The sequence below is a fragment of the Pseudoalteromonas piratica genome (genome assembly GCF_000788395.1).
Taxonomy (GTDB): domain Bacteria; phylum Pseudomonadota; class Gammaproteobacteria; order Enterobacterales; family Alteromonadaceae; genus Pseudoalteromonas; species Pseudoalteromonas piratica.
In genome coordinates this window covers 2,387,356-2,502,698 of the sequence record NZ_CP009888.1, presented here as the reverse complement: position 1 = coordinate 2,502,698, position 115,343 = coordinate 2,387,356, and the positions used below count along the sequence as shown (strand labels likewise).

General features: G+C 39.7%; 110 protein-coding genes and 11 tRNA genes (2 of these 121 only partly in view). 96 read left to right on the top strand and 25 right to left on the bottom strand.

The window, feature by feature from the left end; genetic code table 11:
* Together OM33_RS11670 and OM33_RS11665 are read left to right on the top strand one after the other, a co-directional pair.
* Window positions 1-582 carry the 3' portion of a hypothetical protein gene (locus OM33_RS11670; protein ID WP_038641917.1) on the top strand. 573 nt of this gene lie to the left of the window's left edge, so only the last 582 of its 1,155 coding nucleotides appear in the window; its start codon lies beyond the left edge, outside the window; the stop codon is at window positions 580-582.
* Window positions 583-816: 234 nt separating this feature from the next.
* Window positions 817-1,656 carry an isopenicillin N synthase family dioxygenase gene (locus OM33_RS11665; protein WP_038641916.1) on the top strand — a complete coding sequence of 280 codons (840 nt, stop codon included), beginning with the start codon at window positions 817-819 and terminating at the stop codon, window positions 1,654-1,656.
* A 33-nt stretch (window positions 1,657-1,689) separates the two neighbouring features.
* On the opposite strand, the gene OM33_RS22925 is transcribed toward OM33_RS11665, so the two are convergent.
* The 3 genes from OM33_RS22925 to OM33_RS11655 form a co-directional block, all read right to left on the bottom strand.
* Window positions 1,690-1,818, bottom strand: coding sequence for a hypothetical protein (locus OM33_RS22925; RefSeq protein WP_267884426.1), 129 nt, complete (start codon window positions 1,816-1,818; stop codon window positions 1,690-1,692).
* A gap of 232 nt (window positions 1,819-2,050) precedes the next feature.
* Entirely contained in the window at window positions 2,051-2,416 is a 366-nt protein-coding gene (locus OM33_RS11660; RefSeq protein WP_038641914.1) for a response regulator, read from the bottom strand.
* Between the two features lie 186 nt (window positions 2,417-2,602).
* Window positions 2,603-3,034: a CBS domain-containing protein gene (locus OM33_RS11655; RefSeq protein ID WP_038641912.1), complete on the bottom strand. Its 432-nt coding sequence runs from the start codon at window positions 3,032-3,034 to the stop codon at window positions 2,603-2,605.
* Window positions 3,035-3,390: 356 nt separating this feature from the next.
* Between OM33_RS11655 and nagK the strand changes: the two genes are divergently transcribed.
* From nagK to OM33_RS11600, 11 genes are all read left to right on the top strand, one after another.
* Window positions 3,391-4,284: an N-acetylglucosamine kinase gene (nagK, locus tag OM33_RS11650; RefSeq protein ID WP_038641909.1), complete on the top strand. Its 894-nt coding sequence runs from the start codon at window positions 3,391-3,393 to the stop codon at window positions 4,282-4,284.
* Window positions 4,285-4,286: 2 nt separating this feature from the next.
* Window positions 4,287-5,414, top strand: coding sequence for an N-acetylglucosamine-6-phosphate deacetylase (nagA, locus tag OM33_RS11645; RefSeq protein WP_038641906.1), 1,128 nt, complete (start codon window positions 4,287-4,289; stop codon window positions 5,412-5,414).
* Between the two features lie 186 nt (window positions 5,415-5,600).
* Window positions 5,601-6,740, top strand: coding sequence for a transmembrane glucosamine N-acetyltransferase NagX (nagX, locus tag OM33_RS11640; RefSeq protein ID WP_038641903.1), 1,140 nt, complete (start codon window positions 5,601-5,603; stop codon window positions 6,738-6,740).
* Window positions 6,741-7,024: 284 nt separating this feature from the next.
* A complete protein-coding gene (gene nagB / locus OM33_RS11635; RefSeq protein ID WP_038641901.1) occupies window positions 7,025-7,825 on the top strand; it encodes a glucosamine-6-phosphate deaminase in 801 nt (266 codons plus the stop codon).
* 90 nt (window positions 7,826-7,915) lie between these two features.
* Window positions 7,916-8,836, top strand: coding sequence for an NAD(+) diphosphatase (gene nudC, locus OM33_RS11630; protein ID WP_038641898.1), 921 nt, complete (start codon window positions 7,916-7,918; stop codon window positions 8,834-8,836).
* Window positions 8,837-8,907: 71 nt separating this feature from the next.
* Window positions 8,908-10,083, top strand: a complete 1,176-nt coding sequence (locus tag OM33_RS11625) for a cystathionine beta-lyase (RefSeq protein WP_038641897.1) — start codon at window positions 8,908-8,910, stop codon at window positions 10,081-10,083.
* 9 nt (window positions 10,084-10,092) lie between these two features.
* A complete protein-coding gene (locus tag OM33_RS11620) occupies window positions 10,093-10,914 on the top strand; it encodes an ABC transporter permease subunit (protein ID WP_038641894.1) in 822 nt (273 codons plus the stop codon).
* Window positions 10,915-10,916: 2 nt separating this feature from the next.
* The gene (locus tag OM33_RS11615) at window positions 10,917-11,804 is read left to right on the top strand and encodes an ABC transporter ATP-binding protein (RefSeq protein ID WP_038641892.1); all 888 of its coding nucleotides are present in this window, start codon (window positions 10,917-10,919) and stop codon (window positions 11,802-11,804) included.
* On the top strand, window positions 11,770-12,789 hold the full coding sequence (locus OM33_RS11610; RefSeq protein WP_052140988.1) for an aminoglycoside phosphotransferase family protein: 1,020 nt from the start codon (window positions 11,770-11,772) through the stop codon (window positions 12,787-12,789). The genes OM33_RS11615 and OM33_RS11610 overlap by 35 nt, the downstream gene beginning before the upstream one ends.
* A 14-nt stretch (window positions 12,790-12,803) precedes the next feature.
* Window positions 12,804-13,181, top strand: coding sequence for a PH domain-containing protein (locus OM33_RS11605; protein WP_038641890.1), 378 nt, complete (start codon window positions 12,804-12,806; stop codon window positions 13,179-13,181).
* Window positions 13,182-13,194: 13 nt separating this feature from the next.
* Window positions 13,195-13,950, top strand: coding sequence for a putative porin (locus OM33_RS11600; RefSeq protein WP_038641887.1), 756 nt, complete (start codon window positions 13,195-13,197; stop codon window positions 13,948-13,950).
* Between the two features lie 225 nt (window positions 13,951-14,175).
* Here the strand turns inward: OM33_RS11600 and OM33_RS11595 are convergent, their stop codons facing one another.
* Entirely contained in the window at window positions 14,176-16,005 is a 1,830-nt protein-coding gene (locus tag OM33_RS11595; RefSeq protein WP_038641883.1) for a M2 family metallopeptidase, read from the bottom strand.
* A gap of 142 nt (window positions 16,006-16,147) precedes the next feature.
* Here OM33_RS11595 and OM33_RS11590 point away from each other — a divergent pair, with 142 nt between their 5' ends.
* Window positions 16,148-18,400 carry an acyl-CoA dehydrogenase gene (locus tag OM33_RS11590; RefSeq protein ID WP_038641880.1) on the top strand — a complete coding sequence of 751 codons (2,253 nt, stop codon included), beginning with the start codon at window positions 16,148-16,150 and terminating at the stop codon, window positions 18,398-18,400.
* A 269-nt stretch (window positions 18,401-18,669) separates the two neighbouring features.
* Here OM33_RS11590 and OM33_RS11585 read toward each other — a convergent pair whose 3' ends face one another.
* From OM33_RS11585 to OM33_RS11570, 4 genes are all read right to left on the bottom strand, one after another.
* Complete coding sequence (locus OM33_RS11585) at window positions 18,670-19,107, bottom strand: hypothetical protein (protein WP_038641878.1); 438 nt, start codon at window positions 19,105-19,107, stop codon at window positions 18,670-18,672.
* A gap of 96 nt (window positions 19,108-19,203) precedes the next feature.
* Window positions 19,204-20,172, bottom strand: a complete 969-nt coding sequence (gene cysK / locus OM33_RS11580) for a cysteine synthase A (protein WP_038641875.1) — start codon at window positions 20,170-20,172, stop codon at window positions 19,204-19,206.
* A 140-nt stretch (window positions 20,173-20,312) separates the two neighbouring features.
* Window positions 20,313-22,658 (bottom strand): carbohydrate binding family 9 domain-containing protein, encoded by a 2,346-nt coding sequence (locus tag OM33_RS11575; protein ID WP_038641872.1) that lies wholly within the window; start codon window positions 22,656-22,658, stop codon window positions 20,313-20,315.
* Window positions 22,659-22,804: 146 nt separating this feature from the next.
* Entirely contained in the window at window positions 22,805-23,962 is a 1,158-nt protein-coding gene (locus OM33_RS11570; RefSeq protein ID WP_038641869.1) for a Na/Pi symporter, read from the bottom strand.
* A 353-nt stretch (window positions 23,963-24,315) separates the two neighbouring features.
* On the opposite strand from OM33_RS11570, the gene uvrY reads away from it, so the two are divergent.
* The 16 genes from uvrY (at window position 24,316) to ihfA (ending at window position 34,158) form a co-directional block, all read left to right on the top strand.
* The gene (uvrY, locus tag OM33_RS11565; protein ID WP_038641865.1) at window positions 24,316-24,963 is read left to right on the top strand and encodes a UvrY/SirA/GacA family response regulator transcription factor; all 648 of its coding nucleotides are present in this window, start codon (window positions 24,316-24,318) and stop codon (window positions 24,961-24,963) included.
* A 3-nt stretch (window positions 24,964-24,966) separates the two neighbouring features.
* Entirely contained in the window at window positions 24,967-26,790 is a 1,824-nt protein-coding gene (uvrC, locus tag OM33_RS11560) for an excinuclease ABC subunit UvrC (RefSeq protein WP_038643316.1), read from the top strand.
* 13 nt (window positions 26,791-26,803) lie between these two features.
* Window positions 26,804-27,355, top strand: coding sequence for a CDP-diacylglycerol--glycerol-3-phosphate 3-phosphatidyltransferase (pgsA, locus tag OM33_RS11555; RefSeq protein WP_038641862.1), 552 nt, complete (start codon window positions 26,804-26,806; stop codon window positions 27,353-27,355).
* Window positions 27,356-27,527: 172 nt separating this feature from the next.
* Window positions 27,528-27,603, top strand: a tRNA-Gly gene (locus OM33_RS11550).
* Between the two features lie 15 nt (window positions 27,604-27,618).
* A tRNA-Cys gene (locus tag OM33_RS11545) sits at window positions 27,619-27,692 on the top strand.
* A 33-nt stretch (window positions 27,693-27,725) separates the two neighbouring features.
* Window positions 27,726-27,812, top strand: a tRNA-Leu gene (locus OM33_RS11540).
* Between the two features lie 22 nt (window positions 27,813-27,834).
* A tRNA-Gly gene (locus OM33_RS11535) sits at window positions 27,835-27,910 on the top strand.
* A 32-nt stretch (window positions 27,911-27,942) separates the two neighbouring features.
* Window positions 27,943-28,029: transfer RNA gene (locus tag OM33_RS11530), tRNA-Leu, on the top strand.
* A 38-nt stretch (window positions 28,030-28,067) separates the two neighbouring features.
* Window positions 28,068-28,143: transfer RNA gene (locus OM33_RS11525), tRNA-Gly, on the top strand.
* A gap of 15 nt (window positions 28,144-28,158) precedes the next feature.
* A tRNA-Cys gene (locus OM33_RS11520) sits at window positions 28,159-28,232 on the top strand.
* 30 nt (window positions 28,233-28,262) lie between these two features.
* Window positions 28,263-28,349 (top strand) — tRNA-Leu (locus OM33_RS11515).
* A 106-nt stretch (window positions 28,350-28,455) separates the two neighbouring features.
* Window positions 28,456-29,511, top strand: a complete 1,056-nt coding sequence (locus tag OM33_RS11510; protein WP_038641859.1) for a DUF2066 domain-containing protein — start codon at window positions 28,456-28,458, stop codon at window positions 29,509-29,511.
* Complete coding sequence (gene hda, locus OM33_RS11505; RefSeq protein ID WP_407681038.1) at window positions 29,496-30,218, top strand: DnaA inactivator Hda; 723 nt, start codon at window positions 29,496-29,498, stop codon at window positions 30,216-30,218. The genes OM33_RS11510 and hda overlap by 16 nt, the downstream gene beginning before the upstream one ends.
* Window positions 30,219-30,477: 259 nt before the next feature.
* Entirely contained in the window at window positions 30,478-31,458 is a 981-nt protein-coding gene (gene pheS / locus OM33_RS11500; protein WP_038641855.1) for a phenylalanine--tRNA ligase subunit alpha, read from the top strand.
* Between the two features lie 13 nt (window positions 31,459-31,471).
* Window positions 31,472-33,859 carry a phenylalanine--tRNA ligase subunit beta gene (gene pheT, locus OM33_RS11495; RefSeq protein WP_038641852.1) on the top strand — a complete coding sequence of 796 codons (2,388 nt, stop codon included), beginning with the start codon at window positions 31,472-31,474 and terminating at the stop codon, window positions 33,857-33,859.
* A gap of 2 nt (window positions 33,860-33,861) precedes the next feature.
* Complete coding sequence (gene ihfA, locus OM33_RS11490; protein WP_038641849.1) at window positions 33,862-34,158, top strand: integration host factor subunit alpha; 297 nt, start codon at window positions 33,862-33,864, stop codon at window positions 34,156-34,158.
* Window positions 34,159-34,243: 85 nt separating this feature from the next.
* Here ihfA and OM33_RS11485 read toward each other — a convergent pair whose 3' ends face one another.
* Window positions 34,244-35,035, bottom strand: a complete 792-nt coding sequence (locus OM33_RS11485) for a DUF2989 domain-containing protein (protein ID WP_052140987.1) — start codon at window positions 35,033-35,035, stop codon at window positions 34,244-34,246.
* A 247-nt stretch (window positions 35,036-35,282) separates the two neighbouring features.
* On the opposite strand from OM33_RS11485, the gene OM33_RS11480 reads away from it, so the two are divergent.
* From OM33_RS11480 to OM33_RS11455, 6 genes are all read left to right on the top strand, one after another.
* Window positions 35,283-36,728, top strand: coding sequence for a glyceraldehyde-3-phosphate dehydrogenase (locus OM33_RS11480; protein ID WP_038641847.1), 1,446 nt, complete (start codon window positions 35,283-35,285; stop codon window positions 36,726-36,728).
* A gap of 122 nt (window positions 36,729-36,850) precedes the next feature.
* Window positions 36,851-37,978: a M14 family metallopeptidase gene (locus OM33_RS11475; RefSeq protein WP_038641844.1), complete on the top strand. Its 1,128-nt coding sequence runs from the start codon at window positions 36,851-36,853 to the stop codon at window positions 37,976-37,978.
* A gap of 212 nt (window positions 37,979-38,190) precedes the next feature.
* Window positions 38,191-39,867, top strand: a complete 1,677-nt coding sequence (locus OM33_RS11470) for an alanine/glycine:cation symporter family protein (RefSeq protein WP_038641841.1) — start codon at window positions 38,191-38,193, stop codon at window positions 39,865-39,867.
* Between the two features lie 51 nt (window positions 39,868-39,918).
* Window positions 39,919-40,242: a hypothetical protein gene (locus OM33_RS11465; protein WP_038641839.1), complete on the top strand. Its 324-nt coding sequence runs from the start codon at window positions 39,919-39,921 to the stop codon at window positions 40,240-40,242.
* 1 nt (window position 40,243) lies between these two features.
* Window positions 40,244-40,525 (top strand): YeaC family protein, encoded by a 282-nt coding sequence (locus OM33_RS11460; RefSeq protein ID WP_038641837.1) that lies wholly within the window; start codon window positions 40,244-40,246, stop codon window positions 40,523-40,525.
* A complete protein-coding gene (locus OM33_RS11455; protein WP_038641834.1) occupies window positions 40,515-43,208 on the top strand; it encodes a DUF349 domain-containing protein in 2,694 nt (897 codons plus the stop codon). Before OM33_RS11460 ends, OM33_RS11455 begins: the two co-directional genes overlap by 11 nt.
* 89 nt (window positions 43,209-43,297) lie before the next feature.
* Here OM33_RS11455 and OM33_RS11450 read toward each other — a convergent pair whose 3' ends face one another.
* The 3 genes from OM33_RS11450 to OM33_RS11440 all read right to left on the bottom strand — a co-directional run bounded on the left by OM33_RS11450 (window position 43,298) and on the right by OM33_RS11440 (window position 45,502).
* Window positions 43,298-43,756, bottom strand: coding sequence for a DUF4124 domain-containing protein (locus OM33_RS11450; RefSeq protein WP_038641832.1), 459 nt, complete (start codon window positions 43,754-43,756; stop codon window positions 43,298-43,300).
* Between the two features lie 62 nt (window positions 43,757-43,818).
* Entirely contained in the window at window positions 43,819-45,285 is a 1,467-nt protein-coding gene (locus OM33_RS11445) for a DUF3413 domain-containing protein (RefSeq protein ID WP_038641828.1), read from the bottom strand.
* 4 nt (window positions 45,286-45,289) lie between these two features.
* A complete protein-coding gene (locus OM33_RS11440) occupies window positions 45,290-45,502 on the bottom strand; it encodes a YejL family protein (RefSeq protein WP_038641825.1) in 213 nt (70 codons plus the stop codon).
* A 62-nt stretch (window positions 45,503-45,564) separates the two neighbouring features.
* Here OM33_RS11440 and yejK point away from each other — a divergent pair, with 62 nt between their 5' ends.
* The gene (gene yejK / locus OM33_RS11435; RefSeq protein WP_038641822.1) at window positions 45,565-46,575 is read left to right on the top strand and encodes a nucleoid-associated protein YejK; all 1,011 of its coding nucleotides are present in this window, start codon (window positions 45,565-45,567) and stop codon (window positions 46,573-46,575) included.
* Between the two features lie 104 nt (window positions 46,576-46,679).
* Here the strand turns inward: yejK and rne are convergent, their stop codons facing one another.
* Window positions 46,680-49,661 carry a ribonuclease E gene (rne, locus tag OM33_RS11430; protein WP_038641819.1) on the bottom strand — a complete coding sequence of 994 codons (2,982 nt, stop codon included), beginning with the start codon at window positions 49,659-49,661 and terminating at the stop codon, window positions 46,680-46,682.
* Window positions 49,662-50,178: 517 nt separating this feature from the next.
* Between rne and rluC the strand changes: the two genes are divergently transcribed.
* Window positions 50,179-51,141, top strand: coding sequence for a 23S rRNA pseudouridine(955/2504/2580) synthase RluC (gene rluC, locus OM33_RS11425; RefSeq protein ID WP_038641816.1), 963 nt, complete (start codon window positions 50,179-50,181; stop codon window positions 51,139-51,141).
* Window positions 51,138-51,773 carry an HAD-IIIA family hydrolase gene (locus OM33_RS11420; RefSeq protein ID WP_038641813.1) on the top strand — a complete coding sequence of 212 codons (636 nt, stop codon included), beginning with the start codon at window positions 51,138-51,140 and terminating at the stop codon, window positions 51,771-51,773. Before rluC ends, OM33_RS11420 begins: the two co-directional genes overlap by 4 nt.
* Before the next feature lie 12 nt (window positions 51,774-51,785).
* Here the strand turns inward: OM33_RS11420 and OM33_RS11415 are convergent, their stop codons facing one another.
* The gene (locus OM33_RS11415; RefSeq protein ID WP_038641810.1) at window positions 51,786-52,388 is read right to left on the bottom strand and encodes a Maf family protein; all 603 of its coding nucleotides are present in this window, start codon (window positions 52,386-52,388) and stop codon (window positions 51,786-51,788) included.
* A gap of 118 nt (window positions 52,389-52,506) precedes the next feature.
* Between OM33_RS11415 and yceD the strand changes: the two genes are divergently transcribed.
* The 14 genes from yceD to OM33_RS11345 all read left to right on the top strand — a co-directional run bounded on the left by yceD (window position 52,507) and on the right by OM33_RS11345 (window position 64,198).
* Window positions 52,507-53,031, top strand: a complete 525-nt coding sequence (gene yceD / locus OM33_RS11410) for a 23S rRNA accumulation protein YceD (protein ID WP_038643311.1) — start codon at window positions 52,507-52,509, stop codon at window positions 53,029-53,031.
* A gap of 11 nt (window positions 53,032-53,042) precedes the next feature.
* The gene (gene rpmF / locus OM33_RS11405; RefSeq protein WP_010559953.1) at window positions 53,043-53,210 is read left to right on the top strand and encodes a 50S ribosomal protein L32; all 168 of its coding nucleotides are present in this window, start codon (window positions 53,043-53,045) and stop codon (window positions 53,208-53,210) included.
* Window positions 53,211-53,220: 10 nt separating this feature from the next.
* Window positions 53,221-54,297 carry a phosphate acyltransferase PlsX gene (gene plsX, locus OM33_RS11400; RefSeq protein ID WP_234402693.1) on the top strand — a complete coding sequence of 359 codons (1,077 nt, stop codon included), beginning with the start codon at window positions 53,221-53,223 and terminating at the stop codon, window positions 54,295-54,297.
* Window positions 54,298-54,370: 73 nt separating this feature from the next.
* Window positions 54,371-55,303, top strand: coding sequence for an ACP S-malonyltransferase (gene fabD, locus OM33_RS11395; RefSeq protein ID WP_038641808.1), 933 nt, complete (start codon window positions 54,371-54,373; stop codon window positions 55,301-55,303).
* 17 nt (window positions 55,304-55,320) lie between these two features.
* Window positions 55,321-56,067, top strand: a complete 747-nt coding sequence (fabG, locus tag OM33_RS11390) for a 3-oxoacyl-ACP reductase FabG (protein WP_038641806.1) — start codon at window positions 55,321-55,323, stop codon at window positions 56,065-56,067.
* Between the two features lie 209 nt (window positions 56,068-56,276).
* Window positions 56,277-56,513 (top strand): acyl carrier protein, encoded by a 237-nt coding sequence (acpP, locus tag OM33_RS11385; RefSeq protein ID WP_010559957.1) that lies wholly within the window; start codon window positions 56,277-56,279, stop codon window positions 56,511-56,513.
* A gap of 105 nt (window positions 56,514-56,618) precedes the next feature.
* A complete protein-coding gene (gene fabF, locus OM33_RS11380) occupies window positions 56,619-57,857 on the top strand; it encodes a beta-ketoacyl-ACP synthase II (protein ID WP_038641803.1) in 1,239 nt (412 codons plus the stop codon).
* Window positions 57,858-57,917: 60 nt separating this feature from the next.
* Complete coding sequence (pabC, locus tag OM33_RS11375; RefSeq protein ID WP_038641801.1) at window positions 57,918-58,709, top strand: aminodeoxychorismate lyase; 792 nt, start codon at window positions 57,918-57,920, stop codon at window positions 58,707-58,709.
* Window positions 58,706-59,692: an endolytic transglycosylase MltG gene (mltG, locus tag OM33_RS11370; protein ID WP_038641797.1), complete on the top strand. Its 987-nt coding sequence runs from the start codon at window positions 58,706-58,708 to the stop codon at window positions 59,690-59,692. Before pabC ends, mltG begins: the two co-directional genes overlap by 4 nt.
* Window positions 59,689-60,318: a dTMP kinase gene (tmk, locus tag OM33_RS11365; protein WP_038641795.1), complete on the top strand. Its 630-nt coding sequence runs from the start codon at window positions 59,689-59,691 to the stop codon at window positions 60,316-60,318. The genes mltG and tmk overlap by 4 nt, the downstream gene beginning before the upstream one ends.
* Window positions 60,315-61,205: a hypothetical protein gene (locus tag OM33_RS11360; protein ID WP_052140986.1), complete on the top strand. Its 891-nt coding sequence runs from the start codon at window positions 60,315-60,317 to the stop codon at window positions 61,203-61,205. The genes tmk and OM33_RS11360 overlap by 4 nt, the downstream gene beginning before the upstream one ends.
* A gap of 13 nt (window positions 61,206-61,218) precedes the next feature.
* Window positions 61,219-61,545 carry a PilZ domain-containing protein gene (locus OM33_RS11355; RefSeq protein WP_010559963.1) on the top strand — a complete coding sequence of 109 codons (327 nt, stop codon included), beginning with the start codon at window positions 61,219-61,221 and terminating at the stop codon, window positions 61,543-61,545.
* 14 nt (window positions 61,546-61,559) lie between these two features.
* The gene (locus OM33_RS11350) at window positions 61,560-62,333 is read left to right on the top strand and encodes a TatD family hydrolase (protein WP_038641792.1); all 774 of its coding nucleotides are present in this window, start codon (window positions 61,560-61,562) and stop codon (window positions 62,331-62,333) included.
* Window positions 62,334-62,380: 47 nt separating this feature from the next.
* The gene (locus OM33_RS11345) at window positions 62,381-64,198 is read left to right on the top strand and encodes a metallophosphoesterase family protein (protein WP_052141064.1); all 1,818 of its coding nucleotides are present in this window, start codon (window positions 62,381-62,383) and stop codon (window positions 64,196-64,198) included.
* Between the two features lie 316 nt (window positions 64,199-64,514).
* Here the strand turns inward: OM33_RS11345 and rsmF are convergent, their stop codons facing one another.
* A complete protein-coding gene (gene rsmF, locus OM33_RS11340) occupies window positions 64,515-65,954 on the bottom strand; it encodes a 16S rRNA (cytosine(1407)-C(5))-methyltransferase RsmF (protein WP_038643305.1) in 1,440 nt (479 codons plus the stop codon).
* 86 nt (window positions 65,955-66,040) lie between these two features.
* Between rsmF and OM33_RS11335 the strand changes: the two genes are divergently transcribed.
* Window positions 66,041-67,267 (top strand): nucleoside recognition domain-containing protein, encoded by a 1,227-nt coding sequence (locus tag OM33_RS11335; RefSeq protein WP_038641787.1) that lies wholly within the window; start codon window positions 66,041-66,043, stop codon window positions 67,265-67,267.
* Here OM33_RS11335 and OM33_RS11330 read toward each other — a convergent pair.
* A complete protein-coding gene (locus tag OM33_RS11330) occupies window positions 67,264-68,226 on the bottom strand; it encodes an integron integrase (RefSeq protein WP_038641785.1) in 963 nt (320 codons plus the stop codon). The two genes, OM33_RS11335 and OM33_RS11330, sit on opposite strands and share 4 nt — an antisense overlap.
* A gap of 354 nt (window positions 68,227-68,580) precedes the next feature.
* Between OM33_RS11330 and OM33_RS11325 the strand changes: the two genes are divergently transcribed.
* From OM33_RS11325 to OM33_RS11245, 17 genes are all read left to right on the top strand, one after another.
* Window positions 68,581-69,000: a hypothetical protein gene (locus OM33_RS11325; protein WP_038641782.1), complete on the top strand. Its 420-nt coding sequence runs from the start codon at window positions 68,581-68,583 to the stop codon at window positions 68,998-69,000.
* A 108-nt stretch (window positions 69,001-69,108) separates the two neighbouring features.
* Entirely contained in the window at window positions 69,109-69,555 is a 447-nt protein-coding gene (locus OM33_RS11320; RefSeq protein WP_052140985.1) for a hypothetical protein, read from the top strand.
* A 507-nt stretch (window positions 69,556-70,062) separates the two neighbouring features.
* The gene (locus tag OM33_RS11315; protein ID WP_038641780.1) at window positions 70,063-70,497 is read left to right on the top strand and encodes a GNAT family N-acetyltransferase; all 435 of its coding nucleotides are present in this window, start codon (window positions 70,063-70,065) and stop codon (window positions 70,495-70,497) included.
* Between the two features lie 113 nt (window positions 70,498-70,610).
* Entirely contained in the window at window positions 70,611-70,994 is a 384-nt protein-coding gene (locus OM33_RS11310) for a hypothetical protein (protein WP_038641778.1), read from the top strand.
* A 112-nt stretch (window positions 70,995-71,106) separates the two neighbouring features.
* Window positions 71,107-71,469 carry a hypothetical protein gene (locus OM33_RS11305; protein WP_038641776.1) on the top strand — a complete coding sequence of 121 codons (363 nt, stop codon included), beginning with the start codon at window positions 71,107-71,109 and terminating at the stop codon, window positions 71,467-71,469.
* A gap of 119 nt (window positions 71,470-71,588) precedes the next feature.
* On the top strand, window positions 71,589-71,969 hold the full coding sequence (locus OM33_RS11300) for a RidA family protein (protein ID WP_038641773.1): 381 nt from the start codon (window positions 71,589-71,591) through the stop codon (window positions 71,967-71,969).
* A gap of 317 nt (window positions 71,970-72,286) precedes the next feature.
* Window positions 72,287-72,940, top strand: a complete 654-nt coding sequence (locus OM33_RS11295) for a GntR family transcriptional regulator (RefSeq protein ID WP_038641771.1) — start codon at window positions 72,287-72,289, stop codon at window positions 72,938-72,940.
* Window positions 72,941-73,026: 86 nt separating this feature from the next.
* Window positions 73,027-73,899 carry a methylisocitrate lyase gene (gene prpB, locus OM33_RS11290; RefSeq protein WP_038641769.1) on the top strand — a complete coding sequence of 291 codons (873 nt, stop codon included), beginning with the start codon at window positions 73,027-73,029 and terminating at the stop codon, window positions 73,897-73,899.
* Window positions 73,900-73,910: 11 nt separating this feature from the next.
* Entirely contained in the window at window positions 73,911-75,035 is a 1,125-nt protein-coding gene (gene prpC / locus OM33_RS11285; protein ID WP_038641767.1) for a bifunctional 2-methylcitrate synthase/citrate synthase, read from the top strand.
* Window positions 75,036-75,096: 61 nt separating this feature from the next.
* Window positions 75,097-77,691, top strand: coding sequence for a Fe/S-dependent 2-methylisocitrate dehydratase AcnD (acnD, locus tag OM33_RS11280; protein ID WP_038641765.1), 2,595 nt, complete (start codon window positions 75,097-75,099; stop codon window positions 77,689-77,691).
* Between the two features lie 18 nt (window positions 77,692-77,709).
* Window positions 77,710-78,873 carry a 2-methylaconitate cis-trans isomerase PrpF gene (prpF, locus tag OM33_RS11275; RefSeq protein ID WP_038641763.1) on the top strand — a complete coding sequence of 388 codons (1,164 nt, stop codon included), beginning with the start codon at window positions 77,710-77,712 and terminating at the stop codon, window positions 78,871-78,873.
* 277 nt (window positions 78,874-79,150) lie between these two features.
* Entirely contained in the window at window positions 79,151-79,942 is a 792-nt protein-coding gene (locus OM33_RS11270; protein ID WP_038641761.1) for a putative porin, read from the top strand.
* Between the two features lie 143 nt (window positions 79,943-80,085).
* Window positions 80,086-80,463 carry a Crp/Fnr family transcriptional regulator gene (locus OM33_RS11265; RefSeq protein WP_038641759.1) on the top strand — a complete coding sequence of 126 codons (378 nt, stop codon included), beginning with the start codon at window positions 80,086-80,088 and terminating at the stop codon, window positions 80,461-80,463.
* 171 nt (window positions 80,464-80,634) lie between these two features.
* Window positions 80,635-82,398 (top strand): CHASE2 domain-containing protein, encoded by a 1,764-nt coding sequence (locus OM33_RS11260; RefSeq protein WP_081991059.1) that lies wholly within the window; start codon window positions 80,635-80,637, stop codon window positions 82,396-82,398.
* Between the two features lie 4 nt (window positions 82,399-82,402).
* Complete coding sequence (locus OM33_RS11255) at window positions 82,403-82,906, top strand: hypothetical protein (protein ID WP_038641754.1); 504 nt, start codon at window positions 82,403-82,405, stop codon at window positions 82,904-82,906.
* Window positions 82,899-83,768, top strand: coding sequence for a M48 family metalloprotease (locus OM33_RS11250; RefSeq protein ID WP_052140984.1), 870 nt, complete (start codon window positions 82,899-82,901; stop codon window positions 83,766-83,768). Before OM33_RS11255 ends, OM33_RS11250 begins: the two co-directional genes overlap by 8 nt.
* A 91-nt stretch (window positions 83,769-83,859) precedes the next feature.
* Entirely contained in the window at window positions 83,860-84,126 is a 267-nt protein-coding gene (locus tag OM33_RS11245; protein WP_038641752.1) for a hypothetical protein, read from the top strand.
* On the opposite strand, the gene OM33_RS11240 is transcribed toward OM33_RS11245, so the two are convergent.
* Entirely contained in the window at window positions 84,123-85,421 is a 1,299-nt protein-coding gene (locus OM33_RS11240; protein ID WP_038641750.1) for an anti-phage deoxyguanosine triphosphatase, read from the bottom strand. The genes OM33_RS11245 and OM33_RS11240 overlap by 4 nt on opposite strands.
* A 122-nt stretch (window positions 85,422-85,543) precedes the next feature.
* Between OM33_RS11240 and OM33_RS11235 the strand changes: the two genes are divergently transcribed.
* The 3 genes from OM33_RS11235 to OM33_RS11225 all read left to right on the top strand — a co-directional run bounded on the left by OM33_RS11235 (window position 85,544) and on the right by OM33_RS11225 (window position 87,628).
* On the top strand, window positions 85,544-86,101 hold the full coding sequence (locus OM33_RS11235) for a hypothetical protein (RefSeq protein WP_052140983.1): 558 nt from the start codon (window positions 85,544-85,546) through the stop codon (window positions 86,099-86,101).
* A gap of 77 nt (window positions 86,102-86,178) precedes the next feature.
* Window positions 86,179-86,982 (top strand): glucosaminidase domain-containing protein, encoded by an 804-nt coding sequence (locus OM33_RS11230; protein ID WP_038641748.1) that lies wholly within the window; start codon window positions 86,179-86,181, stop codon window positions 86,980-86,982.
* On the top strand, window positions 86,975-87,628 hold the full coding sequence (locus OM33_RS11225; RefSeq protein WP_052140982.1) for a DUF2987 domain-containing protein: 654 nt from the start codon (window positions 86,975-86,977) through the stop codon (window positions 87,626-87,628). Before OM33_RS11230 ends, OM33_RS11225 begins: the two co-directional genes overlap by 8 nt.
* Before the next feature lie 109 nt (window positions 87,629-87,737).
* On the opposite strand, the gene pyk is transcribed toward OM33_RS11225, so the two are convergent.
* Window positions 87,738-89,174, bottom strand: a complete 1,437-nt coding sequence (pyk, locus tag OM33_RS11220; protein WP_038641746.1) for a pyruvate kinase — start codon at window positions 89,172-89,174, stop codon at window positions 87,738-87,740.
* A 458-nt stretch (window positions 89,175-89,632) separates the two neighbouring features.
* On the opposite strand from pyk, the gene gndA reads away from it, so the two are divergent.
* A complete protein-coding gene (gene gndA / locus OM33_RS11215; RefSeq protein ID WP_038641744.1) occupies window positions 89,633-91,006 on the top strand; it encodes an NADP-dependent phosphogluconate dehydrogenase in 1,374 nt (457 codons plus the stop codon).
* Window positions 91,006-91,377, top strand: coding sequence for a peptide-methionine (R)-S-oxide reductase MsrB (gene msrB, locus OM33_RS11210; protein WP_038641742.1), 372 nt, complete (start codon window positions 91,006-91,008; stop codon window positions 91,375-91,377). Before gndA ends, msrB begins: the two co-directional genes overlap by 1 nt.
* A 54-nt stretch (window positions 91,378-91,431) precedes the next feature.
* Here the strand turns inward: msrB and ansA are convergent, their stop codons facing one another.
* Together ansA and sppA are read right to left on the bottom strand one after the other, a co-directional pair.
* On the bottom strand, window positions 91,432-92,442 hold the full coding sequence (gene ansA / locus OM33_RS11205) for an asparaginase (RefSeq protein ID WP_038641740.1): 1,011 nt from the start codon (window positions 92,440-92,442) through the stop codon (window positions 91,432-91,434).
* 61 nt (window positions 92,443-92,503) lie between these two features.
* On the bottom strand, window positions 92,504-94,369 hold the full coding sequence (sppA, locus tag OM33_RS11200; protein ID WP_038641738.1) for a signal peptide peptidase SppA: 1,866 nt from the start codon (window positions 94,367-94,369) through the stop codon (window positions 92,504-92,506).
* A gap of 215 nt (window positions 94,370-94,584) precedes the next feature.
* Here sppA and OM33_RS11195 point away from each other — a divergent pair, with 215 nt between their 5' ends.
* The 9 genes from OM33_RS11195 (at window position 94,585) to OM33_RS11155 (ending at window position 102,078) form a co-directional block, all read left to right on the top strand.
* On the top strand, window positions 94,585-96,558 hold the full coding sequence (locus OM33_RS11195) for an oxidoreductase (RefSeq protein WP_038641736.1): 1,974 nt from the start codon (window positions 94,585-94,587) through the stop codon (window positions 96,556-96,558).
* 58 nt (window positions 96,559-96,616) lie between these two features.
* The gene (locus OM33_RS11190) at window positions 96,617-97,306 is read left to right on the top strand and encodes an HvfX family Cu-binding RiPP maturation protein (protein ID WP_052140981.1); all 690 of its coding nucleotides are present in this window, start codon (window positions 96,617-96,619) and stop codon (window positions 97,304-97,306) included.
* Window positions 97,307-97,413: 107 nt separating this feature from the next.
* Complete coding sequence (locus tag OM33_RS11185) at window positions 97,414-97,962, top strand: NAD(P)H nitroreductase (protein WP_038641734.1); 549 nt, start codon at window positions 97,414-97,416, stop codon at window positions 97,960-97,962.
* Window positions 97,963-97,969: 7 nt separating this feature from the next.
* Entirely contained in the window at window positions 97,970-98,962 is a 993-nt protein-coding gene (gene nagZ, locus OM33_RS11180) for a beta-N-acetylhexosaminidase (protein WP_052140980.1), read from the top strand.
* A gap of 5 nt (window positions 98,963-98,967) precedes the next feature.
* The gene (locus OM33_RS11175) at window positions 98,968-100,344 is read left to right on the top strand and encodes an SLC13 family permease (RefSeq protein ID WP_038641732.1); all 1,377 of its coding nucleotides are present in this window, start codon (window positions 98,968-98,970) and stop codon (window positions 100,342-100,344) included.
* A gap of 93 nt (window positions 100,345-100,437) precedes the next feature.
* On the top strand, window positions 100,438-100,815 hold the full coding sequence (locus tag OM33_RS11170; protein ID WP_038641730.1) for a hypothetical protein: 378 nt from the start codon (window positions 100,438-100,440) through the stop codon (window positions 100,813-100,815).
* Between the two features lie 57 nt (window positions 100,816-100,872).
* A tRNA-Ser gene (locus tag OM33_RS11165) sits at window positions 100,873-100,963 on the top strand.
* 53 nt (window positions 100,964-101,016) lie between these two features.
* Window positions 101,017-101,391, top strand: a complete 375-nt coding sequence (locus OM33_RS11160; RefSeq protein WP_038641728.1) for a hypothetical protein — start codon at window positions 101,017-101,019, stop codon at window positions 101,389-101,391.
* Window positions 101,392-101,460: 69 nt separating this feature from the next.
* The gene (locus OM33_RS11155; RefSeq protein ID WP_038641726.1) at window positions 101,461-102,078 is read left to right on the top strand and encodes an FKBP-type peptidyl-prolyl cis-trans isomerase; all 618 of its coding nucleotides are present in this window, start codon (window positions 101,461-101,463) and stop codon (window positions 102,076-102,078) included.
* Window positions 102,079-102,144: 66 nt separating this feature from the next.
* On the opposite strand, the gene OM33_RS11150 is transcribed toward OM33_RS11155, so the two are convergent.
* Genes OM33_RS11150 through OM33_RS11130 form a run of 5 tightly spaced genes read right to left on the bottom strand, consistent with a single transcriptional unit; the run spans window position 102,145 to window position 104,168 of the window.
* Entirely contained in the window at window positions 102,145-102,477 is a 333-nt protein-coding gene (locus OM33_RS11150) for a TusE/DsrC/DsvC family sulfur relay protein (RefSeq protein WP_038641724.1), read from the bottom strand.
* Between the two features lie 5 nt (window positions 102,478-102,482).
* Window positions 102,483-102,743 carry a sulfurtransferase complex subunit TusB gene (gene tusB / locus OM33_RS11145; protein ID WP_038641722.1) on the bottom strand — a complete coding sequence of 87 codons (261 nt, stop codon included), beginning with the start codon at window positions 102,741-102,743 and terminating at the stop codon, window positions 102,483-102,485.
* Window positions 102,740-103,096, bottom strand: coding sequence for a sulfurtransferase complex subunit TusC (gene tusC, locus OM33_RS11140; protein ID WP_038641721.1), 357 nt, complete (start codon window positions 103,094-103,096; stop codon window positions 102,740-102,742). Before tusC ends, tusB begins: the two co-directional genes overlap by 4 nt.
* The gene (locus OM33_RS11135) at window positions 103,093-103,446 is read right to left on the bottom strand and encodes a DsrE family protein (RefSeq protein WP_038641719.1); all 354 of its coding nucleotides are present in this window, start codon (window positions 103,444-103,446) and stop codon (window positions 103,093-103,095) included. The genes tusC and OM33_RS11135 overlap by 4 nt, the downstream gene beginning before the upstream one ends.
* A 56-nt stretch (window positions 103,447-103,502) precedes the next feature.
* The gene (locus tag OM33_RS11130) at window positions 103,503-104,168 is read right to left on the bottom strand and encodes a Bax inhibitor-1/YccA family protein (RefSeq protein ID WP_038641717.1); all 666 of its coding nucleotides are present in this window, start codon (window positions 104,166-104,168) and stop codon (window positions 103,503-103,505) included.
* Window positions 104,169-104,412: 244 nt separating this feature from the next.
* Between OM33_RS11130 and OM33_RS11125 the strand changes: the two genes are divergently transcribed.
* The 11 genes from OM33_RS11125 to OM33_RS11075 form a co-directional block, all read left to right on the top strand.
* Window positions 104,413-104,503: transfer RNA gene (locus tag OM33_RS11125), tRNA-Ser, on the top strand.
* Window positions 104,504-104,516: 13 nt separating this feature from the next.
* Window positions 104,517-104,607: transfer RNA gene (locus OM33_RS11120), tRNA-Ser, on the top strand.
* Between the two features lie 81 nt (window positions 104,608-104,688).
* Entirely contained in the window at window positions 104,689-105,066 is a 378-nt protein-coding gene (locus tag OM33_RS11115; protein WP_038643288.1) for a hypothetical protein, read from the top strand.
* A 139-nt stretch (window positions 105,067-105,205) separates the two neighbouring features.
* Window positions 105,206-105,661, top strand: a complete 456-nt coding sequence (locus tag OM33_RS11110; protein WP_052140979.1) for a GAF domain-containing protein — start codon at window positions 105,206-105,208, stop codon at window positions 105,659-105,661.
* A complete protein-coding gene (locus OM33_RS11105) occupies window positions 105,662-105,952 on the top strand; it encodes a hypothetical protein (RefSeq protein ID WP_038641713.1) in 291 nt (96 codons plus the stop codon).
* 16 nt (window positions 105,953-105,968) lie between these two features.
* Window positions 105,969-106,619: an RNA chaperone ProQ gene (gene proQ, locus OM33_RS11100; RefSeq protein WP_038641710.1), complete on the top strand. Its 651-nt coding sequence runs from the start codon at window positions 105,969-105,971 to the stop codon at window positions 106,617-106,619.
* An 11-nt stretch (window positions 106,620-106,630) separates the two neighbouring features.
* A complete protein-coding gene (prc, locus tag OM33_RS11095) occupies window positions 106,631-108,655 on the top strand; it encodes a carboxy terminal-processing peptidase (RefSeq protein ID WP_038641708.1) in 2,025 nt (674 codons plus the stop codon).
* 139 nt (window positions 108,656-108,794) lie between these two features.
* A complete protein-coding gene (gene nhaC, locus OM33_RS11090) occupies window positions 108,795-110,255 on the top strand; it encodes a Na+/H+ antiporter NhaC (RefSeq protein WP_052140978.1) in 1,461 nt (486 codons plus the stop codon).
* 18 nt (window positions 110,256-110,273) lie between these two features.
* Entirely contained in the window at window positions 110,274-112,880 is a 2,607-nt protein-coding gene (gene pepN, locus OM33_RS11085) for an aminopeptidase N (RefSeq protein ID WP_038641704.1), read from the top strand.
* Window positions 112,870-113,097, top strand: a complete 228-nt coding sequence (locus OM33_RS11080) for a DUF2835 domain-containing protein (protein WP_038643287.1) — start codon at window positions 112,870-112,872, stop codon at window positions 113,095-113,097. Before pepN ends, OM33_RS11080 begins: the two co-directional genes overlap by 11 nt.
* Window positions 113,098-113,376: 279 nt before the next feature.
* Window positions 113,377-115,343, top strand: the 5' portion of a protein-coding gene (locus OM33_RS11075) for a DUF1302 domain-containing protein (RefSeq protein ID WP_038641702.1). It continues 127 nt past the right edge of the window; the window shows 1,967 of its 2,094 coding nt (coding positions 1-1,967); the start codon lies at window positions 113,377-113,379; its stop codon lies off the right edge, out of view.

The following is a 115,343-nucleotide window of genomic DNA, read 5'->3' as shown; positions in this document are numbered from 1 at the left end:
GAGCAAATGTTGACGTTAAAAGTGATGATGCTTTCGCTTTTCTCTGATTTACCGAATAAAACACTCACAAGCGAACAAACCTTAACGCTTATTAAACAATACTCAGTGTTAGTGGGCGAAATGTTGCGTATTGATAGCTCGCGTACTGGTGATGAAAAAACAGGTTGGATTTATAAACATGCACTTGGGCAAGAGCTCTATGAAGGCAGTGCGTTATTAGTCGACACTTTGATGTCGCGAGACGTTATTGCTTCTCACAAGAATAAACCTTTTTCACTATTTAATCCTTTAAAGTTAGATCAAGCGCAGCATGGCGTAACGCAAATTAGTTCTAAACAAGAAAAAGAGCAATTTTTCGCGTTCAATATGTTTTATGATTCAGGTGCTTCGATTATTTGGCTATTACTTAATTATGGTATTGACCCTAAACAGTTAGAAAATGGGCGATACCCTTATTCGATCGCGAAAGAAATTGCTAACTTAAGTGAATTAGACCGTTATTATTTACTACGTGATTTAAAACAAACAACGCTTTGGCAACATGCAGAGCAAAGTGCCAAGCGTTACAGCGCATTCAATTAACGAAACGGGGTGGTTTGCGATTACAGCATTGTGTTCATAAAGTAATGGTCTTAATTAGAATTGATTAAATTGACTTAAATCAAAAGATGATAACTCATAACATGTGTGCGGACATTCGTCCTTATAATCTATAATCACATTAGTGAGAATGATGCGTGCAAAACACATCCCTTGAATTATTTGATAAGTGTATGAGCCTAAAAGGCTCTTCACTTTTTTATATTGGTGAATCTTATGCAATTACCTACGGTTGATTATACCGCTGAAAATGCGGCTGAGCAGTTTGTTGAGTCGTTACGAAATACCGGTTTCGGTGTATTAAAAAACCACCCAATTTCACAAGATTTAGTTGAGTCAATTTACAAAAATTGGCAAGACTTTTTCAATTCAAGTGAAAAACACGATTTTCTGTTTAGTAAAGAAACACAAGATGGTTATTTTCCGCCAGAGGTATCTGAAGTCGCGAAAGGTTTCACTGTAAAAGATATTAAAGAATACTTTCACGTTTATCCGAAAGGTCGTGTACCTGCACAGTTAGAAGCAGAAATTCGCGAATATTACCGTTTAGCTAACGAGTTCGCGTCTACACTACTTAGCTGGGTGCAAGAATACGCACCAGCTGACGTAAAGGCGAAGTTTTCAATTGATTTGAAAGACATGATTTCAAATTCAGATCAGACGTTGTTACGTGTACTTCATTACCCGCCAATGACTGGTGATGAAGAGCCGGGTGCAATTCGTGCTGCAGCGCATGGTGATATTAATTTACTAACGGTCCTACCTGCGGCGAATGAGCCTGGTCTGCAAGTACAAGACAAAGATGGCGGCTGGATTGATGTGCCATGTGACTTTGGTAACTTAATTATTAATATTGGTGATATGTTACAAGAAGCGTCGGGTGGCTACTTCCCATCGACAATTCACAGAGTGATTAATCCGACAGGAAAGGCGTCTGATAAATCACGCATTTCATTACCACTATTTTTACACCCACGTCCTGACGTAGTGCTTTCAGAGCGTTACACAGCAGACAGCTACTTAAACGAACGTTTAAAAGAACTTGGTGTTAAGTAATTAAAAAAGCCCGCAATAGCGGGCTTTTTTAATTTAGTTATAACCTCGTTCAAAACATTTCTCGTCTTGAGTTGGCTGAAACGGCTTGCTTGCATGTTTTGCATTGTTAACCGGTTGCTGACGGTTTGACGGAGGGCATAAGCTTCCCGTTGAATTTCCCATGTTCTGTGTTCCTGTTGTCATTAGGTTGTTTAAGTTAGCTAGGTTTATTAGTAAACACTGTGCAAACTAACAAACAATAAGCGAAAAGTTACTAGTAAAAGTGACGTTATCAGCAAATTGTAATTGTATTTATCTAAAACAGGTCGTACCTGCCTTAGTTGCTACGTTTTTAACTAGTAGTTATAGTTTTAACAGGAATTTTGTATTTTGTATACACTATAAGTAAGAAAGTTTACTTTTTAATCAGTTTTTCTACTGCGGTCAGTAACCGCGTGGGATCAAAGGGCTTTGTTAACCAGCCACTGGCTCCGCTGTTTTTAGCTTTCTCTTTTTTATAACTGCTCGACTCTGTGGTGAGCATTAAAATAGGCACATATTGGTGCGCGGGTAAACGCCGTATTTTTGGGATTAGGCTCAATCCGCTCATATTTGGCATATTTATATCTGTAATTACCATGTCAAACTGATGCGTTCTTAGTTGTTCCATTGCTTCAACGCCATCATTTGCGGTTATTACCTGATGGCCTGCGCCAGTCAGTATTGCTTCAATCATTGTTCTAATCGTTTGTTGATCATCAACGGCTAAAATGTGTGCCATGTTATATTCCCTGTAACCAATGAAAATTCACTTAGTAAGTATAGAAGGGGAGTACAATTTTATACAATTTGGTTTTTAGCAATGAGGGTTAAAATTCGTGTTAATAAAGCGGGTTAAGAGAATTAAAAAAAGCACTTAACATAAATAGTTTCAGTGCTTTTGTTTGATAAAGTAATTTAGTAATGGTTAAACGAAGCGGCGATGCCCTTGTTCATAAATAGCGTGATGATGTTGATCAATCGCTCTGAGTACATCACTTCTTGTTATTACACCAACCAAGCGTTTATTTGCATCAACAACCGGGTAAATTTTTGGTTTGTTGGTGAGCATGCTTTGTGCAAGATCAAGCACAGAGTGATCTTCGTCTATTGCCAGTACATCTGTACGCATAATATCTACAACCTTGTAATGGCTTTCATTTTGATAGGTATCTTCTAGCATTCTTTCTAGGCAATCTTGCTCAGACAAAAAACCGACAACATGTTTATGTTCATCAAGTACAGGCCCACCAATTTGATGCGCAATTAACAACCTTTCAGACGCTTCACTGACAGTCATATGTAAGGTAAAGGTGACGGCACGGTGTGTCATATAGTCTTTTACTTTGATTGATTGCATAGAATGCTCACTCTTGTTCGGTATTTAATTAAAGCGTAGTTTGTAATTTAATGATTTGCCAAGAGAATCAGTATTGTCTTGCGTTTAATAGTCAGTGCGGTACTGTGTTTTTGGAAGGTGTTACCTTTTAGTCTAATGTGATTAATTTTAACTCTTTATAAAACAATGTATTAACCTTTATTTGTTGATTGAAAATTAAAAACTATAAAAATTTAATGACAACGCTGTCATTATTTGTGTAACATTAAATCAACACTTGGGTTGAGGAAATCGTTAAAAGTACACAGCTGTTACTGGGTTGAGTATGGCCAAAGTGACATTTAACGATATAAAAATATAAGAATTGAGGTTGTTTAATGGTTGCAAGTAGTGCAAATAAAGAGCAAATCTTTATTGGAATTGACGGTGGCGGCACAAAATGTCGTGCCACTGTATTTTCGAGCCAAAATGGTGTGCTTGGTACAGGACTCGGAGGTCCAGCTAACCCATTGCATGGCTTAGATCGCACACTTGAATCCATTATGGTGTCTACACAACTGGCTATTCAAGATGCAGGCTTAAACCTTGATAAGGTCAATGATGTTGTTGCCGGACTTGGTCTTGCGGGTGTCAATTTGCCTGGTCTTTATCAGCAAATTCAGGATTGGCATCATCCATTTAAACAAATGTATCTAACTACCGATCTTCATACAGCATGTATAGGTGCTCATGAGGGCAACGACGGTGCGGTTATAATTACTGGCACTGGCTCATGTGGTTTCTCTTACGTTAATGGTAAAAGTACAATTTTAGGTGGTCATGGCTTTGCGCAGGGTGATAAAGGCAGCGGTGCTTGGCTTGGTCTTGAAGCAGTCAAATCTGCTTTATTAAGTTTAGATGGATTAGGGCCTAAGACCTCGCTTGCGGATATCTTACTTGCACATTTTAAAGTGAGTGATGCAATGGGTATTGCAGAAGCCATGGCTGGTAAACCATCAAGCAGTTATGCACAATTGGCACGTCCTGTTTTAGAACAGGCAAAACAAGGTGATGAAGTAGCCCTTGCAATAGTGAAAGACGGTGCGCGATACATTAGCGATTTAGCGTATAAATTATTAGACAATCAACCGCCGCGTTTATCTATGATTGGTGGTTTAGCAGAACCACTACAAGAATGGTTAGATAAAGACGTTGTTGAAAACGTGCAACCTGCCATGCAGCCACCAGAAATGGGTGCTGTTTATTTCGCTCAGAACTCGATTAAAGGTTAATTATGTCTGTGACTACCTATTTTGCGACCCGCCTTTTTACAGGTGAACAGTTTTTAGAAAACGTCAGTTTTGTTGTTGAAAACGGTGTTATTTCCGAGTTTGTAAATGGTCAAGCAGCAGAAGCAATTTCACTTACTGGTACTGTTGTGCCGGGTTTTATTGATGTGCAAGTCAATGGTGGCGGCGGTGCATTCTTTAATGCAGAGCAAAGCGTTGAGTGCGTTAATAAAATTGCAAAAGCGCATGGCCAATTTGGTACAACGGCACTCTTACCTACACTTATTACAGACAGTGTAGAGGTAATGGAGCGTGCAGCTGATGCAACCGCTCAGGCAATTAAAGATAAAGTGCCAGGTATTGTCGGTGTGCACTTCGAAGGCCCACATTTGTCTATGCCAAAAAAAGGCACGCACAGTGAAAAATTTATCCGTCCTATTTCAGAAGCGGAATTTGCTGTTTTTGAACGTCAAGATTTAGGCATTAAAGTAGTCACACTTGCCCCTGAAAATGTCTCTGTTGCAGATATTAAACGTCTTGTTAATGCGGGTGTAAAAGTATCGATTGGTCACACCAATGCCGATTATCAAACAGTACTTGCTGCCCTTGAGGCTGGCGCAGATGGCTTTACGCACTTATACAATGCAATGAGTGCGTTTACCTCACGTGAACCAGGTGTGGTAGGTGCAGCACTTACAGATACCAATGCATGGTGTGGCTTAATTGTTGATGGTCACCACGTTCATCCTGTTTCGGCTAAATTTGCGATTGATAGCAAAACCCGTGGCAAAATTATGTTAGTGACTGATGCTATGCCGCCTGTTGGCACGGATGATATGGAATTTGATTTCTTCGATGGTCGAAAAGTTATTCGTACTGGCGATAGACTTAATTCAACGACAGGGGAGTTAGCGGGCAGTGTTCTTGATATGGCAGGTGCTGTTAGAAACACTATCAACACTCTTGACGTTAGTTATGCTGAAGCGCTTCGTATGGCATCACTTTACCCAGCACAATATTTAGGGCTAGGAACACAAAAAGGACGATTAGTCGTCGGTTCAGATGCTGATTTTGTGGTGATGAGTGATGATTATTATGCACAAGATACTTTTGTTGGTGGCGCGAAACGTTAAACGATTCCTGGGCAAAAACCCTGCTTTGAAGTAACAAGCGGGGCTTTTTTTTATCTAAAGAAAGTGAAAATTAGCGGCCGTATTTTTAGGGGAAGTACGCAAATAGTAATTAAATCAAATGCAAAGTAAGGTGTTCAGACTGCTTACCACTGTGTATGATTTTATAAGTTTTAAAACGAGGTTGTCGTGAGCGATACGAATAAAAAAGCAAAAAAGCGTTTGGCGTCTTTAGATGCACTACGTGGCTTTGACATGTTTTGGATTTTAGGTGGTGAGAAAATTTTTGCTGCCTTATTTGTCTTAACTGGCTGGGCTGGTTGGAAAGTTGCCGAAGCACAAACATTACATAGTCAATGGCATGGTTTTACCTTTTATGATTTGATTTTCCCACTGTTTATTTTTCTCTCTGGCGTAGCGATGGGGCTGGCACCTAAACGCATCGATCATTTGCCATTTGTTGAACGTAAACCAATTTATATTAAGGCATTTAAGCGTTTATTATTATTATGTTCTTTTGGTGTACTTTATAACCATGGTTGGGGCACAGGCGTACCACTTAATCCTGAAGAAATCCGTTTTGCAAGTGTACTAGGGCGTATTGCAATTGCTTGGTTTGTTGCCGCAATGTTGGTTTGGCATACCAGCTTCAGAACACAAATGTTCACCCTTGTAGGTATTCTAATTGGTTATTGGGTTTGGTTATGTTTTATTCCAGTACCGGGTGGTGTAGCAGGTGATTTATCTTCAGGTGGTGCTGGTACGTGGAATGCGTGGTTTGATACAAACTTGTTACCGGGAATTACTTACCAAAATAAACCAATGGATCCTGAGGGTATTTTGTCGAGTGTACCAGCGATTGCAAATGCGTTGTTTGGTGTGATTGCAGGCCGTTATATTAAACAAGCGCAAGAGCGTGGCGAGTGGAAAACAGCTGGTATTTTATTTGCAGCAGGTTTAGTTGCACTGGCATGTGGTTGGCTTTGGGATATGGTGTTCCCAGTAAATAAAGACTTATGGACTTCGTCGTTTGTGATGGTGACAGTCGGCTGGAGCTTTATTTTACTTGCCGTGTTTTACGCGGTAGTTGATTTATTAAACCAACAGCGCGCAGCGTATCTGTTTGTTATTATTGGTGCGAATTCAATTGTTATTTATTTGGCGTCAAGTTTAGTTAATTGGGAATTTGTTTCTAAAAGTGTGTTTGGTGGTGTGATTGCTGCGGTACCAGCACCTTGGCAGCCATTGTTTGCGGTATTTGCCTTATTAGCTGTGCAATTATTAGTATTACATTGGCTTTATAAACGTAAAATTTTAATTAGCGTTTAAGTCTATGTCCACAAGGGCAGTTGAATAATAAGTAAAAGCTGGCAGTGCCAGCTTTTTATTTGGTGTTTTCATATAACTAATTTTAATTAGCAAATAACGATTATTTATTCACTTTTACTTTACAAATTTGTAATTAGACGCAATAATGACAGCGTTGTCATAATGGTAAAGCCTAATATCGTCAGTATCCCGATTAGGTTTTGTGATCTATGGATTATCTTTACTTGCACGGACAGATATCCATAGATCCCATTTTTATTTAACCCCTTACTAGAGCCTTCCCTATGCAAATAGTTATTTTAAAAGATGCAGCAGCAGTGGCCGAATACGGTGCTCAGATTTTTATCGATCAAATTAACAGAAAATCAGATTCTGTATTAGGTTTAGCAACGGGTTCAACGCCTGTGGCACTTTATCAGGAACTTATCAAAGCAAATCAAGCAAACAAAGTAAGCTTTAAGCAAGTGACAAGCTTCAACCTTGACGAGTATCTTGGGTTAGATGGCGACCATGCACAAAGCTATCGTTTCTTTATGAATGAGCAATTATTCAATCACGTTGATATTGATAAAAATAATACCTTTGTACCGCCAGGTGACGCGCAAAACCCAATTACTGCGTGCAAAATGTATGAAAATAAAATCTCGCAAAGTGGCGGGGTAGATGTGCAGTTATTAGGTATTGGTCGTAATGGTCATATTGGCTTTAATGAACCATCATCAAGTTTGGCATCACGTACGCGTGTTAAAACACTAACAAAAGAAACTGTTGAAGATAACGCTCGTTTCTTTGCTGAAGGTGAATTCCAACCACACTTATCAATCACTATGGGTATTGGCACGATTTTAGAAGCTAAAAAAGTGGTTCTATTAGCAACGGGTGAAAACAAAGCCGATGCAATACGTGATATGTGTGAAGGTGCTGTATCTGCTGTTTGTCCTGCATCAGCATTACAATTCCACCAAGATGCGGTAGTGGTAATTGATGAAGCGGCTGCTAGTAAGTTAGTGAATGCCGAGCTTTATAAGCATATTGAAAGCGAAAATCAGAAGTTACAACAGTACTTAGCGGAACTACCAAACTAAGCATTTTGTAACATCATTTTTGTTTTAAAAAGCGCCATTGGCGCTTTTTTTATGTTTTAATACAAGCATACTAAATTCAATAAATTAGCTATGCAAAACCTGCCTTTTAGTCAAATGCCGCTGGCACGTTGTTCGCGTGAGCGCAGCAAACCCGAATTTATCAAAACCCAACTTAATCGTGTTGACGCAAAAGTCTTGCTTTTTTATCAAGACAATATGCTCTCAACAAGTCATTTGGATGATTTGTTATGGTTAAGTGTTGAACACGTTTTTCAAATTTTAGGTCGCAAACCGCACCTATTTTTAGGGCTTGATAATGAAACGCCTTATTTTGCCATGGAAATTTCTCAGCAAGAGTTGCAACTTGATGAACTAAGTTGTTATCAAACCTTGCCTTTTCGCGGTCAACTTGCGAGTTTCCCTGCAACAAGTGTTGCGATTGCGGGTTATGCTAAAACCTTACTGCATTGGCATAAAACCCACGTGTATTGTGGCCGCTGTGGCAGTAAAAACAAATCATTTGAAGGTGGCTATTCACGTAAATGTACCAATAAACAATGTGGTCATATTACCTTCCCTCGTCACGACCCTGCGGTGATCATGATAGTGAAAAAAGTATTTGATGATGGCATTGAACGCTGTTTGCTTGGCCGTCAAGCGTCGTGGCCAACAGGCAATTACTCTGCGCTTGCAGGCTTTGTGGATGCAGGTGAAACTCTTGAAGAGGCGGTTATTCGTGAAGTAAAAGAAGAGTCGGGCGTTGATGTGAATGAGGTTGAATACATAGCGTCGCAACCTTGGCCTTTTCCAAGTTCCGTGATGATAGGTTTTATCGCTACAGCTAGCAGTACAGACATTGATATTGGCGAAGATGAATTAGAAGATGCACGCTGGTTTAGTCGTGACGAATTAGCCGAATTTGGTGAGTGGGGCGATGAAACTAGCACCTTTAAAAAGCCACGCTTTAGTTCGATTAGCCGCTTTTTATTAGAGCATTGGATTAAGTCATAACAAATTTGATTTGATTAGACGTCTAAAAGTCTATTTAATATTTGCAACAGAACCAAGAGTAGATTTGATTAATGAAAGCTAATACCCAAATTATTCACGCAGGTCGTAAAACAAAATATACCCAAGGCGTGGTGAATCCGGTTGTACAGCGCGCTTCAACCATAGTATTTGACTCTGTTGCGCAAATGAAAGAAAACACCGCAAAACGCGGTGAACAAGCTCTATTTTACGGGCGTCGTGGCACCCATACTCACTTTGCCCTACAAGATGCCATTGCAGAACTTGAACAAGGTGCTGGTTGTGCGTTATTCCCAAGTGGCGCGGCAGCGGTAAGTAACGCTATTTTGTCGTTTGTAAAAACCGGTGACCATATTTTAATGGTGGATACGGCGTACGAGCCAACACGCGATTTTTGTGACAAAATTTTAGCCAATATGGGCGTGAGCACTACTTATTACGACCCGATGATTGGTGAAGATATCGAAGACCTGATCCAAGACAATACCGTATTGTTGTTTTTAGAAGCACCTGGCTCCATTACCATGGAAGTGCAAGATGTACCGCTTCTTACCAAAATTGCTAAAGCACATGATTTATTAGTGTTTATTGATAACACTTACGGTAATGGTTATTTTTTTAAACCACTCACACATGGTGTAGATGTGTCCATTCAAGCGGCAACCAAATACATTGTTGGTCATTCAGATGTGATGATGGGCGTTGCGATTGCAAATGAAGCCTGCTGGGAGCAACTACGTGAAAATGCGTATTTAATGGGGCAATGTACTTCTGCCGATGATGCTTATTTAGCGCTGCGTGGCCTGCGTACCATGCCAGTGCGTTTAAAACAGCATGAGCAAGCAGCATTAGACATTGCTCACTGGTTAAATGAACATCCACTTGTGGATCATGTGCGTCACCCAATGTTTGATTCGTGCCCTGGCTCAGAGGTCTTTAAGCGTGACTTTAGTGGTAGCACTGGGCTTTTCAGTTTTGTTTTAAAAGGCGGTAATAAAGCTGCGATTACTGCGTTATTAGATGGTATGAGCCATTTCAAAATGGGTTATTCATGGGGTGGCTTTGAAAGCTTGATTACAGTTACAAGTAGCTTTAATCGCATTCGTACCGTAACAAATTATGATTTTTCAGGACCTTTGGTGCGAATTCATGTTGGACTTGAAGACGTAGAAGACCTTAAACTGGACTTAAAAGCAGGACTTGAGCGTTTCCAAGCACAATTAAAATAAAGGATTTTTATGGTTTCAACTAGCTTTCACCGTGTAATTGCATTTGCACAATTTGAGTTTTCACGGTTTTTATTTTCAAAAAGAGGGCTAGTTGCCATTATTAGCTACCTTGCTATCTGGGCACTTATTTTGACCAATGTGGTGGCAAAAGGCGCTGCGTTTTTCAAAAATCCCCAATTTGAACGTTTTATAACGCAAATTCTTGGCGAAGTGGGGCTTGAAAATTTATCAAGCTGGCCGGTCCCTGAATTGATTGTGTTTTGGTTAGTTGCGGTGCTTACCTTTCCATTTTTTGCGATGTTTTCTTCTGCCGATCAACTTTGTGGTGATAAGGCACGTGGTACCATTCGATTTTTATTACTGCGAGCAAAACGAGAAGATTTATTGCTTGGGCGTTTTTTAGGGCAAGTATTAGTCGTTAGCTCGTTTATCTTACTTGCGTTAATAGCAAGCAATATTTTGATTGTATGGAACGACAGCACACAATTGGCAGCAGCACTTAATTTAAGTAGCAGCATTTTTATCGATTTAGTGTTTGTTGTGTTACCTATGATTGCTTTTATGTTGTTACTTAACGTCTATTCCACTTCATCTAAACAAGCGATAGTGCATTGTCTGTTATTACTTACTTTGGGCAGTATTATTATTGGCTTACTTGCAGAATATGTGTGGCAGGGGCTTGAGTTACTGAGTTATTTATTACCTAACGCTAATTTGTTTAACACCTTATCTTTATCAGCTAGCAAGGCTGAACAGTATTTGCTTCCTGTAGCGCAAACAGTAGCTTACGGTGCTTTAACCTTTACATTATTTAAGAAACAAGGGGTATAACCATGATTGAACTTAAAAATGTAAGTAAGCACTTTGCGTCTAACAAAGTCCTGATTGATGTATCCATGACCATTCCAAGTGGCGAGCCAGTAGCGATTATAGGTCCTAATGGGGCAGGTAAAACCACGCTTTTTAGCCTAATTTCAGGGTTTATTTCACCGAGTAGCGGTGAAGTACTGTTTGATGGCAAGGCGATACCCCATAGTGAGCAATTTGGAAAACTTGCCGTGCTGCCGCAAGATGCGCAACTTGATCCGCGTTTTACCATAGAAAAACAACTGGCTTTTTTTTCTAAACTTCAAGGCTTTACTAAAAGCGAGGGAATAGCTGAGGTTTCTCGTGTACTTGGCTTAGTGGGGTTATTGGAACATAAAACTAAAAAACCACAAGAGCTTTCTCATGGTATGCGTAAACGTGCGTGTATTGCGCAATCACTAATTGGTAACCCGTCTTTTGTATTGCTTGATGAGGCCACAGCGGGCCTTGACCCTGTGCATGCCAAAGAAGTCCGAGAACTCATCGCGAGTTTAAGTAAAGATATTACCTTTATTCTAAGCTCACACGATTTAGCTGAGCTTGAGCGATTGTGCCAACGTGTATTTGTGTTTGAAGCGGGCAGTTTAAAACAATACTCAGGTGATGGTGATACCACTTCACAGGCCTATTTAACGCTGAGATTGAAACAGGATTTAGATAATTTAGATAACGTGATTGCTGAGCTTAATGGCTTAAGAAACTTAAAAGTAACTCAATCACGTGAATACTTAATTGAATATGATGCCAGTGTCACTGACTTTGATATTCAGTTACTGCAATGTTTACATCAACAGAGCATTGCATATCAGCAAATTTATAATGGAAAAACGCTTGAAAACCAGTTATTTGATTAAAAACTTCAACGCATTAGATTTACCAACAGAGCCAAGCTATGAGCTTGCCTGTGCTATTTGCGATTTTACCGATGAAAAGCACTGGCAACCACTGATTGAACAAATATGTGAAAACAATGACTTGGCACTTACTGTGTTACAGCGTGCAAGCTCAGGTGAAAATCCCACATTTTTATTGGAAAGTGCCAGTAAACAATTGTTTTACATTAAATTTATTGCGCCAAACTGGCTTTTTCAATATCACCATGAGGCTGAAGCGTTACGCCTTTGCGATAACGCATCACTGCCGATAGCAACACCTAAATTGATTGCCCATGGCGAAATTAATAATTGGGGATACATTGTTACCGAAGGCTTGGAAGGTCAGTTACTCTCAGATGTGTATAACGAACTAACACTTGAAGAGCAAAAATCGATTGCAGATCAGCTAGGGCGCTTTTGCTTGCAAATGCACAGTATACCTATGGAGAAATCAAGCGTACTTTATAAAGATTGGCAGGCATTTATTGAAGCGCAATACCACAATAGTTACGCCCGCCGAAAGCGACAAGGTTTACGCGCAGATTTTTTAGCCGATTTTATCCCTTATATTGCTCATACACCTTACAAAGCGCCTGAAACAAGTAATTTATACCTAATACACAGTGATTTGCACCCGGGTAATTTACTCGTTAAGCGATCTGATTCAGGGGCTATACTGTCTGGTGTAATTGATTTTGGTGATGCCATCATATGCAATGAACCGGTGTTTGAATTCACCACAGTGGGATTATTAATTGCAAAAGGTAGAACTGAGGTGTTTCAACAGTTTTTAGAAAGTTATTTATATCAAATTGATGATAAACGAGCCTTTTTAAATAGCTTAATGACACTGACTTTATTACGACATACAGGTAATTTAAATTACCTTATTGAATATGTGCCAGGTGTAAAACAATGCACCAATTGGCCAGATGCTGAACAGTATCTTTTCCCGTTACCATAGCAAAGGAGCTAATCATGGGACTTTTATCAGGTTTAATAGGAAATGCGAGCGAAGTAGATAGCGAAGAAGTAGAGCGTTTTATAGACTCAGCGCTTATAGATGGTGAACAAGTCGAAAAAGCGTACAAAGTGATCCGTGATGTCATGGTGTTTACCAACAAGCGCTTAATTTTGGTTGACCGCCAAGGCGTTCGTGGCAATAAAGCGGAAGTGCTGTCTATCCCTTACGGTAAAATCACTAAATTTAGTAAAGAGTCAGCGGGCACCTTTGATCTCGATGCAGAATTAAAGATCTGGTTAGGCTCAGAGCCAAACCCAATGACAAAAGAGTTCAAAGCGGGTGATGATATTGACCAAGTCTACAAAATTCTGAGCCAGTACACATTAGGGTAGTGCAACACACAATATGAAAAAACTAATTTTATCTTCTTTATTGCTAGTATCTGCGGGCGCAAATGCTGCGAGCTATCAATCATTTAATGAGTTTAATTATGTAAATGCTGATAACTACGATGGGTTTGCATTGAGCAGTCATTATTTTTTCAAGCCGCAGGCAATGATAGGTGTGCTAGATGAGTTTGGTTATTTAAATACCGATACTAACTTGTATGGTTCCATTAATAATTTTGCTGATGATAATGCGTACAATTTAGGTGGCGAGTATTTCTTGCCAAATAATGTATTTATCACCGCAGACGTTGCCAAACAGGGAGACTTTGATGCCTACAGTGTCGGCGCTGGCTTTTTATTAAATGATGATTTTAAAGTAAGTGCCCGTTACAGTGATGCCGATAACGCCGACGGCGAAGTATATGCTCGCGCTGAATACAACCATCAAATTAACCGCATTGATTATCTTGCGTTTAGTTTTGATACTGAGGTGGATTTTGATAGTTGGGAGCTGGCTTCTCGCTATTTTATGGCACTAAACAGCGCGCAGCATTTAGCCGTTGATGCATCGGTTACTGAAACTGGAAATGATATCGTTACTCGTGTGTTCGGTACCTACTATCTAAACCAAGCAATCTCTGCGGGTGTTGGTGTTAATGATGGTAAGTTTGAAGTAAAAGCGAAATACTATACGGACGCCAATTTTGCTTTTTCAATTGGCTATCAAGATATTGATGAAGCCCTTGTTTTTGCTGTTTACGGCCAGTTTTAAAACTATTTAAACAATAAAAAACCGCTGAATTTCAGCGGTTTTTTTGTTTAAGTTAAGTTATACCAATTCACTTAAATAGCTGATCATCCTAGCGGGCTAAATATCATGCTAACTGCGTTAAAATTTATCAATGTAGAACAACTACATAAGAAAAATTCCGCCTTGTTACCATTTCATTTATCCAGCGCTATCCCTGATCACATAGTTAACAGAATTGGTATTAGATTACCAACCGCACTGGCGGCCTTTGTTTTGCTCATCTAAATATTTTTGTAATGGTGCAAAGTAATCAAGAATTGCAGTTGCATCCATTTCTGGTTTACCCGTTACGCTTGCAAGCGCTTCTTGCCATGGACGGCTAGAACCCATTTTCAGCATCGCATCTAAACGTTCGCCTGCTTCTTTTGAATTATAAACGCTACAACGGTGAATAGACTCTTTGCTACCTGCGATTTCACACAGTGCACGGTGGAATTCAAATTGTAGAATGTGCGCTAGGAAATAACGTGTATAAGGTGTATTACCTGGTACGTGGTATTTTGCGCCTGGATCAAAGTGTTCTTCAGTACGTGCTACAGGAGCCGCTACACCTTGATACTTCTCACGCAGTTCCCACCATGCTTGGTTGTAGTTTTCTGGCGTTACTTCACCTGAGAATACTTTCCAGCGCCATTGGTCAACAAGTAGGCCAAATGGGATAAATGCAATTTTATCCATTGCCATTTTCATAAGAAGACCGATATCTTTTGATTCATCTGGTACTTCATCAAGTAAACCAATCTCTTTTAAGTAACCCGGTGTTACAGAAAGAGCGATAGTGTCACCAATTGCTTCGTGGAAGCCATCGTTGGCACTTTCTTGGTAGTAAATTGGTTGCGTGTTGTAAGCGCGCTGGTAGAAGTTGTGGCCTAGTTCGTGGTGAATTACTGAGAATTCTTCACCAGTACGTTGGATACACATCTTAATACGTAAATCGTCTTTGCTATCTAAGTTCCAAGCTGATGCGTGACATTGCACGTCGCGATCTTGTGGTTTAGTAAACAGTGAGCGCTCGTAGAATGTCTCTGGTAATGGTGCAAAGCCCATTGACGTAAAGAATTTCTCTGCACCGCGCACCATTTTTAGTTCATCATAGTTGTGCTTAGCAAGTAATTCAGTTACATCGTAACCTGGATCAGCATTCGCAGGTGCAACTACATCGTAGATGTTGCCCCACGTTTGTGCCCACATGTTACCCAGTAAGTGTGCTGGAATTGGCTTGTCTTGTGGTACTTTGTCTTCACCATATTTTTCGCCTAGTTTTGCGCGAACATGACAGTGTAGAGAGTTATAAAGTGGCTTAACTTGACCCCAAATACGATCTAGCTCTTTTGCAAAATCATCAGCTGGCATATCGTATTTACTACGCCACATTGCACCTGTATCTGCATAGCCAAGCTCGTTAGCACCTTGGTTCGTTAATTTAACTTGTTGCTCGTAAAGTGGACGCATTGGTTTAGCAACTTCGCGCCAGCCAGTCCAAATATCAAGTAGCTCGTCGTAATCACGGCTTGTTGCCATGGTTGCTGTCATATCGCCAAGGCTTAAGCACTTACCGTCTTCTTTACAGTATTTACCTTTACCATACAGGCCGCCAAGTTCAGCAACGATTTTTGAAAGCTCAGCTGTTTTAGCTGGATCTTGTGGTGCAGGCAGGGTGAGTGCTAGCTTAAGTTTATCTAGCTTACGGCGGCTATCTTCGTCTAGGTCTAATTTGTCGAACTTAGACGCTTCATTCGCTAAACGAACTACGGCAGCAGTCATTTTTTCGTTTGCAGCAGCAGAAAGACTTGAAGTGTCATGAGTAATGAAGTTAGCGTAAATCCATTCTGCACGGCTTACTTCGTTGTAAAGCGCCATTAATTCTGTTTCAGTATTTGCTAAAAACGCTTTTGCATCTTGTGCTGTTACTTGTTGTGTTGCAGTTGATTTTTCTGAATTGTTCGCATTACAGCCGGTTAACGCAACGGCTGATGCTACCAAAATTGCTGGTAGTGAGAGTTTAAATGATGTCATTATTGTTTCCCTTAAAGTAATGGCCTTAGGCCAATAATGCATATTAGCAAGCCTCGGTTTTTGGGTAAATGCTAGTTAGACTTTTTCAGCGTTTAAGTCATACTTGAATATGAGTCAAATAACGTCCAGGAAAGGTTTTAGAATGTTGATTTTTATCATTATTGTTTTTGCGATTGCAGCGGTATTTGGGATCCGTGCTAATCGCTTAAGATTTGTAACAAAACCTGTGTTTAATTACTTCAAAAAAGCCTTACCGCCGCTTTCTGAAACAGAGCGCCAAGCCATGGAAGCAGGGGATATTTGGTGGGATGGTGAACTATTCTCTGGGCGACCAAATTGGCAAACATTTAGAAGTTATCCAAGCCCCAAACTCAGCCACGAAGAGCAAGCATTCATCGATAATCAAGTAACTACATTATTAGATATGCTGGACGATCATCAAATTGTTACCGATCGTGATTTACCCAAAGCGGTGTGGCAGTATCTTAAAGAAGAAGGTTTTTTTGCTTTAATTGTACCGAAAAGTCATGGCGGTCATGGTTTTTCAGCCTATGCAAACTCCACCATAGTGAGCAAAATTGCCTGTTCGAGTTTATCGGCTGCGGTGACTGTGATGGTGCCAAACAGTCTTGGCCCTGCTGAATTACTTGCCCATTATGGTACTCAAGAACAGCAAGACTTTTGGCTACCAAAATTGGCAAATGGTGATGAAGTGCCTTGCTTTGCTTTAACAGCACTTGATGCAGGCTCTGACGCTGGGGCGATTCAAGATTATGGTGTCGTGTGTAAAAAGCGTTATAAAAACAAAATGACCATTGGCATTAAACTCAATTGGCAAAAACGGTATATCACGTTAGCTCCGATTGCTACGGTGATTGGTCTTGCATTTAAGTTATATGATCCTGATGGGTTATTAGGCGATAAAGAAGACTTAGGTATTTGCTGCGCACTTATTCCTGCCAAAACAAAGGGCGTTACATCTGGTAAACGTCACGATCCTATGGGCATGGCATTTATGAATGGTCCAACCACTGGTGAAGATGTATTTGTGCCGCTTGATGCATTGATTGGCGGTGAGGACTTTATTGGTAAAGGCTGGCGCATGCTTGTTGAATGTTTAAGCGCAGGCCGGGGGATTTCTCTACCAGCACTGGCAACAGCAACTGCTCACTTAACCACACGAACTACAACTGCTTATGCGTTAATTAGAAAACAGTTTGGCTTACCCATCGCACAGTTTGAAGGTGTCGCTGAAAGTCTGGCGCATATTGCAGCTATGAGTTATCTCACAGAATCTGCAAGGCGTATGACCACGACCGCGCTTGATCTCAATCTAAGCCCAGCGGTGATTACTGCAATAACAAAATACCATCTGACAGAACTTGGCCGAGACATTATCAACCGAGGCTTTGATATTCAAGCAGGTAAAGCCGTGCAAAATGGCCCGAGTAATAGTCTTGCAAGTGCTTATAAAGGCACGCCTGTGTCGATTACCGTTGAAGGGGCAAATATACTTACACGCTGTTTAATGATATTTGGCCAAGGTGCAACACGGTGCCATCCGTTTATTTTGAAAGAAATGGAAGCGGTAGCGTTTGAAGATGAACAAGCTGGATTGAACCAGTTTGATGACTACCTCTGTAAGCATATCGTGCATACCATGGGTAATTTTGGTTTTAGTTTCTTCCATTCGCTAACTTGTCATTGGTTTGTGCCTAAGGTGAGCGCCGGTCCGGTTGCGCATTACTATCAAACATTAACTAAATTAAGTGCGTCTTTTGCCTTTTGTTCAGACTACGCGATGTTGTTGTTAGGAGGTTCATTGAAACGAAAAGAAGCAACGTCAGCACGCCTTGGTGATATATTGAGTCAACTTTACTTAGCAAGTAGTGTTTTAAAACGTTATGAAGACGATGGTAGGCAAGTCTCCGATTTACCTTTTGTTACTTACTCAATTGACCATTGTTTGTATCAGATAGGTCAGGCATTTGAAGCATTCTTTGCAAATATAACCCTTGGCAAGTTACTTAGAATTACCGTGTTTCCTTGGGGGAACCCATATCGTAAACCAAACGATGAGAACTTTAACCAAGTGATCAAAAGTGTCAGTACAAACACTGTGATGCGTGAGCGATTGTGTAATTTATGTCATGTAAAACCTGACTCTGATATATCAAATATGGAACGTTTATTGGTCCTTTTAGTCGAGCAAAAAGGGCTTATCTCGCGTTTTGAAATGACCATGAAACAAGCACGTTTTGATATTAAATATGATCGAATAGGGGCAATCTCCGATCTCGATGATGATTTTTCAGAAGAAGAAAAAGCAAAGCTCACTGAATACGAAACACTCAGACAAGCGGTAATAAATGTTGATGAGTTCGAGCAGCTTTAGAATGCCTTACAATGTAATGCAGAGGTGATATCACTTGAGTTAATGAAGACTTATTGCACTTTAGTTTTCTGGGAAAGTTGTTTGTCAAAAAAGGTGACATTGCTTTAGTTCGAAGTGTAATAGTTGTTTTCTTCGCTTGGTTTATTTGTACTTCAACCTTCAGAGTATTCAGCCAGAAGTGGGGGGGCTATCTAGAATATTTATCGAAGGCGAAAAAAAACCGCTATTCAGTATTTATTTGAATAGCGGTTGTTATTGTTTATCGATAGTTATCGTGCAAATGGATCATCTAAAACTTTTTCGATATACCATTTACCTTTCACTTTGGTGAGTTTTACCTGACGCATATCGGCTATCTTATTGCCATTATGCTTGCCATGTAAAATTACATTGAGCACAGCGGAATCGCCAAAGCGCTTACGAACACTGCGGCTGCCGTGATCGACCTCTATTTCCACTTCATCGAATCGCATATTAAGAATATTGCGCGCAAACTGCCTAGTTGAACCATAAGATTTTATAATACGGCCATATTTAGGCAGAGATGCATTAACGGCTTTATTTAGGTCTTCCTCAATTAAAATAGCGTAGAAAAACTCAGTGGCTTTATATTCGGGAGAGTCGTTCTCACCTTTAATCTCAGGAGAATCACCACCACAGGCAACGAGCATTAAAATAGGTAACAAAAGAAGAATTTTACGAAACATAAGCCTAAATTAGTTATTTTAGTTAGACTTAGTGTGGAATGAATTTAGTAAGATGTAAAGTGCGAAGCGGTACTTCGCACTTAGGATTTTATTTTATTACTGAACCAGTTCTTGTTCTGAGAATTCTTCAGCAAACAATGGGCTCGTTAAATAACGTTCTGCAGAGCTTGGTAAAATAACTACAACTTTTTTGTCTTTATTTTCAGGTAGCTCAGCAATTCGTTTAGCAGCAATTACCGCAGCGCCTGAAGAAATACCCGCTAGGATACCTTCTTCTTTCATTAGACGGTGTGCCATTGCAATAGCATCTTCGTTTGAAACTTGCTCAACGCCATCAATCATTTCAACGTCTAAGTTGCCAGGGATGAAACCTGCACCAATACCTTGAATTTTATGTGGACCTGGTTTTAACTCTTCACCAGCAATCTTTTGGCTGATGACAGGTGAGTCAATTGGCTCTACAGCGATTGATTTAACGTTTAAGCCTTTTTCTAGTTTTAAGAAACGGCTAGTACCTGTGATAGTACCACCTGTACCAACACCTGCAACGAAGAAGTCTAAATCACCATCTGTTGCATCGAAAATTTCAGGACCCGTTGTTTCGAAGTGAATTTTAGGGTTTGCTGGGTTTTCGAATTGTTGTAATAAGATGTATTTTTCAGGCGCACTTTGCTGAATTTCTTGTGCTTTTTCAATTGCACCTTTCATACCTTTAGCACCTTCAGTAAGTACTAAGTTAGCACCTAAAGCTTTTAATAGCTTACGGCGCTCAAGGCTCATTGTATTTGGCATAGTCAGTGTTAGTTTATAACCACGCGATGCAGCAACAAATGCAAGTGCAATACCTGTGTTACCTGAAGTTGGCTCAATAAGCTCTTTATCTTTTGTCAATTCACCTGACTTTTCCGCTTCCCAAATCATTGATGCACCGATACGGCATTTTACGCTGAAGCTTGGGTTGCGCGCTTCAATTTTAGCGTAAACATTACCAGAAGTTACGCGGTTTAATTTAACCAGAGGTGTATTACCAATGCTTAGTGAATTGTCTGCAAAAATATTACTCATTATGTGTATCCCTAAATGTTCGGATTCATTTAGGCTAAGCATACTGTCTAATGGCAAAAACAAAAGGAAAGTTTGGCTATAATATATATCCCTTTTTTGCATAAAAAAGGGAGCAAATGCTCCCTAAATACGATTTGTGCCTACAGCATCCATGCATAAGACATTTTAAGGAAGACTGACCTGTCGGTTTTTTCAATTTTAGTTAGGTCATCATCTTGATAACCGTTATCAGAATAACCTGCAAAAAATACCGTTTGCGGGTTCACTTTATACGAGTATAAAAATTGTGTTGAAAACCCTTTATAACTCTCATTTACATCATCGATGTAGTTATCCGGATTGCGTTCAATATCACGATAAATAACGGCTAATCTGACAAAACTGCGGGTATTAAATTGATAACTTATGCGCGCATCCGTAAGGTTAGCCGTGAATAAGCCATCTCCAGCCACATCCATGGTTTCAAATGTGTGGCGAAAACGTAACTCTAAATGACGATTTAAGTTCACATTAATGACCGGTCTAATGCGGGTTTTATCACCTAAACGGTTATTAGCAAGATCAATATGATTACCTGTATTTGCATAAAGAGAAGCAAATACACCTGACATTGGCTTGAATTCTAAATACATGCCTACTAAGTTTTCGTTAAATAACGTGGTGTTGTTATCAATGGCTAAATTAGCTTTGTTATGACGTAAACCAACACGATCGCGTTGCATTAACTCAAGTTGAATAAAGCTCTGTAATGGACCATTAAGTGACAATTCGCCTTGCACTTCTTTTTCTAGTAATTCGCCATTGTCATTATGGCTAATGTCCCAATCGCCATAAAATTCAATTCGGTTATACCAATCAATGCCTTGCTCGCCATACCAGCGATAACGGCCACCGCTGACAAATTTATTAAAATCGACTTGGTTCATAAAACCTAAGTCGCCACGAAAGTCTTTGCCTAGGTTGTCGTAGCGAGCAAAGAGGCTCCAGTATTTTTCGTTATGCTCATAACTTAATTTATAAGCAATGTCGTTAATTGCATCTTCAGCACTTACACGAAGGTACTGCTCGTTAATATCACAGTCGCTATTACCGTCACATTTTGTAATCGCTTGTTGTTGACAGTCTGCTAAGCTGTCGGCATCACATAAACTTGATCTAAATTCGTCAGAATACTTTGTTTTAGATAATGCTAATTGCGCGATAAAAGTGTCGTTTTCAGTGAGTCGATATTTACTATCGAGTGAAGATAAATAGTTGTAATAATCATCTGAATTGCGCGCAGTTGTGGTCGCGGCAATAGAAAAGTCATTAGTAAAATCATAACGATAGCGAGCTGCGATATTATTACTCTTGCTCTCTAATGACACAATTGTTGAACCCAAGTTACCCGGAATAATAACATTACTTTGATTATCATTGGCCATAAAGGCGCCAAATGTATGACCAGTAACACTACCTGTGAGTTTTATCCCCGCATCCGGCTCAGCAACATTACGGGTGTAAATTAAATTCCAAGGTGTTGAAAAGTAATCACTGTTTTCTAAGAAAAAGGCACGTTTTTCAGGAAAGAAAAGGGTAAAACTGTTATTAATACCAAGTTGCGCCACATCCGCCTCAACTTGTGAAAAGTCAGGGTTCAACGTTGCTGTCAGTGTGACCTCCGGCGTGATGCCCCATTTCACATCAAGACCTGGCTCTAAAGAATTATCGGCTTGCCAATCTTCAATCGGAGATGTTGAAACATCACGGCTTTCACTGCGACCTGCGACAACCGTTGGTACAAGGGTCAAGTTGTTACCTTGTTTAGCTTGCTCAAAACCGGAAACGGTTTGCATCTGGCATACCCAACAGCTGTTAGCGTGATCAATGTTAATTGATGAGATGCGAAGACGTTCATTACGCGGTAAAAAGCGAACAAACTCCATAGCCATGTCTTTACGTTGCTGACCTTGCTCAAAATTCAAAATGCGAAAGGGGATGGATACTTCAACAATGTAACCATTATCAGTAATATTTCCTGCACTATGCCAAATGCCATCCCATGCATCACTTTCATTGCCTGTCAGTGCATTTTCAATTGAGTCCATTTGCACACCAAGCGGATTTATAAAAAACTGATAGGCTAATTTTTCATTGTTGTATGAATCGATTTTTAAGCCAACGAGGTCATCATTCCAGTTTTTATCACGATCACGGTAAAACGCGCGAATTTGATCTGGATTTGAATCAGATACAACAAATGCAACGTTAAGGGACTCGCCATTTTCATAAACTAATGCATAAGCTGTTTCATCAGCTGGCACGTTTTCATATGGCCAAGTGATATTGTTGATATCGATTCGTTTCGCTTGTTGCCAAAATGCTTCTGAAATTTGGCCATCAATCGTTGGCGTTTCAGATATATATGGAATAGATAAAGATGAATCTGTTTTTGCAACTAACGTTGAAGATAATAGGGCTGCACTCAGTGCGAGCGGTTTTCTCATGATTATTTTGCACGTACTTCTTATAATTTGCGCTAAGTTTAGTGCTTGTAATTGAATGGGGCAATTTGGATAAGGTTAAGTAACAAAAAATAACGATAAAGTTATTCACTTTATCGTTATTTTAAAAAGGGTTTTTAATTATTTTGTTAGCGAGCAACAATCATCATTACGCCAGGGATTACAAAGAATGCGCCTAATACATATCCAAGTGCTAGTGATTTATTGTTCGAACCAACTTCTGCAAGCTTGCTCGCAGCACGTAGTGGTAAATCACGTAAGAATGGAGTGCCGTAAATAAGTGCAACAGCAAATACGTTAAACATAACGTGTACTAGTGCAATCGTTAATGCTACCTCTGCTGCTGCGCCAGTAATTGACGTCGCGGCAAGTAATGCAGTAATTGTAGTACCAATGTTTGCACCAAGCGTAAATGGGTAAATTTGTTTTGTTGAGAACACACCGCTTCCTGCCAGTGGGATCATTAAACTTGTAGTCGTTGACGACGACTGAACCATGACAGTAACTACAGCACCTGAAGTAATACCCGCTAGTGGGCCTTTACCAATTGCACGGTGAAGCATTTCTTTTGCTGTACCCACAAGTGCTTTTTGTAATAATTTACCAAGTGTTGTTACAGCGAATAAAATCATTGCAATACCAACAACGACCATAGCAACACCTAGCATTTTGCCGTCAAAAAATGCTAAACCATCTTTTACAACACCAACAGCAGGCTTAACTAAAGGTTTGATGAAGTTATAGCTTTTTAATGATAAATCTGCGTCACCAACGAATAAGTGAGCAAGAGATTGTGAAAGCTTTTGTAAAATGCCAAATGCTAATTCTAGCGGTAAGAAAATAGCAACGGCAATTAGGTTGAAAAAGTCATGAACCGTTGATGCTTCAAAAGCGCGTTTAAACTCTTCTTTTGAGCGAATATGACCAATTGATACAAGCGTATTGGTAATTGTTGTACCAATATTTGCACCCATGATCATTGGGATTGCAATATTAATTGGTAAACCACCTGCCACTAAACCAACGATTACAGAAGTTACAGTAGATGAAGACTGAACTAATGCCGTGGCTAATGCGCCGAGTAATAGTGCTACAAATGGATTGGTTGCAAAGGCAAAGATTTCTTTTGCGCCTTCACTACCGCCAGATGCTAATTTAAAACCGCCACTTACGGTACTAACCGCAACTAACACCAAATAAACTAAAAATGCGATAGCAGCCCAGTTTAAAAATTTGGCAGCTGCGCTTTGCTGAGGGTTTATTGGGTTTGATGTATTTTCACTCATTACATTTCTCTTAATTTAGCTACGACAGGTTTTGTCGTTTTTGTGACAATAAAATGTCATTTTTATTACGGCGCGGATTAAAACAGAGAAATATGAAAGAAATATTACAGTCGCTGTAATATTTCCATCGCAATTGAGAAATAATGGCGAAAATACGGTGTAAATCGCTGTTATAACGTTGTTTTGTTGAATGTAATTAATTGTAAATGATAAAAAATTTATGAAATCGATGACTTAGTGAACAAACAATCAAAATCCCATTATAAATGCGTTTTAAGTTGTTCGACTTTGCTAATTAGTGTGTTATGGTTAGCCCTGAAATATGTATAGATAGATAACCGTGAGGTAACCCCTTGATTAACGTACTGTTAGTTGATGATCATGAACTAGTTCGCACAGGTATAAAGCGTATACTGGATGACGTACGTGGATTTAAAGTGGTTGGTGAAGCAAAGACTGGCGAAGAGGCGGTTCAGTTTTGTCGCCAAAATAACCCAGATATTGTACTCATGGATATGAATATGCCAGGTATTGGTGGACTCGAAGCAACTAAAAAGATCTGTCGCTTTTGTCCAGATGTAAAAGTCATCGTACTTACTATGCAAAGTGAAGATCCTTTCCCGAGCAAAGTAATGCAAATTGGTGCACACGGCTATTTGACGAAAAGTGCTGGCCCTGAAGAAGTGGTTAACGCAATTCGTGCAGTAAAAACGGGTCAACGCTATATAGCTCCCGAGATTGCTCAACAAATTGCATTAGCACAATTTAGTGGACGCAATGATGAAAACCCGTTTGCCTCATTATCTGACCGTGAACTGCAAATTATGTTGATGATCACCAAAGGTGAAAAAGTGCAGACCATTGCAGATCAGCTCAATTTAAGTTCTAAAACAGTCAATTCATACCGCTACCGTATGTTTGAAAAACTTAATGTCGGCGGGGATGTTGAGCTCACTCACCTTGCAATTCGCCATAAAATGATTGAGATTGACTCTGATTAAATGATGTCGGCGTTTAACGCAAAAGCCTTTCTTAAAACAGTATCTTCAGAGCCGGGCGTCTATCGAATGCTAGACGCCAAAGGGCAAGTAATTTACGTTGGTAAAGCAAAAAACCTGAAAAAGCGACTGTCCAGTTACTTTCGCGACAATATCCCTGAAAATAAAACCCGTGCTTTAGTGGCTAATATTGCACAAATTGAAGTCACGTTAACCAATACAGAAACCGAAGCGTTATTACTCGAAAATAACCTTATTAAAAAATATATGCCGCGTTACAATATTTTGTTACGCGACGATAAATCGTATCCTTATATTCTTGTCACAAATCATCGACATCCTCGCTTAGCGTTTCATCGAGGCACACGCAAAATAAAGGGTGAGTACTTTGGACCTTATCCAAGTGCAGGGGCTGTGTCTGAAAGCTTGCGGCTAATGCAAAAAATCTTTCCTGTTCGTCAATGCGAAGATGCCTATTACCGGGCTCGTAGTCGCCCATGTCTACAATATCAACTTAAACGCTGTTCTGCGCCATGTGTGGCAAAAATCTCAGACCAAGACTATTTGCAAGAGGTTGATATGGTGAAAAAATTTTTGGCTGGGCGCTCATCTGAGGTGATTGCGACCCTAGTTGAAAATATGGAAGCGGCGAGTTTGACACTTGAATTTGAAAAAGCAGCACAAATTCGCGACCAAATTTTATTACTTCGAAAAATGCAGGAACAACAAGCTGTTTCAGGTAATGTAGCTGAACTTGATGTGATTGGTTTTGCAGCGAAAAATGGGTTAGTTGCGGTGCATGTATTAATGATCCGCGATCATAAAATATTGGGCTCTAAAACCTACTTTCCCAAAACACCTAAAGATAGCTCGAATGAAGAGGTACTGGAATCATTCTGCGCGCAGTATTATGTGCAGTTATCAAACACTGGCCGAATTCCAAAGCAATTGGTGATACCATTTAGCTTTACAGGCAGTGATACGCTTGCAGATGGTTTGTCGGCAATTTGTAGTAAGAAAATTGCATTTATAAGAGCACTGCGTGGTGAAAAATCAGATTATCTTTCCCTTGCTAATAAAAATGCACACAATGCGTTAGAGGTAAAACAAAGTGCTAAAGACTCTATCGCAAAACGCTATGCGCAATTAAAAGAAACACTTAGTTTAGAAACAATCAACCGCATGGAATGTTTTGATATCAGTCATACCATGGGTGAAAACACCGTTGCCTCTTGCGTGGTGTTTGACGAACAAGGCCCCGCTAATAAAGAGTACCGTCGTTTTAATGTAGAAGGCATCACCCCAGGTGATGATTATGCCGCTATGGCTTTTGCCTTGCGTAAACGCTACAACAAACTTACTGATGAAGCTAAAATTCCAGACATAATTTTTATTGATGGGGGTAAAGGGCAGTTATCGCAAGCTGAAAATTATTTTGCAGATTGGCCACATGGGAAGCTCCCTCTTTTAATTGGTGTTGCTAAGGGCACATCGCGAAAGCCAGGTCTTGAAACGTTATTAATAGATGGTGGGCGCAGAACCGTTAATCTTTCCTCGGACGCGCCAGCGCTTCATTTGATACAACATATTCGCGACGAAAGTCATCGATTTGCTATTGCGGGACACCGAAATAAACGTCAAAAACAACGTAATACCTCGATACTAGAGGAAATCTCAGGGGTTGGCGCTAAAAAGCGTCAAGCCGTATTAAAATATTTAGGTGGCATTCAAGGGGTAAAAAGCGCTACTATTTCTGAATTGGAGCGAGTGCCGGGTATTAGCCGCAGTATCGCAGAACGAATCTATCATCATTTACACGATGACAAATAAATAAAATACCAATATGTGGAACATTCCTAATACCTTAACAGCTTTTCGTTTGATTTTAATCCCGATTTTTATCGTCTTGTTTTTTATTCCAGCTAAATGGTCCTTTTTCTGGGCTGCGTTTATTTTCTGGTTGGCCTCAGTAACCGATATGCTTGATGGCTATTTAGCAAGAAAGCTCGAGCAATCGACCCCTTTTGGTGCTTTCTTAGATCCAGTTGCAGATAAAGTGATGGTGTCGGTTGCGTTAATTGCTCTTACCCAACATTACCAATCACTGTACATCACTATCCCTACTATTATTATCATCAGCCGAGAAATCATTGTTTCCGCATTGCGAGAATGGATGGCTGAAGTAGGAGAGCGCGCTAATGTGGCGGTGTCTCAATTAGGAAAAATTAAAACAGCGGCACAAATGTTGGCTATTATTGGTTTAATTTGGCAATACGATAGCCAAATGATCACACTTTCGTTTGTGTTATTTTATATCGCGACTATCTTAACCTTTGTTTCGATGGTGCAATATTTGATTGCAGGCTGGGGCGCTTTGTCACAAGCAAGTAAGTAAATTTATGTTTATGCATTGATATATTCGCATAAACGAGTGTTTTTAAATCATTTTAGATAAAAAATAATCAAACGAATTAAATCCGACATTTTTATGTTGACGCGTTTAATAATCTATGTAGAATGCGTCGGTGTTGAGAGGGGAGTGGTTAACTAACTGCCCAATTGGAAACGCGAGTATAGCTCAGCTGGTAGAGCGCGACCTTGCCAAGGTCGAGGTCACGAGTTCGAACCTCGTTACTCGCTCCAACTCTTTAAGAGTTTGGCGGAATGGCAGAGTGGCCATGCAGCGGATTGCAAATCCGTCTACCTCGGTTCGACTCCGGGTTCCGCCTCCATTTTCAACACTCCACATGCGAAAGCAGCCCGATGCCCGGGTGGTGGAATTGGTAGACACAAGGGATTTAAAATCCCTCGTCAGTAATGACGTGCCGGTTCAAGTCCGGCCCCGGGCACCATTGATTTTAGAATCAATTTGATGCGAGTATAGCTCAGCTGGTAGAGCGCGACCTTGCCAAGGTCGAGGTCACGAGTTCGAACCTCGTTACTCGCTCCAAATTGGTTTTTGCTGCAACGTAGAAACCCGATGCCCGGGTGGTGGAATTGGTAGACACAAGGGATTTAAAATCCCTCGCTAGTAATAGCGTGCCGGTTCAAGTCCGGCCCCGGGCACCACTTATTTTGAGAATACGACTCAATAAAACGTTTAGGATGCGAGTATAGCTCAGCTGGTAGAGCGCGACCTTGCCAAGGTCGAGGTCACGAGTTCGAACCTCGTTACTCGCTCCAACTTCTTTTGAAGTTGGCGGAATGGCAGAGTGGCCATGCAGCGGATTGCAAATCCGTCTACCTCGGTTCGACTCCGGGTTCCGCCTCCATTAAATATCCACATGCGAAAGCAACCCGATGCCCGGGTGGTGGAATTGGTAGACACAAGGGATTTAAAATCCCTCGTCAGTAATGACGTGCCGGTTCAAGTCCGGCCCCGGGCACCACTTTATATCCATCAAAAAAATCCACTTAATCATCATTGTTTAGTTTTTAATTATTGTAATTTTTTTTTTGCTTTGCATTGTGCGATGTTTTAGGATCAGGCACATTATGGAATACAAGTTTAACACATTGAAAAACGCACTGATTTTAACTCTATTTAGTTTACTTAGCTTTTCACTTTTAGCTGTTGAAGTAACTGATCTTTATCAATATAAAGCGGTTGTTGATAATAAAACACAGAGCGAGCAACGACGTGCAAATCGTGTTGGTTTTGTAGGGGTACTTGAAAAGGTTTCAGGTCAGAAAGTTGATAGATCCCACCCAGTTATCAAAGACGCTTCGAAAAATCTGTCTCGTTTTGTACTTAAGTATGAATACGAAGAATCACTCTATCAAACTTATTTAAAGATTCGCTATCAACCACAACTGATTGATAGTGTGCTTAAACAAATGGAAATTCCTATTTGGGGAAACCGTCGCCCGTTAACCCTTATATGGCTTGCTATTGAAGAAGGACTACAACGTAGCTTGGTAACAAAGGAAGATTTTCCACAGATTTTTCATTTACTAGAAACGAATAGTGATAATGCGGGGTTACCCATTGTCATGCCATTGTTAGATCTTGAAGATCGCATGAACTTGAATGTGACAGATGTATGGGCGAATTTTCCAGAACAAATTATTGCTGCTTCAGCACGTTATGAACCTGAAGTAATAGTTTCTGCGAGACTTTACCAACGTGATAATGTGTGGTTTTTAGATTGGCAATTTACTAATCAGTCTAGTTTCCAATTGTATCAACTCTCTGGTGATAAACTGACAATTACCGGTCAGCTTGTAGGTAGCATTTCGGAACAGATCGCCAAGCAATATGCTACCTTAGGTGAAGCGCAAAGCTCGGAAGTTGTAACAATTAGTTTTTATGGCGTAGGCGGCATGAAACAGCTTGAAGCGTTAAAAGTACGTTTACGCTCCCTCACTCAAGTAAATGAACTGGATATTAAATTTCGACAGGGTGAACGCGTTGATTTAAATTTATACCTCAATGCACATGTCGATAGCTTACAAAAAGCCCTGCAATTGGACTCACAATTTGAAATTATTTTTGATCCATTCAGTCAAACTGACGTTCAACAACTTGAGTATCAATGGCTCAATCAGTAATGACTGAATTCCAACAAATGGCATTACCTGTAACACTGCCTGACGACGAAACGTTTGTGAGTTTTTTCGGTGGTGAAAATTCACATGTGGTAAAGCAACTTGAAGTGGGATTAACTCAGTTAGAAGCGGCACCTTTTAACTATGTTTATCTCTGTGGATTTTCTGATTCAGGTAAGTCTCATTTATTGTATGCAACCTGTATACGCGCACAAGAGTTGGGCTTATCGTGTTTTTTATTATCCTGTAAAGATTTGGCGTGGCTTGACCCCCATGTACTGGATGATTTAGAAAAGCTTGATGTGATTTGTATTGATGACATTCAACAAATTGCAGGCGATCCTGTGTGGGAAAAAGCATTGTTTAATTTTTTCAATCGCTTTAATGGTGATGGCAAAATGCTTGTCGTGGCAGGAGACTTACTGCCAAACATGTTAAACATTACGCTACCTGATTTAGAGTCGCGTTTAAATTGGGGTACGACGTTTCAAATTCGCTCTATGAGCGATGACGATAAAGCGGAAGCCTTAGTTAAGCGTGCTAAAATGCGCGGCTTAACATTAACAGAAGAAGCGACGCGTTTCTTACTGTCTCGGGTGAGTCGAGATATGCGCGCACTGCTTGATATTTTGGATAAACTTGATCATGCCTCGATTGTTGAACAGCGAAAATTAACCATCCCGTTTATCAAAAGTATCTTAGATTTATAGATTTAAAAAAAGCACCGACAAGGTGCTTTTTTTATGCAATTTAATTATTTCTTGTTTTTCACAGACTATACGCTAAAAAAATAACAATAACGTGCCTTTTTGCCATTAACCGCTCTAGTAAAAAGTATTGCTTTTCGGGTATCATAATGGGCTAATTTTTATTAAAAAATGTCACGTTAATCGATAGTTAAACGTTACGAAAAATCAACTAATAGATTCTATTATTGCGTTAGTTGGCAAAAACGAGTGAAAAGCCCTTATGAATTTAGAAGCAATCTTGGCTGAAGCCCTAGAAGCTGTTGAGAAAGCCAGTGAAATCGCTCACTTGGAAGATGTGCGCGTAAATTACCTTGGTAAAAAAGGTGAGATTACCAGCTTATTAAAAAGCTTAGGTAAAATGGACCCAGAAGAACGTAAAACTGCAGGTCAGGTGATCAACCAAGCAAAGCAGCAAGTTCAAGAAAAAATTAATGCGAAGCGTGAAGCTCTGCAAGAAAAAGCATTAGCAGAAAAGCTAGCAAAAGAGACTATTGATGTCACTTTACCTGGCCGCACACAACCAACAGCAGGTTTACACCCAGTAACACGAACTATCGAACGCATTGAAAGCTTTTTTGGTGAGCTAGGTTTTGCAGTTAAGTCAGGTCCTGAAGTGGAAGATGATTTTCACAATTTCGACGCGCTAAATATTCCTGAGCATCATCCTGCACGCGCTGATCATGATACATTTTATTTCAACCCAAAACTGGTACTGCGTACGCAAACGAGTGGTGTTCAAATTCGTACCATGGAAACGGAACAACCGCCACTTCGTATTATCTCTCCTGGACGCGTTTACCGAAACGATTATGATCAAACGCATACACCTATGTTCCATCAGGTTGAAGGTTTAATGGTTGACAAGAACGTTAGCTTTACTGAATTGAAAGGTATTTTGCACGATTTTCTTCGCAACTTCTTTGAAGAAGACATGGAAATTCGTTTCCGTCCTTCATACTTCCCGTTTACTGAGCCTTCAGCTGAAGTTGACGTAATGGGTAAAAACGGTAAATGGCTTGAAGTACTAGGTTGTGGCATGGTTCACCCTAATGTTCTTCGCTCTGTAGGCATCGACCCTGAAGAGTATACAGGCTTTGCGTTTGGTATGGGCGTAGAGCGTTTAACCATGTTGCGTTATGGCGTAAACGATTTACGTGCATTTTTCGAAAACGATTTAAAATTCCTAAACCAATTCAAGTAAGAGTGAAGTAACAATGAAATTTAGTGAAAAGTGGCTAAGAGAATGGGTTAATCCAGCAATTGATACTGATGCACTCTCTGAACAACTGTCAATGGCAGGCCTTGAAGTAGATGGTTTAGATCCTGTTGCAGGTGATTTCTCAGGTGTTGTTATTGGCCAAGTGGTTGAATGCGGTCAACACCCAGATGCAGACAAGTTACGTGTAACAAAAGTTGATGTTGGCGAAGACGAACTGCTCGATATCGTATGTGGTGCAGCAAACTGTCGCCAAGGTTTAAAAGTTGCAGTTGCTAAAGTGGGTGCAGTATTACCGGGCGATTTTAAGATTAAGAAGGCAAAGTTACGCGGTCAACCTTCTCACGGCATGTTATGTGCGTTTGAAGAGTTAGGCATGGCTGAGAGCTCTGATGGTATTTTAGAACTACCAGAAGACGCAGTAATTGGCACGGATATCCGTGAATACTTTGGTTTAGATGACGTTACCATTGATGTTGATTTAACAGCAAACCGCAGTGATTGTTTAGGCATTAAAGGCCTTGCGCGTGAAGTAGGTGTATTAAACAGCCTTGATGTTAATAATGTTGAAATTGCCGCAGTAACACCGACAATCGACGATAAAATTGATATCGAGTTAGTTAATCCTGAATCATGCCCTCGTTATTTAGGTCGTGTAATCAAAGGCATTAACTTAAATGCACAATCACCTTTATGGATGGTTGAAAAGCTACGTCGCAGTGGTATTCGTTCAATTGACCCTGTTGTTGATGTAACAAACTATGTATTACTTGAACTAGGCCATCCAATGCATGCTTTTGATTTAAATGCTATTGAAGGTGGTATTAAAGTACGTAATGCAAACGCAGGTGAAGAGCTTGTATTACTTGACGGTAACACTGCAAAATTAAAAGAAAGCACGTTATTAATTGCGGATCACAACAAAGCACTTGCGATGGCAGGTATCTTTGGTGGTGAACAGTCTGGTGTCACTGAAAATACTCAGGATATTTTACTAGAAAGTGCATTCTTCAGCCCACTTGCGATTGCTGGTCAAGCACGTAGCTATGGTTTACATACCGACGCATCTCACCGCTATGAGCGTGGTGTTGATTACAAACTTCAGCATGACGCAATGGAACGTGCAACCCAGTTATTACTTGATATTGTAGGTGGTGAAGCCGGCCCTGTTGTTGAAGCTGTATCTGAAGCGCATTTACCAAAAGCTAAATCAGTAACATTACGTCGCGCGCGTTTAGACCGTGTAATTGGTTATCACATTGATGATGCAACGGTTACAAATATTCTTACACGTTTAGGTCTAACGGTTAGTTTTGATAATGACACGTGGCAAGCAGATGTACCGAGTTACCGTTTTGATATTTCAATTGAAGAAGATTTAATTGAAGAAGTGGCGCGTGTATTTGGTTACAACAATATTCCAAATGTTGCCCCTACCGCAAAGCTAGCAATGACTCAGCATCAAGAAGCTATTTTACCTTTAAAACGCTTCCGCAATGAACTAGTGAGTCGCGGTTATCAAGAAGCAATTACTTATAGCTTTGTTGACCCTAAAGTACAAAGTTTACTTCACCCAAGTGCAGATGCGTTAGTGCTACCACACCCAATTTCAATTGAAATGTCAGCAATGCGTGTGAGCTTACTCCCTGGTTTATTAAGTTCAGTGGTGTATAACCAAAACCGTCAGCAATCGCGTATTCGTTTATTTGAATCGGGCCTAAAATTTGTTAAAGATGATGCTGCTGAAAATGGCATTCAACAAACGCAAATAATTGGTGGTGTGATTTATGGTAATACACACAATGAGCATTGGGGTATTCAATCACAGGCTGTCGACTTCTTCGATATTAAAGGTGATGTAGAAGCACTGCTAAGTTTAACCTGTGATATGGCAAATATTTCATTTGTTGCTGAACAAAATGAAGGCCTTCACCCAGGTCAATCTGCATCAATTTTAAGAAATGGTAAAAAAATTGGTTACTTAGGCTGTATTCACCCAGAAATACAGTCTAAACTAAATATTAACAATCAAGTTTTTGCCTTTGAAATCGAGTTGTTAGGTTTAGAAAACCGTGTTTTACCTGAAGCGGTTGACGTTTCTAAGTTTCCATCGAACCGACGAGATATAGCGGTTGTTGTAAAAGATTCGGTAAATGCTGGCGATATTTTAGAGTCAATAAAAAAAGTTGGCGGAAATCAACTAGTTGACCTAAACTTATTCGACGTGTATAAGGGCAAAGGAGTTGAGGCTGATCACAAGAGTTTAGCGATTGCATTAACACTGCAAAATGCTGAAAGAACGCTTGAAGAGAAAGACATCAACTCAATTGTAGACTTAGTGGTGGCCGAATTGGCTGAACAATTTAACGCATCGTTGAGGGACTAGATATGGCGCTTACAAAAGCCGACATAGCTGAACACCTATTTGTAAAACTGGGTATTAACAAAAAAGACGCTAAAGATTTAGTGGAAAGCTTTTTTGAAGAAATTCGTACAGCACTTGAGAGTGGTGAACAAATTAAGCTTTCTGGCTTTGGTAATTTTGATCTTAGAGATAAAAAAGAGCGTCCAGGGCGCAACCCTAAAACGGGTGAAGATATTCCAATCTCTGCTCGCAGAGTTGTGACTTTCCGCCCGGGTCAAAAACTGAAAACGCGCGTTGAAGTTGGAACCAGTAAAGACTAACTCAGTGTGAAAAGCCAATTCGAAAAAGCCTGCAATTGCAGGCTTTTTATTTGCTTTAAAATTAAAAAATTTACCTTTGTAACAATTATCTTGGCGAGCTAAATGTACCGTCTTCAATACTGCTTAAGGTGCTGTCGGCAAGATTAGCAAGCTCACTCAACGACTTTCCTTGATTGGTGAGTTCATATTCAAGCGGTGCTAGGTCAATGTTTTCAATGCCAGCTTCTTTGGCTACTAATGCCCAAATATATGACAGCTTAAATTCTTCCATTTGGTAAAAAATATTTGTCAGCGCAGTGTAAATCTCAGGTTTTGCAGTCTCACCAGCAGGGTTGAGTTCAAGCGCATGGTAAAGCTTGTCGACAGCCAGTTTATTATCAAACTTTATGTAATACGTCGCGAGCTTATATTGAAATTCAGAGGTTTCAAGCTCTCGCTTTTCGTCCATCGCGATTAACGATTGCATCGCTTGTTCATCGCCATTTCTTGACCAGTGATAATAAAGTAAATGTGGATATTGAGAATTACGAGTTTCTTTGGACAATCGGTTGATTTCTTTTAGCGCAGTAAGATGCCCATTTACACGAGAAGTGGTTTTCTCTTTCAATTTTATATGTTCAATACTCGCTGCCAGCTCGACACATTTGGCGTAGCTATGAAAAGCTGACAATAGTTTATATTTGGTGGCATCATCTGGCGTTTGTGATTCAGCATACCGCCCTAAAATCACTTCTGCACGCTGTGTGTTGCAGTGGCTGTCAGTGTTGAGATCAGCGCAAAACTGAGCATCGTCATCACAAATTTCACGAATACTTTTCGCGTTATCACACCCAACTAATAAAGTTATTAAGCAAAGACTTGTTAGTTTTTTTAACACTGGAGATGGTTCTGTTATTAATCGTATCTAATTAGCTTAGCGAATACTTTTACCAAATGTAATAGGGATGTGTTGATATTTAGTAGAAAATTGTTCTAGCGCAAAACGATTTTGGGTACAGGTCGAAAGTCTAATGCTTAAATGGTGGAAAAAATAATGCATTTACATTAGAATGCACGCGTCTAAAGCACTTCTCACATTAACGCTTTAGGCTATCCGTTCAAAATTTTACGTTTAGGTAGACAAAATGACCTCATCTCACGAGCAAGATTATCTGAATAGCTGGCAGGAACGCCAAGACTTCGCTGAAAGCATGCAACCAATCATTGGTAAGTTATACCGTAACCGCGGTATTGAAATTGCCATTTATGGTCGCCCTTTAATTAACGCAAGTACAATCGACGTTATTAAGGCACATAAAACAGTTGCCCAATTCGAAGACAGCAAACTACGCCTTCGTGAAAGCTTCCCGTTTTTAGAAGCTATTGAAAAAATGGAACTGACTTCAGCACGTATCGATTTAGGTAAGCTAGCGTATGCTTATATCTATAAAAATGCGGGTGAAGGTCGTTCAGTAGAAGAATACCTAGCAGCAGAACTTGCTGAAATTCATAATAAAGAAGACAAAATTGAACCACGCGACGTAGTACTTTACGGCTTTGGTCGTATCGGTCGTTTATTAGCGCGTCTGCTAATCGAAAAAAGTGGTCCACACTCAGATTTACGTTTACGTGCTATTGTTGTTCGTGGCGGTAAAAAAGGTGACCTTGAAAAGCGTGCTAGCTTATTACGTCGTGACTCAATCCATGGTCCTTTCAATGGTTCAATCACTGTTGATAATGAACGTAATGCAATCAAAGCAAATGGTAGCTACATTCAGGTTATCTATGCTAACTCGCCAAGCGAAGTTGATTACACGCAGTATGGCATCGAAAATGCGTTGATTGTAGACAACACAGGTATTTGGAAAGATGAAGATGGCCTAGGCCAACACTTAGCAGCTAAAGGCGCATCAAAAGTGCTTCTTACAGCGCCAGCTAAGGGCAATATCAAAAACGTAGTTTACGGTGTAAACAACAAAGACATTCTTTCTGAAGACACAATTGTTTCAGCTGCAAGCTGTACAACAAATGCAATTACGCCAACGCTTAAAGCATTAAATGATAAGTTCGGTATTAAGAATGGTCACGTTGAAACTGTTCACTCGTACACCAATGACCAAAACCTAATCGATAACTATCACAGCGCTGAGCGCCGTGGCCGCGCAGCAGCACTGAACATGGTTATTACCTCTACTGGTGCAGCAAAAGCAGTATCAAAGGCTCTACCAGAGCTTGAAGGTAAATTAACAGGTAACGCTATTCGTGTTCCTACACCGAATGTATCAATGGCAATTCTTAACCTAAACCTTGAGACTGCAACGTCAGTTGAAGAGTTAAACGAATTCCTACGTGAAACAGCGCTTTACTCAGATTTACGTGATCAAATCGATTACACAGCGTCAACTGAAATTGTATCAACTGACTTAGTTGGTAGCCGTTACGCGGGTGTTGTTGATTCACAAGCGACCATCGTTGATGGTGACCGTGTTGTACTATACGTATGGTACGATAACGAATTCGGTTACAGCTGTCAGGTTGTTCGTTGTATGCAAGATATGGCAGAAGTAACACACCCAAGTTTACCTCGCTAATAATTATTTTGTTTAAAAGCCGGCCAATGTGCCGGCTTTTTTATTCAATTACTCGCATATTGTTTCAGCCAACCAGTTATTTTGGTAGGCTTAAAGTTATTGTGCGTTAGGGAACACAGTTAATGAGAATTACTAGTCAATTTGATAGCGGTAATATCGAGGTACTAAGCCTTGAAAATCGCGAAGATATTCAATTAAAAATTAAAAATGATAACCAGTCAGAATTTTTTCAATGGTTTCACTTCAAACTTGAGTCACAAATCGATTTGTTGCATCGACTAACGATTGTTGATTTAGATAAATCAGCTTACCCAGAGGGTTGGGTTGATTACCAGGCTGTGGCATCTTATGACCGCCAGACTTGGTTCCGTGTACCAACTCGATTTGAAAATAATCAATTAATTATTGAATTCACACCAGAATGTGAACAAGTCTATTTTGCCTATTTTGCGCCATACAGCTATGAGCGTCACCAAGATTTACTTTCTTGGGCACAATCACATGAAAGCTGTACTATCGAAACACTAGGTGAAACCATTGATGGTCGCGATATTTCGGTATTACAAATTGGCGAACCAGCAGATGACAAAAAAGTAATTTGGATGATTGCGCGTCAACACCCAGGTGAAACGATGGCTGAATGGTTTATTGAAGGTGTGCTTCACAAGCTGTTAGATGATGAAGATGCTCATGCAGCTGCGCTGCTGAATAAAGCGGTATTCTACATTGTGCCAAATATGAACCCAGATGGCAGTGTCCGTGGACATCTGCGTACCAATGCTGTAGGTGTTAACCTTAACCGTGAGTGGCAGACGCCTTCAATCGAAAAGAGCCCTGAAGTTTATTATGTGCGTGAAAAAATGTTCGCAACAGGTGTTGATATGTGCCTAGATGTACATGGTGATGAGGCAATACCTTACAACTTTTTTGCAGGCAGTGAAGGGATCCCTCGTTACGATGCACGTTTAAAAGACCTTGAAGATAGCTTTAAAGCGGCAATGTTTGTAACAACACCTGAATTCCAAGATGAGTTCGGTTATCCAAAAGATGAGCCGGGTCAGGCAAATCTAACGGTTGGCTCTAGCTGGGTAGGGCAAGAATTCAATTGTTTATCTTACACAATTGAAATGCCATTTAAAGACAACAATGGTTTACCAGATGTTGATTATGGTTGGTCAGATCGCCGTTCATACTCATTTGGTCAAGACACGCTTGCTGCAATTGTGAGTGTGGTAGATAAATTACGATAATAAAAATAGGGGAGCTTATACCAATTCACTTAAATAGATGAACACTTTAGCGGGTTAAATAACATGCTAACTGCTTTTGAATTTATCAATGTAGAAAAACTACATAAGAAAAATTCCGCCTGGTTATCATTTCATTTCTCCAGCGCTACTTCTGATCACATACTTAACAGAATTGGTATTGCTACCCAAAATAATAATAAGAGGAACAAGTTGTGGAAGCATTTGGCAATTTTTTAGATACGCTAGATGGTATGTTAGGGAGTGCCTTTTGGTTCCCATACGTACTTCTTGGTGTGGGTCTATTTTTCACCATTTACTTAAAATTTCCACAGGTATTGTACTTTAAACATGCCTGGAAAATTGTAAGTGGTAAATACGATAAAAAAGAACACGAAGGTGATACTACACACTTTCAGGCACTAGCAACGGCACTTTCAGGTACTGTTGGTACAGGTAATATCGGTGGTGTAGCACTAGCTATTTCTATTGGTGGTCCTGCTGCGCTTTTCTGGATGTGGATGACCGCATTTTTTGGTATGACTACCAAGTTTGTTGAGGTAACGCTTTCTCACAAATACCGTGTTAAAACTGAAGACGGCACCATGGCCGGTGGTCCAATGTATTACATGGACCGTCGTTTAAATATGAAATGGCTTGCTGTACTGTTTGCAATCGCAACAGTAATTAGCTCGTTTGGTACAGGCTCTTTACCTCAAATTAATAATATTGCGCAAGGTATGGAAGCAAGCTTCGGCCTTGAACCTATGTTAACAGGTGGTGTACTGGCTATTTTACTGGCACTTGTAATCTTAGGTGGTATCAAGCGAATCGCAGCGATTACATCACGAGTTGTACCATTTATGGCGGCGGTTTATATCATCGGTGCATTTGGTGTAATTTTCTATAACATTGAAAATATCGGTCCTGCATTTGCCTCTGTATTTACCAATGCGTTTACGGGCTCAGCAGCGGCAGGTGGCTTTATTGGTGCCTCATTTGCTTATGCGTTTAACCGTGGTGTAAACCGTGGTCTGTTTTCAAACGAAGCGGGTCAAGGTTCTGCACCAATTGCACACGCATCAGCTAAAGCAGATGAGCCAGTTTCTGAAGGTATGGTATCTATTCTTGAACCGTTTATTGACACAATTATTATTTGTACGTTAACAGGTTTAGTAATTTTATCGTCAGGTGCATGGACTGAAAAGTTCGATACACGCTTTGAACGTACCAGTATGGAGTTCATTGATGGCAACTATCACGAGCGCGTTGAAGCGCAGCGTACAGAATTATACGCTTATTTAAATGAGCAAGAATCCAACATCAAACCGTTTAGCGGTAAACTGAGCGTGATTGAAGGTAAAGCTGTTAATAACAACTTTACTGTACTTCATAACCGTTCTGTTGGTGAAGAAATTCGTTTCTTACTGGATGGTGATCACCTGCATACAGGTACTGTTGTTATTGAAAATGGTAATGTTGTTGATAAAAGTATTGTGGTACGTGGTAAATCACTGGTGCATTCAGCAGAATTGACAACGCTTGCTTTCCAACGTGGTTATTTTGGTGAAAATGGGCAATACATAGTATCAATTGGTTTGTTATTATTTGCCTTCTCAACTGCCATTGCCTGGTCTTACTATGGTGACCGAGCAATGACTTACCTCTTGGGTTCTCGCTCAGTAATGCCATACCGTGTATTTTATGTTGCTGCTTTTTTCTGGGCATCATTCGCAGATACTACGTTAGTGTGGAAGTTAGCTGCTGTTGCAATTGTTGTAATGACTCTGCCAAACTTATTTGGCATCATGTTGCTTCGCAAAGAAATGAAGCAAGAAGTTGATGATTATTGGGTGAAGTTAAAAAAAGACAACAGCCAAGAAAAAGAGTAAAATAAAAGGCGCCGAAAGGCGCCTTTTTTAGTTAGCTTTAGGGAGCAGTAAATGGCGAGGATAAGTTGTCCAGCGTGTAGTAAACCAATCTCTGATAAACACAAAGTGTGCCCGCACTGTGATACCGCACTTGCAGGACTTGATGAACATGAAAGGGCTAAACTGGCGAATAGACGATTTGTTCAGCGTAAGCAGGCACTGCTCAATCAGTCTTTTGTTGCGTTGATAATTTTCCTAGGCGGCTTTTTATACCTTTATTCACGAGAGCCCGCAGCTGAAAGCCTTGAACAAATGACAACCTATGGCGCAATAGCTACAGGATTTGTCTGGTACATCATTAACCGTATTCGCATTATTTTATTGAAAAAGTCGTAACATGAATATCGAACATTTAGTTAACTCCCTCACCCCTGAAGTCTTTGCTCGCTTAGAATATGGTGCTTCAACAGGAAAATGGCCTGATGGTACACCCTTAACCGACGCGCAAAAAGAACAAACAGTCCAGCTAGTGATGCTCTACCAAGCAAAAGTGGCAAAAAGCAATGAACAATTTACTATCGGTGAAGATGGTCAAATGGTTCAAAAGTCAAAAGCTGAAATGAAAAAAGAATTTAACCCACAGAACGAGATTGCAAGGTTCGCGCAAGATGATATTTAGTAGTTTATTCACGCCGAAATGGAAAAGTAAAAAAGCATCAGTACGTTTATTAGCAATTAGTCAGCTTGATGCTAATAAAACAAAAGACAACACAATTCTAAACCAGTTAGCGACGAATGATGCTGATGATAAAGTTAAAATCGCTGCTTTAAAACGCATTAATGATATTGCTTTGTGGTGGCAAACGTATAAACAAGAAAACAGCCAATCTGTAGTAAGCGTTGCCGAAAAGGAAATTTTCAGCCAGCTTGCACAACAAAAACCAAACGCAGATGAGCTTGAACTATTGCTAAAGCGTTGTACTAAGTCACAGCAATTAGAAAACTTATTACCATTTGTTAGCGATTTTAATATGCAAGTTTCTTTATTAAAACGCATCGGTAAAAAGCCGTTAATTACTGACTTTTTCGCAAATGCAAATGATTCGCAGCAGCTTGAATTAGTTCCTGTGATGGCGCAATTTCAATTAGATAAAGCAATGGTAAAACATGCTAAACCGGCTCTCGCTGAACAATTAAAACAAGAAGAAGAAAAACGCCAAGAAGAAGCATTGAAACCTATCGAAGTTAGCAAGTCGAGTACCCTAGTACTGGCTAAATTAAATGCATTAAAAGATAAGTTTGATTTCGAAAAATGTAATGCTGAGTACAATCAACTGGTTACACAGTGGGGTGAACTTGAACTTGAGTACTTAGAAGACATAAAAGGTATCGAGGCTAAGTATAACGATATTATTACAAAAGTAGAAAAACACCTTAGTGGGCTAAAAGTTAAATTTGATGAGCAACAAGCTGCAAAATTAAACCAAGAAAAAATTAAATCAGCCGAAGAGACTAGCAAGTCTTTAGTGGAAAGTGGCAAGAACGCACTAAACGCTTTGTTACTTGAGCCAACAACAGACAATGTTTCAACGCTTGAAACAGCACTGAAAGACATGAGTTTACATCTGGCTGAGCTTAATGCGTTACAACAATCAGACACTGAATTGAGAAAGTTCGTATCACGTTTATCTGCTCAATGTGAAGAAATCAAACAGGTGATTGAGTCTTTGCCAGCAATCGCTGCGCAAGTTAACTTAGGTAAAACCTTAGCCATTGCAACAGATTTACACAGTGTTGATGCAGCGCAACAAGCAAAATCACTGTGGTATGAAAAAACGTCAGAAATGTTATCTCAGTTACCTAAACCATTAATGCAAAATTATCAAAATCAAATGCGTGAAATGGATAAGCAATGGAAGACAGCACATAAATCAGTTTTCGCAGAGATAAAGTCGATACAACTTGATGTGAGCAAACAGCTTAAAGACATTAAACGGTTAATTGATGCCGGCCGTTACAAAGTGTGTTTTGGTATCTTCAAAGGTGTGCAAGAAAACTTTGAAAAGTTACCTAAAACATCACAACAAAAACTTGCAGCTGATTATCAATTTATTGATCAAGAACTAACAAAAGTAAACGAGTGGCAGCGTGAAATAAGTTTACCTAAGCGTCACGAGTTAATTGAGGAAGTTAAACAAAAAATAGCGCAAAATGAGACCGATATCGCAGCGCTAAGTCAGTGGATTAAAGTGACACGTAAACGTTGGAATGAACTTGGTTACATTGCAACAGAAGAAGAAAAAACATTAGATGAACACTTTAATCAACAGTTAGAGATTGCGTTTACACCGTGTCGAGAACACTATGCTGCACTCGATGCGGCGCGTGAGCAAAATGTTATTTCTCGCAAGCAACTCATTGCACAATACCAAGAATTAGCACAGAGTTTAAATACGTTAACTCTGAAGGAGTTAGAAAAACAGTATAAACAACTTAAGCAAGATTGGCGCAATGCGGGGGAAATAGATAACAAGCGCTACAAGCAACTACTTGCCGAGTTAAAACCTGTAGACAACCAAATATTTGCCTTTATTCAAGACGCGCATGCAGTTAATGCTGATGCAAAAGCGCAATTGGTTAAAGAGGCACAGACATGCTTAACGGGTGATGATGTTGAAGCGGTTATTGAGCAACTGAAAGCTTTACAGCAACGATGGAAAGAGATTGGCTTTGCAGGTAAAAAGCAAGAAAACCAGCTATGGAACGAGTTTAGAGCTGCAAATGACCAAGCGTTTGCTGTGCGTGATAATGAACGTAAAGCAAAACGTGAACAACAAGATGAAAAACTTGTCGCACTTCAAAATACCTTTAATCAAATTACACAAGATGTAGTTATCGATGAGTTAGAGTCATTAACTAAGGCAAGTGCAGCGCTAATTAGTCTTCGCGATGAACTTAAACAGTCATACTTACTTAAGTCACAACTGGCAGATATGTTAAATTCAACTTTGAATGAGTATCAAGCTAAACAAGTGGCGCTTAAAAACAGTAAAGACAAAGAAAAGATGAAATCACTGTTTGATGCACTTGAACAAGGCGATATTCCAGAAGCATGGCAACAAAAAGAGTCTACCGATTTAACACGTCAGCAAATCACCATTCGCATTGAGTTGCTTAATGACATCGCATCACCAGAATCTGATGTTGCAGATCGTCTTAATGAACAAGTAGTGTTGTTACAGGAAAAAGTAAACGGCGCAGTATTAGACAATGAAACACTATTAAAACAGTGGCTGAGTAAAGGCGCTATGGATGGTGAATCGTTAAAACTGTTAGCAAGAATTAAACAGGCTTTTATATAGTCAATTTTATAATGAGCTTTTAAATATCACTTTAAAAAAGCCACATTTGTGGCTTTTTTTATGCGAAATAAAACGTAAATTGATAGGTGTTATCGTTTGCTAGCCAGCACCGCTTTAAGCCTTTTCAATTCATCTTTTTGAAAATCTATTAGGTCTTTATATTCTTCTTTTATTTGTTTTCGCTTCGCTTTTACTTCTCTTTTTAAAGCCGTTTTTTCCTCTTTTGACATGTGTTTTTCTAGTTGTGACTTTAGCTGTGCTAATTCATTTAGCCGTGCTTTCTTCAGTGTACTTATTTTATGTTCCACACCTTTGATATCAGATTGCACATGTAATATGTGTTGTTTTTTAATGTAGTTATCTATTGTATCTTTTTGAGCGAAAGGTTTTGTACTGGTGTTAACAGATTGAAAGCTCAGAGATTGTTGCTGCTGTTGCTTCTCACATGGAAATTGGCTGAAGACGACACCATCAGGGGTGGTGCATTTATAATAATCTAGTGCTGAACATGTGAATGGAATAATGAGTAGGGCGGTGAGTCGTTTCATAGTAAATCCCTCTATAATCTAGTGACATCCTGTCTGATTACTAGATTATAGAAAGAGAATAACTATTGCTCAAATTGCTTTAATTTCTTTAAGCTTTCAACTAAAAATGGAACTTCAAGATCGCTATCTATTGCAAAGCCCTGTTGCGCTGAAACAGTTTCATGTTTGCCGTCAGACGTAAGTAGCGTTAGCTTATCTTTTTTATAGATGAGCAATGTGTTTCCACTAATATTTACACCAGTATCGTTTTCATTATAGAGATTGTTACCAAGCGTAAATTGCTGCACGTTTTGACAGCTAAACTTATTGGCAAGAATCGAAGTAATAATATCTTGCGGCGTAATAATACCCAAAGGAGCAATATCTTCGGCCATATACAGTGTTGATTTAGACCATGCATTATCTTCATTGTCAGCTAGGGCGAACGCAAAATCAGCTTCGAGAGAGTTTATCTGGGCAAGTTCGCTTTCAGACTTTACATAGTTAACCGTTAGGTTTGCTGTGTCATCTTCAGCTAAGCGTGGCAAGTTGATAAACGAGGCATTTACCTTGTTACTCCAAGCAGGCAAAACCCCCTGTGCACGAATTACTTTTTGATAATAACTTGGAATGCCATAAACCAAGTTGAATAGTGACTCTCGAGGGTTCGCAGGTTGGTAGAAGTTTTCAGTTGTATAGAGAGATTTATCACTTAAGTACTGTGCTAATAATGCGTGATCGTCGAAAACCAAAACAATAGCTTGTGCTGACGTAGTATTACATTGAAGCGGTTTATTTGACGCAACATAAGTGACTTTGTCATTTGCAAAAGTCACTTTTTGCGCTTTGTTGTACTCATCTAAATCTACAAGCTGATAGCGTGCTAATAAGCTCTTTGCTGTAGTGGGATAGGACAAGGGTAAAACATTATCTTGCTTAGTAATATCTAATTTAACATTCGCATCAGCCCAGATATGAAGCAAGTGACTGGCAACAAACGCAGAAATAAAAATCGGCGAGATATAGCGACGAAACGGCTTTTGTCTTAATTCAGTGAGGTGACGCCAAGTGAAATTACTGGCTATAAGCTCGAAGAATAAAATAACAATTATAATGCCGCCCGCAATGATTAACGAGAGGCTAGGATTTGTTGAGATGGTGTCACTAATAAGCGACACAATCTGTTCAAATACTTGCGGTGACAAATGATAGCCGAGTTGAAAATAAACATAGGCATCAAGTGCCAATAGAGACATAGTAAAAGTAGCTATTACCGCTGCCATGCCACGGATGTGCCGTGGATAAGGAAAAATTAGGCTAAGTGGAAAAATTGTCAGCACAAAGCATAAGAATGTCAAAAAGCTAATATGCCCTAACCAATTCAACAACAAAAACATTTTGCCGCTAAATGTCATTGGCATGGGATCGGATACCAAATAAAGGCTGCTTACTAGCAGTGCAAATAAAATATTCGCAAAGGTAAACCAATGACCCCAACTTAATAATTTAGCCGCTTTTGACGAAAACGCTTGTTGTGATGACAAATTCATAGCGTTACTTTACAGAGTCTTTTAAGGCTTGTGTAAAATTATCTATAAGAGCTTGTTTTTGTTTTGCAGGTACTTTTTCATTGATGATATGAGAAAGTGTATTACCAAGCGCCATCAGGCTTAAATCTAACGGAGCTTTGTGGTCTACAAGGGTTTTTAAAAGATCATCAACAAGATTTTCTACTTGCTGGTCTGAATATTTTGATAAGATAGGCATCAATTACGTTCTAATTTTATAAAATTACTCATATTTTAACATTTGAGGCGCGAAAAACAAAGATGACAGTGCAAGTAGAAAGACTCGTCGTTCACTATGTAGACAAAAAAGACGAAACCGTTGAAATACACCTTCGCAATGATGAAATGCCAGTAAATGACAAGGTTGATATTTTCATTGAACAGCTTCACCATGCTTATAATGGTAAGCCAGGCAAAGGGTTTTGTGGTTTTAGCCCAGAAAAAAATGGTGTGGTTAGCTCAAGTATTCAGAGCTATCGCCAAGGTGAAATGCATTTTTACCACTTAACAGAAAAAGCAGCTGATGTTTTAAAAGAAGAGCTAAATAAATATGCTTTTAACGAAACCGGCTACTTAATATTTTGCCATTACCGATTTGTCGCTGACGAATACGTGATGATTGCACTTGTCAACGTAAAAGAACATTACTCAATAAACCAAGAATTAGATTTAACCTCTTCTCGCCATTTAGATATTGCAAAAATGCAATTAGCTGCACGTATTGACCTTAACGGTATGGCTACAGCACTTGAAGACAATCGTTACATCTCATTTATTAAAGGCAGAGCGGGAAGGAAAGTAGCTGATTTCTTTTTAGACTTTTTAGGTTGTGAAGAAGGCATTGATGCACGCCAGCAATCGCAAGCAATGTTGTCGGCGGTTGAAGATTATTTATCTGACAGGCAATTTGATAAATCAGAGAAAGACGATTTACGTAAACAAGTGTTTGATTATTGTTCTGATTGTGTAGCATCCGGCAGTGATGCTGATGTATCACAGCTGTCAAACACAATCAGTCGCGATGAAAGTGTTAGCTTTGATAATTTTTACAAAGAACAAGCGTACGATCTTGAAGAATCATTCCCAGTTGATAAGAAGACGGTAGCCTCTATGGTTAAATTTTCAGGTCAGGGTAGCGGTGTAAGTGTGAGTTTTGAACGTAAGCACTTAGGTGAACGAGTGTTTTATGATAAACACAGTGATACGCTAACGATTAAAGGTATTCCACCCAATTTGAAAGACCAACTAGAACGTTTTTTTGAAGAAAATTAACGCTAGCTAAGCCAATTCATTTAGTAAAATATTCAATTGGCATTAGGCATATTTTAGATAAAAAAAGAGCCGCATATAGCGGCTCTTTTAGTTACAACTTAAGATTAAACTGTTTTTGCCATTGGGGCACTGGCTTTACCAACAGGGCTAATGCTACCTGGACGCATTGCACTTGCTAGCGGCACTGTACGTTCATCATGTGCCATCGCAGTTGGCATTACAAAGCCTTCTGTGATTGCAGCACCTGTTGCTTTAGTCATTGGTGCACTTGCGTGTCCATATGAAGAGCCATTTGTTGTAGCTGTTGCGTTATTTGACTCGACAGCGACTTCGACTGTTTCAACAACGGCTGGCGTTGGTTGTTCAATAACTGGTTCATCCTTAGCAGGCACTTCTTTAACAGTTGACTCATTCGTTTCAGAACTGGGTTCAACAGGTTCTAAGCTATTTGAATCAACAGGTGTTGTACTTGTTAATTCAGGCTCTACTGAGTCTGTTGTAGCAGGTTGCTCAACACGCTCGTTTTCTGCTTTAGTGGAAACTTGCTCAACTTGGACAGCGTTTGCTTCAATTTCAGAAGTCGAAGGGGTTTCTTCAATCGCTACATTGTCGTCTTTTTGCTCTTCAGCCATTGCTTGATCTGCTACCGGAACAAAACCAGGAGATTCAGTCGTTTCAATTTCTATCTCGGACTTATTTTCACTCGGCTTTTTACGACGTTGTCCAGCTGCGCGTAGATGACGAGGTGAGCGACGTGAACGAGTTCGCGTCTCTTTTTCATCTTCTGAAGAATCTGACTCAGCAGGTGCTTCTTGCTTTGCAGATTGTACCTTAGCTGTTTCACTGCTTTTTGGTGCTTCATGTGAAACTGCAGGCTGCTTTTCTTCTGGTGAAGAAACTTCTTCAACTGCAACTGGTGTAACAACTTCAGCTTCAATTTGTGTTGCCGCTGGCTCTACAGCAGGCGTCGACTTTTTCGCTTTAGCTGGTTTTTTCTCAACAGCTTTTGGTTCTACTGGCTTAGTTACGGCTTCTTGAGCAACTGCAGTTTCAGTTGCACTAGTTTCAACTACCGCTGTGTCATTGGTGTTTTCAACACGCACTTTCTTGCGCATGTTTCTTCTCTGACGACGCTCTTTTACCTTAACTGGTTGCTCATTTGCTGTTGTTTCAACTTGTTTTTGCTCTTTTTCCACTTTATTGGCGTTTGAGCGGTTGTTACGACGGCGACGGTTATTGTTCTCTTTTGCGTTACGCTTTTCATCACGTTGTTCGCGCTGCTCCTTTTGCTCATTGGCATTTTGCTTAGCACGATTGTTTGGTTTACGCTGATTACGACGACGGTTGTCATTACCACGTTGGTTATTACGACGACCACCACGTTTTTTCACAGGCTTCTCTGGCTCTTCAGTCGCAAATAAACTGCCAAACCATTTTGCGATTTTCGCAAATAAACCTTCTTTTTTTGCTTCTTTCTTAACTGGCGCAGGCTCACTTGGAACAACAACACCTTGCAGCACAGGCTGTTCTTTTACTGCTTTTTCAGCATGAACGATTGTTTCAACGTTTACTTCTGGCGCTTGAACTTGGTCAAAGCTTACAGTTTCAATTGTTTCGTCTTTCTTTAAACGAATAACTTCATAGTGCGGCGTTTCTAAATGCGGGTTAGGAATAATCACAACGTGACAACCATGACGCTTCTCGATACGACGTACGCTCTTACGTTTTTCATTTAAAAGATAAGTTGCAACTGGTACTGGTACCTGTGCATTTACTTGCGAAGTATTGTCTTTAATCGCTTCTTCTTCTAATAAACGAAGAATAGACAGTGCTAACGACTCATTAGAACGTACAGTACCTTGGCCGTTACAGCGAGGGCAAGTACCTTGGCTTGCTTCACCCAGTGATGGACGAAGACGCTGACGCGACATTTCAAGTAAGCCGAAACGTGAAATCTTGCCAATTTGAACGCGTGCGCGATCCGGCTTTACTGCATCTTTCAAACGATTTTCTACCGCGCGTTGGTGACGCGGCGGAGTCATGTCGATGAAATCAATAACAACTAAACCACCTAAGTCACGTAAACGAAGTTGACGTGCAATTTCGTCTGCCGCTTCAAGGTTAGTATTTAATGCAGTTTCTTCAATATCACCGCCTTTTGTTGCTTTAGACGAGTTGATATCGATTGACGTAAGCGCTTCTGTTGGATCAATTACAATTGAACCACCTGATGGTAAGCGTACTTCGCGTTGGAAAGCAGACTCAATTTGGCTTTCAATTTGGTAGTGCGTAAATAATGGCGCATCACCGGTGTAAAGTTTTACACGATTAATAAAGTCAGGGCGAAAACGCTCAATGTGTGCTTTTGCTTCATCGAAAACGCGCTGCTTATCAATTAAGATTTCACCAATATCACGACGTAAATAATCGCGAATAGCGCGGAAAATTACATTACTTTCTTGGTGGATTAAAAATGGTGCAGGGCCACTTTCAGATGCTTTTTTAATAGCGTCCCAGTGAACAAGTAGTGCACGTAGATCGTATTCAAGCTCTTCGAACGATTTGCCTACACCTGCTGTACGAACAATTAAGCCCATACCTTTTGGTAATTCTAAACGAGACAGCGCTTCTTTTAGCTCTGTACGTTCATCACCTTCGATACGACGTGAAATACCGCCAGCACGAGGGTTATTTGGCATTAATACTAAGTAACTACCAGCAACACTGATAAAGGTAGTGAGTGCAGCGCCTTTTTGACCACGTTCTTCTTTATCAACTTGTACGATTACTTCTTGGCCTTCTTTAACAACATCTTTAATGTTAGGTCGACCGTTGAAGGTGTAACCGTCAGGGAAATAACTGCGGGCAATTTCTTTAAGGGGAAGGAATCCATGGCGTTCTGCGCCATAGTCTACAAAAGCTGCTTCAAGAGAAGGTTCTACGCGAGTAATTTTACCTTTGTAGATATTTGCTTTTTTTTGTTCATGGCCAGGGCTTTCGATATCTAAATCATACAAGCGCTGTCCATCAACCAGTGCAACGCGCATTTCTTCTTGTTGCGTTGCATTGATCAGCATACGTTTCATATTGTTAAACTCTATATATAGTAGTAGAGATTAACAACCATACTTGTTCAGACACCCACGAAATTGTGCAGTCTCACGACTGGGCTGTCTGGGTGGAGTATTACTCCGATTTTCTGTTAAATTGCCTACTGGCAGGTGCTCGGCATTGTTCAGCCCAGCACAAAAATTCATTTAAATATATTCTGAACGACGTGTGGTCGTAAATCTCGTATCTTATCTTTTAAAATACGTTTATTAGCTGAGTTCGATGGGGCTTTTCCGGGTCACAATCTAGTACACTCATTGCTTCAGGGGGCCACTACATGCGCTTTAAGATCGTTAAAAGCTTTTGAAAGCTGTCAGAGACCTGTATGATCTGCGTCTTAAAGCGTGTTTCATCGTTAGCTTTGGCTAATAAAACACCAAATTGACAGTTGGAGCGGAATTTTTGCTCTCAAAGGTTCAATTTCGAACGCGATTATCCCATTAAATATGGACGCTTCGCAACTAAATTATTACTCAAATCAGTGATTAGGCAATGTCAGAACAGCAAAAAAATCAGGTCCAATTTGTTGATATCGATGAAGGCAATGATGGCCAACGAATTGATAACTTTTTAATTACCTTTTTAAAGGGTGTGCCTAAGAGTGCCATTTATCGCATTTTGCGAAAAGGTGAAGTGCGCGTAAACAAAAAGCGTATCAAACCGATATACAAACTGAAAGCGGGAGATATGGTACGTATCCCGCCAGTTAAAGTTGCTGAAAAACAAGAGTTTGTCCCTAAAAATCTTGATAAAATTAACAAGTTAGAAGATGCCATTTTATTTGAAGACAAATACTTAATGGTCATTAATAAACCTTCAGGCATGGCGGTGCATGGTGGCAGTGGTTTAAGTTATGGCTTAATTGAGGCGCTGCGCAGTATTCGTCCCGATGAGCGAAACCTTGAACTAGTACATCGATTAGACCGTGACACCTCAGGATGTTTACTGGTTTCTAAAAAGCGCTCAGTATTGCGCGGTTTGCATGAGCAGCTGCGTGAAAAAACCATGGAAAAAAATTATTGGGCGCTAGTAACTGGTAGTTGGGCAAGCAAAATTAAAAATGTTACCGAGCCACTTCGTAAAAATACCCTGCAATCAGGCGAACGTGTGGTGCGTGTTGATGAAGCAGAAGGCAAACCCAGTCAAACCCGTTTTCGTGTATTAGAGCGTTTTGGTCAATTTGCAACATTAGTACAAGCGTCGCCAGTAACAGGGCGTACACACCAAATTCGCGTACATACACAATGTAAAGGCCATCCAATTGCATGTGATGACAAGTATGGTGTGGCAGAGTTTGACAGTGAAATGAAGAAAAAAGGCTTAAACCGTTTGTTCTTGCATGCTCATGACTTAACCTTCGTTCACCCTAAAACAGAAGAATCTATGCGTGTTGAAGCTCCGTTGGATGGCAATTTAAAAAATTGCTTAAAAACACTTCGTGAAGACAAGCAATGAATAACAAACAATTAATCATTTTTGATTGGGACGGTACCCTAATGGATACTGTGCCAAAAATTGTTAATACAGTGAAATTGGTGGCAGACTGCCACCAATTAACTCGCCCAACTGATGATGCAATCAGGCAGATTATCGGGCTTAGTCTTGATGTAGCCATTAACGAACTGTTTGAGAAGCCGTCAATGACTTTAACGCTTTCGCAAAGTTATAAAGACATTTACGTAAACGAAGAAACACCATCAACGCTTTTTCCTCATGTAAGAGAGTGTTTAACAGCACTACATGAAAAAGGCTATACACTTGCAGTGGCAACGGGTAAAAGTCGGAAGGGATTAAACCGTTTAATGGCGGAAACAGAATTGGCACATCTATTTAAGGCAACACGTACAGCGTGTGAATGTGCTTCAAAACCATCGCCTGAGATGATTTTAGAAATTTGTGATGAGCTTAATATTGCAAGTGACAAAACCGTGATGGTTGGTGATACCACAATGGACTTAGCAATGGCAAATAATGCAAAGGTTGCGTCCGTTGGTGTAAGCTTTGGTGCTCATCCTGTTAGTCAATTAAAGCCACTCAAACCGATTATCATCATTGACCAATTTGAGCAGCTTATAGACTTGTTCTAACTTTATTTGTACTCAAGATTTATTCGTTTGCAGGTTTAGTGGGTCAATATTGAACTCTTTGAGTAAAGAGGTGAGTTTAATTAATGGCAGACCTACTAAACTATTTGGATCCTCGCCAACAATTTTATCAAAAAGAACAATTCCTAATCCTTCGGATTTAAAACTCCCAGCGCAGTTTAACGGTTGTTCTGTATCGATGTACTGCTCAATTTGGTTTTGCGTTAATTCTCTAAAATAAACTTGGGTAATATCATGGGTCACCTGAATTTTATCGGATTCGATATCAAATACCGCTAACGATGTAATGAATTGCACTTTCTGCCCTGAAAAAAGAGAGAGTTGTTCAATTGCTTTTTCACGAGTATGTGGTTTACCTAATATCTGTTCAGCAAAAAGGGCAACTTGATCCGAGCCAATCACAATACCTTTTTCATAAAATTGCGATGCTGTTTGCGCTTTCTCAATAGCAAGTCTTTCAACCAAATTAAGCGGCGATTCATTCAGTTTTGGGCTTTCATCGATATCTGGCGAAAAAGCATCAAATTCAGGCAATATTTTTTTCAAGATTGATTTTCGAAATGGTGAACTTGACGCTAAAATAAACGAGGTTTTCATGATAATTTTCAACGAATACTTACTTTTTGCGCAGAATAGGATTCAATTGCCCTAAATGCAAAGGAAAGTTGAATTTTATTTTGACTCTAAGTCTAACAATCTATATGATGCAGCCCCTATGCAAAAGGTGAAGATTCCGATCACGCTTGATCCGGTAAGATCAGCACAAAAGCAAGTCACATATGACGGTGTTGTGTTGTTTGAACAACTTCCTCGATTACTCGAAGTAGTTGTTAGGAGCGAGGGTGAGGTCGAAGTTAAGATTCATTTCAGGAAAGACGAACAAGGTATCAGTGTTGTTGAAGGCCATGCTAGAGCCAACATTACTACAGTTTGTCAGCGCTGTAATGAAGAGTTAGGGTTGGATTTGGAACTAGACTTTGCTTATTCGCCAATAGGTATAGGTAAGTCATCTGAGCATCTACCGTCATGTTATGACGTTGTAGAGATGGATGAGGAAGGTGAGATTAACTTGCATCAACTAGTTGAAGACGAGTTAATGTTAGCCATCCCAATAGTACCGATGCATGAAGAGTCTCATTGCAGATTTTCAGAAAAGCCTTTGAGCTTTGGTGAAATAAAAGCAGAAGATGACAAACCAAATCCATTTGAAATTTTGAAACAACTTAAGAAAGATTCTTAGGAGATAAGGCAATGGCTGTACAAAAAAGCAAGAAGTCTCGCTCTAAGCGTGGTATGCGTCGTTCACACGATGCGATCAATGGTCCAACTCTAACTGTTGATCCAGTATCAGGTGAAACTCACCGTCGTCACCACGTAACTGCAGACGGTTACTACAAAGGCGAAAAAGTAGTTTCTTAATCGAGCTATTTTGATGTCTAATCTAACCATAGCGTTAGATATAATGGGGGGCGATTACGGCCCCCGTTCTTCGTTGCCTGCCGCAATCGAGGCTGTCAACATACACAATAATATAACGCTTATATTATGTGGCAACGAAACACTTATCCGCACAGAGCTTGAAAAGCTCGACGCACTTCAACACCCTCGATTACATATCAAGCATTGCAGTGAAGTTGTTAATAATGACGACAAGCCAGCTACGGCATTGCGATGTAAAAAAGATTCTTCGATGCGAAAAGCCCTTGATTTGGTTAAATCAGGTGAGGCGCAAGCATGTGTATCAGCGGGTAACACAGGTGCACTGTTTGCAATGGCTTATTGCATTTTAAAGATGCTGCCTGGTATCAGCCGTCCTGCACTGATTAGTTCTGTACCAACCGAAAAGCCAAAACCTGTCTACTTACTTGATTTGGGTGCAAACGTTACAGCAGATCCTGAAACACTTTTTGAATTTGCGCTTATGGGCAGTGTGGTGGCGGAGCAATCACAAGGTATAGAAAACCCAACAATCGGTCTATTAAACATTGGCGCTGAAGTAATAAAAGGGCATGACGATATAAAACGCGCAGCTGAACTTTTTGAGCAATCAAATGCAATTAATTATATTGGCTATTGTGAAGGTACCGATATTTTTAAGGGCAAGGCCGATGTTATCGTATGTGACGGTTTTGTTGGCAATATTGCACTTAAAACCTGTGAAGGCATTGCCAAAATGATTATTCATAAATTGAATAAAACCCTTAAGAAAAGTATTTTTTACCGTGCCGCTGCACTTTTAATGTTTCCGGTGTTAAAAAAACTCTATAAAAAGATGAACCCCGACCAGTATAACGGTGCAAGTTTGGTAGGATTACGCGGTATTGTGGTTAAAAGTCACGGTAATGCGAAATCACCTGCATTTTTAGCAGCGATTAATGAAGCCGTGAGGGAAGTTGAAAAGCAACTACCTGAAAAAATTGAGGCCCGTTTTGCAGCGTTTAAAGGTCAGCAATTAGATCTTGATAATGTGGATAAAGAGTCATTTTGTTCACCCTGCGATAAATAAGCTCATTTTTTCCACGAAAAGAATTTTATAACCAGCGATTGCTGGTTTTGTTTTGTTATAGAAGAAGAAAACTATGTCAAATAACACAGCGATTTTATTTCCAGGCCAAGGTTCACAATCGGTGGGCATGTTGGCTGAATTACTAGCTGAATCAGAAGTTGTTCAAGCTACATTCAAAGAAGCAAGTGATGCATTAGGTTATGACCTTGCGGCATTAGTGCTTGAAGGCCCTGCAGAGTCACTTAATGAAACGCATCGCACTCAACCTGCGTTGTTAACGTCAAGTGTTGCAATTTACCGTCATTACCTTGCAAACGGTGGTGAAAAACCAAGCGCAATGGCAGGTCACAGTTTAGGTGAATATTCAGCACTCGTATGCGCAGGCGTGATTGAACTTGCTGAAGCAGTAAAGCTTGTTGAAAAACGTGGTGTTTATATGCAAGAAGCAGTACCTGCAGGTACTGGCGCAATGTACGCAATTATCGGCCTTGCTGATGATGCAATTGCTAAAGCATGTATTGATGCAGCTCAAGGTGAAGTTGTTTCACCCGTTAACTTTAATTCACCTGGTCAAGTTGTAATTGCAGGTCAAAAGGCAGCGGTAGAGCGTGCTGGTGAATTATGTAAAGAAGCCGGTGCAAAACGCGCGTTACCGCTTGCAGTGAGCGTACCGTCACACTGTGCACTAATGAAGCCCGCTGCTGACAAACTAGCTGCTGATTTAGAAGCGATAACATTTAATACACCTGAAATATCAGTAATTAATAATGTTGACGTAACGACAGAAAGCGCAAGCGAAGCTATTAAAGATGCACTAGTACGTCAACTTTACAGCCCTGTTCGCTGGACTGAAACAGTTCAAAAGCTAGCACAAGATGGCTTAACCAGAACGTATGAGTTTGGTCCTGGTAAAGTATTGACAGGTCTTGCAAAACGTATTGATAAATCGGTAACTTGCGCTGCAGTAAACGATTTAAACACTCTTTCTAGCGTTTTAGACGCATAATTTTATTGGAACATTTTATGAGTAACTTATTCTCTTTAGAAGGCAAAGTTGTACTAGTAACTGGCGCGAGTCGTGGTATTGGTAAATCAATCGCAGAAACACTAGTATCACTTGGTGCAACTGTTGCGGGTACTGCCACAAGCGAGGGCGGCGCTGCAAAAATCAGTGATTACTTAGGTGAAAACGGTAAAGGTTACGCGCTTAATGTGACAGAAGCTGATTCGATTGAAACAACACTTGCAGCGATTAAAGCGGATCTAGGCGATATCGATGTACTAGTTAATAATGCGGGTATTACGCGTGACAACCTACTTATGCGTATGAAAGACAGTGAGTGGGATGACATTATCGACACTAACTTGTCGTCAATTTTCCGTTTATCAAAAGCGGTACTGCGTCCAATGATGAAAAAGAAAAATGGTCGTATTATCAACGTTGGTTCTGTTGTTGGTACTATGGGTAATGCAGGTCAAGCAAACTATGCAGCAGCAAAAGCGGGTGTTATTGGTTTTTCTAAATCAATGGCGCGCGAAGTGGCATCTCGCGGCATTACGGTTAACGTTGTAGCACCTGGTTTTATTCAAACGGATATGACAGACGAGCTAACTGACGAACAAAAAGCAGCAACGCTTGCAAACGTACCTTCAAATCGTTTAGGTCAACCGAACGAAATTGCAGCAGCTGTAGCGTATTTAGCATCTGACGCTGCTGCGTACGTAACAGGCGAAACTTTGCATGTAAACGGCGGCATGTACATGATCTAACCCAAGGTCCTATCACAATTTCGGCGAAATTGTTAAATTTAGGGTTGAAATTGCGGTGAAAGTAGGCGATAAAAGGTTAGTTTTAGATTTATGAGGTTCGACCAGATAATAAAAATCGAAATGAATCTTGAATCATAAAATTTTGCAGCGTACACTACGCCGCAATCTGAAAAATAACGCAAAAGCGTTTTTTAATTAAGGAAACAAGAATGAGCAACATCCAAGAACGTGTTCAAAAAATCATCGTAGAGCAACTAGGTGTTCAAGAAGAAGAAGTAAAAGCAGAAGCATCATTTGTTGATGATTTAGGCGCTGATTCACTAGACACTGTAGAACTAGTAATGGCTCTTGAAGAAGAGTTTGACACTGAGATCCCAGACGAAGAAGCTGAGAAGATCACTACAGTTCAAGCAGCTATCGATTACGTTACTGCTCACGCTGAGTAATAAAAGCATAGACATTAAAGGCAGCATTTTAGCTGCCTTTAGTTTTTCAAAAGCCCTCATTAGGGCTTTTGTATTATCTGCACCTAATATATTTTGGAGATGACTGTGGCTAAACGTCGAGTAGTGGTTACTGGCCTAGGTATGTTAACCCCTCTAGGTAATGATGTTGATACAACATGGCAAGGTTTATTAGCGGGTCAAAGTGGCATTGGTTTAATTGACCATTTTGATACGTCTGATTTTGGTACTAAATTCGCGGGTCTGGTAAAAGATTTTGACCCAACATTGTACATGGCGAAAAAAGACACCAAAAAGATGGATTTATTCATTCAATATGGTATTGCTGCTGGTGTACAAGCATTTAAAGATTCTGGATTAGAAGTTACCGAAGAAAATGCTGAGCGTATTGGTGTTGCGGTAGGTTCAGGTATTGGTGGTCTAACACTTATCGAAGAAAACCATGTTAAATTACTTAACAGTGGTCCTCGCAAATTATCACCGTTTTACGTGCCTTCAACCATTATCAATATGATCTCTGGTCATTTATCGATTATGCACGGCCTTAAAGGTCCAAATATCTCGATAGTTACGGCATGTACAACAGGTCTTCATAATATTGGTCACGCAGCACGTATGATTGCCTATGGTGATGCTGATGCTATGGTTGCAGGTGGTGCAGAAAAAGCATCAACACCAATTGGCATGGGCGGCTTTAGCTCAGCGCGTGCATTATCTACACGCAATGACAACCCACAAGCAGCATCGCGTCCGTGGGATAAAGACCGTGACGGTTTTGTACTGGCTGATGGCGCGGGTGTAATTGTGCTTGAAGAATACGAACACGCAAAAGCACGCGGTGCAAAAATTTATGCCGAGTTAGTAGGTTTTGGTATGAGTGGCGATGCATATCACATGACGTCACCACCAGAAGACGGTGCAGGTGCCGCACTTGCAATGAAAAATGCACTCAATGATGCTGGTGTAAATGCAGAGCAAGTTGGTTATATCAACGCACACGGTACTTCGACACCAGCGGGAGATATTGCTGAAACTAACGCTGTTAAGTCAATTTATGGCGCAGCGGCAAGCGATGTATTAGTAAGCTCAACCAAATCAATGATGGGCCACTTACTTGGTGCTGCAGGTTCAGTTGAATCAATCGTAACGATTTTATCGCTTCAAGATCAAAAAGTAACACCGACAATTAACCTTGATAACCCAAGTGAAGGCTGTGACTTAGATTATGTTGCGCATACCGCGCGTGATGCTAAGTTAGACTATGCCCTATGTAATTCATTTGGCTTTGGTGGAACTAATGGCTCTTTATTATTTAAGAAGATATAATCATTAGCAGAAATCGAATTGTGAATAAAAGCCTAGGATTTCCTAGGCTTTTTTGTGTGTATGGACATAACAATAATAACAAATAGCGAAACTCCAACTATCACCAGTAATGATAGAGCATTGCAATATGGTGATGGCTTTTTTACAACGATTAAAGTTGAAAATGGTAAACCTTGTTTATTAGATGAACATTTAGCACGTTTGCGGCAATGTAGTGAGCGACTTTTCTTCGACAATCTCAACCTAACTGAAATTGAATCAAATATTATTAAAGTCGCAAAGTCACATAGTCTTGCGGTTGTTAAAGTGGTTGTGAGTCGAGGTGCAGGCGGCAGAGGCTATCAACTACCCGAACAACAAACCCCTCATGTTTATATTAGCTGCCTCGCTTTTCCTGAGCCCTATTTAACGATTAAAGCAGATGGTATCGCGCTTGATACCCTTGAAACACCATTGGCAATCAATCCCCTTGTTGCCGGTTTAAAAACATTAAATCGTCTTGAGCAAGTATTAGCTAAACACGAACTTAAGCAAAAAGGGTTTAGTGAAGGGTTATTACTTAACTGCAATGGCGAAGTAATCGAAACCACTGTGGCCAATTTATTACTTTTAAAAGATGGCAAACTATATTCACCTCATCTTGATAAGTCCGGGATTTTTGGCGTCTATTTGGCGCATTTACAGAAAAAACTAGCCATAACCTTTAAAACAATCTCACTTGAAGAGTGTTATAGCGCAGATAGTTTATTTTGTTGTAATAGCCTGATGGGAATCGTGCCGATTACACGTTTAGATGAGAAACGTTTTCCATTAGACGCTGCGCTAGACTTTTTAGCAGAGAGGTCTTTATGATCCGTGCTTTCGCTTTTTTATTTACGCTTTTTGTGGCTTTCGCGACGTTTGCGGGCTTTCAGTTAAAGCAACTTCAAACTGTGCAATTATCAATAAGTGAAGCAACCTTGTATCAAGTAAAAGCTGGCACGGGTGTTAATAGCATGTGTTCAGCATTTAAAAAGAATGGCTGGGTAAAAGATTGTTTTTGGTTAAAAGTGTACGCCAAAATTAATCCAGAGTTAGTTAAGCTGAAGCAAGGCATGTACTTGATTGAAGCAAAACCACTGCTTGAAATGATTAGCGATATGAATAAAGGGCGCGATCATCAATTTCCATTTACGATTTTAGAAGGTAGTACTTTCAAACAAGTATTAAGCGATTTTAAAAATGCTGACTATCTTGAACAAGTCTCTGAAACAGCATTGAACAATGCGCTAAAAGAGATGGGTATCAAGCAAGATAATCCAGAAGGGTGGTTTTATCCTGATACGTATTTTTATTCCGCAGGTGATAGTCAACTAGCAATTCTAAAACGTGCTTATGATAAAATGCAGCAAACTTTAGATAAGGCATGGCAATCACGTGATATGGCTGTGCCTTTGAAATCGCAATATGAAGCGCTCATTTTAGCTTCAATAATTGAAAAAGAATCAGGTCACAATGCAGAACGCGATTTAATTGCGTCTGTGTTTGTTAATCGTATTAATAAAGGCATGCGTTTACAAACCGATCCAACAGTCATTTATGGCTTAGGTGATGAGTATCAAGGCGATATAAAGTCGGAACATTTAAGGCGTCATACACCTTATAATACATACCGCATCAATGGTTTGCCGCCAACTCCCATTGCGATGCCATCAGAGCAAGCTATTTACGCAACTTTGAATCCGCGTTACTCTGATTTTTATTATTTTGTTGCATCGGGTGGTGGAGAGCACCACTTTTCAAAAACATTAGCTGAACATAATGCAGCGGTTAGGAAATATCTTTTAAACAAATGATTGGTAAATTTATTGTAATTGAGGGCCTTGAGGGCGCTGGAAAGTCATCGGCGATTGCTGTTTGTCAGCAAGTATTAAATGACGCTGAAATTAATTTTGTAAATACCCGCGAACCAGGTGGCACACCGCTTGCCGAGTCACTGCGCAGTCTGGTTAAAGCAACACATGAAGAAAAGGTCAGTGATGCAACTGAGCTTCTGTTAATGTATGCAGCGCGCTCGCAATTGGTTGAAAATGTGATTGCGCCAGCGCTCGGTCGTGGTGATTGGGTGTTAGGCGATAGGCACGATTTATCGTCACAAGCCTACCAAGGTGGTGGTCGAAACATTGAGAAACATAAACTTGAAGCCTTAGCAGAAATTGTTTTAGGTGAATTAAAACCAAATTTAACCTTGTATTTAGACATTGATCCTAAAATTGGCCTAGCGCGCGCGGCTAATCGCGGTGAGTTAGATCGCATTGAGCTTGAACAGTTAAGTTTTTTTGAAAGAACCCGTGAAGTGTATTTAGCAGCCGCAAAAAATGATAAAAGTATTGTTACTATTGATGCGAGCCAAGCAATGGAGAAGGTACACTCTGATATTAAAGATGCACTAAATCAATTTATTTCAGGGGCAACTGCGTGATCCCAACCTGGCTTCAAAATGACTATCAAAGCTTAGTAACCCTTGGCGCAAACCAACAATTGCATCACGGGCTTTTATTACTTGGTAATCATGGGGTGGGGAGTTTTGATTTAGCACAGCAAGTGGCATTTGACTTGTTGTGTCTGACAAATGCCATGCAGGCATGTGGCCATTGTAAAGCATGTCTTTTAAATCAAAGCCAAACGCATCCCGATTATTTATTAATTGAGCCAGATAAAGAAACTATTAGCGTTGAACAAGTTCGTGCAATTAGTGATTTCTTTGTAACGAGTGCGAGTTATCAAGGCAATAAAGTTGTTATCATCAAAAACGCAGAGAGCTTAACCTTATCTGCCAGCAATGCGCTATTAAAAACACTGGAAGAGCCTAATAAAAGTCGCTATTTGATATTGTTAGCCAATAATAGTGCAGCATTGCCTGCTACAATTTTAAGTCGTTGTTTCAAAAAGCAACTGACGGTAGAACATCAACAAGCTAAATCATTTATAGCGGGTTTAGGCATCGATATTAATGCACCGTGGGTTTCGGCATTTTTAGATAAGCCAAACACCCTTGCGTTATGGCAACAACAAGATCGCATTACTGTCATTGAAAGTTTATATGCTATGGCAATGAAAAATGACATTCATGCTTGCCATAAGCAATTGCTTGAACTTTTTAATCAAAACCCTGATTATATAGACATATTTGTGCAATTTTACGCACAAAAATTGCAAAGTGAGCTACTCGGTAATACGCTTGATATAAAACGCTACCAAGAAAAAAGCCAAGCGCTACTGAGCTTTGCAGATAAATTTAAAGAAGTTAAAGGACTTAATTTGTCTCTACAGTTAAATCAATTACTGAAAAAATTAAGTTATTTATAAATAGGACATTATTTTGCAAGAATTACTCGTTGATTTTGAAGATACACGTGAGCTGTATAAAAGCTATATGCCTTACTTGAAAACAGGTGGCTTATTTGTGCGTACGAATATGCAATTTGAAATGTCACAGCCGCTTGCACTTCGTATTAGCTTACCGGATGCACTAGAAGAAGATGTGATCACGGGTGAGGTTGTATGGATCACACCGCAAGGTAGCCAAAACTCTAACCCGCCAGGTGTGGGTGTGAGCTTTATCGATGATAAAAGCCAAGTACGCGATAAAATCGAAAAAATGCTTGGCGGTATGTTAAACTCTAGCGATCCCACTTATACCATGTAGTTTATGGATTTTTTGTGATTGTAGATTCTCATTGTCATTTAGACAGATTAAATTTTGATGAGCTTGGCTTATCACTCGAACAAGTACTTGAAAACGCGCGCGCTAAACAAGTAGAACACTTTTTATGTGTATCAGTTACCCTTGACCAATTTCCAGGCATGCTGGAAAAAGTGCAAAATTTTCCTGATGTATCAGTAAGCTGCGGCGTTCATCCACTTGACCAAAAAGATGTACTTGATAAAGCACGTTTACTAAACCTTGCTAATAACGACAAAGTTGTCGCCATTGGTGAAACCGGGCTTGATTACTATTACAGTAAAGACACCCACCAAGTGCAAAAAGATTCGTTTGCAGGCCATATTGATGTGGCAAATGAATTAAATAAACCGCTGATTATCCATACCCGTGATGCAAAGCAAGATACGCTTGATATTATGCGTGCGCACAACGCCGAAAAATGCGGCGGTGTACTCCATTGCTTTACTGAAGATTGGGAAATGGCAAAGCAAGCGCTTGAGCTTGGTTTTTATATTTCTATATCAGGCATTGTTACTTTTAGAAATGCGTCAGCACTGCGTGAGGTTGTCGAAAAAATTCCACTCGATCGCTTACTTATTGAAACCGACTCGCCATACTTAGCGCCTGTGCCGCACCGTGGTAAAACAAACCAACCGGCGTATGTTGAAGATGTTGCTTATTTTATTGCGGATCTAAAAAACTTAGCGTTTTCAGAGCTGGCGAAAGCAACCACAGATAATTTCTATCAATTATTTAAGCTTGCGAAGTAAACACCTTGGAAAATAGCGTGACACTGCCTCTTTTACTTACAGGGCCGATGATCCGAAGAGCGGAGCCATCAAAAGTCACGCTGTTTTTTGTCAGTAGGCAAGCGCATCCATTTGATGTTAGCTCAGAGCCATTAGGTGAGTTTTCTCAGTCGCATCATGTTTTGCAATTGGGTGGGCACTGCTTTTGTCATTATTATTTTTTAACGCCTAATGACGATAAGCCTTTTCCAGTTGATCAACTAATTGATTACCAACTGAGTCTAGAGGGTGAGTCACTCGATTTAAGTCCTTACTACCTAGAAGGCCAATCGCAATGCGCGTTTGTGATTCCAAAACAACTAAACAGCATGTTGCATGGCTCATGTCGCAATCCGCATCATGAATCAAAAGATGCATTAATTAGTGCAAGCCATTTTTTAGCGTCTAAAAGACAACAAGCTAGCGAAGAACCAAGTGTATTAATTATGTCAGGCGATCAAATATATGCTGATGATGTTGCTGGCCCGATGCTACTTGCTATCGAAAAGTTGATTGATGCGCTTAAACTATTTAAAGAGCCATGTTTACTTGAACCGCTTGGGTATGGATCTAGTCAAACACTTTACAAGCGAGACGCGTTTTTACCTACAACAAAGTGGCATGAACGCTCTAAGCTCGAATTAGGTTATTGGCTACGCCGCGATTTAGAACACTTTACCAGTTTAAAGTCGCATAACCACTTGGTTCATATTGAAGAATTCTTTGCCCTTTATCTGTTAACAACCAGTGCAGCATGTTGGCAACTAGTTGAGTTAGATACACTTACGTTTGATTCAACAGATCCAGATCATCAAGCTAAATTCGTAAAAGAAAAGACACATATAGCGGAATTTGTAACTGGATTACCCATAGTTGAAAAACTGTTTGCCAATATTTCACATATCACCATGTTTGATGATCATGATGTGACAGATGATTGGAACTTAACCGCAGGTTGGGAACAAGCAGTCTATTCAAATTCTGTCAGTAAACGAATTATCGCTAATGGCCTAATTAGTTATCTTGTTTTTCAAGGCTTAGGCAATGATGGTGGTGAATATACACTAACGTTATTAACGCAATTTAATAAACACAGTGAAAATGGCTACAGCAATTTAAATGCCTTTGATAAACAGATTTTAGCATTCGACAAATGGCATTATTGTTTAGACACACAACCAAAAATTATTGCTCTTGATACGCGAACCCACCGCTGGCGTAACGAAACAGATTTCAATGAACCATCAGGGTTACTCGATTGGGAGCAATTGGTAGAGCTTGAAAATAACCTGACAGGGTTAGAAGAAGCGATATTAATTTCACCCGCGCCAGTTTTTGGTGTTAAGTCGATTGAAGCTATTCAAGCAATCTTTAACTTTTGTGGCCAGCCGTTATTGGTTGATGTTGAAAACTGGATGGCCCATGAAGGTGCAGCGCGTAAATTAATGCAAACATTCAAACGTGCTGATACGCCCATTGAAACACTGATTTTATCGGGCGATGTGCATTACTCATTTTGCTTTTCAGTACAAAGCCGTTTTTCGAACCGCGATAACCGTATCTGGCAATTAACCGCAAGCGGGATCAAAAATGAATTTCCCAAGTCCTTACTTAATAAATTAAATACCTTAGACAGTATTTTATATCACCCAAGCAGCCCGCTTAACTTCTTTACTAAACGTTGGCAAATGAAGGTACATAAGCATCGCCACAAAGAATCTTCTAAGCATTTAGTTAGTGATTCGGCGATAAGTTTAGTGCGCCTTGAAAACGAAAGACTGACCAAATATCAGTTATTGCATGGTGATGGAAACATCACAGAATTCGATTTAAATGAAAAAAGCTGATTTAACGGCGAGTTTTTTGGGTTCACATTAGGCAATATAGCGTTATTTTAGTGACTAATAGGCCGTATTTATTGGTTTTGCAGGCTAGATAAAAATTGCCCAGGACCAATCCACATTGTCCTGGGCTTAGGGGAATGGCTCATTTGATGAGCCGTGCGCTAACTTAAAAACTTTATCATTCATAGGGAGAAGTGAAAAAGTATTAGTAATTGTAGTTAAATTAATCCAAAAAAGGAAATTTTTGCTCAAAAAATAACCTTAACTAAAACAGTTGGTTACAGACTTTTTAAGATTTTGTTAACAAATGTATTCAAGGTTATTCCCAAGTTATCAACTGGCTATCCCGAACTAATTCACGTGGTAAACCGTTCTTAATTTTGTTTTTTTGCCACTTGCCTAAGCCGACACAGGTATTATTTAGCATTAACAGTACTTCATCTTTGTCGGAAGTTACTTGTGCTAATTTAATATCTTTGCCCTGAAAGTAGTCACAAGCCTCTGAAAGTGACAGTTTATGCGTGTTTTTAAGGGCTTCAGCACCAAAACAAGTTGCAAATTCATGATGTAATCGAATGCCATTTTTGTGCGTTTTACCCAATAAAATACCAATTCGGCTGTATTTAATTTTATCGATCACGTTTGCAATGTTTAATGGGAACAACCAGAGCTCTTGCTCACGTTGCCAAAGTTCACCTGCAAGCGGTTTCATCGCAAATTGCTTTTTTATTATTTGATTAAACTGCTCGGTAGTTTTTTTATCGGCAGGGGTAAACGGAAATGCGCCTTTTTTAACTTTAGGCTCAGGCTGTGGCACATGAGATTTTTTAACAAATTTGGCAACAAAGAAACCCTCAGTATCGTAAATTTGTGGCCAAATATGTAAGTAACCTTCAGCGGTTGCTGAGGCATCTGCATTTTCAAATAAATGATTTAGCGGCACTACCTCAATATGATCAGCAAAGGTGTTTAGCAAGTGTTGGCATACTGCTTGGTTTTCAAGCGGTGTTAATGTGCAAGTTGAATAAACCAAAGTACCACCAGCTTTTAAAGCATAAAATGCACTTTCAATTAGGCGTTTTTGCACATCAGCAATTTCAATATTAGATTCAATGGACCAATTTTTTAGTGCATTTTCGTCTTTACGAATGGTGCCTTCGCCAGAGCATGGGGCATCTAACAAGATATGATCAAAACTCTGTTCCATATACTGGCCAAAAATACTGGCGTCAAAGTGGGAAAGGGCACAGTTGCTAATACCCAAGCGCTGCATATTGGCACTTAACGATTTAATACGCGAGCTCGAATACTCATTGGCAACTAACACACCTTCACTTGAAAGTGCCTCGGCAATTTGTGTTGATTTACTGCCGGGGGCTGCTGCCATATCAAGCACACAGCAATCGCTTAAGTCGTTATTATTTAATAGGGCGGTGACAGGCATCATCGAGCTTGCTTCTTGCACATAGATGCAACCAGATAAATGAATATCGGTATTACCGAGTGAAAGTGATTGTTGGTTTTCAGGGCGCACTAGCCAAAAGCCGTTTTCACACCAGGGTACAGGTGTTATTTGCCAATCGTTTTGGGCTGCGTATTGTTTAAAACTGTCGACAGACATTTTTTTTGTATTGACGCGCACAGCTGTTCTGAGTGGTTTCTTACATGAGGCTAGGTAATCGTCTATCGAGAGGTGATTGGGAATATAACTTTCAACATCATCAATAAATGTTTGTGGAATAAAAATATTAGCGTGCACTTTTTCTCTGCCAACAAAGGTATTTACACCAATAATACAGGAAATGTGGCACACTAAGCAGCATTCATAATAATAATAATCTGATTATGCTTAACAAAATTTGGTTATCTTTCTTTATTATTGCGTTTGTATCCGCGCTCGCTACGTGGATGGGCGGTGATGGCCTTGTGTTTGAACGGCTAGTGAAAGCCGTATTTAGTATGGCCAAAGTATCTGTTGAAATTGCTATCGGCCTAATTGGGGCTCTGTGCTTTTGGTTAGGGGTTATGAAAATAGCCGAGCGCGGAGGCATGGTTGATGTTTTGGCTAAAGGCTTATCGCCACTGTTTACCCGCTTAATGCCCGATGTGCCAAAAGGCCACCCAGCATTTGGCTCAATTACCATGAATTTAAGCGCGAATTTACTTGGCCTTGATAACGCCGCAACGCCGATGGGCATTAAAGCCATGCATGACTTGCAATCGCTTAACAAAACGCCCGATACTGCAACCAATGCGCAAATATTGTTTTTGGTATTAAACACCAGCTCAGTAACCTTATTTCCAATTGCGGTATTTGTTTATCGCGCGCAGCAAGGTGCAGCCAGCCCAACGGATGTATTTATTCCTATTTTATTAGCAACTTTTGCCTCTACCTTTGTTGGTTTACTTGTTACTTGCGCTATTCAGCGAATTAAACTGTTTAATACTGTTGTGCTGTTATACCTTGGTGGGTTAGTAGCCATTGTTATGGCACTCATTTTGTATTTTATGAACCTGACTACAGAGCTAATGCAAACGCACTCCGCGGTTTTTAGTAACTTTTTAATATTCGCGTTTATTATTGTGTGTTTATGTTGGGCAAGTATTAAAAAAATAGATGTGTACGACAGCTTTATTACAGGTGCCAAGCAAGGGTTTGAGCTATCAGTTTCATTAATTCCCTATTTATTAGCCATGCTATGTGCCATTGGGGTGTTTAGAGCGAGTGGGGCGCTTGATTATGTACTGGATTGGCTACGCACTGTTGTGATTACGCTTGGCGGTGATACACAATTTGTAGATGCCATGCCAACCGCTTTTATGAAGCCACTCTCAGGCTCTGGCGCACGGGCAATGATGTTAGAAACCATGAATACCCATGGCGCAGACTCATTTGCAGGACGTTTAGCATCCACCATACAAGGCTCAACCGAAACCACTTTTTATGTGTTAGCCGTATATTTTGGGGCTGTTGGCATTAAGCATACCCGGCATGCAGTAGGCTGTGGCTTGGCTGCAGATTTAGCTGGTATTTTAACAGCAATCGGTGTGTGTTATTGGTTTTTTGGTTAGTTTATAGAATCGATTGGACTGATAGCACCAAACTTATTTTTTCCAATTACGTGAGTGTAAATTTGAGTTGTTTTAATGTCGTCATGACCAAGCAACTCCTGAACAACTCTTATATCATGGCCTGTTTCTAACATACGGGTTGCAAAACTATGCCGAAAGGTATGCGATGTAACTCTTTTTGATATATCAGCTTTTTTTGTGGCGACTTTTAACGCTTTTCTAAACGCTGTTTGGTGTAGATGATGTCTGCAAATATAATCGTCATGAGGGTGTTTACAACGTGTTGTTGATGGAAATAAATATTGCCAATAAAAATTTTTAGCCGCGTTCTTGTATTTGGATATAAGCGAAGCTGGTAATGATGTTAGCCCAAACCCATCATGAAGATCTCGCTCATGAATGTGCCTAACAAGTTCAATCTGGCTATTTAATTGATCTTTAATATTATTTGGTAATAAAGTAACGCGATCTTTTTGTCCTTTTGACTGGTAAACAAAAACAGTATTCCGTTCGAAATCGAGATCTTTTATTCTTAGCCTTAAAACCTCTGATACTCTGAGTCCTGAGCCATACATAATAGACGCAATAAGCTTATGTTTACCGTGCAGATTTTGAATAACTTTTGCTGCTTCATTATGTGTTAATACTTGTGGAATACGCTGCGGTGTTTTAGCGAAGTGAAACTTCATATTGTTTAACTCACGACCAAATACATGGCGATACATAAATACTACTGCACACAAAGCTTGATTTTGTGTGAGAGGAGAAACCCTTTCATTTATTGCTAGGTGTGTAAGAAATAACTCAACATCTGATTCAGTCATATCTCTTGGGTGACGCTTGTTATGAAAAAAGATGAGTTTCCTAATCCAATATAGATAGGCTTTTTCGGTTTGTAAGCTATAACGTTTCACCCGAAGTATATTGCGAATTGATTCAATGAATGGCGATTTTGTCATGTCACACCTGAAAATTATAACTGTATATATATACAGTTATAATTCATGATTTAAAAATTGCCAAAAATTGCTTCCTATTAATTAAAATTATAAATGCGCGGTTTGTTTTTAGTAAAAATTTAACTATCTGATTTATAAGTGGATTTAAAAAGCTCTTTGGCATTTAATAGGAAGCAACTAACGGCTCGATAAGACAGTTCTCGCTTTCTTTTCGAAAATTTAATACATTAATGGCCTTTAAAATAATATTTATTAATATTAATCAACTGCTTATTGTTAGATTTTGTCAAAGATTATGTGATGTATAAAAATTACATATCCGGCATTCTCGATAATAAGCGTTAGGGTTCAATCGTGATTTCAGAGAATTTTTCATGGACAGGTAGCATTCATCTGAAACATGACTCTACTGTTTATGACCTTCATAATGATTATGATTTTATAAAATTTAGTTACGATGTTGAAAAGAGTTTAATTGTTCTAGAGTGGCGAAAGGGAAAATATGATTGGGTTAAAAGTGAATTACCTAAAACTCTTTTGCTTTCACTTTTCAATCTAGAGCATTTTGGTTTTCAACCAAGAAGCTCTGAAAGGTCATTTAATGAAGATGATTGTTTGAGTAGTTTTGGTTACCTTTCAGACGATGAATGGTGTGAAGGTCAGTTTTGGGTTGACGGTGATCCTGATGACAGTTGGCATTGGTCATTAGAATTTGAATCAGGTGCAGAGCTTATAGTTTCAGCTGAATCAGCTTTTGTGAAAGTTGAACCCTAACAAGGCCGTTAAACCAAGGACACAAAACAGCAGGCTGTGCTCCTTCGTCGCAAATTTTAGCCTGCTATTTTGTGCCGTTTACGGCAAGCGTTATAAGCACATCAAGATATGAGTAAATTCTTCGTTCTAATTCTTCTATTTGTGAGTTTTCCTACTGTTAGCGTAGAGAAGGTTTCACTGTCGGCATTATTGGCTAACCCTAACAATTATGATGGTAAGTGTGTTCAAACAGTTGGGGTACTAAGTGTTGAGTTCGAAGGTGGCAGAATATTTATCGACAGGACAAGCTATGTTGCGAGAGCCTATGAAAATGCTGTAAGACAACCATTTGTCGCTGCAGTCGTAGCCATGAACAGTGAAGATCCTGAAAAGGCGGCAAAGAGAATATCAGATACATACGAAGGAAAATTAGTCCGGGTTATTGGTGTTTTCTCAGCGATCAACACACGAACAGATGAAATCAGTTCTAACAGTATGTTCAAAGATATAAGCTTTATTGAAACTTTACCGCCACACAACTGGGCGCAGATAGGAAATCGTCGCACGTGCTTATAACAAGCCGATGAAAAATGGACAAAAACCAATTGGTTTAGGGCGGCATAGCCGCTAGAGTATAACCAATTGATTTTATGCCTCTTATCCGGGCGTTCTATACACCTAGGGAAATGAGTTATCTTCATGGGGCGGAGAATCAAAACAACTAAAAGCAAAAAGAACGTTAAACGTTTTTCTTGGCATTTCTGGTTTCTTCATAGCTTAACTTTTGTTGCACTGTTAATGGGCTACTCCTCAGGTATGGAAAACAATAAACCTATCGTTACAAGTTTATCGTTTGGTTCATTAGTATATTTAAGCCCTTTGTTTCTATCAGTTATTCGTAATATGATGCCTAGGTCTTTAATGTTAAAGTTTTATAAAAAAAGCTTGTAGTTCAAGTGTATATAACAAGCTGTTTAAGTGCGGGGACTGCTGAAGTTTGGCTCGGTTTCGCTTCGCTACACATTTTAGCCAAACATTTATCAGCCCCTTAACAGGGCGTCATAAAGCTAATTGGAATCTGAGATGATATTTAACCTAGTTCCCGCAACAGAGTGCGATAAAAGTTTCTTTTGGGACAATTATTGTCATTCGATGCGTTCTCACATTGAGGAAATATGGGGATGGGATGAAAGTTGGCAAAGATCTGATTTTGAAACTAGATGGATGGAGTGCGAAAATTATTTGGTTCGTATGAACGAATTAAGCATTGGTTACATTCAGTCAATTGATTATGATGAAGAGCATTATATTATGATGTTCATATTGTTGCCTGAATATCGTTCAAAGGGAATGGGGAGGCAGTTGCTCGCTCAAGTTAAAGGTCATGCAACATTAAAATACATAGGCTTAAGGGTATTTAGAACCAACTTAAAAGCGCTCAGTTTTTATGAGTCACAAGGTTTTTCTAATGTTGAGAATGAAGGTGATTTTTTCTATTTGAAGCAAAAGGCTTTATAACAAGCTGTTTAAAGTGGACAAAATTACGTTGGCTTGGTTTCGCTCCGCTTCACATTTTAGCCAACATAATTTTGCCCGTTAACAGGGCGTTATATACCTAAGGAAGTTTAGGGATGTATCCTAATTCAGTAGATGAAAACTTAGTAGGCGAATACCCAGCAGCTACAAAATCAGGAGGTGGGTATTTTTACGATCAAGTATTGGAATATCGTGTTTGGTGCAGACCCTGGGAGGGCGCCCCAGATGAATTTGATGGTGAAATATACTACTACGCTTTTCACACTTACGAAGAAGCTCTAGAGTTTTCAAACAAAACTACAGGCTCTGAAAGTCCTCTCGTACTGGTAAAACAATTCGAATGGATAGATGAGCCCGAGCCCAAGAAGTTCATCCATAAAACTGGTGAACGTCTTACCGAATGGAGAGTTGAGTGGTTGACTAATGGAAAACGTGATGATGATACAATTGCGAACTTCATAAGTGCAGGCGGTATATAACAAAGCAATTATAAATGGGACGTCTAATGCTTGGCTGACGCTCATTCTTCTCTAATTTTAGTCAAGCATCAATACGCCCCATATTGGGGCGTTACAAATACATGGAAGTGACTTGAAATCATCTAACTTAGCTCTTCACAATATAAAACTTATCGAATTTTCCAATATTTTGGTTTTAATTGGTGCGATGAGCTTTTTACTAAACATTAGCTTGTCATCATTTTATCTATCAGCATTAATTTTTGGTGTACTAATCGGTATCTTTTTGGGCTTATGTTTACCTTGGCTTTGGAAAAAAGAGTTTAGTGTTGCTAATTCTATAGTCACTATTATTGCCGTGGTAACAGCATCTATCTATTTAAATAATACAGTCGATTTATATGCCTGCTTTCAAATGCTCTCTAGTTTAATTTTTACGTCTGGTTTAATTTGGTATGTACAAAAAAGTAAATTAATAAAATACCTAATGGCGTAAGGTGTTTGTAACAAAAAGATTTAGCTAGGGTACAAAATAGCAAGCTGCGCTTCTTCGTCGCTAATGTTTAGCAATCATTATTAGCTACTGTGTGGGAAAATATTAAGTGAGGTCGACCTATGAGAAAAACTATAAGCTCAGGATCACATCTTGAAAAACCTATCGGTTTTTCTCGTGCATGTCGTATAGGAAATCAAATCTCTGTTTCAGGAACGGCTCCAATAAAGAACGGTGAAACTGTTTATATTGATGACGTATATAATCAAACGAAATATTGCCTTCAGCTATCAATTGGTGCCATAGAAGAAGCTGGAGGGAACATTAATGACGTTATTAGAACTAGGATTATGCTCACTGATATTTCACAATGGGAAGCCGCGGCAAAAGCTCACGGTGAACTCTTTTCAGCTATTAAACCTGCCTGTACTTTTGTTGAAGTAAGCCGTTTTATTGATGAACAATGGTTAGTTGAAACTGAAATTGACTGTGTTGTAATCTAGTTACAACGATTTTTAATGATGACATGGGCAAAGCGCTTTGCCTTGGTTACTTGTAGGCTTATAAACCAAGAACTTAGCCGTGTAGTTGCGGCGCTGAATTTTCTAAAGTATTAGAATGATTATCTATATAGCACTTTTTGCATTGTGTTTATTTATTATTGAACGTTGGATAAATCACAAGCCTTTTGTCGACAATTCATACCGCTTTAGTCTAATTTAATAAAATTAATTGCTAAAATTGTCGACAATCTGTTGATCTCTTCGTGAATCACTCCTATATTACCCCTAGTTATTGTCGACAATAGTTAGGTTTTAAATTGGAAAATGAAGTAAAAACAGCGTCAGATAAGGTTTTTGTCGACATTCGCCAAGCCATTGTGGAAGGTGAAATAGCGCAAGGCTCAAAAATTTCTGAGCCAGAACTCTCCAAAAAGCATCAAGTTAGCCGCGCAACCCTGCGTGAGGCATTAAATCGTTTAGAAAGCTGTCATTTAATTGAGCGCAAAGCCAATGTGGGCTGTCGTGTAATATCGCTTACCCCAGAAAAGCTAGATGAAATTTATCAAGTGCGCAGTGCCCTTGAGGGGCTGGCGTGCCGTTTAGCAGCAACCAATATGACAGACGACGAAATCAATCAGGTAAAAGCCTTACTTGATGATCATTTGTCGACACAACGGGTGCGCCAAGGAGAATCTTACTACCAAGAAGAAGGTGATTTGGATTTTCACTACCGCATTATTAAAGGCAGTAAAAACAGCCATTTAATTAATCTATTGTGTAACGAATTATACCAATTAGTGCGTATGTACCGAGTGCAAATGGGCATGAATGGCCCACGTGTTAGCAAAGCATTTGATGAGCACCTGGCTATTATTAATGCCATTGCAGCGCGCGATGGCGAACTAGCCGAATTATTAATGAAAAGACATATCGCGGCATCAGGCAGCAATATTGAACGTAAGTTTCAGTAATGCGTGATGCCAATAAAAGTGTAAACAAATTTAGTTAGCGTAACGCTAGCGTACAAATATAAAAATACCGTTCAAAGGAGACATACATGTCAGCAGGTTTGAAGTTTCGCCAAGCATTAGCAGAGAACCAACCGCTTCAAGTGGTCGGCACTATCAATGCCTATACTGCAATGATGGCAGAGAAGGTAGGACATAAAGCTATTTACTTATCAGGGGCAGGGGTTGCCAACGCAAGTTACGGTTTACCGGATTTAGGCATGACTAGCTTAGATAATGTGCTTGAAGATATTCGCCGTATTACCAGCGCATCTGATTTACCACTACTCGTCGATGCCGATACAGGCTGGGGTGGTGCATTTAATATTGCGCGTACTGTAAAAGAAATGACAAAAGCAGGTGCAGCGGGTTTTCATATTGAAGATCAAGTTGCGCAAAAGCGTTGTGGCCACCGTCCAAATAAAGAAATCGTAACTCAACAAGAAATGGTTGACCGCATTAAAGCGGCGGTTGATGCAAAAACGGATGAGCATTTTTACATTATGGCGCGTACCGATGCGTTTCAAAAAGAAGGGTTAAATGCCGCAATCGACCGCGCTGCTGCGTGTATTGAAGCAGGTGCCGATGCAATCTTTGCAGAAGCCGTGCACGACCTTGCCGACTATAAAGCATTTAGCGATGCGCTGAATGTACCAATTCTTGCCAATATTACTGAATTTGGCCAAACACCAATTTATTCAAAAACCCAATTAGAAGAAGTGGGTGTAGGCATGGTGCTTTACCCGCTAAGTGCGTTTAGAGCAATGAATAAAGCGGCGCTTAATGTGTACAACACTATTTTAAGTGAAGGCTCGCAAGCAAGCGCAATTGATTCAATGCAAACCCGCGCCGAGTTGTATGACTTTTTAGATTACCACTCGTTTGAAAACACACTTGATAAACTTTTTCAGAATAATAAATAAGGGGCAGGAAAATGGTAGATAAAGCATTAGGCGGAGCAGGATTACGTGGTCAAGTTGCTGGTGAAACAGCGTTATGTACAGTAGGTAAATCAGGCAGTGGTTTAACGTATTGTGGTTATGATATTTCAGAGCTTGCAGATAAAGTTGAATTTGAAGAAGTATCGTACCTTTTAAGCCGTGGTGAATTACCAAATCAATCACAACTTGATGCGTACAAGGCGAAACTAAAAACACTTCGTGGCTTACCTGCGGCACTTAAAACCGTTCTAGAATCGATTCCTAAATCAGCTCACCCAATGGATGTAATGCGTACGGGTTGTTCTATGCTGGGTAACCTTGAAATGGAAACCGACTTTAGCGATGTGAACGACCATATCGACCGTATGGTTGCGGTATTCCCAAGTATTATTTGTTATTGGTATCGTTTCTCGCACGACGGTGTACGTGTTGATGTTGAAACTAACGACGATTCAATTGGCGCGCACTTCTTACATTTATTACACGACAAAGCACCAAGCGAGCTATTTGCTAAGGTAATGAATGTATCGCTAATTTTATACGCAGAGCATGAATTTAACGCCTCTACATTCACAGCGCGCGTATGTGCATCAACGCTGTCTGATGTGCATTCATGTGTAACGGGTGCTATCGGTTCATTACGTGGTCCACTGCACGGTGGTGCAAATGAAGCGGCAATGGAAATGATTGAGAACTTCACAAGTGCTGATCAAGCTGAAGAAGCACTGATGGGCATGCTTGAGCGTAAAGAAAAAATCATGGGCTTTGGTCACGCAATTTACCGCGAGTCTGACCCGCGTAATGTGATCATCAAAAAGTGGTCTGAATTACTTGCGAAAGAAGTAGGCGATGACGTGCTTTACCCAGTGTCTGTGCGCTGTGAAGAAGTAATGTGGCGTGAGAAAAAACTTTTCTGTAATGCTGATTTCTTCCATGCATCGGCCTACCACTTTATGGGCATTCCAACAGCGTTATTTACGCCAATCTTTGTAATGAGCCGTGTAACAGGCTGGACAGCACACGTGAAAGAGCAACGTGCTAATAACCGTATTATTCGCCCAAGTGCTGATTACACAGGCCCAGAAGCACGCGAAGTACCACCTATTTCAGCGCGTTAATGTCGCATTATATCAAGGCATGCCTAGCATGCCTTTACTCCGAGTTTGTTGTGGAGCCCATATGAATACCCAATACCGTCAAAAGCTAGGCAATACCGGCCTAGATTATTTTAATGTTGAAGCTGCGGTGAATGCCATTTCACCAGGTAGCTATCAACAATTACCTTATACCTCAAAAGTGCTTGCAGAGAATTTAGTTCGCCGCTGTGAGCCTTCAATGCTAACTGATTCGTTAAAACAATTGATTGAGCGCAAGCGTGACCTTGATTTTCCGTGGTTTCCAGCACGTGTGGTGTGTCACGATATTTTAGGCCAAACCGCACTGGTTGATTTAGCGGGCCTTCGTGATGCTATCGCAGAGCAAGGCGGCGACCCATCACTAGTTAACCCTGTCGTGCCAACACAGCTGATTGTTGACCACTCCCTTGCGGTAGAGCACGGTGGTTATGACAAAGACGCGTTTGAAAAAAACCGTGCGATTGAAGATCGCCGTAATGAAGACCGCTTCCATTTTATTAATTGGACGAAAACGGCATTTAAAAATATTGATGTTATCCCACCAGGTAACGGTATTTTGCACCAAATTAACCTTGAGAAAATGTCGCCGGTAGTTCAAGCGCGCGATGGTGTTGCCTTCCCAGATACCTTAGTGGGTACAGACAGTCACACACCGCATGTTGATGCATTAGGCGTTATCGCCATTGGTGTAGGTGGCCTTGAAGCTGAAAGCGTGATGTTAGGCCGTGCATCCTATATGCGTTTACCAGACATTGTCGGTGTTGAAATTGTCGGTGAGCGTAAGCCTGGTATTACTGCAACTGATATTGTGTTAGCAATTACCGAGTTCTTACGTAACGAAAAAGTGGTGTCTACTTACCTTGAATTCTTCGGTGAAGGTACGCAGCATTTAAATTTAGGTGATCGTGCAACCATTTCAAATATGACGCCAGAATACGGCGCAACTGCGGCCATGTTCTATATCGATGAAAAGACCATTGATTACTTAAAGCTAACAGGCCGTGAAGACAGTCAAATTAAACTCGTAGAAGAATACGCCAAAACCACAGGCCTTTGGGCATCTGAAATGACTGAGGCAAAATACGAACGCGTATTAACCTTTGATTTAAGTTCGGTTGGCCGTAATATCGCAGGGCCTTCTAACCCGCATCGCCGCGTAGCAACCAACGAGCTTAAAAACACCGACTTACTGGGTGATTATTCGCATACAGATACACAAATGCCAGATGGTGCGGTAATTGTGGCAGCTATCACTAGCTGTACCAACACCTCAAACCCACGCAATATGATTGCCGCAGGTTTAATTGCACGTAATGCAAATAAACTCGGTTTAACCCGTAAGCCTTGGGTTAAATCATCACTTGCGCCGGGTTCTAAAGTGGTTAAAAGCTACTTGGAAGAAGCAAACTTATTACCAGAGCTTGAAAGCTTAGGTTTTGGTGTCGTGGGTTTTGCCTGTACTTCGTGTAATGGTATGAGTGGTGCACTAGACCCTGTTATTCAACAAGAAATTATTGATCGCGATTTATATACCACAGCAGTACTTTCAGGTAACCGTAATTTTGACGGTCGTATTCATCCCCATGCCAATCAAGCGTTTTTAGCGTCGCCACCACTGGTTATTGCCTATGCAATCGCAGGCAGTATTCGTTTTGATATTGAAAACGATGTACTGGGCGTATCTTCTGAGGGTAAAGAAATTCGCTTAAATGATATTTGGCCTAGTGATGAAGAAATTGATGCGGTAATTGCGAAAAGCGTTAAGCCAGAACAATTTAACGCGGTTTATACACCAATGTTTGACCTAACCGTGGATTATGGCGAAGACAATAACCCGCTATACGATTGGCGTGAAATGAGTACGTATATTCGCCGTCCGCCATATTGGGAAGGCGCACTTGCAAAACCTCGTACTATGACAGGCATGCGTCCGCTTGCTGTTCTTGGCGATAACATTACGACGGATCATTTATCACCGTCTAATGCTATTCAAGCAAGCAGTGCAGCAGGGGAATACCTTGCCAAAATGGGGTTACCAGAAGAAGACTTTAACTCGTATGCAACGCACCGAGGCGATCACTTAACAGCGCAGCGAGCTACTTTTGCCAACCCTAAACTGTTTAATGAAATGGTGATTGAGAACGGTGAAGTAAAACAAGGATCACTTGCGCGTATTGAGCCAGAAGGCAAAGTAACGCGTATGTGGGAAGCAATTGAAACCTATATGGAACGTAAACAACCGCTAATTATTATTGCCGGTGCTGATTACGGCCAAGGTTCATCACGTGACTGGGCGGCAAAAGGTGTGCGCTTAGCAGGGGTTGAAGCTATTGTGGCAGAGGGCTTTGAGCGTATTCACCGTACTAACTTAATTGGTATGGGTGTTATGCCGCTTGAATTTAAAACTGGCACAACGCGTAAAACGCTTTCAATTGATGGTACAGAAACCTTTGATGTCAAAGGTGAGCCTGCGCCAGGGTGTGATTTAACGCTGATTATCAATCGCGCAAATGGCGAAGTGGTAGAGGTGCCGGTTACCTGTCGTTTAGATACTGCGGAAGAAGTCTCTATTTACAGTGCGGGTGGTGTTTTACAGCGCTTTGCACAAGACTTTTTAGCGGAGACAGCAGCGAGTTAATCGCTGCTATATCTCACTATGACAACAAAATATAAAGTTCCAGCAACTTATATGCGTGGCGGCACCAGTAAAGGGGTGTTTTTTAAGCTCAGTGATTTACCGCTTGAAGCACAAGCGCCTGGCGAATTTCGCGATAAGTTACTAATGCGTGTGATTGGCAGCCCAGATCCTTACGAGAAGCAAATCGATGGTATGGGCGGTGCAACGTCCAGCACCAGTAAAACGGTAATTGTCGCTAAAAGCGATAAAGCGGACCACGATGTTGATTACTTATTTGGCCAAGTTGCAATCGATAAACCAAGTGTTGATTGGAGTGGGAACTGCGGGAACTTAACAGCCGCCGTAGGCGCATTTGCCATTAACAATGGGTTAGTGGATGCGTCGCGTATTCCTCAAAATGGCGCTGTTGAAGTGCGTATTTGGCAAAAAAACATCGAAAAAACGCTGGTGGTGCAAGTACCCATCAAAGACGGTGAAGTAAACGAATTTGGTGACTTCAAACTTGATGGTGTCGCATTTGCAAGCAGCGAAATTAAAGTGCAATTCCTTGCGCCATCCCCAGTGGGCGAAAACATGTTCCCAACCGGGAATTTGGTCGATACGTTAACGGTTGACGACTTAGGGGATATTCCAGCAACCATGATTAACGCGGGTATTCCCACCATTTTTGTTAATAGTCATGACATTAACTACAGTGGTGTGGAGCTGCAAGAAGACATTAATGGCGATAGTGACAAGCTGGCTTTTTTTGAAAAGCTTAGAATCGCAGGAGCGCTTAAAATGGGGCTAATTAGTGACCCAAGTGAAGCGAAAACGCGCCAACATACACCTAAAATTGCGTTTGTTTCACCCTCGCAAGACTACATTAGCTCAAGCGGCGATATGGTTAAATGTGCAAACATTGATTTAAATGTCCGTGCGCTTTCAATGGGTAAACTGCATCATGCAATGATGGGCACAGCAGCAGTTGCGATTGCGTGCGCTGCTGTGACAAAAGGCTCATTAGTTAATTTAGCCGCTGGTGGCGGTGACATTTCTGATGTGAATTTTGGTCATCCATCAGGCACCATGAAAGTCGGCGCAAAAACAGCTGAAACTGACGCTGGCTGGCAAGCAGAGTTTGCTAGTATGAGCCGAAGTGCACGCGTAATAATGGAAGGCGTGTTACACGTACCTTTGTAAATACGCTGTAAAAACAAACGTTAAGAGGGAAGTTTCGGCTTCCCTTTTTCATTTTTAAATGTGTGGTTTTATCCTAAAGCACTGTAAGAGATAACCCTTAAAGAAATGAAAAATACAGATTAATTGTAAATTAGAGGTGAAATTGGGCTATTTTTTAATAAATAATGATTAGAACATTCATACTATTGATTTTATGTGAATAAACCCGTGGTTGTTCAATAAATAAGGCTTTTTATAATAGCCGCCGTCGAGACAACAACTACACAAGGAAAGTAGCATGAATAAAACATTATTGGCGACCTTAATTTCCCTTTCATCTTTTGCAACGTGCGCAAATGAGTATCAATCTATTAGTCACGCTGCTTATGCTGACGTTGAAGAAGACAACCTGTTTCACCTAGAAACCTTATATTATTTTGATGCGCGAAAAGCACTTGGTCCATACAATGAATTTTCTTATATCAATACCAAGTCGAATATCGGTGCGTCTTACAGCGACAATGATTACACGGATACAATAGGTGTTCGCGGTGAATATTTCTTCAACAATTTTGTAGCGGGTGCTAGCTACAATAATGCAGATTCAGATTGGGGTGATGTAGACTATTACGAGGCATCATTTGGTTACTTATTTACACCCGATTTAATTGCACGCATTCACTACCGTGATTCGGATGCGCGAGGCATTGATGGTAGTTTTTATGCAACGGCACAGTACAATTTAAGCCTAAACACGACGGATTATGTTGGCTTTACTGCATCAGTTGATGAGGAATTTGATTTCTTTAGCTTAGATACCAAATATTATGCAGAGCTTAGTCAGGGTCGTTATTTAACGGTAAATCTTGATTTAGATGCGGGTGATTTTGACTATTGGTCATTAGGTTCAAACTACTATTTTAATAAAGGTTTATCAGTATTTGCATCAGTTAATAAGTCTGATGATGTGCAAATTGGTGGACGTTATTACTTTAATACCAACTGGGCTTTATCGGGTAGTTACGGTACAAACCTTGATAGCGATTTTGATTACGATATGTTTCAAATCAACTTAACAGCGCAGTTCTAATAGAAGTATTTTTTTTTAGTTATATAAAAAGGAAGCATTTGCTTCCTTTTTTGTTATGTCAAAAAATTCAAGATGCTAAATAAATCATAGATCGAGTGTTTTAAAAAAGTGATAATTTTTTGCAACTTTTACAAGGAAATATAATGAGTAAAGAATTAGTCATTGCGAAAAACCACGTGCTCTTTAAACAGGGTGATAAAGCTGAGTGTGTTTATGTTGTACGTTCAGGGAAAATAAAACTGGTTAAATCAAAAATGGGTCAGTCTATTGTTATAGGTTACTTTGGCACGGGAGAATTTTTAGGTGAAATGGCGATTATTACAGGTTCTTTAACAAGTTGTACCGCGATTGCTTCTGAAAATACTGTGTTGCAAGTGTATGAACGAGCACGTTTTGAAGAAATGTTAGCAAATAATGCTGGCGTTGCTGCACGTATTATTGAGGGGCTAGCTGTTCGTTTGGAAAAGACCACGGAGCGCTTAATGGAACCGGTTACTTTATTGGAAGCGGAAAATCACTAATTATCAGGTTCACTAATAAGAGGTTTCGCTATTTTATCAGCACAGTTAAAACCGTATAGGTGAACTTCTGTGCTAATCATTATTATCAATAAAACACACTCCAGTTTACCAACAGGGTTAAATATCAATAGTTTGCTAAGCTTTATTTATGCGACTTAACACCCGTAAATTATGACTTTTAACCATCGCCAGAAGATACATACATTCCTTACTTGTATGCTTGTGTTTATTATCTGGCTTTTTTGCTTCTTTTTTCACTTAGGCCAGTCATTTGATAACGCATTGTTTGATTTACGAGAGAAATCTGAAATCGACAAGCGTATACCGCCAACAGAACTGATTGTTGTGACTATTGATGATAAATCTCTCGATGCGATGAAACGTTTTGCAGGGCGGTGGCCTTGGCCTAGAAGTGTTCATGCGGAACTGATAGAGGGTTTGAATACATATTCGCCACAGGCGATTGCATTTGACGTTTTGTTTAATGAACCCGATGTTTATCGTCCTGACGATGATCTTTATTTCGCACAGGTTGTTGAAGACGCTGACAATATTTATTTGGCCTTGCTTGGCCTTGAATATCATAATCAGTCAGTTAAGAACCATTATCCATTGGCACTTTTCCCATTTTTAAAGCAACTCAATTCACAACAAATGGGCAGCGTTAATGTATTAAGGCAAGATGATGCTGTGGTGAGGCAGTATTACTCTAAAGTGTGGATTAATGACCAAGCCTTTTTGTCATTAGGCGCCAAAATTTCAGATTTTGCAATGAGTGATGACACGCCTATTAAGTTGCAATGGCAAAACACCAGTGCGTTTGAGATTTACAGTTATGTTGATATTTTTAATGCTGTGGCAACGGAGGATGCACAGTTTTTAACACGTTTTCGTGATAAAAGAATTTTAATCGGTGCCACTGCCGCAGGGTTATTTGATGAGGTTTCTACGCCAATTTCAAATAGTGCTCCTGGTGTTTTTGTTATTGCCAATGCAGCTGCAAATTATCTAAACGGAACTTTTTATATATCAGTGAGTGATTGGTTGATAATAAGTACGGCGTTTTTATTAATTATGTGTGTTAGTAGCATTTATTTTTATAACACGTCGTTAGTTATACAGTTTTCTGTGTCATGTGTAGTGCTGGTTTTAGCTTTAGTGCTTGTTTGGTATATTTACCTATTGTTAGCGCCATATAGTTTAGACTTACCTGTTGCTACCTTGTCTCTTTCTGCGGTATTAGCCCTTTTGCTGCAATTTTTAATGCAAAGTTATGTGCAATATCGTGAAAAGCAATTTGCCAATAAATTGTTTGGGCGCTTCTTAGACCCCAATGTTGTTAAAAACTTACTAGACCATCAGAACCTGGCTCAGTTTGGTAGTAGTGAGATCGTTGAAGTAACCGTATTATTCAGTGATATTCGTAATTTTACATCACTCTCTGAAAAACACGATGTGTCAGAAGTGGTGGCACTGCTTAATGACTACTTATCAATGCAAGTCGCGACAATATTTAAGCATAATGGCACACTTGATAAGTTTATTGGTGATGCAGTCATGGCATTTTGGGGGGCACCGTTACAAACAAATAATCATGCTGAACAAGCGGTGTTAGCTGCGCTTGAGATGGAACAAAACCTTATTCATTTTCGTGCAACCTTACCCAATAAGTATCAGTCATTAGATATCGGCATCGGCATCCACAGTGGCAAAGTTTTATGTGGATTTATCGGCACAGAACAACGGTTGGACTATACTGTGTTGGGCGACACGGTAAACTTAGCAAGCCGTGTAGAAGGGTTAACCAAAACACATAATCGGATATTGGTGACGCAGCAAACCGCACAAAGGACAAAGCTCAACTATCAGTTTGTTGACAAAGTATTAGTAAAAGGACGAGAGCAACCAGTTGAACTACTAACGCCGGAGCGATAGTAATATGAAACACCTTGAACTCTTTTTATTATCAATGTCTTTAATAATTTATTCAGTTGATATTCCTGCTGAAGACGCTTCTCTTCCCACTAGTAAATCTGCAATTGTTGCAATTGAAACAAACCTCCATAAAAAGCCGACTGTTAAGAGTGCAATCTTAGTTGAGAAGACACCGGGGGAATCGCTTAAAATTGGCAAGCGGCATCGGGCTTGGTATTTTGTTGAAGATAACAACTACCCCAATGCATGGGTTAAGATGCTTGCAGTGCAACTCGCGGTTGAGCCTAGAAGAGCAGGAGAGCTAGGTGTTGTCTCACTGTTTGAGTCGATGACGACAAAACCCACAGCGTCGACTGCTGTAAGAGGGTTTGACCAACATGCTTTTGATCAGGTTACGCCAAACAAAGCGCGTTTAACAACGTTAAATACATTCAAACCATCCAAATCTGAACTTAATAGATTTATTGCCGATGGCAAGCTAATTGCGGCCGAGGTGCCCAATGAATAAACCACATTTAATCATATTACTTTCTCTATTTTTAATTGTTAGCTGTAACACAACGGGTATTAAGGTGGCAGGTGTAGATGTAGGGGCACTAGTTAATCAAGGAGTCACTGTTTACGAGAGTCAAACATTTGATGATACGAAAGAGCGGCAGTTAGGTGAGAATCTTGCGTCTGTTTTAGTATCCGTAGCGCCAATTCACAGTAATATTAAAATCAATCGTTATGTTAACAAAGTTGGTCAGCATTTAGCTAGGCATTCAAATCGTCCATCGCTTAATTGGCAGTTTGCCGTGCTTGATAGTGACGATATTAATGCTTTTGCCGCGCCAGGGGGATTTGTGTTTATAACATCCGGTGCGTTATTACAGCTCGACAGTGAAGCTGAACTAGCAGCAATGCTGGCACATGAAGTAATTCATATTACGCAACGCCATCATGTAGAAAAAATAAAAGAACTTAGTTTACAAAATGCGTTAACAGAAGCGGCATTTATTTCCGCTGAGGCATATCAAACACACAGTGGTGCAGATATGACATCGCGCAATCTCACTCAATGGGCAAGGGCGCTGACATCAATGGCGACAGAACTTTATAGTAAAGGGTTAGACAGAAATGATGAAATGGAAGCAGATGCTGAAGCCGTTACGCTGTTAAATAAAGCAGGGTATGATATTTATGCGATGGCGTCTGTAATGCAAAAAATTGCTGCCATTTCGCCTTCAGACAGTGCACTTGCAAACCTCTACAGTACCCACCCAAAACCAGCTGACCGACTTTCTAAAATTGCATTAGCGCTTGAAAATGAGCAAGACAATAACGGACAAAATTTACAGGTTCGCTTTCAAAAAACTATTTTCAAATAGCACTTTTTACTGGTTTTAAAAGTTGGTCAACGTTTAAGCTTGTCAAACTTGGTCGCTTTATTTATGTTCAGTGTAAAAAAGGAGGCTTGCTATGTCTAATCTGGCTGAACATGCATTATTTAACTGTCAACATACAGAACAAGCAGAAATTGATACGGACGTTAGCTGTTTTGAATGTACTAATTGTTTTAATATCAGTACTCAATGTTTAATTTCAGTTTGTCCACATTGTGGCGAGGCGTTAAAAGAGCGCAATTTGAGACCGAGTGAGTTACTTGATATGCAAGAGAATCACCGTAGTCGAAGTGTTTCAAAAGACGATGGTACGGTTTTTTACGATGATTCTAAACTGGCTTAATACTCGGTTGTGAACAATCTTCCGTGAACTTTTATGGCGTACTCGTCTGTCATAGATGAGATGTAGTCACATAATTCGCGGTAACCGGTTTCTCCTTGGGCTAATGCATTCTGATAGATGGCTTGCCGAGTAAGCGGTAATAGCCTTAATGGATCGCTGGCAAAAGCGGCAAAAATATCTGAAATAATCTTTTGTCCTTTAAATTCAATTTGTTGCATTTCTGGGTGACGAATTACGTTTTTAAATACAAACTGCTTTAACCCTTCAAGTAAAATAGTTAAATCTTTATCTAAATAAACCGTGTGGTCTAATAACAGGCTTTCGAATAAGTCGAGTTTTTTTATTTTCGCTTGGGTGATAAATAAATTCACTAACTCACCGATTACTTCCTTTAAATCAGCTTCATCGGGTGAGAATAATTGTGCTGAAATGCGCGGTAAGTTGGAATTTAACCAACCAGTTTGTAAGTTGCTCAAATGAGTATCAACAAATTCTTGCCATTGATGCACGCTGACCATGCCGGTTGCAATTGCATCTTCTAAATCATGCACGCCGTAGGCAATATCGTCTGCCAGTTCCATAATAGAACAGTCAAGCGACTTATACTTAGTCCGATCTATACCGTTTTTATTTTTGGTGAACTGTGTAAATGTTGTTGAATCATAGGAGGACAAAGGTGCTAAGATCCAATCAAATACCGCGGACTCTTCGCAATACAATCCCTTAGCGGGTAACCAACGCGTTGAATTGATGAATCTTTCTTGCTCATTATCTTCTGGAACCTGCCATAAATGTTTAATGAGCTGCGGGTATTTTATAAAACCAAGTAAAGTTCGGCGTGTTAAATTCATACCAAACCCTTTACTGTAAGGTTCTAATTTAGCAACAATACGCAATGTTTGCGCATTACCCTCAAATCCACCGTGCTCGCGCATCATGTAATTCAGTGCCGTTTCGCCACCATGGCCGAAAGGGGGATGACCTATATCGTGTGCCAAAGCTAAGGTTTCAATTAAACTTCTACAGGGTAAAAAAGCACATATGCTGTCGCTTGTTTGGCTTGCTCTTAACTGACCTAAAATACCACTGGCAATTTGTGATACTTCGAGTGAATGAGTTAGGCGTGTGCGGTAAAAGTCATTAACACCTATTCCCATGATTTGGGTTTTAGCTTGTAAACGTCGAAATGCTGCTGCATGTATAATACGTGAGCGGTCCTTCTGATAGGGAGAGCGTTTATCATCTGGGCGGTGTTTGTTTTCTTTGTATCGTCTTGCTAACCATTCTTCAGTCATTAATTACCTAGTAAATTAATTAAAATCATAAAATTATTTTAGACATAAATTGCAACAACTTAAAACAGTATTATTGATTAAGTTATGCCATAGTTTAATGAGGTAACTACTGGAGTTGTTCTATGCCATTACCACTTTTACTCGGTATTTCTGCAACAGCTGTGCTTGCGAATACCTATTATCGTAAAGAGTTAGCAGAACAAGATGCGTTACGACGTCAAAATCTTAACACTCGTAACCCGATAGGACGTTATCCTTGCGATGATTACCCGAGTGACTTTCATGTTACAGCCGAAATTGGTAATGTTGTGTGTTGTGGTGTGTATAATGGGTTTATTCACACTGGAATTGTTATCGACCACAATGCGATTTTAGAATTACATGGTTCAGGACTTGCGCGCGCTGTTAGCTACAAACGTTTTTTAGCCAACCGTAGTGGCGCTAACATTTTTGTCGCCAGTGACGCTTTGGGCCATCCATTAAACACTAAACTCGAAGTAAATCGGGTATCGTCAGAGCTTTTTGCTTACCATAAATATCACATTAGCAAATTAAATTGTTATTCACACACTTGGTACTGTATTACTGGCAAGTGGCTTCCTTTTGCAAGTTTCGAAATTTTTAACCAAGCACTCAGTAAGAAATTTGGTCAAAGTATTTATTGGGACAGAATGAAATAGTAAAAAGCTTACGTCTGCTTGCTCATTGTTGTAGAATTGTTCCTTTTTTAGATGTATATCACTACAGAAAATAGTACATGAAGTTATTGATTAGATTATTGGCAATTACTTTTTTTGCTTACATGTTAGCAAGCCCTTGGTTGTTAAAACCTGAATTGCCAGCACAAGACGAGCAAGTTGCAGAACAAGTGATTGAGCCTGTTGTAGAAAAACCATTACATGATGTTGTTTTGCCAGATTTTGCAAATATGACAAATGTGCAACAACGAAAACAAGCATTTTTTGACCTACTGAAACCGTATGTTATTGCAGAAAACCAGCGTATTTTAAAACAACGTGAAATCATTGATTTAGCATTAACTGAACTTGAATTAGGCTTTGATATTCCAAGCTCTCAAATCGCCTCACTGAAAACAATTTTGGCAGAATATAAAATAGAACCTGTTGTAAATGAAGAAAACTTATTAGTGGCGATAAAACGTGTTGATTTAATCCCGCGCTCTATGGTGTTAACACAGGCGGCAAACGAGTCAGGATGGGGGACTTCACGTTTTGCGCGCATAGGCTTAAATTTCTTTGGTTTGTGGTGCTTCAAAGAAGGTTGCGGCATGGTGCCAAACAAACGAAATGCTGGCAGTAATCACGAAGTTGCCGCCTTCAAAACACTGGAACAAAGTGTGAGAGCATATTTTAGAAATATCAATACACACCCAGCTTATAAACAACTTCGTGATCTGAGGCAAAGTAATCGTTATGATGAACAGCTTATACTCGCTGAAAAATTATTATATGGCCTTGAAAGCTACTCTGAGCGCGGTCATGAATACATCGAAGAATTAAATCAAATGTTAATTACAAACCAAAGGTATTTCAGTGATTAAGAAAAACTTGGCAGCAGGGGTAGTGCTATCTGCATTATCATTTTGTGCAACCGCTTCTGAATTTGTTGTGTCTTATGATGGTTTTTATGATCGATTAAAAGTGATGTCGAAAGGCAACTATGCAACAGCTGATCTAGGCTTCTATTTGGTAAACCAAAAGGGGGAGCCTTGTAATATTGAAAGTGGCAGCATTATCACTAAAACGAATGAATACCCGCTCAACTACACGTCACAAAGCAAATTATTGCTGCCTTTTGATGAGACGCTCGACAAAGATAAAGCATTAATTGTGGTTCACCCAAAAGGTGGTGACCAATGCCAGCTTAAAATGCAAATGGAAGCAAACCAAACATATGGTGACAGCATTTCAATGAAGCAAATGGCAGATTTATATAGCGAGTTTGACGATTTAATAGGACGTTTGTCAGGCTTTTTTATGCGCACACTGTTTTCGTTTATGATGCCTGAAGTGAAAGGTGTGACCTTGATATTTGATCAGGTTGTTGCAGATCCAATTGGTGCAGATGAGTCAGTTAAATGTACTGAAAATCGCTGTACTATTGTTGTGCCTGAGTCATATTCACAAAATCAACGCTTTACTTTTTCACAACCAATAACGCAAGTTATTCCACATATCGAAAAGTAAATAAGGCATCAGTAAAACTACGAAGAACTAAATGCACGCTTTACTTAGGTGATATAAAAAACCAGTTCAATTGAACTGGTTTTTTTGTTGAACTTGGTTGAGCTAAAGGTTAGTCAACTGTCACTAATTTAAGCGTATTTGTAGCGCCAACAGTTTCCATTGCATCACCATGGGTCAAAATTACTTTATCACCTGATTGCAAGTAACCTTTGTTTACTAAAGTTGCTAATGCTTGTTTTACCAGTGAACCAGAATCGTATTCTGTCGAATCAAAATAAACCGGATAAACACCACGATATAGTGCAGTTTGGCCAAGTGTACGATGATGGCGAGACAGCGAATAAATTGGTAAACCAGAGCTAATACGCGACATTAGTTTTGCTGTGCTACCTGATTCTGTTAGCGCAACGAGTGCTTTAACGGAATCTAAGTGGTTAGCTGCGTACATGGCTGATAATGCAATCGTCTCAGATGTATTTTCAAACATTGAATCTAAGCGGTGCTTAGAAATTGCCGTTTGCGGTTGTGACTCTGCACCTAAACAAACACGCGCCATTGTTTCTACTGTAATAGCAGGGTAGTCACCAGCAGCGGTTTCTGCAGATAACATCACCGCATCTGTGCCATCAAGTACTGCATTTGCAACGTCCATAACTTCTGCACGTGTTGGCATAGGGTTATCAATCATTGATTCCATCATTTGCGTGGCAGTGATCACAGTGCGGTTTAGCGTACGTGCACGGCTAATAATCGCTTTTTGCTTACCAACAAGTGCAGCGTCACCAATTTCAACACCTAAGTCGCCACGGGCAACCATAACGGCATCTGATGCAAGTACGATATCATCAATTGCTTCTTCCGTTTCAACAGCTTCAGCACGTTCGATTTTCGCTAGTAATTGTGCTTTTGAACCCGCAGCTTCAGCCAATGAACGCACATAACGCATATCATCACCAGAGCGTGGGAATGATACAGCAATGTAATCAACGTCAATTTCAGTTGCAGTGATAAGGTCTTCTTTATCTTTATCTGTAAATGCTGGCGCAGTTAAACCACCACCCAGACGGTTAATACCTTTATTGTTAGAAAGTACGCCGCCAACTGTAACTGTTGTATGTACTTTTTTGCCAACTACTTCATCAACTGTAAGCTGGATTAAACCATCGTTTAATAGTAGTAAGTCACCAGAAGAAACGTCTTGTGGTAGTTCTTTATAGTCGATACCTACGCCATTAATATCGCCTTCACCTTTTTCCATTTCAGCATCAAGAATAAACTTTGCGCCTACTTCAAGGTTAACCTTTCCTTCTTTGAATGTAGATACACGAATTTTTGGACCCTGAAGGTCAGCAAGAATAGCGATGTGTGTATCTAATTTACTTGCGATTTCACGTACTTTTGCTGCACGATCTTTATGATCTTGTGCTACGCCATGAGAGAAGTTTAGGCGAACAACATTCGCACCTGCTTTTATTATTTTTTCTAAATTGTCATCTCTATCTGTAGCAGGACCGAGTGTGGCAACGATTTTGGTACGTCTTGGCATTTATTAGCTCCCATTAGCTATTTTGTATATTCTTTGCGTTTCACATCAATAAGCTAGAAACTAGCTTAATAAACTTGCTTTTTGTGTGGTTAGTAGATTATGACACCGGTGTCATGTTGGCGTCAACTGATCGCACACTAGAATTAGTATGAATAAAATTTATGTAAATTTTATTATACGCCTTTTAAATTATCTTAACAGCCCCAAAAAAGGACATAAGTCCGCTGTCATTGGCCTCAACGCAAGGTTGCAGAGCCATTATTTAAGCAAAACGAGTAAAATAAAGGCCTCGCAAGGAAATTATAATCTATAATTTTTTTAATAATAAAATTGCATGCTGGTCGAAAAGCCATATAATGCGCGCCATTACCGCTTAACTAATTCCAGCTCTCAGTGTAAACATACGTTAAATTGATTGGAATTAGCGATAAATTCACAGCACAGTTAGGAGATTTTATATGCAAGTCGCATTAGTTGGCTTAGGTGTTATGGGTAAAAACCTTGCCTTAAACTTAATTGAAAAAGGTTTAAACTTGGTAGCCTATGACAAAAACCCAGACGCAGGCGAAGATCTATTAAGCCTTGCAAAAAAAGAAGGGTTTGCTGAGCGACTGCATATTGTTAGTGATCTGGCGGATATGGTTCGCCGTCTTGAAACGCCTCGTTCAATTTTGCTTTTAGTTCCAGCTGGCGAATTAGTCGATAAAGTATGTTCAGAGTTGATTGAAGCGGGCGTTGAAATTAACGACATTATTGTTGATTGCGGTAACAGTAATTATAAAGATGGCATTGCTCGTAAACTGAAATATCAGAACAAGTTTGAGTTTGCCACCATGGGTATTTCTGGTGGTGCTGAGGGAGCGCGTCATGGCCCTGCTATGATGGCGTCAGGTTCTGAAGGTGGTTGGGAACGTATTATTCCATTTTTTGAAAAAGTAGCTGCGAGTCACAATGGTGAGTCGTGCTTTGCTCGTGTTGGTCAGTCTGCATCAGGTCATTTCGTTAAAATGGTTCATAACGGCATTGAATATGCGTTAATGCAATTAATTGCTGAGGTATATCATTTATTACGTTTGGGTTGTGGTAAAACAAATGACGAAATTGCAGCACTTTTTGATACTTGGTCTGAAGGGGAGTTAAACAGTTACCTTCTATCTATTTCAAGCCATATTTTAAAATTAAAATCTGACAACGAGACGCCAATTGTTGATTTAATTGATAATAAAGTTGGCGCTAAAGGCACAGGTCTTTGGACTGCGCAAAATGCATTAGAGTTGGGTATTGCAGTACCTTCACTTGTTGCAGCAGTGCAAGCGCGTCATTTAACTAATACACAAGACACCCACGCAGCCTTAGAAATGACGTATGCGGCAAAACAGCCGGCTCAGGTAAACATTGATCTTGAAGAGCTACGTAAAGCATTCCACCTGGCGAGCCTTTTATGTTATCGCCAAGGTTTAGCGTTGATTAAAGGCGCATCGCGCTCACATCAATGGAAGGTCGATTTGAATAAAACACTGCAAACTTGGCGCGCTGGTTGTATTATTCGTGCAGATTACTTAGATCAAATCGCAGAAGGCAATGGCTTTATTGACGGTTTGAATGAAGAAGTGGTTGCATTGCGTAACATTGCAGCAGAGTCTGTTAAGTCGGGACTTGCATTTCCGGTACTTGCTGCCACACAAACTTATTATGCAACCCTCACAACACCAAGTAATGGCCATTTAGTGCAAGCACAGCGAGACTATTTTGGCGAGCATGGCATTAAAACTCACGAGGGTGAGACTTGCCATTTAACGGATCTAACCCACATTGATGCAAAAGTAAGATAATGGATAAAAAGTGGCAAGCACACCTTAACCAAGCACAAAAGCAGGTTTGTGTTGAGGGTGGTACTGAATACCCATTTAGTGGTGAATATAACGACTTTTTTGAGTCCGGTGACTACTTTTGTGTTTGCTGTAATGCGTTATTATTTAAATCTGAAGACAAGTTTCAATCAGGTTGTGGTTGGCCAGCATTTAGTTTTAGTGAAAAAGAAAGTATTCGCTATTTACGTGACAGTTCCCATGGCATGGAACGCATCGAGGTGCGCTGCAAAAAGTGTGATGCACATCTAGGTCATGTATTTAATGATGGGCCGCCTCCAACGGGAACTCGTTACTGCATAAATTCGGTATGTTTAGACTTTAAACCGAAATAAAGAAATAAAAAAGAGCGCTAAATTTAGCGCTCTTTTTTTTAAAACACACTTTAATTACCGCGTTAACTCACCTTTTAAGTTATCTTGCATAAGATGGCGAATTGTTTCAGTTTCTAAATTTTGGCTAAGTAAATAGTGTAATTTAGTGAGACAGGCTTCTAGCGTCATGTCATAACCGCTAATCACACCCGCATTTAAAAGTGCGTTACCAGTAGCATAACCGCCCATATTAACGCTGCCTTGTAAGCACTGGGTTAAATTTACAATCACTAAACCTGATTGTGTCGCATTATTGAATAACTCCAACATTTCCTTGTTCTGCGGTGCATTACCTACGCCAAAACTTAATAGAACGAGTGCTTTTAAGCTGTCAGTCATCATACTTTTTATTAGCTCAACAGAAATACCCGGGTAAAGGTGCACCACCGCGATTTGTTGAGGCGTAATCTGCGTGACACCTAATTTATTACTTATGCTTGGGCTAAGTTGGCCAGCAACAAGCTCAATATTGATGCCAACTTTAGCTAGCGGTACCATATTTGGTGAGCCGAATGCAGCAAAACCATCAGCGTGCATTTTTGTTGCACGATTACCTCGGTAAAGTTGGTTATTAAAATATAAGCTTACTTCGCCAATCGGATAGTTTGCTGCAAGGTACATTGCATTGAGTAAGTTAACCTGACCATCAGAACGCAATTGAGACAGTGGAATTTGCGAACCGGTAACAATAACAGGCTTGGTAAGATCTTCGAGCATAAACGAAAGCGCTGAAGCGGTATATGCCATTGTGTCTGTGCCATGTAGGACAACAAAGCCATCATAGTCAGCATATTTTTGTTTAATATCATCAGCGATTAGTTGCCAATGAAGCGGGCTCATATCTGACGAATCAATGAGAGGGCAGTATTCGTGAATATCAAATAACGGCATTTCTTCACGATTAAATTCAGCACTGGCTTTAACTGTTTGGGTAAGAAAACCTTCCGCAGGAATGTAACCTTTGCTCGATTTTTTCATCCCGATCGTACCGCCAGTATAGGCGATGTATATTTTTTTTCTTTTCATAAAAATAGCCCAGTGAAAACACTGGGCTATTATAGTTTAAAAGTGATTGTTTAAGTAGCGTTTAATAGCTCACTGTACACACTAGACACTTTGCATAAACACCATTTGGATCGTTAAATTGCTCAAGACTCGAAACTTGTTGTTTCAAGCCATGCGCAGTTTGCATTATGCTATTTTTAACCGGTGCGTAGTCATCTTTGGCAAAATAAGCACTGACAAATGCTGCAGCTTGAGAGTCACCAAAGATTTTTTGCATTAGCATTTCTTGCTCGGTAAGTTTGTGCTCAATAGTAATCACGTCATACATAGATAAACTTGCAAGCTCAGCAGCGCGTTCAATTGCGTCTTGCTTATTACCAAGTTCATCAACTAAGCCAAGTTCTTTTGCTTTTGTACCAATCCAAACACGGCCTTGTGCAACATTATCGACGTCTTCTTTTTTCATGTTGCGTGCTTCTGCGACAACTGTTAAGAAACGATCATAAGCACTTTCAACAGACATTTGAATCACAGCACCTAGTTTAGGATCCAATGCGCGTAACATTGAGAAAGATGCCATCTCTGTAGTCGCAACACCGTCAGAGTAGACGCCTAATTTTGCTAAGGTATTTTCGAACGTCATTAAGGTACCAAACACGCCAATAGAACCTGTAATGGTGCTTGGTGCAGCCCAAATTTCATTCGCGTTTGCAGCAATCCAATAACCGCCTGAGGCAGCCACAGAACCCATTGAAGCAATAACCGGTTTACCCGCATCTTTTAGGGCAAGAACTTCAGCACGAATAATTTCGGAGGCGAACATACTGCCACCACCTGAATCAATACGTAGTACGACAGCTTTCACTTTGTCGTTCAAGCGAGCACGGCGAAGCAGTTCAGCAGTAGAGTCTCCGCCAATTTCCCCCGCTTTACGCTTACCATCAACAATATTACCTTTAGCCACAACAACCGCTACTTTATCCGTAATCGGATTTTCAATTGGGAAAGGTGGTTTTAATGTCGTTAAATAATCGCTAAATGAAATTTGTTTAAATGATTTACCGGATAAGTTTTCGCCAACCTCAGCAATTAACTTTTTACGCAGCGTTTCTTTACTTGCTAATTCGTCTACCCATTTGTTTTGCAGGGCATATTGACCTGAGTGGCCATTAACTTGTGCAAACTTTTCTTGGTATGACGTCATATCTTCGTCGAAGTTTGATGTATCAAAACCACGATGCTGAGCCACATCCGTTTTATATTCATCCCATAGTGCGTCTAACCAAGCCTTGTTTGCTTCTTTTGCTGCATCAGACATGTTGCTGCGGATTAATGGTTCTACCGCTGATTTAAATGTGCCAACACGGAAAATATGCTGTGAAATATTAAGTTTATCAATCGCTTCTTTAAAATAAAGTGGGTAAGTTGCGTAACCAGAAATATCGACAGCGCCATAAGGGTGCATTAATACTTCATCAGCTTTACTCGCAATGTAATATTGCGCCTGCGTGTAGTAATCGCCATATGCGTATACTTTTTTACCGGTTTCTTTAAATTTATCAAGCTGTCCAGCAATTGCTTTAAGCTTGTTAAGGTGTGCACCTTGCATTTTTTGCAAATCAAGCAGTAGCAGCTTAATTTTTTTATCTTTAGCTGCATACTTAATGGTCATCAAAATGTCGTCAAGTAATACTTCTTGTGGTTCATCACTTGAGCCCATTGAATCATTGAGAGCTGCTTCTACCGGGTCAATATAGGTCTTTTCTTCAACGATATTGCCTGCAATTGAAAGCACTAGAGCAGAGTCTTGCTCAACGATAATTTCATCCTCTGAACTTAAAATTGACACAAAAAGTGCAATTAAAATAAAGAAAAATATTATATTTAATACGAGGCGTCTTGAAAAATTAAGCACATTCCAAAAGCCTACGATAGCCTTTTTAACCAAAATCTTATCCTATCTATAGATTTATCATCTATAACCATCTTAACTTACTTTTTAGTCAAACTTAAATTAAAAACGTAACGAAGTGTTTAGCAAAAAAGTTTAGATAAAACATTATAGTTAGTGAGTATATCGAGAGATCACTTTGGACAAGCTTGAGTTAACTGGTTAAACCAGTTAAAGTGCTTGAGGTATGACCAGTAGAGTAAGTAGCAAGTATGTTAGAACAAGAATTAAAACTGAAAAACAATTCACTGCGAAATCGCCTTGTAATGGGTTCAATGCACACAGGCCTTGAAGAAGGTTTGTGGAATGTTAAGCGTTTAAAAGCGTTTTACGAAGCACGTGCTAAAGGTGGTGTAGGCCTTATCATCACTGGTGGCTTTAGCCCCAACATAGTGGGGAAGTTAACGCCTATTTCCTCGTCATTTAATACTTTTTTAGATGTGCTTAAACACCGCCCTGTGACTAAGGCTGTGCATCAACACGGTGGTAAGATTTGTCTTCAATTATTGCATGCAGGGCGTTATGCCTATCATCCATTTAATCAGGCACCGAGTGCAATTCAAGCACCTATAAACCCGTATAAGCCTAAAGAAATGACATTAAGTAACATTAAGCAGACAATTAAATCATTCGCCAAATCAGCGAGGCTTGCAGAGCGTGCTGGTTATGATGGCGTTGAGATTATGGGTTCTGAAGGGTATTTAATTAATGAATTTATGGCACCCCGCACAAATAAACGCACAGATGAATATGGCGGTTCAAATGAAAACCGAATGCGTTTAGCAAAAGAAATTGTTGAGGCTGTACGTCGTGAGGTGAGTGATAAATTTATTATTGTATTCCGTATTTCGGTGATGGATTTAGTGGAAGATGGCTCAACACAAGAAGAAGTAATGGAACAGGCAAGAGTGCTTGAGAAAGCGGGTGTCGACATTTTCAATACGGGTATCGGTTGGCATGAAGCTCGTGTCCCGACCATTGCTAGTATGGTACCGCAAGGGGCGTTTGTAGAGGCTACAGAGTTGCTTAAACAACATGTTTCGGTTCCGTGTGTTGCTGTTAACCGCATTAATACACCAGACCTCGCCAACTCAATTTTAAATAACAACTCGGCAGACTTAATTTCAATGGCAAGGCCATTACTTGCTGATCCTGATTTTTTTAATAAATACGTTGAAAACAAAAGTGACAATATAAATGTGTGTATTGCGTGTAATCAAGGCTGTTTAGATAACGTTTTTAAAGGAAAGCGTGCCACGTGTTTGGTTAACCCGCGAGCTGGTTTTGAGTTAGATTACTCTTTAGAGCCGACAACTAATGCTAAAAATGTGCTTGTTGTAGGGGGCGGCCCTGCAGGTATGGCTGCCAGTTGTTACTTGGCCGAGAAAGGTCATAAAGTAACCTTAATTGAGCGCTCTTCAGGTTTAGGTGGCCAATTTAATTTAGCAATGCGTGTACCGGGTAAAGAAGACTTTAATTACACCCTGGATTATTTTAAATCAGAACTTGCTAAGCTGAATGTGGATGTAAAGCTGCAAACGTCATTCGAAAATAGCATGTTTGAAGATTTTGATAATGTTGTGTTTGCAACTGGTGTTCGTCCTCGAGAAGCCTCGTTTGAATTAAAGGATGGTCGCAAATTACTTGCTTATGATGAAGTAATACGCGGTGAAGTAGAAATCGGTAAGGATGTAGTCATTTTAGGTGCCGGTGGTATCGGTTTTGATATGGTTGCATTCTTAGCTGAAAAAGCAAATAAAACTGTCGATGAATTTAAGCAGCAGTGGGCAATTAATGTTGATGAAGCTCCGCATAAAATTCCACATAACATTACCATGCTGAAACGAAGTCCAGGACGTTTTGGTAGTGACCTTGGTAAAACAACGGGATGGATCCATCGTGCTGTAGCTAAACAGCAAAATGTGAAGCAAATCAGTGGTTGTAATTACATCGAGCTAAATAAAGAGGGCTTGGTAATCGAGATTGATGGTAATAAACAAACGATACCGTGCGACTCAGTAATCACCTGTATTGGCCAAGTATCAAATACAGATACCTTTGCTGCTGAACTAGAAAATGGAAAATATGCTTCTAAAATTGAAGTGATCGGTGGTGCAAAATTGGCCTCTGCAATTGATGCAAAGCGTGCAATTTTTGAAGCATTGCAAGTGGCACGTAAAATCTAGTGAATAATTAATCGTGTTTTACCGGTCTTTAATATATTCCTAAAACTTAGAGGTCGGTATGACACTTATTCATTTTTATCAATCAGCCATTAAAAAGAGCCAAGTGCTGTCTTGGATCCCTTCTTTATTATTTCGTTTAATTCTTGCCCCAGTCATGATCATTGCAGGCTATAGCAAACTCGGCTTTAGCGAAAATCCTGAAACGTTTTTACAAGCTATAACAGCGCTGCCAAGTATTGTATCTTGGTTTGGCAATGCAGAATGGGGACTAGGTTTACCTTTTCCATCATTACTTGCTTTTTTAGCTGCATGGACAGAATTTTTAGGTGGGTGGTTACTTTTAATCGGCCTGTTTACACGAGTTATATCTATCCCTCTCGCATTTACCATGGTAGTGGCGATGAGCACAGTTCATTGGTCGCACGGTTGGTTTTCTGTGACACCAACAAACACGGAAGCAAGTGCCGCTAGAGTGCTTGACTGGCTTTCGATTCCAGGTGCACAAGCCAGTTTAGAAAATTCTAAACAAGCAGCTGAACGTTTAAGCAAAATGCGCGATATTTTAGAAGAGCATGGGTATACCGAGTATTTATATGAGACTGGTAAACCGGTGATTTTGAATAATGGCATTGAATTTGGGTTTATTTATTTTGCAATGCTGTTGAGCCTAATTGTTGTAGGTGGTGGTAAGTTTGTTAGTGCAGATTATTGGCTCGCGCGTCGTTTTTTGGTAAATCTTCAGTCTTAACACTCACTATTATTAAATAATGACAGTAACTAAATGAGAAGAGCGTTAAGCTCTTTTCTTTTTAGTGGAGTTTGTTAAGCTTGGCAAAAAACTTACATCTTAGCTTAATGAACGCATTAGAACTCTTATTAGAACGTCAATCAGATAGTAAACTAACCACTCCGGGTCCTACATCCGAACAACTTGAAATCATCAAACAGGCAGCTTTACGCGCACCTGATCATGCAGCACTTAAACCGTGGCAATTTATTCTTGTTGAAGGTGATGCACGTGAAAAGCTGGGTGAAATTTATTATCAAGCTGCACTTAAGAATAATGCTGATGAGAAGACACTCGAACGTGCTAAAGAACTTCCGCTACGCGCGCCGTTAATCATTATTTGTATTGCTAGATATAAACCCCATGCGAAAGTACCGCGCATTGAGCAGGTACAATCTGCTGGCTGTGCGGTAATGGCAATGCAACAAGCTGCTTTTGCCCAAGGGCTAGCAGGCGTATGGCGCACTGGTAGCTATGCTCAAGATGAATATGTAAAACAAGCGCTTGAGCTATCAACGGATGATGAGCTTGTGGGTTTTTTGTATCTTGGAAGTAAAGTCAACGACATTAAAAAGTCGCGCAATATTGATGCAAATGATTATTTTACACGTTTATAGGTGAGTAATGTTAGGACCAATTATTACAGGGATTGATGGTAAATTTCTCAGCCAAGAAGAATGCGAAGTTTTAAAACACCCCCTTATAAACGGAGTCATCTTATTTGCAAGAAATTATGAAGACACAGAGCAACTTCTTGCACTGACAAACAGTATAAAAGCGATTAAGCCAAATTTATTAGTCTCTGTTGATCATGAAGGCGGCAGGGTACAGCGTTTTGTTAAGGGCTTTAGCCAATTGCCAAGTATGTCAGATGCGTTTTTACTTGAAAATACAGAACAAAAATTACAGGACATTGGTTGGACACTTGCTGCTGAACTTTTAGCGTGTAAAGTTGATTATTCTTATGCACCATGTGTTGATGTAAATGGCATTTCACAAGTGATTGGTAGCAGAGCCTTTTCATCAGAACCAGAAAAGGTGGTAGTAGGAGCTAAAGCTCTTATTAAGGGATTACACAGCGCCGGGATGAAATCGGTAATTAAACATTTTCCTGGCCATGGCTCTGTAGGCCCTGATTCACACATCGCAATGCCAGTAGATACCCGCAGTTTTGCAGATATTAATGAATTTGATTTAGTGCCATTTAAACAACTAATTGCCGAAGCGCTGGCAGATGCGGTGATGCCAGCACATGTTATTTATTCAGCAGTAGATGAAAACCCTGCATGTTTTTCTGAGTTTTGGTTGAAAAATATGCTGCGACATCAACTTGCTTTTAAAGGGCCCGTTATTTCAGATGATATGGGCATGCAAGGTGCCGTTCAGGTAGGTGATTACCCAACTCGCGTTAAAGCTGCGCTTGATGCGGGGTGTGATGCAGTATTGCTTTGCAATGAAAAAGAAGGCTTGTATCAAGTTTTAGATACCTTGTCGATAAACAATTATCAACATCATGGCGCTCGTATGGCTATTTTTCATCAAAAAAATTACCCAAGCTGGGATGATGTTAAGCGTGATCAAAGATGGCTTCGATGTCAGAAAATTATAAATAGTTAACTAAAATGACAAATAATAATAAGAATATTCTTATCGGTTTACTTTCAAGCGCAATAGCCTACTGTGCGTGTATTTATGTTTGGCAACAGCCTCAAGTAATTTCTCTCACAGTATCATTGACCATTTTAACCGCTTACTATTGGATCACTGAAGCATTACCAATTCCGTTAACTTCACTTATTCCTATCGGTATTTTCCCTTTTGTCGGGGTATTAACCCATCAGCAAGCGGCATCTTCGCTTGGTTCACATGTCATAGTGCTTTTGATGGGGGCATTTATGCTTGCCGTGGCGATTGAAAAATCAGGGGTACATAGGCGCATCGCATTTACCATTTTAAAAGTGATTGGTGGAGACAGTGCACTGAGAATTATATTCGCGATTATGGCAACAAGCAGTATATTGTCTATGTGGATCTCAAATACAGCAACGGTTGTGGCATTACTCCCTGTCGTGCTTGCTATTTGCGCTTCAACCGACAATAGTCGCTTTAAAATCGCCTTGCTTTTGGGGCTTGCTTACTCAGCATCACTTGGCGGGATAGGCACATTAATTGGCACGCCACCCAATGTTATCTTTGCATCTGTATATGAAGAATTTGCAGGGCAAGAGTATGGATTTATTCGTTGGATGAAAGTGGCAATTCCGATAATTGTTATTTCAATTCCACTTATGGCTTTGTGGCTTGCCAGAGGAATAACCTTATCAGCTTCAATTCATTTACCTAAATGTGGACCATGGCAACCTTCAGAAAAACGTGTGTTGTTTATTTTTGCCATTGTTGCGTTGTTATGGGTCTTTCGTAAGGAGCCATTCGGTGGTTGGTCAGGTGTAATTAACCTTACAACGGTAGGGGATTCTTCGATAGCTATATTAGGTGTGATTGCAATGGCAATGACTTCTAATGGAAAAGGAGGAAGACTGTTAGAGTGGCGGGACGCTAAAGATATTCCTTGGGGGATGTTGTTACTGTTTGCCGGTGGTATTTGTATTGCAAAAGCATTTGTTTCGAGCGGACTAAGTGAACTGCTTGGTCAATTTTTTGTGGCTTTAGGTTCGCTACCGGTTTTGGTGAGTTTGCTTGCTTTGGCAATTGGTGTGTCATTTTTAACTGAAATTACATCAAATACAGCAACAGCTACATTAATGATGCCTATTATTGCCAGCGCCGCAATTGCGCTTAATTTACCAATTGAGTTGTTAATGGTACCTGTAGTGATAAGTTGTTCCTGTGCCTTTTGTTTACCCGTCGCTACAGCGCCAAACTCAATTGTGTTTGCAAGTGGTGAGGTATCAATTAAAGATATGGCAAAACAAGGTGTTGCGCTTAATATCTTGGTTGCGACTGTTGTTGCATTCGTGTGTTTTTATTTGTTGACATAAAGCGTATTTTGGCTATTTAAAAAGTGCTTATTTTTTGTTAAGGTGGTGTATTAACAACCAATTCAAACCATAAAATAATAAAAAGGCGCAGTTATGAATAACTTGTTTTTGCGCGAAAAGGAAAGTTGGTCAATTTGGCTTATTTGGGGCATTGTTTCTGCTATCGCTGTTTATATCACAGCATCTCAGTCACATAATATTAGCCATATTGTCTTTATTAAACTTGGCGTTTTTTCGCTGTTAACTTGGTATATGGCTTATTTGAAACGTTTTTCGTTCTGGCGGGCGATGAAAATATCGTTAGTGGTTTTCTCTATTGCTGTTACACCAGTACTATTTTTTAATTTCGAAGCTTTAAGTTTGTTAAAAAATGCAGATTTTATCAAAAAAATAATTTTTTTATTGGCGATAACAGTTATTTTTAGCTTAATTTGTTCGTTAATTGCGCGTCAGCCAAAAGAATATTACTAAAACGTAATTTTTTACTTTACAACGCATTACGAACTCATTAATATGCGCACCAACAACGGAGAGATGGCTGAGTGGTTGAAAGCACCGGTCTTGAAAACCGGCATAGGTTAATAGCCTATCTAGGGTTCAAATCCCTATCTCTCCGCCACCTCATTCCCAAAACCGCCTTTATGGCGGTTTTTTTCGTTTTGGAGTTTTAATATGAATAATAAAGCGAAGTCTATACTGTTAATTTTCATTTTTGCATTTATATATAGTTTAGTGCTGCAACAAGGTATCTTACTTTTGACAGACTCTTTTTCTGTAGAGCTAAACCAGTTAGGGCTTATTTGGCAAAGTTACCTTGGCCTGTTTATTTTTAATTTGCTGGTTGCTCAAACAACACGTAAATACTTCAAAACGAATCAGCGTTTATTCTTTTCATTTATGATTGGATTTGCATCCGCATTGCTGCCCACTGTGTTTGCCTACCAAGTAGCTGATGTTTGGTTATTGTTATTAGCGAATGTTGTTATTTCAATGTTGGCTTTACTTGCGCAAAGTAAGCTTGAAACAATGCAAACTAAAAGTAAGTAATTGCGGTAACAAGTAGCCCCTATCTATGTTAGACTGGGGTTTTTATAACTCAATTAAAGTATAGAGATTATGTCAGATAAATTTAATTCAAATGCTGAAAAAGCAAGCTATGGTATCGGTCTACAAATGGGTGAGCAACTTAAGTCAAACCCATTTGAAGGTTTAAACTTAAACTCAGTATTTGAAGGCATGAAAGATGCTTACACGGGTGGTGAGTTCCAAGTTGAGATCCCAGCGATCCAAGCAGCATTTGAAGAAATTAATGCTGAAATCACAAAACGTCGCGAAGAAGAAGCAAAAGTACTTGCTGCTGAAGGCGAGTCTTTCTTAGCAGAAAACGCGAAGCGTGCTGAAGTTACAGTTACTGCATCAGGTCTACAATACGAAGTACTAACAGCAGGTGAAGGTGACAAACCAACTGCAGAGTCAACTGTTCGCACTCATTATCACGGTACACTTATTAACGGTGAAGTATTTGATAGCAGCTACGACCGTGGTCAGCCTGCTGAATTCCCAGTAGGTGGTGTTATTAAAGGTTGGACTGAAGCATTACAGATGATGCCTGTTGGTTCAAAATGGCGTTTATATGTACCTCATGACCTTGCATATGGTGAGCGTGGTGCAGGTGCGTCAATTGCACCATTCTCAACACTTATTTTTGATGTTGAGCTACTTGCAATCGTATAAGTTGATTACGATTAAAAAAGCCAGCTTATTGCTGGCTTTTTTGTTTGTTAAATTGTTTATTTTAACTTAAATACAACGGGCAGGTTTTGGTAAACCGGCAATTTTTGTTGCTTGCTTTGCAGGACCTTTTGGGAATAATTTATAGAGGTATTTACTATTGCCTTTATCTTCACCTAGTTGTTTTGCCATGGCTTTAACTAACATGCGTATTGCAGGGCTGGTGTTAAATTCTAAATAGAAGTTTCGAACAAAGTGTACAACTTCCCAATGGTTGTCATTGAGTTCAATATTTTCATGTTGTGCAATTGTTTCTGCCAGTTGTTCGCTCCAATCCGATTGGATTTTTAAATAGCCTTCTTTGTCGGTTTCAATGGTTTTACCATCAATTAAATAACTCATTATTTTTACCAAGTTATATGTTGTTTACTCTGAACAATAAGCTCAACCCATTGTTCATCGGTTATTAATTCTAAATGCTGCGTCTGTACGCCGCGCGCTTTGATGTCAGTTTCAAGGGCATACAGCTTACAATTGCTAAATGTAGAGACAAAATTTGCGGCGCTATAACAGGCGTCTGATGTGAGCAAAATGCTGTCTTGCTGTTGGATCATTAACTCATTTAATTTATAAGAAGATAAAGGCAGACTAAAAATATGCAGTATCACAAAGTCACCACTTGATGTTGTTTTGTCAGTAATTCACGTTTTTCACTTTCATTTAATGCGATAACATCAAATGCAAACTGTGACTCTTTAAGATTTAGCTCTTCAAGTGATTGAGCACACACATAGATTTGATCAATATCATAAAGCGCTAATGTGCCAAATGCTTTGAGATAATTTTTAATGCTAAGCGTATCAATTGATTGCCCAGCAAGTAAGCCAAATAGGGCATTACCCTGTAATAGCAAACTGACTTCTTGATCAATCGCTGCAAAAATTAATGCCATATCCAAGCTCTCTTTTAGGCTTGCATCGACAAAAGGTGATTGATTGCAGATCACTAAAAATGACTTCATTTTATTTGTACCCACTTATCAGTCTGCGCAACATCCATTGCAAATTCTGCAAGTCCTGCAACTTCAAAAGGAAGTGTATTTGAAATCGCTAGACCACGTTTTTCAGCTGCTGTAACACATAACGAAAGTTTCACGCCCAAATCAGCAATTGATTGCCAAACTTCCATAATTTGTAATTCATCACTAGGTAATGAAAAATGATTACTCGCATGAAAGACTGCATCTTGATAAAGGAATACACCTTTAATTGAATGCCCAACTTTTATCGCACTATGTATAAAGCGGGTAAGATGTTGCAAACTATCATGTGAAGTGACGTTTGCATGATAACTAATAATGATAGATGCCAAAATTTATCCAAAAAAAAGCCCCGGTTAACGGGGCTATTTTATTAAACTTTTAGTGTTTAGTCATTATTTGCACCGAGAAGATGCAAGATAGATGTGAAAAGGTTATATACATTTAAATATAAACTAACCGTTGCACGGATGTAGTTGGTTTCACCACCGTTAATAATGCGGCTAGTATCGAACAAAATTAAGCCAGACATAATAAATACGATAGCTGCGTTCATTGCCATGAATACAACTGAGCTACCAACAAATAGGTTTACTAGACTAACTAACACAACCACGATTAAACCAACAAAAAGGAAACCACCTAAGAAAGAGAAATCTTTTTTTGTGGTCATTGCGTAAGCAGATAAACCAAAGAATACCAGCGCTGTAGAACCTAATGCCTGCATAATCAGCATAGGACCGTTAGGCATAGCTGCGTAATGGTTAAGCATAGGCCCCAATGCGGCACCCATTAGGCCTGTAAATACAAATACCCATGGTAGACCTGATGCGCTGTCGGCTTTTTTGTTAACAACGAAAAGGGTAACTAGACCAGCAATACTGAATACTAAACCCATCATGTAAGGTAATTGCATTGCCATTGAGATGCCTGCAGTTACAGCACTGAATAGCAAAGTCATACCAAGTAGCATATAGGTATTGCGTAATACCTTATTAGTTTCAAGTACTGATTGCGCCGATTTTGGCGAAGAGTACGTGTGGTTAAAGCTCATAAATAACTCCTTAAATTGAAACGCATTCCTGTTAGGTTTCAGAACTGCGAACAGCATATCAATTAACATGTTAGGTAGCAATTCTATTCCTATATTAGAACGGTGAAGTAGGGCGTTTAGTTCAATTTAATTTCGAAATTTGATTGTAAAACGCTCGGGTTGCGTGTTTATTGTGCGTTTGATAAATAAATTGAAAAAAAAGCTTCACAAGTGAAATAGAATCCCCTAATATTCGCCCCGCTGCGGAGAGATGGCTGAGTGGTTGAAAGCACCGGTCTTGAAAACCGGCATAGGTTAATAGCCTATCTAGGGTTCAAATCCCTATCTCTCCGCCACTTTCTTTATTGCGGAGAGATGGCTGAGTGGTTGAAAGCACCGGTCTTGAAAACCGGCATAGGTTAATAGCCTATCTAGGGTTCAAATCCCTATCTCTCCGCCACCTCACCTCATACCTAAGTCTACTTTAAATTTTATTAATTTTTGCCAAGCTTACACTGTGTTTAAATCTAGTGATTCAGTTATGGACAAAAAAATAATTCTTAAAGGCATTGCTTACTCACTCTTTTCCCCATTTGTTATCGGGTGTCTTATAGGCATGTACTATGTATTTACACTTGAAAGCGGTAACAGCCAATTATTCTTCTCTATTTTATTGAGTGCTGTTGCTAATGCGCATATTGTCGGGCTTACAATGGGTATTTGTGTGTTGCCAGTATATTTGTACTTAGTCAAACGTAGCAAAACTAACAACACTGCGGTTTTAACCGCAGCGCTTTTTGGTGGTGCACTTTTTAGTTTTATGTTTAATGTTGCTTCCGGACAGGTGTTTATTGTCAATACTACAATGGCAATTTTAGCCGCTGGTATTTTTATTGTGACGCAAAAAAAACAAATCTAGTTTCACGGTGAATAAATAGTAAACAAAAAAGTGAATATTTAGCGATATTCGCTTTTTTTAGCTTAAAAAGGTTTCATTTGTTGTTCCGAAAGAGTACCTTTAAGCTTTGTGAATATTGAATTGTTAACTTTTCCAAATAATGAATAAAGAAAGCTTATATCAAAGTTTAAACAATCAAGTGGTAGCTTTGATTGAAGATGAAACTAACCTGATCGCTAATCTTGCAAACGTCAGTGCGTTATTAAATATTGCTCTAGAAGATATCAATTGGGTTGGCTTTTATTTATTAGAGAACGACACGCTTGTTTTAGGTCCTTTCCAAGGTAATCCTGCTTGTGTGCGAATTCCAATTGGTAAAGGTGTATGCGGTACTTCCTTCGAGAAAAAGCAAACTTTACGTATTGAAAACGTTCATGATTTTGAAGGTCACATTGCTTGTGACGCAGCATCTAACTCTGAAATTGTAATACCTCTCATTAAAGATGGTAAATACATCGGTGTTTTAGATATTGATAGTCCAAGCTTAAATCGCTTTGATCAAGATGACCAAACTGGTTTAGAACTTATAATGGCATCATTAAAAGAGCACCTTTAAATGAAGGACTGGTTGAATGTCCAAGATTACCTTTTTGCTATTGACCAAGTAGGCGATTGGGAAGGACAAGAAGAAACGGTTGCTGAAAATCTAAACGAACTTATTCACATTGCTTGGCAGACGCTTCCTGAAGAAAGCGATGCTGAGACGATAGACAGAATTATTGAAGGCATTTGGGAGCACCTGCGTGGTGATACAGCGATTTTAGATGCCGAAAATGAAGAATTAATCGATTGGGTGTTACATTATGTTGCGCATCAATTGGAAAACAATTTAGACGAAGAGATTTAAATTTAAGGTTAAACACATGGACTCTACTAACAAGCTAAAAGATATTAAAGAGGTATTAAATTACCTTTACACAGAGTTTCCAGCCTGTTTCAAAGAAAAAGACGGTATTAAACCGTTAAAGGTTGGTATCTTTAAAGACATTGCTGAGCGTATCGATGGTGATGAGCGAGTGAGTAAAACGCAAGTGCGACAAGCACTTCGTAAATACACTTCAAACTGGCGTTACCTAGAATCAGTAACCAAAAATGAGTTCCGTATTGACCTTGATGGTAACGACGCAGAAAAAGTTGAAGAAGAGCACGTTGAACACGCAAACAAAGCGCTTGAAGAGAGCCGTGCAAAACTAGCTAAGCGTAAAAAAGCTGCACCACGTAATGCGGGTGAAAAGAAATCTTACAAAAAGAAAGGTACTTTTGCAGATAAAAATAATGCAAAAGGAACTAAATTTACTTCTAGTAACACTAATAAAGACAAACCTGTACGTCGCTCTAACAAAGTAGAAGCACTACCTTCAGGTGATATTAAAGTGAACGCAGAAGTAAAAGTTAAACTTGGCCAAGCTTTAGTAAAAGGCACAATCACTGAAGTGAACAAGGAAGACATTCATGTAGTTCTTGTAACTGGCATGCAGGTGAAAACCAAAGCAGAGAGTCTATTTATCGTATAAGGAGACAGTGTATGAGTGAGAAGTTTAAGCTTATTCCACTGGCGGCAGCGCTTTTTTCAGCAAATTTATTTGCTTCTGCCGATACAATTAGCATTGAAAATTTACCTGAGTTAAAACAGGAAATACAGCATATTGCTGCAACCAAGCGAATAACCAATTTATTTACTCGCTCACACTACAAACTTATACGATTAGATGACGACTTATCTAGCCAAATCTATGACCGTTATTTAGAGTCAATTGATAGCAACAAGAGCTTGTTCCTTCAATCTGACTTAGCTAAATTCGAACATTTCAGGTATGAGATTGATAATGCGTTAATTAAAGGCGACATGTCTTTTGCATTTGAAATCTTTAACCTGAACATGCGTCGCCGCTTTGAACGTTTTGAATATTCCCTTTCTTTACTTGATAAAGAAATGACGTTTGACAAAGAAGATAATTATTTCTTCGACCGTGAAGATGCTGTAGTGCCTAAAACTGAGGCTGAGCTGCATGAAATATGGCGTCAACGTGTTAAGTACGATGCATTGCGTTTAAAGTTAACGGGCAAAGAATGGCCAGATATTAAAGAAATTCTTAAAAAGCGTTACCGTTATACTCTTAAACGAATTTCACAAACGAATAGTGAAGATGCTTATCAAATTGCAATGAACTCATTTGCGCGAAGCATCGAAGCACATACATCCTATCTTTCACCTCGTCGTGCCGAGCAGTTTAAACAAGATATGCAACTTGAGCTTGAAGGTATTGGCGCAGTTTTGGGTGTTGATGAAGATTACACTGTAATTCGTTCATTAGTCCCAGGTGGTCCAGCGTCAAAAACTGAAAAGCTTAAGTCAGATGATCGCATTATTGCGGTAGCCCAAGGCCAAGATCAATTTGTTGATGTTATCGGTTGGCGATTAGATGATGTGGTAGACTTAATTAAAGGCCCGAAAGGTACTAAGGTTCGTTTACAGTATTTAAAAGGGTCAGATTCGCACGGCACGCCGCTTGAAGTTGAAATCATACGTGACAAAATTCGCTTAGAAGATAAAGCTGCTAAATCTAGTGTATTTGAGCCAGTTTATTCAGAGCTTGATACAAAAATCGGGGTGATTGAAATCCCGGGTTTTTATAACAACCTGTCAAAGGATGTTAAAAAAGAATTAGCTAAACTACAAGAGCAACAAGTAGACGGCATTATTATCGATTTACGCGGTAACGGTGGGGGGTCTCTATATGAAGCAACCCAATTATCAGGTTTGTTCTTTGATAAAGGCCCGGTAGTTCAAATTCATAACATCAATGGTAAAGTTGAAAAACAAAAAGACCGCGATGGTGTAACTTATTACGATGGTCCCTTAACAGTCCTAGTAGACCGTTACAGTGCGTCCGCTTCTGAAATTTTTGCTGCAGCAATGCAGGATTATGGTCGCGCCGTAATCATTGGTGAGCAAACCTTTGGTAAAGGAACTGTGCAACAGCACAGAAGCCTTACTAAAGCGTTTGATCTTTTTGAAAACCCACTAGGTAGTGTGCAATACACAATCGCAAAATTTTATCGAATTAATGGCGGCAGTACTCAACACAAAGGGGTTATTCCGGATATTAAGTATCCTTCACCGATTGACCCTGCAGAATGGGGCGAAAGTCAGGAAGATAATGCCTTACCTTGGGATCATATTCGTAAAGCGAGTTATTCCAAGTTAGATGACCTATCACCGGCGATTTCCTTCTTAACAGAGAAGCATAACGAGCGTATTGCGTCAGAGCCTGAGTTTATTTATCTTAATGATGACATTGCAGTTTATCAAAAAGAAAAAGATCGTGATTCAGTTACGCTTGTCAAAGCTAAACGTGAAAAGCAACGTGAAGAAGACAAAGTTAAATCACTCGCACGTGCAAATGAGCGATTAAAGCGTTTGGGCCTAGACCCAATAGCATCGCTTGACGATGCGCCAGATGTTTTGGATGAAATTGATCCAGGTTTAGAAGAAGCGGTTCATATTACTTCAGATTTTATTAAGTATGGCCGTTACGCTAAACACTAATCATCTTTGATTTTAGCAAGCGCCGATTTTTAAAAAGTCGGCGCTTTTTTATGTGAATTTTAAAATAACAAAGTCAACACTTAATGATTATTTGGTTAAGTGATGCTGACAAATAATGACAACAATTTGAGGTATCTTTGTGAAGCAAGTTAAACAAGCGACCTTTTTAGACGCTTTAATTCCAATTAGCGTTTTAGTGCTCCTGCTTGGCACATCCGTTTATTTATACAGTGATGATTCATCATATGGCCCTAACCAAATAGCACTTTTGTTTGCCGCAGCTATTGCAGTGCTTATTGGTCTTAAAAATGGATTTAAATGGGGGGAACTTGAAGAAGCAATGGTTAAAGGTATAACCATTTCTTTAGGTGCTGTACTGATTCTACTTATGGTAGGTGCATTGATAGGTACTTGGTTGTTATCCGGTACTGTTCCTTCACTGATCTATTATGGTTTACAACTTATCAATCCCCATTGGTTTTATGCTGCCAGTTGTGTGCTTTGCGCCATTGTTGCACTTAGTATCGGTAGTTCTTGGACTACAGCTGCGACCATAGGTGTGGCATTACTTGGTGTTTCTTCAGGACTTGGTCTTGACCAAGTTGTGACGGCAGGTGCAGTTATTTCCGGTGCCTATTTTGGCGATAAATTAAGTCCGTTATCTGAAACGACGAACCTAGCACCGGCTGTTGCTGGCAGTAATCTATTCCAGCATATTCACCATATGCTTTGGACAACGGTACCAAGTTTTATTATTGCACTGATTATTTTCTTGGTTTTAGGCTTTAATGCTGAAGGGATCCCGAATGAAGGTCGTATTGAAGAGATTTCAAGTATTCTTCTTCAAAACTTCAACATTGGTATCGAGATGTTAGTGCCGCTTGTTGTTTTGTTAACTCTGGCTATTAAAAAAATGCCAGCGTTTCCTGCAGTTGCTATTGGCGCATTTGTGGGGGCTATTTGGGCGTTATTATTTCAACAAGAACTGATTGCAAGTCAGATTGAAACTGGCGTGACACACTTTGTTGGCACGTTTAAATTAGTCTGGGCGGCGTTCTTTAATGGATTTAGTATTACCACTGGCGACGACAAGATGGATAGCTTATTAAGTGGTGGTGGTATGTCAGGCATGTTAAATACAACATGGTTGATTATCTGTGCTTTGATGTTTGGCGCCGTGATGGAAAAAGTTGGTCTTTTGAAAGTCTTCGTTTCGGGTATTTTAAAGATTGCAAAAAGCACCGGTTCTCTTATTGCGTCAACTGTTGCGACATGTATTGGTACAAACTTAATCGCAGCCGATCAGTATATGGCTATTGTAATGCCAGGACGTATGTTTAAAGAAGAATATGAGAAACGTGGCTTGGCACCTGTAAACTTATCACGCACTTTAGAAGATGGTGGAACAATTACCAGTCCATTGATCCCTTGGAATACATGCGGTGCTTATATGCAGAGTGTACTTTTAATTAGTCCTTTAGATTATGCAATGTATGCATTTTTCAATTTAATTAACCCTGCATTAGCAGTTATATATGCTTACTTTGGTATTAAGATATTAAAACTAGAGCCTAAACATATTCAATCACGTGAAGCATAACTTAGTGGAGTAATTTTTATGAGCGAACAACATATTTCGACTAATCAAGCTAAGTATCGTAAAGATTATAAGGCCCCAGACTTTCTTGTTGACTCATTATATTTAGAGTTTGATTTACAACCAACACAGACACGTGTGTTACAAAAATCACACTATAAAAGAGTTACAGAAAACGAAAGTGATTTATGGCTGGATGGTGTTAATCAGACACTACATTGCATTAATGTGAATGGTGTGCCGTTTTCACAATATGAACAGTTTGAGCAAGGGATTTTATTAAAAAATTTACCGTCAGAGTTTGAACTTCATATCGAAAGCGAAATTGATCCGCAAAACAACACCTCATTAGAGGGGTTATATTTATCAGACGGTGCTTATTGTACCCAATGTGAAGCAGAAGGCTTTCGAAAAATAACTTATTTTCAAGATAGACCAGATGTATTGACTAAATACACGGTAAAAGTAATTGCTGATAAATCATTTACCCATTTACTTTCGAATGGTAATAAAATTGAAAGTGGTGAGCTTGCAGACGGAAGGCACTTTAATGTGTGGCAAGACCCATATAACAAACCAAGCTATTTATTTGCCCTTGTAGCTGGTGATTTTGATGTTCTCCAAGACACGTTTAAAACTCGAACTGGTCGTGATGTGCTATTAGAACTCTTTGTAGATAAAGGTAATTTAAACAAGGCAGACCATGCCATGGCATCACTAAAGCGTGCGATGAAGTGGGATGAAGAACGTTTCGACCTTGAGTATGACCTAGACATTTATATGATTGTCGCCGTTGATTTCTTCAATATGGGGGCAATGGAAAATAAAGGCCTTAATATTTTTAACTCAAAGTGTGTTCTTGCCAACCAGGCAACCGCAACTGACCGTGATTATCACACCATTGAAAGCATTGTGGGTCATGAGTATTTTCACAATTGGACTGGAAACCGAGTGACGTGCCAAGACTGGTTTCAGTTATCATTAAAAGAAGGTTTAACGGTATTTCGCGACCAAGAATTTAGCTCAGACATTGGTTCACGTGCGTTAAACAGAATTGATGCAGTAAAAGTGATGCGTGGACCGCAGTTTAGTGAAGATGCAGGACCAATGGCGCATCCGATAAGACCGGATAAAGTGATTGAAATGAACAATTTCTATACGGTTACTGTTTATGATAAGGGATCTGAAGTGATCCGCATGATGCACACCTTATTAGGTGAAACTAATTTCCAAAAAGGTATGAAGCTTTACTTTGAACGTCATGACGGAACAGCTGCTACCTGTGATGATTTTGTGAGTGCAATGCAGGATGCATCAAATATTGACTTAACGTTATTCTCAAAATGGTATAGTCAATCAGGCACACCTGAGCTAAACGTGGATAGACATTATAACGAGTCAGATAAGACCTTAACTTTAACAGTCACGCAATACACGGCACCGACACAAGATCAAAGTGAAAAACAAGCTTTACATATTCCACTCGCGATAGAGGTAATTTCACCAAAGGGTATCTCGCAGCCATTACAAATTAACGGCGAAGTTGTTGGTAATGTGGTGAGTTTAAAATCAGAAACGCATCAATATATCTTTGAAAATATTGAGCAGGATAGTGCGGTTGTTTTCCTTGAAGACTTTTCTGCACCTTGTAAAGTTGAGTTTGACCAATCTCTAGATGAGTTAATCACAATTGTTAAACATGCACGCAGTGATTTTTCAAAATGGGATGCGATGCAGCGATTGATGATTGTATGTTTGAAATCGAGTATTGATTCTGGAAGTGAATTGCCCAAAATGGTACTTGATTTATTCAATGAGTTACTTTCGTCAGAGTCAAAAGATTTAGCTCTGTTAAGTGAATTAATTACATTGCCAAGTTTTGATGCAATTGCGGCAACCTACAAGACAGTTCCAGTCGACAAAATCTGTGCACAATTAGCTGGTTACAAATCCACATTGGCAATGGAGCTAAAAGACTCACTGGTACAACTTTACACATCGTTAGATGAAAACGGCGGTTTGGATGCACACAGCATTAGTGTCCGTGCATTGAAAGGGTGTATTTTGAGTTATCTGGCATTAACTGATTGGGATCAGGCTTCACACGAACTAGAACAGCAGTTCACTGACAGTAATATGACCAATAGTTTAAATGCATTGAGTGCAGTATGTGACAGTTTGCATTCAGTACATAGCGAGTTTTTAACTCGTTTTAAGGAAAAATGGCAACATGATGTGCTTGTATTAGATAAATGGCTAGCACAAGTGGGGCGCTTAAAATCAGAAAATATCACAGCGACAATTACTGAAATGTTCGCAAATGGGGAAGTTGATATTACTAACCCGAATCGTGTTCGTGCACTACTTATGAGTTATTGTATGTTCAATCCACAAGCATTTCATGCTGTTGATGGCTCAGGGTATACTTTACTTACCGATTTGCTAATTAAACTCGACAAAATTAACCCACAAAATGCTGCACGCCTTATTACACCGCTTATGAGTTATAAACGTCATACTATTGAGCGTCAGAATAAGGTAAAAGAACAACTCAAGCGTTTAGCTGATATTTCAGATCTAAGCCCAGATCTCTACGAAAAAGTGAGTAATGCTCTTAATGGTGAGTAAAACTTACTATTTTGCATTAAACCTTAACTACGATGAGTGTATGGCTTATTACGAAGGCCATTACACTCAAGTACAGGTATTAAGTGATTGTGGGAAGACAATTCGCTTTGATGCATCAAAGTTACGTCCTTTTGTTTCTTCTATTGGTATAAAAGGGCGTTTTCGTATTCATTTAACGGCTGAAAATAAATTTATTTCTTTAGAAAAAATCATTTAAAATCATTGTCTTGATTAAAATTTCGGCGTTTTTCAGGTAACTTTTTCAAGTTCTTTATCATAAGCACTTTTCATTTCGATTATTTAACTGGTAAGATGTCTTACCTATGTGATTAGAAAGTAGAATATCTAATAACAAGAGTGAATCTTTAATCGTTGTTTCAATGATTTTGTGATATCTCATGTTTTACTTGTAATTTTATGAATTGCTTTCTATCGTTACAAGCATACTAAAAACAATAACTTGATAACAAAACAGCCCGCCATAGGGGGAATATATATGATAAAAAGTCCTCTTTTTGTCAAAAACAAACTGGCTTTAGGTGTTACTGCAGCATGTATGGCACTAGCAAGCCAAACTGCTTCAGCCGCATCATTTGAAGTTGGTGGTTTTGAAATACAATTTGACTCAACATTTTCATACGGTACTAGCTATCGTGTAGAAGACCGTGACTTCGATAATCAAATCGGTAAATCTAATCATCCTCGCTTTGATTGGACTGGTTATCATCCTGCACTTAATCCAATTTACTCTTCAAGTGATATCTGGTCTCAGCCAGGTACTTATTCGAATAATGGTGATGCAGGCAACCTAAACTTTGATAGCGGTGAAGCGTTTTCACAGTTATTAAAAGGAACACATGAACTAGAAATTCGTAAAGACAATTATGGTTTCTTTACGCGTTTTATGTACTTCTATGATTTCGCACTAAATGACACTGATTTAGCATATAAAAACCCAACGTCTGGTCAAGGTGTCGACCCATGTGCAAACAAAGAATCAGAAGAACTTGTATGTAAAGACCTTCGTTTACTTGATGCGTTTGCGTATGCAGATTTTGATTTGAACGACGGTTACAACCCACTTTCTATTCGTCTTGGTCAACAAGTAGTTAACTGGGGTGAAAGTGCACTTATTTCCCATGGTATCAATATTAACCCTGTTGATATTGACCGATTAAAAGCACCAGGTGCGGAAGTTAAAGAAGCATTTATACCTGTAGGTATGCTTTGGGCATCACTTGGTATCACAGAAAACTTTTCTGCTGAAATGTTCTACCAATACCAATGGCATGAAACACGTCTACCGGTTGCAGGTACTTACCTATCAACCAATGACTTTGCTGCTGTAAATGGTAATGCTAATAACGTGCAACTCGGTTTTACTTCAAACCCTGATATCGACTTAGCTTATCTAACAAACTCATTGAATAGTATGTATGCTCAGTGGGGACAAGTGTTAGCGTCACAAGGCATGGATCCAACGAGCCCTGAAGCGCAATCATTGCTTGCAAGTATGTACCTTGCACATCCAACAAAAGTTGCGATCAAAGCAAATGGTGATAAAGCGATGAAAGAGCCAAAAGATTCAGGCCAATATGGTTTGAAACTTGGTTGGTTTGTTCCTGAACTTAACGAAACAGAGTTTGGTCTTTACTATGTAAATTACCATAGTCGTCGTCCATTAATTTCTGGTAAAGCATCTAACTTTACAGCTCCTGCAATTGGTCACGATTTAGCTTACATTGCTAACAACACGATCACAGCTGATAACATTACTAATTTAAAAGGTTTCACAGAAGCACAACTTGAATATCCAGAAGATATTAAAATGTATGCTTTCAGCTGGAACACAGCCATTGGTGAAACGGCATTTGCTGGTGAATTCACTTATCGTCAAGATGAGCCACTACAAATTGATGATGTAGAGCTGCTATACGCAGGTATGGCAGAACAACTTGCAAACCCTGGTGTACCAGATGCGGTTCGCCAAGATATGTTTGCTGGTATTTCTCAAGTAGAAACGGTTGCGCCAGGTGAAGTTGCCCAAGGTTATATCCTTCGCGATACTGCACAGCTTCAATTTAGCTTAACGCATTTATTCGGCCCTTCATTAGGTGCTGATAGCTGGGCTGTACTTGGTGAAGTAGGTGGTGTTCACGTTAAGGATTTACCTGAGTATGATGAACTGCGTCTTAATGCACCGGGTACCGCACGAAGTGGTATTATGCAGGGCCCTGCAGATGACTACACTGCACTTCATCTATTACTTTCAAACGGTCCAGAAACAAATCAATTTGCTTCTGCAACATCTTGGGGTTACCGCTTAGTTGCTAAAGGTGAATATAACAACTTATTTGCTGGTGTAAACTTCTCACCACGTGTTGTGTTCGCACACGATGTGAATGGTACAACACCAGATCCAATGTTCTTATTTGTTGAAGATCGTATGTCAGCATCAGTCAA

Bases quoted from the DNA above. Each gene is read 5' to 3' on its own strand.
- OM33_RS11600 (WP_038641887.1), top strand. From the start codon at position 13,195: ATGAAAAAACTAATTTTATCTTCTTTATTGCTAGTATCTGCGGGCGCA.
- OM33_RS11665 (WP_038641916.1), top strand. From the start codon at position 817: ATGCAATTACCTACGGTTGATTATACCGCTGAAAATGCGGCTGAGCAG.
- acnD (WP_038641765.1), top strand. From the start codon at position 75,097: ATGAATACCCAATACCGTCAAAAGCTAGGCAATACCGGCCTAGATTAT.
- OM33_RS11160 (WP_038641728.1), top strand. From the start codon at position 101,017: ATGAATAATAAAGCGAAGTCTATACTGTTAATTTTCATTTTTGCATTT.
- nagZ (WP_052140980.1), top strand. From the start codon at position 97,970: ATGTTAGGACCAATTATTACAGGGATTGATGGTAAATTTCTCAGCCAA.
- gndA (WP_038641744.1), top strand. From the start codon at position 89,633: ATGCAAGTCGCATTAGTTGGCTTAGGTGTTATGGGTAAAAACCTTGCC.
- yejK (WP_038641822.1), top strand. From the start codon at position 45,565: ATGACAGTGCAAGTAGAAAGACTCGTCGTTCACTATGTAGACAAAAAA.
- OM33_RS11185 (WP_038641734.1), top strand. From the start codon at position 97,414: ATGAACGCATTAGAACTCTTATTAGAACGTCAATCAGATAGTAAACTA.
- OM33_RS11460 (WP_038641837.1), top strand. From the start codon at position 40,244: ATGAATATCGAACATTTAGTTAACTCCCTCACCCCTGAAGTCTTTGCT.
- OM33_RS11190 (WP_052140981.1), top strand. From the start codon at position 96,617: ATGACACTTATTCATTTTTATCAATCAGCCATTAAAAAGAGCCAAGTG.
- pabC (WP_038641801.1), top strand. From the start codon at position 57,918: ATGGACATAACAATAATAACAAATAGCGAAACTCCAACTATCACCAGT.
- rpmF (WP_010559953.1), top strand. From the start codon at position 53,043: ATGGCTGTACAAAAAAGCAAGAAGTCTCGCTCTAAGCGTGGTATGCGT.
- tusC (WP_038641721.1), bottom strand. From the start codon at position 103,096: ATGAAGTCATTTTTAGTGATCTGCAATCAATCACCTTTTGTCGATGCA.
- OM33_RS11320 (WP_052140985.1), top strand. From the start codon at position 69,109: ATGAGTAAATTCTTCGTTCTAATTCTTCTATTTGTGAGTTTTCCTACT.
- yceD (WP_038643311.1), top strand. From the start codon at position 52,507: ATGCAAAAGGTGAAGATTCCGATCACGCTTGATCCGGTAAGATCAGCA.
- OM33_RS11330 (WP_038641785.1), bottom strand. From the start codon at position 68,226: ATGACAAAATCGCCATTCATTGAATCAATTCGCAATATACTTCGGGTG.
- pyk (WP_038641746.1), bottom strand. From the start codon at position 89,174: ATGCCAAGACGTACCAAAATCGTTGCCACACTCGGTCCTGCTACAGAT.
- OM33_RS11445 (WP_038641828.1), bottom strand. From the start codon at position 45,285: ATGAATTTGTCATCACAACAAGCGTTTTCGTCAAAAGCGGCTAAATTA.
- OM33_RS11610 (WP_052140988.1), top strand. From the start codon at position 11,770: ATGGAAAAACGCTTGAAAACCAGTTATTTGATTAAAAACTTCAACGCA.
- OM33_RS11240 (WP_038641750.1), bottom strand. From the start codon at position 85,421: ATGACTGAAGAATGGTTAGCAAGACGATACAAAGAAAACAAACACCGC.
- OM33_RS11620 (WP_038641894.1), top strand. From the start codon at position 10,093: ATGGTTTCAACTAGCTTTCACCGTGTAATTGCATTTGCACAATTTGAG.
- pheT (WP_038641852.1), top strand. From the start codon at position 31,472: ATGAAATTTAGTGAAAAGTGGCTAAGAGAATGGGTTAATCCAGCAATT.
- OM33_RS11655 (WP_038641912.1), bottom strand. From the start codon at position 3,034: ATGCAATCAATCAAAGTAAAAGACTATATGACACACCGTGCCGTCACC.
- OM33_RS11175 (WP_038641732.1), top strand. From the start codon at position 98,968: ATGACAAATAATAATAAGAATATTCTTATCGGTTTACTTTCAAGCGCA.
- OM33_RS11605 (WP_038641890.1), top strand. From the start codon at position 12,804: ATGGGACTTTTATCAGGTTTAATAGGAAATGCGAGCGAAGTAGATAGC.
- OM33_RS11255 (WP_038641754.1), top strand. From the start codon at position 82,403: ATGAAACACCTTGAACTCTTTTTATTATCAATGTCTTTAATAATTTAT.
- pepN (WP_038641704.1), top strand. From the start codon at position 110,274: ATGAGCGAACAACATATTTCGACTAATCAAGCTAAGTATCGTAAAGAT.
- OM33_RS11170 (WP_038641730.1), top strand. From the start codon at position 100,438: ATGAATAACTTGTTTTTGCGCGAAAAGGAAAGTTGGTCAATTTGGCTT.
- OM33_RS11315 (WP_038641780.1), top strand. From the start codon at position 70,063: ATGATATTTAACCTAGTTCCCGCAACAGAGTGCGATAAAAGTTTCTTT.
- OM33_RS11415 (WP_038641810.1), bottom strand. From the start codon at position 52,388: ATGAAAACCTCGTTTATTTTAGCGTCAAGTTCACCATTTCGAAAATCA.
- ihfA (WP_038641849.1), top strand. From the start codon at position 33,862: ATGGCGCTTACAAAAGCCGACATAGCTGAACACCTATTTGTAAAACTG.
- rne (WP_038641819.1), bottom strand. From the start codon at position 49,661: ATGAAACGTATGCTGATCAATGCAACGCAACAAGAAGAAATGCGCGTT.
- OM33_RS11575 (WP_038641872.1), bottom strand. From the start codon at position 22,658: ATGAGAAAACCGCTCGCACTGAGTGCAGCCCTATTATCTTCAACGTTA.
- nudC (WP_038641898.1), top strand. From the start codon at position 7,916: ATGCAAAACCTGCCTTTTAGTCAAATGCCGCTGGCACGTTGTTCGCGT.
- OM33_RS11450 (WP_038641832.1), bottom strand. From the start codon at position 43,756: ATGAAACGACTCACCGCCCTACTCATTATTCCATTCACATGTTCAGCA.
- OM33_RS11420 (WP_038641813.1), top strand. From the start codon at position 51,138: ATGAATAACAAACAATTAATCATTTTTGATTGGGACGGTACCCTAATG.
- OM33_RS11480 (WP_038641847.1), top strand. From the start codon at position 35,283: ATGACCTCATCTCACGAGCAAGATTATCTGAATAGCTGGCAGGAACGC.
- OM33_RS11115 (WP_038643288.1), top strand. From the start codon at position 104,689: ATGGACAAAAAAATAATTCTTAAAGGCATTGCTTACTCACTCTTTTCC.
- nagA (WP_038641906.1), top strand. From the start codon at position 4,287: ATGTCTGTGACTACCTATTTTGCGACCCGCCTTTTTACAGGTGAACAG.
- OM33_RS22925 (WP_267884426.1), bottom strand. From the start codon at position 1,818: ATGGGAAATTCAACGGGAAGCTTATGCCCTCCGTCAAACCGTCAGCAA.
- tmk (WP_038641795.1), top strand. From the start codon at position 59,689: ATGATTGGTAAATTTATTGTAATTGAGGGCCTTGAGGGCGCTGGAAAG.
- prpF (WP_038641763.1), top strand. From the start codon at position 77,710: ATGACAACAAAATATAAAGTTCCAGCAACTTATATGCGTGGCGGCACC.
- OM33_RS11300 (WP_038641773.1), top strand. From the start codon at position 71,589: ATGAGAAAAACTATAAGCTCAGGATCACATCTTGAAAAACCTATCGGT.
- nagK (WP_038641909.1), top strand. From the start codon at position 3,391: ATGGTTGCAAGTAGTGCAAATAAAGAGCAAATCTTTATTGGAATTGAC.
- pheS (WP_038641855.1), top strand. From the start codon at position 30,478: ATGAATTTAGAAGCAATCTTGGCTGAAGCCCTAGAAGCTGTTGAGAAA.
- prc (WP_038641708.1), top strand. From the start codon at position 106,631: ATGAGTGAGAAGTTTAAGCTTATTCCACTGGCGGCAGCGCTTTTTTCA.
- mltG (WP_038641797.1), top strand. From the start codon at position 58,706: ATGATCCGTGCTTTCGCTTTTTTATTTACGCTTTTTGTGGCTTTCGCG.
- ansA (WP_038641740.1), bottom strand. From the start codon at position 92,442: ATGAAAAGAAAAAAAATATACATCGCCTATACTGGCGGTACGATCGGG.
- OM33_RS11080 (WP_038643287.1), top strand. From the start codon at position 112,870: ATGGTGAGTAAAACTTACTATTTTGCATTAAACCTTAACTACGATGAG.
- OM33_RS11260 (WP_081991059.1), top strand. From the start codon at position 80,635: ATGACTTTTAACCATCGCCAGAAGATACATACATTCCTTACTTGTATG.
- OM33_RS11455 (WP_038641834.1), top strand. From the start codon at position 40,515: ATGATATTTAGTAGTTTATTCACGCCGAAATGGAAAAGTAAAAAAGCA.
- cysK (WP_038641875.1), bottom strand. From the start codon at position 20,172: ATGAGTAATATTTTTGCAGACAATTCACTAAGCATTGGTAATACACCT.
- OM33_RS11195 (WP_038641736.1), top strand. From the start codon at position 94,585: ATGTTAGAACAAGAATTAAAACTGAAAAACAATTCACTGCGAAATCGC.
- OM33_RS11475 (WP_038641844.1), top strand. From the start codon at position 36,851: ATGAGAATTACTAGTCAATTTGATAGCGGTAATATCGAGGTACTAAGC.
- OM33_RS11105 (WP_038641713.1), top strand. From the start codon at position 105,662: ATGAAGGACTGGTTGAATGTCCAAGATTACCTTTTTGCTATTGACCAA.
- OM33_RS11440 (WP_038641825.1), bottom strand. From the start codon at position 45,502: ATGCCTATCTTATCAAAATATTCAGACCAGCAAGTAGAAAATCTTGTT.
- rluC (WP_038641816.1), top strand. From the start codon at position 50,179: ATGTCAGAACAGCAAAAAAATCAGGTCCAATTTGTTGATATCGATGAA.
- prpC (WP_038641767.1), top strand. From the start codon at position 73,911: ATGGTAGATAAAGCATTAGGCGGAGCAGGATTACGTGGTCAAGTTGCT.
- OM33_RS11250 (WP_052140984.1), top strand. From the start codon at position 82,899: ATGAATAAACCACATTTAATCATATTACTTTCTCTATTTTTAATTGTT.
- OM33_RS11465 (WP_038641839.1), top strand. From the start codon at position 39,919: ATGGCGAGGATAAGTTGTCCAGCGTGTAGTAAACCAATCTCTGATAAA.
- OM33_RS11310 (WP_038641778.1), top strand. From the start codon at position 70,611: ATGTATCCTAATTCAGTAGATGAAAACTTAGTAGGCGAATACCCAGCA.
- fabD (WP_038641808.1), top strand. From the start codon at position 54,371: ATGTCAAATAACACAGCGATTTTATTTCCAGGCCAAGGTTCACAATCG.
- OM33_RS11265 (WP_038641759.1), top strand. From the start codon at position 80,086: ATGAGTAAAGAATTAGTCATTGCGAAAAACCACGTGCTCTTTAAACAG.
- OM33_RS11130 (WP_038641717.1), bottom strand. From the start codon at position 104,168: ATGAGCTTTAACCACACGTACTCTTCGCCAAAATCGGCGCAATCAGTA.
- nagB (WP_038641901.1), top strand. From the start codon at position 7,025: ATGCAAATAGTTATTTTAAAAGATGCAGCAGCAGTGGCCGAATACGGT.
- OM33_RS11230 (WP_038641748.1), top strand. From the start codon at position 86,179: ATGAAGTTATTGATTAGATTATTGGCAATTACTTTTTTTGCTTACATG.
- prpB (WP_038641769.1), top strand. From the start codon at position 73,027: ATGTCAGCAGGTTTGAAGTTTCGCCAAGCATTAGCAGAGAACCAACCG.
- OM33_RS11660 (WP_038641914.1), bottom strand. From the start codon at position 2,416: ATGGCACACATTTTAGCCGTTGATGATCAACAAACGATTAGAACAATG.
- OM33_RS11595 (WP_038641883.1), bottom strand. From the start codon at position 16,005: ATGACATCATTTAAACTCTCACTACCAGCAATTTTGGTAGCATCAGCC.
- OM33_RS11510 (WP_038641859.1), top strand. From the start codon at position 28,456: ATGGAATACAAGTTTAACACATTGAAAAACGCACTGATTTTAACTCTA.
- OM33_RS11590 (WP_038641880.1), top strand. From the start codon at position 16,148: ATGTTGATTTTTATCATTATTGTTTTTGCGATTGCAGCGGTATTTGGG.
- OM33_RS11625 (WP_038641897.1), top strand. From the start codon at position 8,908: ATGAAAGCTAATACCCAAATTATTCACGCAGGTCGTAAAACAAAATAT.
- OM33_RS11245 (WP_038641752.1), top strand. From the start codon at position 83,860: ATGTCTAATCTGGCTGAACATGCATTATTTAACTGTCAACATACAGAA.
- pgsA (WP_038641862.1), top strand. From the start codon at position 26,804: ATGTGGAACATTCCTAATACCTTAACAGCTTTTCGTTTGATTTTAATC.
- proQ (WP_038641710.1), top strand. From the start codon at position 105,969: ATGGACTCTACTAACAAGCTAAAAGATATTAAAGAGGTATTAAATTAC.
- hda (WP_407681038.1), top strand. From the start codon at position 29,496: ATGGCTCAATCAGTAATGACTGAATTCCAACAAATGGCATTACCTGTA.
- OM33_RS11150 (WP_038641724.1), bottom strand. From the start codon at position 102,477: ATGAGTTATTTAATTGATGGTAAAACCATTGAAACCGACAAAGAAGGC.
- OM33_RS11570 (WP_038641869.1), bottom strand. From the start codon at position 23,962: ATGAGTGAAAATACATCAAACCCAATAAACCCTCAGCAAAGCGCAGCT.
- OM33_RS11235 (WP_052140983.1), top strand. From the start codon at position 85,544: ATGCCATTACCACTTTTACTCGGTATTTCTGCAACAGCTGTGCTTGCG.
- OM33_RS11110 (WP_052140979.1), top strand. From the start codon at position 105,206: ATGAATAAAGAAAGCTTATATCAAAGTTTAAACAATCAAGTGGTAGCT.
- uvrC (WP_038643316.1), top strand. From the start codon at position 24,967: ATGTCGGCGTTTAACGCAAAAGCCTTTCTTAAAACAGTATCTTCAGAG.
- OM33_RS11615 (WP_038641892.1), top strand. From the start codon at position 10,917: ATGATTGAACTTAAAAATGTAAGTAAGCACTTTGCGTCTAACAAAGTC.
- OM33_RS11270 (WP_038641761.1), top strand. From the start codon at position 79,151: ATGAATAAAACATTATTGGCGACCTTAATTTCCCTTTCATCTTTTGCA.
- fabG (WP_038641806.1), top strand. From the start codon at position 55,321: ATGAGTAACTTATTCTCTTTAGAAGGCAAAGTTGTACTAGTAACTGGC.
- msrB (WP_038641742.1), top strand. From the start codon at position 91,006: ATGGATAAAAAGTGGCAAGCACACCTTAACCAAGCACAAAAGCAGGTT.
- OM33_RS11155 (WP_038641726.1), top strand. From the start codon at position 101,461: ATGTCAGATAAATTTAATTCAAATGCTGAAAAAGCAAGCTATGGTATC.
- OM33_RS11345 (WP_052141064.1), top strand. From the start codon at position 62,381: ATGATCCGAAGAGCGGAGCCATCAAAAGTCACGCTGTTTTTTGTCAGT.
- OM33_RS11585 (WP_038641878.1), bottom strand. From the start codon at position 19,107: ATGTTTCGTAAAATTCTTCTTTTGTTACCTATTTTAATGCTCGTTGCC.
- OM33_RS11335 (WP_038641787.1), top strand. From the start codon at position 66,041: ATGCTTAACAAAATTTGGTTATCTTTCTTTATTATTGCGTTTGTATCC.
- acpP (WP_010559957.1), top strand. From the start codon at position 56,277: ATGAGCAACATCCAAGAACGTGTTCAAAAAATCATCGTAGAGCAACTA.